83 protein-coding genes and 3 pseudogenes (1 of these 86 running past the window's edge) are annotated in these 115,343 nt (G+C 63.6%); 35 read left to right on the forward strand and 51 right to left on the reverse strand.

Annotated elements, in window-relative coordinates:
* Window positions 1-590: IS3 family transposase (locus tag G3I17_RS35160; protein ID WP_239063248.1), on the forward strand; the 590-nt coding region annotated here is incomplete at its 5' end.
* 224 nt (window positions 591-814) lie between these two features.
* On the opposite strand, the gene G3I17_RS35165 is transcribed toward G3I17_RS35160, so the two are convergent.
* Window positions 815-1,963 carry a hypothetical protein gene (locus G3I17_RS35165; protein ID WP_343238536.1) on the reverse strand — a complete coding sequence of 383 codons (1,149 nt, stop codon included), beginning with the start codon at window positions 1,961-1,963 and terminating at the stop codon, window positions 815-817.
* A 50-nt stretch (window positions 1,964-2,013) separates the two neighbouring features.
* Between G3I17_RS35165 and G3I17_RS35170 the strand changes: the two are divergent.
* Window positions 2,014-2,277 (forward strand): annotated as a pseudogene (locus G3I17_RS35170) (transposase); the annotation flags it as partial.
* 176 nt (window positions 2,278-2,453) lie between these two features.
* Window positions 2,454-3,668, forward strand: a complete 1,215-nt coding sequence (glf, locus tag G3I17_RS35175) for a UDP-galactopyranose mutase (RefSeq protein ID WP_164602912.1) — start codon at window positions 2,454-2,456, stop codon at window positions 3,666-3,668.
* 229 nt (window positions 3,669-3,897) lie between these two features.
* Here the strand turns inward: glf and G3I17_RS35180 are convergent, their stop codons facing one another.
* The 4 genes from G3I17_RS35180 to G3I17_RS35195 form a co-directional block, all read right to left on the reverse strand.
* Window positions 3,898-4,323, reverse strand: coding sequence for a GtrA family protein (locus tag G3I17_RS35180; RefSeq protein WP_164602914.1), 426 nt, complete (start codon window positions 4,321-4,323; stop codon window positions 3,898-3,900).
* A gap of 19 nt (window positions 4,324-4,342) precedes the next feature.
* Window positions 4,343-5,710, reverse strand: coding sequence for an FAD-binding oxidoreductase (locus G3I17_RS35185; protein ID WP_164602916.1), 1,368 nt, complete (start codon window positions 5,708-5,710; stop codon window positions 4,343-4,345).
* Window positions 5,703-6,713 carry a hypothetical protein gene (locus G3I17_RS35190; protein WP_164602918.1) on the reverse strand — a complete coding sequence of 337 codons (1,011 nt, stop codon included), beginning with the start codon at window positions 6,711-6,713 and terminating at the stop codon, window positions 5,703-5,705. The genes G3I17_RS35185 and G3I17_RS35190 overlap by 8 nt, the downstream gene beginning before the upstream one ends.
* 76 nt (window positions 6,714-6,789) lie before the next feature.
* The gene (locus tag G3I17_RS35195; protein ID WP_164602920.1) at window positions 6,790-7,665 is read right to left on the reverse strand and encodes a glycosyltransferase family 2 protein; all 876 of its coding nucleotides are present in this window, start codon (window positions 7,663-7,665) and stop codon (window positions 6,790-6,792) included.
* An 874-nt stretch (window positions 7,666-8,539) separates the two neighbouring features.
* Between G3I17_RS35195 and G3I17_RS35200 the strand changes: the two genes are divergently transcribed.
* From G3I17_RS35200 to G3I17_RS41860, 3 genes are all read left to right on the forward strand, one after another.
* Entirely contained in the window at window positions 8,540-9,205 is a 666-nt protein-coding gene (locus tag G3I17_RS35200) for a hypothetical protein (protein ID WP_164602922.1), read from the forward strand.
* Between the two features lie 76 nt (window positions 9,206-9,281).
* On the forward strand, window positions 9,282-13,169 hold the full coding sequence (locus G3I17_RS35205) for an amino acid adenylation domain-containing protein (RefSeq protein ID WP_275402631.1): 3,888 nt from the start codon (window positions 9,282-9,284) through the stop codon (window positions 13,167-13,169).
* 66 nt (window positions 13,170-13,235) lie between these two features.
* Window positions 13,236-13,370: a hypothetical protein gene (locus tag G3I17_RS41860; RefSeq protein WP_275402632.1), complete on the forward strand. Its 135-nt coding sequence runs from the start codon at window positions 13,236-13,238 to the stop codon at window positions 13,368-13,370.
* A gap of 315 nt (window positions 13,371-13,685) precedes the next feature.
* Here the strand turns inward: G3I17_RS41860 and G3I17_RS35210 are convergent, their stop codons facing one another.
* The 4 genes from G3I17_RS35210 to G3I17_RS35225 form a co-directional block, all read right to left on the reverse strand.
* Window positions 13,686-14,087, reverse strand: coding sequence for a hypothetical protein (locus G3I17_RS35210; RefSeq protein ID WP_164602926.1), 402 nt, complete (start codon window positions 14,085-14,087; stop codon window positions 13,686-13,688).
* A gap of 1,022 nt (window positions 14,088-15,109) precedes the next feature.
* Window positions 15,110-15,307: a hypothetical protein gene (locus G3I17_RS35215; protein WP_164602910.1), complete on the reverse strand. Its 198-nt coding sequence runs from the start codon at window positions 15,305-15,307 to the stop codon at window positions 15,110-15,112.
* Between the two features lie 34 nt (window positions 15,308-15,341).
* Window positions 15,342-16,415, reverse strand: a complete 1,074-nt coding sequence (locus G3I17_RS35220) for a PEP/pyruvate-binding domain-containing protein (protein ID WP_164602928.1) — start codon at window positions 16,413-16,415, stop codon at window positions 15,342-15,344.
* Between the two features lies 1 nt (window position 16,416).
* The gene (locus tag G3I17_RS35225; RefSeq protein WP_164602931.1) at window positions 16,417-17,682 is read right to left on the reverse strand and encodes a cytochrome P450; all 1,266 of its coding nucleotides are present in this window, start codon (window positions 17,680-17,682) and stop codon (window positions 16,417-16,419) included.
* 1,310 nt (window positions 17,683-18,992) lie between these two features.
* Here G3I17_RS35225 and G3I17_RS35240 point away from each other — a divergent pair.
* The 4 genes from G3I17_RS35240 (at window position 18,993) to G3I17_RS40140 (ending at window position 27,341) form a co-directional block, all read left to right on the forward strand.
* Complete coding sequence (locus tag G3I17_RS35240) at window positions 18,993-19,556, forward strand: hypothetical protein (protein ID WP_164602937.1); 564 nt, start codon at window positions 18,993-18,995, stop codon at window positions 19,554-19,556.
* Between the two features lie 4,014 nt (window positions 19,557-23,570).
* Window positions 23,571-23,774, forward strand: a complete 204-nt coding sequence (locus tag G3I17_RS35245; RefSeq protein ID WP_343238532.1) for an alpha/beta fold hydrolase — start codon at window positions 23,571-23,573, stop codon at window positions 23,772-23,774.
* Window positions 23,775-25,976: 2,202 nt separating this feature from the next.
* Window positions 25,977-26,738, forward strand: coding sequence for an SDR family oxidoreductase (locus tag G3I17_RS35250; RefSeq protein ID WP_164602939.1), 762 nt, complete (start codon window positions 25,977-25,979; stop codon window positions 26,736-26,738).
* Between the two features lie 333 nt (window positions 26,739-27,071).
* Window positions 27,072-27,341 (forward strand): hypothetical protein, encoded by a 270-nt coding sequence (locus G3I17_RS40140; protein ID WP_203591207.1) that lies wholly within the window; start codon window positions 27,072-27,074, stop codon window positions 27,339-27,341.
* A 495-nt stretch (window positions 27,342-27,836) separates the two neighbouring features.
* Here G3I17_RS40140 and G3I17_RS35260 read toward each other — a convergent pair whose 3' ends face one another.
* Together G3I17_RS35260 and G3I17_RS35265 are read right to left on the reverse strand one after the other, a co-directional pair.
* Window positions 27,837-28,301: a proprotein convertase P-domain-containing protein gene (locus G3I17_RS35260; RefSeq protein WP_164602941.1), complete on the reverse strand. Its 465-nt coding sequence runs from the start codon at window positions 28,299-28,301 to the stop codon at window positions 27,837-27,839.
* A gap of 1,114 nt (window positions 28,302-29,415) precedes the next feature.
* On the reverse strand, window positions 29,416-30,045 hold the full coding sequence (locus tag G3I17_RS35265; protein WP_164602943.1) for a hypothetical protein: 630 nt from the start codon (window positions 30,043-30,045) through the stop codon (window positions 29,416-29,418).
* A gap of 202 nt (window positions 30,046-30,247) precedes the next feature.
* Between G3I17_RS35265 and G3I17_RS41335 the strand changes: the two are divergent.
* A pseudogene (locus G3I17_RS41335) lies at window positions 30,248-30,364 on the forward strand (IS5/IS1182 family transposase); the annotation flags it as partial.
* A gap of 502 nt (window positions 30,365-30,866) precedes the next feature.
* On the opposite strand, the gene G3I17_RS35270 reads toward G3I17_RS41335, so the two are convergent.
* The gene (locus G3I17_RS35270) at window positions 30,867-37,661 is read right to left on the reverse strand and encodes an RHS repeat-associated core domain-containing protein (RefSeq protein WP_164602945.1); all 6,795 of its coding nucleotides are present in this window, start codon (window positions 37,659-37,661) and stop codon (window positions 30,867-30,869) included.
* Between the two features lie 658 nt (window positions 37,662-38,319).
* On the opposite strand from G3I17_RS35270, the pseudogene G3I17_RS35275 reads away from it, so the two are divergent.
* A pseudogene (locus G3I17_RS35275) lies at window positions 38,320-39,019 on the forward strand (helix-turn-helix domain-containing protein); the annotation flags it as partial.
* A 1,085-nt stretch (window positions 39,020-40,104) separates the two neighbouring features.
* Here the strand turns inward: G3I17_RS35275 and G3I17_RS35285 are convergent.
* Window positions 40,105-41,100: a hypothetical protein gene (locus G3I17_RS35285; protein ID WP_164602949.1), complete on the reverse strand. Its 996-nt coding sequence runs from the start codon at window positions 41,098-41,100 to the stop codon at window positions 40,105-40,107.
* A 1,340-nt stretch (window positions 41,101-42,440) separates the two neighbouring features.
* Here G3I17_RS35285 and G3I17_RS41865 point away from each other — a divergent pair.
* The 6 genes from G3I17_RS41865 to G3I17_RS35310 all read left to right on the forward strand — a co-directional run bounded on the left by G3I17_RS41865 (window position 42,441) and on the right by G3I17_RS35310 (window position 46,860).
* The gene (locus G3I17_RS41865) at window positions 42,441-42,563 is read left to right on the forward strand and encodes a hypothetical protein (protein WP_275402633.1); all 123 of its coding nucleotides are present in this window, start codon (window positions 42,441-42,443) and stop codon (window positions 42,561-42,563) included.
* A gap of 221 nt (window positions 42,564-42,784) precedes the next feature.
* Entirely contained in the window at window positions 42,785-44,047 is a 1,263-nt protein-coding gene (locus G3I17_RS42375; protein ID WP_164602952.1) for a cytochrome P450, read from the forward strand.
* Window positions 44,048-44,120: 73 nt separating this feature from the next.
* Entirely contained in the window at window positions 44,121-44,480 is a 360-nt protein-coding gene (locus tag G3I17_RS35295; RefSeq protein ID WP_203591209.1) for a hypothetical protein, read from the forward strand.
* 244 nt (window positions 44,481-44,724) lie between these two features.
* Window positions 44,725-45,642, forward strand: a complete 918-nt coding sequence (locus G3I17_RS35300) for an NADP-dependent oxidoreductase (RefSeq protein WP_164602956.1) — start codon at window positions 44,725-44,727, stop codon at window positions 45,640-45,642.
* Window positions 45,643-45,872: 230 nt separating this feature from the next.
* A complete protein-coding gene (locus G3I17_RS35305; RefSeq protein ID WP_164602958.1) occupies window positions 45,873-46,028 on the forward strand; it encodes a hypothetical protein in 156 nt (51 codons plus the stop codon).
* 52 nt (window positions 46,029-46,080) lie between these two features.
* Window positions 46,081-46,860 carry an alpha/beta hydrolase gene (locus G3I17_RS35310; protein ID WP_239063253.1) on the forward strand — a complete coding sequence of 260 codons (780 nt, stop codon included), beginning with the start codon at window positions 46,081-46,083 and terminating at the stop codon, window positions 46,858-46,860.
* A gap of 85 nt (window positions 46,861-46,945) precedes the next feature.
* On the opposite strand, the gene G3I17_RS35315 is transcribed toward G3I17_RS35310, so the two are convergent.
* From G3I17_RS35315 to G3I17_RS35360, 10 genes are all read right to left on the reverse strand, one after another.
* Complete coding sequence (locus tag G3I17_RS35315; RefSeq protein WP_164602962.1) at window positions 46,946-49,780, reverse strand: LuxR family transcriptional regulator; 2,835 nt, start codon at window positions 49,778-49,780, stop codon at window positions 46,946-46,948.
* 354 nt (window positions 49,781-50,134) lie between these two features.
* Window positions 50,135-51,592, reverse strand: a complete 1,458-nt coding sequence (locus tag G3I17_RS35320) for a S1 family peptidase (RefSeq protein WP_164602964.1) — start codon at window positions 51,590-51,592, stop codon at window positions 50,135-50,137.
* A 949-nt stretch (window positions 51,593-52,541) separates the two neighbouring features.
* Window positions 52,542-55,385 carry an AAA family ATPase gene (locus G3I17_RS35325; protein WP_164602967.1) on the reverse strand — a complete coding sequence of 948 codons (2,844 nt, stop codon included), beginning with the start codon at window positions 55,383-55,385 and terminating at the stop codon, window positions 52,542-52,544.
* A 175-nt stretch (window positions 55,386-55,560) separates the two neighbouring features.
* Complete coding sequence (locus G3I17_RS35330) at window positions 55,561-55,818, reverse strand: hypothetical protein (RefSeq protein WP_164602969.1); 258 nt, start codon at window positions 55,816-55,818, stop codon at window positions 55,561-55,563.
* Between the two features lie 360 nt (window positions 55,819-56,178).
* Entirely contained in the window at window positions 56,179-56,316 is a 138-nt protein-coding gene (locus tag G3I17_RS35335) for a hypothetical protein (protein WP_164602971.1), read from the reverse strand.
* A gap of 72 nt (window positions 56,317-56,388) precedes the next feature.
* Entirely contained in the window at window positions 56,389-57,819 is a 1,431-nt protein-coding gene (locus tag G3I17_RS35340) for a gamma-aminobutyraldehyde dehydrogenase (RefSeq protein WP_203591224.1), read from the reverse strand.
* Complete coding sequence (locus G3I17_RS35345; RefSeq protein ID WP_164602973.1) at window positions 57,816-58,694, reverse strand: LLM class flavin-dependent oxidoreductase; 879 nt, start codon at window positions 58,692-58,694, stop codon at window positions 57,816-57,818. The genes G3I17_RS35340 and G3I17_RS35345 overlap by 4 nt, the downstream gene beginning before the upstream one ends.
* Window positions 58,695-58,705: 11 nt before the next feature.
* Window positions 58,706-59,962: a cytochrome P450 gene (locus G3I17_RS35350; protein ID WP_164602975.1), complete on the reverse strand. Its 1,257-nt coding sequence runs from the start codon at window positions 59,960-59,962 to the stop codon at window positions 58,706-58,708.
* Window positions 59,963-60,357: 395 nt separating this feature from the next.
* Window positions 60,358-61,707 carry a lytic transglycosylase domain-containing protein gene (locus G3I17_RS35355; protein WP_203591210.1) on the reverse strand — a complete coding sequence of 450 codons (1,350 nt, stop codon included), beginning with the start codon at window positions 61,705-61,707 and terminating at the stop codon, window positions 60,358-60,360.
* 89 nt (window positions 61,708-61,796) lie between these two features.
* Window positions 61,797-62,024, reverse strand: a complete 228-nt coding sequence (locus tag G3I17_RS35360) for a hypothetical protein (RefSeq protein WP_203591211.1) — start codon at window positions 62,022-62,024, stop codon at window positions 61,797-61,799.
* A gap of 542 nt (window positions 62,025-62,566) precedes the next feature.
* Here G3I17_RS35360 and G3I17_RS35365 point away from each other — a divergent pair.
* Together G3I17_RS35365 and G3I17_RS35370 are read left to right on the forward strand one after the other, a co-directional pair.
* A complete protein-coding gene (locus tag G3I17_RS35365) occupies window positions 62,567-64,264 on the forward strand; it encodes a glycoside hydrolase family 13 protein (protein ID WP_164602982.1) in 1,698 nt (565 codons plus the stop codon).
* Window positions 64,265-64,352: 88 nt separating this feature from the next.
* Window positions 64,353-64,673 carry a hypothetical protein gene (locus G3I17_RS35370; protein WP_203591212.1) on the forward strand — a complete coding sequence of 107 codons (321 nt, stop codon included), beginning with the start codon at window positions 64,353-64,355 and terminating at the stop codon, window positions 64,671-64,673.
* Between the two features lie 897 nt (window positions 64,674-65,570).
* Here G3I17_RS35370 and G3I17_RS35375 read toward each other — a convergent pair.
* The 10 genes from G3I17_RS35375 to G3I17_RS35425 form a co-directional block, all read right to left on the reverse strand.
* Window positions 65,571-66,518: a tetratricopeptide repeat protein gene (locus G3I17_RS35375; RefSeq protein ID WP_343238537.1), complete on the reverse strand. Its 948-nt coding sequence runs from the start codon at window positions 66,516-66,518 to the stop codon at window positions 65,571-65,573.
* Between the two features lie 420 nt (window positions 66,519-66,938).
* Complete coding sequence (locus tag G3I17_RS35380; RefSeq protein ID WP_164602987.1) at window positions 66,939-67,289, reverse strand: hypothetical protein; 351 nt, start codon at window positions 67,287-67,289, stop codon at window positions 66,939-66,941.
* 749 nt (window positions 67,290-68,038) lie between these two features.
* Complete coding sequence (locus tag G3I17_RS41870) at window positions 68,039-68,884, reverse strand: tetratricopeptide repeat protein (protein ID WP_164602989.1); 846 nt, start codon at window positions 68,882-68,884, stop codon at window positions 68,039-68,041.
* 462 nt (window positions 68,885-69,346) lie between these two features.
* Window positions 69,347-70,039, reverse strand: coding sequence for an NUDIX hydrolase (locus tag G3I17_RS35390; protein WP_343238533.1), 693 nt, complete (start codon window positions 70,037-70,039; stop codon window positions 69,347-69,349).
* A gap of 207 nt (window positions 70,040-70,246) precedes the next feature.
* Window positions 70,247-70,969 (reverse strand): class I SAM-dependent methyltransferase, encoded by a 723-nt coding sequence (locus G3I17_RS35395; RefSeq protein ID WP_164602993.1) that lies wholly within the window; start codon window positions 70,967-70,969, stop codon window positions 70,247-70,249.
* 1,732 nt (window positions 70,970-72,701) lie between these two features.
* Window positions 72,702-73,589 (reverse strand): acyclic terpene utilization AtuA family protein, encoded by an 888-nt coding sequence (locus tag G3I17_RS40155; protein ID WP_275402634.1) that lies wholly within the window; start codon window positions 73,587-73,589, stop codon window positions 72,702-72,704.
* A gap of 1,127 nt (window positions 73,590-74,716) precedes the next feature.
* Window positions 74,717-75,769: a polyprenyl synthetase family protein gene (locus G3I17_RS35410; protein ID WP_164602997.1), complete on the reverse strand. Its 1,053-nt coding sequence runs from the start codon at window positions 75,767-75,769 to the stop codon at window positions 74,717-74,719.
* A gap of 15 nt (window positions 75,770-75,784) precedes the next feature.
* Window positions 75,785-76,747, reverse strand: coding sequence for a 4-hydroxy-3-methylbut-2-enyl diphosphate reductase (gene ispH / locus G3I17_RS35415; RefSeq protein WP_164602999.1), 963 nt, complete (start codon window positions 76,745-76,747; stop codon window positions 75,785-75,787).
* The gene (gene ispG, locus G3I17_RS35420; protein WP_164603001.1) at window positions 76,747-77,919 is read right to left on the reverse strand and encodes a flavodoxin-dependent (E)-4-hydroxy-3-methylbut-2-enyl-diphosphate synthase; all 1,173 of its coding nucleotides are present in this window, start codon (window positions 77,917-77,919) and stop codon (window positions 76,747-76,749) included. The genes ispH and ispG overlap by 1 nt, the downstream gene beginning before the upstream one ends.
* Complete coding sequence (locus G3I17_RS35425) at window positions 77,916-79,811, reverse strand: 1-deoxy-D-xylulose-5-phosphate synthase (RefSeq protein WP_164603003.1); 1,896 nt, start codon at window positions 79,809-79,811, stop codon at window positions 77,916-77,918. Before G3I17_RS35425 ends, ispG begins: the two co-directional genes overlap by 4 nt.
* 253 nt (window positions 79,812-80,064) lie before the next feature.
* Between G3I17_RS35425 and G3I17_RS42380 the strand changes: the two genes are divergently transcribed.
* Window positions 80,065-81,051, forward strand: coding sequence for a hypothetical protein (locus tag G3I17_RS42380; protein WP_164603005.1), 987 nt, complete (start codon window positions 80,065-80,067; stop codon window positions 81,049-81,051).
* An 85-nt stretch (window positions 81,052-81,136) separates the two neighbouring features.
* On the forward strand, window positions 81,137-81,961 hold the full coding sequence (istB, locus tag G3I17_RS35435) for an IS21-like element helper ATPase IstB (protein ID WP_164603007.1): 825 nt from the start codon (window positions 81,137-81,139) through the stop codon (window positions 81,959-81,961).
* 128 nt (window positions 81,962-82,089) lie between these two features.
* On the opposite strand, the gene G3I17_RS35440 is transcribed toward istB, so the two are convergent.
* The 8 genes from G3I17_RS35440 to G3I17_RS35465 form a co-directional block, all read right to left on the reverse strand.
* Window positions 82,090-82,992 carry a hypothetical protein gene (locus G3I17_RS35440; protein WP_164603009.1) on the reverse strand — a complete coding sequence of 301 codons (903 nt, stop codon included), beginning with the start codon at window positions 82,990-82,992 and terminating at the stop codon, window positions 82,090-82,092.
* Between the two features lie 12 nt (window positions 82,993-83,004).
* Window positions 83,005-84,084 (reverse strand): cytochrome P450, encoded by a 1,080-nt coding sequence (locus G3I17_RS35445; RefSeq protein WP_164603012.1) that lies wholly within the window; start codon window positions 84,082-84,084, stop codon window positions 83,005-83,007.
* Between the two features lie 254 nt (window positions 84,085-84,338).
* Window positions 84,339-85,415, reverse strand: coding sequence for a cytochrome P450 (locus G3I17_RS42385; RefSeq protein ID WP_164603013.1), 1,077 nt, complete (start codon window positions 85,413-85,415; stop codon window positions 84,339-84,341).
* Between the two features lie 136 nt (window positions 85,416-85,551).
* Window positions 85,552-87,192: a prenyltransferase/squalene oxidase repeat-containing protein gene (locus G3I17_RS35455; RefSeq protein WP_164603015.1), complete on the reverse strand. Its 1,641-nt coding sequence runs from the start codon at window positions 87,190-87,192 to the stop codon at window positions 85,552-85,554.
* A 177-nt stretch (window positions 87,193-87,369) separates the two neighbouring features.
* The gene (locus tag G3I17_RS40160; RefSeq protein WP_203591214.1) at window positions 87,370-87,621 is read right to left on the reverse strand and encodes a hypothetical protein; all 252 of its coding nucleotides are present in this window, start codon (window positions 87,619-87,621) and stop codon (window positions 87,370-87,372) included.
* Entirely contained in the window at window positions 87,618-87,959 is a 342-nt protein-coding gene (locus G3I17_RS40165) for a hypothetical protein (RefSeq protein WP_203591215.1), read from the reverse strand. Before G3I17_RS40165 ends, G3I17_RS40160 begins: the two co-directional genes overlap by 4 nt.
* The gene (locus G3I17_RS40170) at window positions 87,956-88,258 is read right to left on the reverse strand and encodes a hypothetical protein (RefSeq protein ID WP_203591216.1); all 303 of its coding nucleotides are present in this window, start codon (window positions 88,256-88,258) and stop codon (window positions 87,956-87,958) included. Before G3I17_RS40170 ends, G3I17_RS40165 begins: the two co-directional genes overlap by 4 nt.
* 593 nt (window positions 88,259-88,851) lie before the next feature.
* Window positions 88,852-89,994 (reverse strand): S-adenosylmethionine:tRNA ribosyltransferase-isomerase, encoded by a 1,143-nt coding sequence (locus G3I17_RS35465; protein WP_164603017.1) that lies wholly within the window; start codon window positions 89,992-89,994, stop codon window positions 88,852-88,854.
* A 358-nt stretch (window positions 89,995-90,352) separates the two neighbouring features.
* On the opposite strand from G3I17_RS35465, the gene G3I17_RS41875 reads away from it, so the two are divergent.
* From G3I17_RS41875 to G3I17_RS35480, 3 genes are all read left to right on the forward strand, one after another.
* On the forward strand, window positions 90,353-90,502 hold the full coding sequence (locus G3I17_RS41875; RefSeq protein WP_203591217.1) for a hypothetical protein: 150 nt from the start codon (window positions 90,353-90,355) through the stop codon (window positions 90,500-90,502).
* Window positions 90,503-90,933: 431 nt separating this feature from the next.
* Window positions 90,934-91,680 (forward strand): XRE family transcriptional regulator, encoded by a 747-nt coding sequence (locus G3I17_RS35475; RefSeq protein ID WP_164603019.1) that lies wholly within the window; start codon window positions 90,934-90,936, stop codon window positions 91,678-91,680.
* Window positions 91,680-92,156 carry an NUDIX domain-containing protein gene (locus tag G3I17_RS35480; protein ID WP_164603021.1) on the forward strand — a complete coding sequence of 159 codons (477 nt, stop codon included), beginning with the start codon at window positions 91,680-91,682 and terminating at the stop codon, window positions 92,154-92,156. Before G3I17_RS35475 ends, G3I17_RS35480 begins: the two co-directional genes overlap by 1 nt.
* Window positions 92,157-92,160: 4 nt before the next feature.
* Here G3I17_RS35480 and G3I17_RS35485 read toward each other — a convergent pair whose 3' ends face one another.
* From G3I17_RS35485 to G3I17_RS35495, 3 genes are all read right to left on the reverse strand, one after another.
* Window positions 92,161-92,622 (reverse strand): PPC domain-containing DNA-binding protein, encoded by a 462-nt coding sequence (locus tag G3I17_RS35485; RefSeq protein ID WP_164603023.1) that lies wholly within the window; start codon window positions 92,620-92,622, stop codon window positions 92,161-92,163.
* Window positions 92,609-93,175, reverse strand: coding sequence for a hypothetical protein (locus G3I17_RS35490; protein ID WP_164603026.1), 567 nt, complete (start codon window positions 93,173-93,175; stop codon window positions 92,609-92,611). Before G3I17_RS35490 ends, G3I17_RS35485 begins: the two co-directional genes overlap by 14 nt.
* 275 nt (window positions 93,176-93,450) lie before the next feature.
* Window positions 93,451-93,906: a tryptophan-rich sensory protein gene (locus G3I17_RS35495; RefSeq protein WP_164603028.1), complete on the reverse strand. Its 456-nt coding sequence runs from the start codon at window positions 93,904-93,906 to the stop codon at window positions 93,451-93,453.
* Window positions 93,907-94,178: 272 nt separating this feature from the next.
* On the opposite strand from G3I17_RS35495, the gene G3I17_RS35500 reads away from it, so the two are divergent.
* Window positions 94,179-94,640 (forward strand): hypothetical protein, encoded by a 462-nt coding sequence (locus G3I17_RS35500; RefSeq protein WP_164603030.1) that lies wholly within the window; start codon window positions 94,179-94,181, stop codon window positions 94,638-94,640.
* Between the two features lie 427 nt (window positions 94,641-95,067).
* Entirely contained in the window at window positions 95,068-95,700 is a 633-nt protein-coding gene (locus G3I17_RS35505; protein WP_164603032.1) for a hypothetical protein, read from the forward strand.
* A gap of 938 nt (window positions 95,701-96,638) precedes the next feature.
* Here the strand turns inward: G3I17_RS35505 and G3I17_RS35510 are convergent.
* Complete coding sequence (locus G3I17_RS35510) at window positions 96,639-97,088, reverse strand: hypothetical protein (protein WP_164603034.1); 450 nt, start codon at window positions 97,086-97,088, stop codon at window positions 96,639-96,641.
* Window positions 97,089-97,250: 162 nt separating this feature from the next.
* Between G3I17_RS35510 and G3I17_RS35515 the strand changes: the two genes are divergently transcribed.
* The 4 genes from G3I17_RS35515 to G3I17_RS35530 all read left to right on the forward strand — a co-directional run bounded on the left by G3I17_RS35515 (window position 97,251) and on the right by G3I17_RS35530 (window position 105,357).
* Window positions 97,251-98,420 (forward strand): sensor histidine kinase, encoded by a 1,170-nt coding sequence (locus tag G3I17_RS35515; protein WP_164603036.1) that lies wholly within the window; start codon window positions 97,251-97,253, stop codon window positions 98,418-98,420.
* On the forward strand, window positions 98,414-99,091 hold the full coding sequence (locus G3I17_RS35520; RefSeq protein WP_164603080.1) for a response regulator transcription factor: 678 nt from the start codon (window positions 98,414-98,416) through the stop codon (window positions 99,089-99,091). Before G3I17_RS35515 ends, G3I17_RS35520 begins: the two co-directional genes overlap by 7 nt.
* A 1,434-nt stretch (window positions 99,092-100,525) precedes the next feature.
* Complete coding sequence (locus tag G3I17_RS35525; RefSeq protein ID WP_164603038.1) at window positions 100,526-100,924, forward strand: hypothetical protein; 399 nt, start codon at window positions 100,526-100,528, stop codon at window positions 100,922-100,924.
* A gap of 824 nt (window positions 100,925-101,748) precedes the next feature.
* Window positions 101,749-105,357, forward strand: a complete 3,609-nt coding sequence (locus G3I17_RS35530) for a WD40 repeat domain-containing protein (protein ID WP_343238538.1) — start codon at window positions 101,749-101,751, stop codon at window positions 105,355-105,357.
* A gap of 139 nt (window positions 105,358-105,496) precedes the next feature.
* Here G3I17_RS35530 and G3I17_RS41880 read toward each other — a convergent pair whose 3' ends face one another.
* The 4 genes from G3I17_RS41880 to G3I17_RS35545 form a co-directional block, all read right to left on the reverse strand.
* A complete protein-coding gene (locus tag G3I17_RS41880) occupies window positions 105,497-105,628 on the reverse strand; it encodes a hypothetical protein (RefSeq protein WP_275402635.1) in 132 nt (43 codons plus the stop codon).
* 567 nt (window positions 105,629-106,195) lie between these two features.
* Window positions 106,196-106,618, reverse strand: coding sequence for a hypothetical protein (locus G3I17_RS35535; RefSeq protein ID WP_164603042.1), 423 nt, complete (start codon window positions 106,616-106,618; stop codon window positions 106,196-106,198).
* Window positions 106,619-107,442: 824 nt separating this feature from the next.
* Window positions 107,443-107,880: a hypothetical protein gene (locus tag G3I17_RS35540; protein ID WP_164603044.1), complete on the reverse strand. Its 438-nt coding sequence runs from the start codon at window positions 107,878-107,880 to the stop codon at window positions 107,443-107,445.
* A gap of 1,211 nt (window positions 107,881-109,091) precedes the next feature.
* Window positions 109,092-109,715: a TetR/AcrR family transcriptional regulator gene (locus G3I17_RS35545; protein WP_164603046.1), complete on the reverse strand. Its 624-nt coding sequence runs from the start codon at window positions 109,713-109,715 to the stop codon at window positions 109,092-109,094.
* Between the two features lie 164 nt (window positions 109,716-109,879).
* Here G3I17_RS35545 and G3I17_RS35550 point away from each other — a divergent pair, with 164 nt between their 5' ends.
* The 4 genes from G3I17_RS35550 to G3I17_RS35565 all read left to right on the forward strand — a co-directional run bounded on the left by G3I17_RS35550 (window position 109,880) and on the right by G3I17_RS35565 (window position 113,802).
* Window positions 109,880-110,812, forward strand: a complete 933-nt coding sequence (locus G3I17_RS35550; RefSeq protein ID WP_164603048.1) for a sugar phosphate isomerase/epimerase family protein — start codon at window positions 109,880-109,882, stop codon at window positions 110,810-110,812.
* Between the two features lies 1 nt (window position 110,813).
* Window positions 110,814-112,343, forward strand: coding sequence for a GMC oxidoreductase (locus G3I17_RS35555; RefSeq protein WP_164603050.1), 1,530 nt, complete (start codon window positions 110,814-110,816; stop codon window positions 112,341-112,343).
* Between the two features lie 188 nt (window positions 112,344-112,531).
* Entirely contained in the window at window positions 112,532-113,005 is a 474-nt protein-coding gene (locus tag G3I17_RS35560) for a GDSL-type esterase/lipase family protein (RefSeq protein WP_164603052.1), read from the forward strand.
* A gap of 14 nt (window positions 113,006-113,019) precedes the next feature.
* Window positions 113,020-113,802: an SDR family oxidoreductase gene (locus G3I17_RS35565; protein WP_164603054.1), complete on the forward strand. Its 783-nt coding sequence runs from the start codon at window positions 113,020-113,022 to the stop codon at window positions 113,800-113,802.
* Between the two features lie 23 nt (window positions 113,803-113,825).
* On the opposite strand, the gene G3I17_RS35570 is transcribed toward G3I17_RS35565, so the two are convergent.
* Window positions 113,826-114,584 carry an SDR family NAD(P)-dependent oxidoreductase gene (locus G3I17_RS35570; protein WP_343238535.1) on the reverse strand — a complete coding sequence of 253 codons (759 nt, stop codon included), beginning with the start codon at window positions 114,582-114,584 and terminating at the stop codon, window positions 113,826-113,828.
* Window positions 114,581-115,343: the final stretch of a glycoside hydrolase family 3 C-terminal domain-containing protein gene (locus tag G3I17_RS35575; protein WP_203591218.1), read on the reverse strand. The gene runs 1,448 nt beyond the window's last position; the window shows 763 of its 2,211 coding nt (coding positions 1,449-2,211); the start codon falls outside the window, past its right edge; the stop codon is at window positions 114,581-114,583. Before G3I17_RS35575 ends, G3I17_RS35570 begins: the two co-directional genes overlap by 4 nt.

Consider the following 115,343-nt stretch of genomic DNA (forward strand, 5'->3'; position numbering starts at 1 on the left):
CCATCGCAATGAACACGTGGAGAGCCGGATGCGGTGGAAGTCGCACGTCCGGTTCGGAGGGCGGGCCAGGGAAACCCACCAGCCGAAAGGCTGACAGGGCGCCCAGGTCCGACCCCTACACCGAACATGCCACGAGCGAGGGCAAGCTGTATTTGTGCGCGATCAAGGACGTCTACTCCAACCGGATCGTCGGCTACTCGATCGATTCGCGCATGAAGGCATCTTTGGCGGTGTCGGCGCTGCGGAACGCGATCGCACTACGTGCGCCTGCTGCCGGGCTCATCGTTCACAGCGATCGCGGCTGCCAGTTCAGGTCCAAGAAATTCGTCCGGGTCCTCAAAGCCCACGCACTGCGCGGCTCGATGGGCCGGGTCGGGGCCTGCGGCGACAACGCCGCGATGGAGTCGTTCTTCGCGCTGCTCCAAAAGAACGTCCTGGACCGGCAACGCTGGCCCAGCCGCCACGAACTCAGGCTGGCGATCGCGTCCTGGATCGAAACCAGGCACCACCGGCGCCGCCGACAACGCCGCCTGGGGAAACTCACACCTATCGAGTTTGAGATGATTGAACCGGTCGCACTCGCGGCCTGAACCACCACACCCCGCGAGTCAACCGAACCCGGGGCAGTCCCCACCGCTGTGACGCTGCGCCTCTATCAGCGCCATGAGTCCATGTCCGCGGTCATGGCGACGGTCGGTGGCGAAACCGGGCTGCCCCGCCCTGATCGACGAACTCGCAGAGCTCCACAAATTGGGCCTGCTTCAATCGGTCACGCATTTGTTCGACACCTCTCGCCTCCGCACGTCGATGAACCTCACGGAGGCGAACTGGACCACCTTCGCCTCCGTAGCGGGCGTACGACAGGTAGCCGACGCGACGTTGGACGTCCGGTCGGCTCGGCCCCGACGGCCCAGCCGGTGATCAGGTCGAACAGAGCGTCGCGCACCTCGTTGCGGGTCAGGTAGAGCATGTCGTCCGCCGTGGCCCAGAAGCCGGCGTCGGCGAAGACCTTCCCGAGTTCGCGGACCTTGCGCCAGAAGACGCCCATCGTCCAGTGCTCGATGTAGAAGTTGTGGTTCCCGACGTACGGATACGCCATCGCAGCGAGTCCGCGTTTGGCATCGAACTGCTCGCGCTGGTCGGGGTCGGCGAGCTCGCGGTACTCCGCGACAATCCGATCCTTCTCGGCCACCAGCGCGTCGACCGGCCGGTCGATGACGTGGCCGTCCTCGATGCGGCGGATGTAGTCCTTGATGTAGCCCAGTGGGATCTCCTGGTGCTCGATCCAGTACTTGTCGTGGCCGTAGAAACCGTTGCCCACGGTGAAGTTGAACCACGGGTCCTGCGCGCCGATGTAGGCGTCGACCCACCGCGGTCCACCCTCCAGCGCCAGCACCCGGTCGAGTGTTCCGGTCACGTCGTCGGTGTAGTCGAACGCGCTCTGCAGGCCCGACTCGACCGCGAGGGCAGCCAGCTTCTTCAGCTCGTCGTCGGGCCGGAACAATTCCATGTCCACGCCTTGCACCATCGTCGCGATGGCTTGGTCCGGGATGCCTGGGAACAGCTCCTTGCAGAACCCGAAGAAATCCAGGTAGGCGAGATAGCCGAGGTTGAGGAACTCGAAGTGGTACTGCCAGTTCTGATAGCACAACTGGAGCAGCCGGTCGTAGTTCTCCATCAGAACCTCGGAGCCGTCCTTGGCCTTGCCGCTCACGATGTCCTCGAACGGCACCACCTGCGGCAGCGCGGTGAACGAGAGCGACTCCAGTTCGTCGATCGTGCGACGCACCTTCGTCCGCCAGCCGTCGAGCAGACTGTCCCAGTTCTGGAAGTAGTGGCCCGCCCGCCTCTCGAACTCGGGAACGCGAGCGGCGATCTGCTCCTCCGGCACCGACACCGGGCTCATGTACAGATATCCCAGGTGGACCTTGAACTCGATGCCGTTGGCCGGCGGGATCAGCAGATGCCTGGTGTTGTACTGGCCGAGGCACTTGACCGCGAACTCGGCACCGACCGTTCCTCAGCTTCGACCCAGAGATCCGGCGGGTGATCTGTTCAACCAACGCCATCGAGTCCGTGAACGCCCGGATCCGTCGCGCGGTCAAGGCCCGTGGACACTTCCCCAACGAACAAGCCGCACTCAAGTGCGTCTACCTCGCAGTCATGAGCCTGGACCCGACCGGCACCGGCCGCAAACGCTGGACGATGCGCTGGAAACCAGCCTTGAACGCCTTCGAGATCGCCTTCGACGGCCGCCTCGCCGCCGGACGCAAGTAACCCTCTTCAACCCGAGTTACACCGTTCTTTTGACAGACCCGACCTAGGCGTGATGCCGAGCGCCTCACGTCAGGCTTGCGGAACCCATTCACACCCACTGAGGGTGAAACTTTGCGACATCGCCCAGCGTATGCCGTGGTGCGGGGTTCATTCACAGGGAGGTAATCTAGGCTTTCGTGAGCAACGGTGCGAACATCCGAGACATCTATGCTGGCTACGATCTGGTCGTTGTCGGGTCCGGCTTTTTCGGCCTCACGATCGCGGAGCGGACGGCGACCCAACTGGGGAAGCGTGTGCTTGTGATCGAACGACGAGCCCACATCGGCGGCAACGCCTACTCTGAGCCCGAACCGCAGACCGGCATCGAGGTGCACAAGTACGGCGCGCACCTGTTCCACACCTCGAACAAGAGAGTGTGGGACTACGCGAACCGGTTCACCGAGTTCACCGGCTATCAGCACCGCGTGTTCGCGCACTACCGGGGCCAAGTTTACGCCTTCCCAATGAACCTCGCGCTGATCAACAGCTTCTTCGGCAGGTCCTTCACCCCGGACGAGGCTAAGGCGCTCATTGCCGAGCAGTCGGCGGAGATCAAGACCGAGGACGCGCAGAACCTCGAGGAGAAGGCGATATCGCTGATCGGCCGCCCGCTCTACGAGGCATTCGTCCGCGGCTACACCGCAAAGCAGTGGCAGACCGACCCCAAGGATTTGGACGCTGCAATCATCACCCGCCTCCCAGTCCGATACAACTTCAACAACCGTTACTTCAACGACACCTACGAGGGTCTGCCTGTAGACGGATACACCGCGTGGCTGAAGAAGATGGCTGACCACGAGTACATCGACGTGCGACTGAACACCGACTACTTCGACGTCCGCGACCATATCCCGGCCGGAACCACCACGGTTTACACCGGCCCGCTGGACCGCTACTTCGACTACTCGGCGGGGGGACTGGGCTGGCGCACGCTGGACTTCGAGACTGAGGTTTTGCCAACCGGCGACTATCAGGGCACCTCCGTCATGAATTACAATGACGAAGCGGTCCCTTACACCCGCATCCACGAGTTCCGGCATTTCCACCCGGAGCGCACCAACTACCCGCCGGACAAGACGGTCATCGTCCGTGAGTACTCGCGCTTTGCCGAGTCCGGCGACGAGCCGTACTACCCGATCAACACCCCGGAAGACCGCGAGAAGCTCTCGCACTACCGGGCCCTGGCCAAGGCGGAGGCTGCCGAGAAGAACCTCATCTTCGGCGGCCGACTGGGCACCTACCAGTATCTCGACATGCACATGGCGATCGGTTCGGCACTATCAGTGTTCGACAACAAGGTCTCCCCGCATCTGACCGCCGGCGCCCCACTCGACGGTTCGCTGGACGGCTAGGGCACTCGGAGGGGGAGCATCGCGCCGGGCTGCGTCCACGGTGCCATTGCCAAACTGGGCGGTGGCGAAGGCGGCTCGCTGTTGCTCTTCGGCGGAGCACAGTGTGGCATCGGCCTGGTCTGGGCCGTGGTGGACAAGCAACGGCGGCGCGACTGGCTGGCCCCCCGTGCTGGGGGGGCCCGCCGCGCACTGCGCGCGGCGTGTTGGCGGACCAGAAGGTACCCATGCGCTAGTCGATCTGGACCTGCGTAGTCGTCTGGGCTACCCGTTCAAACACCCACAAACGCAATACGATGAACCGGCCGACTGTGCCAACCGCCGACGCCAGCACCAACACTACGATCTCCAACCACCTCGGTGTCGCGGCCACCGTGATGCCAAGCAACAGTAGCGCCCCTGACGTCACGACGTAGTACCCCACGAACACCATGAAACCCTGCAGGTGCACTCGACCGACCGAGTTGCCAGTGGCACCGAAGGTGAAGCGGCGGTTGGCTTCTGTATTGAGGATGGTGCACACCGTCAGTGCCAGCAGGTTCGATGACAGCGCCCCCCACCACCCGCGCATGACCGCATACAGGACGAGTTGGACCAGCACAGACACGGCACCGATGACGCCGAACGTGCCGATCTGGCGGATCAGGTTAGGTTTCACCAGATCGGTACCTCTCCGTTCAAAGCCGCCTTGGACTGGTCGATTTCGCCGTGTCACCAGTCACCCTGCGCCATAGCGACGAAGAGAAGTGCGGGTCGACGAGCTCACTGAATTCGCGCCACCGCGGATACATCACCTTGAAGACCTCTGGTGTTAATGCCGAGTCTTTCGCGAGATAGACCTTGCCTCCGAGTTCGAGCATGGCCTTGTCCAGTTCATGGAAAAGCCGGAGGGTCTGCTGGCCCTTGTTCACGAAATCGATCGCGCCGCCGAGGCCCTCGGTCGGGAAGGACATCATCCCAGGGAAGGTGTTGGTCCCGTACCGCTTGAGTATCGCTAAGAACGGGATGTTGCCGGAGCGGTGAATCATGTCCACCAGCAGCGGGAGCCCCACCGGGACATTACGTGACGGGATTACGAAGTGGTATTGATAGAAACCATTCCTCCCGAGCAAGCGGTTCCACCGGCTCACCGCATCCAACTGGTAGAAGAACTTCTCGTAGCCTATCTGACCCGGTCGCTGCCGCTTGCTGCGGAATAGGTACGCCTTGTTGAAAGCGCGTACCGACATCTCATTGACCAGCCACTGCGGACACTCGAAGGGGACGTTCAGTATCGGCAATCCGCTATTTGAGGGACCAGGTGTTGCCGCCGCGCGCCCGGGGGTTGGTGAAGCCTCGTTGCCGCAGTCAAGTATCCCTCTGAACGTCCGCTTGTTGGCCAGGTCGATCCAGGCGGTTGCATACTCATGGGATCCGATCGAGGACGCGACGAGTTCGATGAATCGCGAGAGGCTCGAGAAGGCGATGGTCTCCGCGTCGATTAACGAGGACTCGATCCGCCGCAACTGGATTTCGACGCTCGCGATGAGCCCGGTCAAGCCCATTCCGCCCACAGTGGCACGAAACAGCGCTTTGTTGTCGGTGGGACTGCACAATCGACGAGAGCCGTCCGTGCGCAAGAGTTCGATCTCGCGAACGTACTGGCCGAATGATCCCGCGGCGGGGTGATTTCGCCCGTGGACGTCGTGCGCCACCGCGCCGCCCACAGACACGTGGCGCGTACTAGGCGTCACTGCCAGTCGCCAGCCATAGGGTGCAGCCAGCCGCTGAATCATGCCGATCGTTACGCCTGACTCGCACTTGATCAGACCGGATTCTGTGTCGAAGGACAGAACCCTGTTCTGGTTGGTCATGTCCAGCAACGTGTTACCACCGTTGAGGCAGCTGTCGCCGTAGGAATGCCCATAGCCGCGCGGCAGCAATGTGCCGTGAGCATCACTCAACGTCACGAGGTCCCTGACCTCGCGTGGTGCTTCGACCACCCTTTGACTCAGCCGGTGAACCCGGTTCCACGCCAGCGGTGTCGTTGCATTCTCACTACCCATCGTGGCTGCCCCCTCTCCCTGCATCCTGATGATGCTGGTCAGCGGACCTGGCTCTCAGTAGCGCTGCGAGGCCCCCCAATGCCACCAAGGCCCCGCTGAAGGGAAGCAGCGGCAGTTGCCCCTTCGGCGGAGGGACCTCGGCGCAAGCGATAAGTTGTTCGACCGCCCGGGCCTTCGCGAACGGCCTGTCGCCGATCAATTGGTTCGCGTACTTGTTGACTGCACGGCGACACACTTCCGCCGCAGTCGTAGGCTCTGTTCGATCCGCTTCGGCGTACTGTTGGATCTGGAGATCACGGGCCGGAATGTTCCACTTGGCATCTCCACCGAAGAACACATTTGGAGAGCCCTGGTTCGTCAGCACGTACGCCGCCATGAAGACGGCCGACGCCGGCGCCGCGGTCACCATTAGAATTCGTAACCTAGCAGCGACCGTTGCCTTAGGAAACCAGAGTTGCTGAACTTCGAGATAGCGCCGCGCTAGGAAGTAGGAAGCGACTAGGATGGTGGCCTCAGTCGCGATCGCTAGAATTTTACTGACGATGACCAGCGAGTTTTCGGAACAGGGTGGCAATAGCAAGATCAATGCTGTGGCAGCGTCGCCGTAGGTAGAGTAGAGGCTAGACGCCACGTATTGCAGGCCGAACAAGAGGTTCGCGACGCTGTAGACAGCCAGCACCAGCGCGAGCCATCGCCATTTCACTCGCCTTCCCTGCCGTAGCGCCACTAGGCTGAAGATGATCTGCGACAGTGGACCTGCCACCAACGGGAAAACTCTAGGAAGGCTGCCGACATTGTCATCAAAAGAAAAGTTTCCGTATCCGTCGCCGAACGCCGGCATCTTAATACCGATCATTTTTGCACCGAAAAGGCCGCTCACCAGCAGATGCGACAACTCATGGATCAGGACACCTACCCACAGGGTGCCCCAGATAATCACGGCGAGCAAGGTTGCGAAGGCCAGCAGGCGATACGGTTGCCGTTGTGACATTCGAACGTTCATGCCCCCTCCGTGGTCTCGGAGGTCCTTCAGGCGGTCGAGATCACTCGTGGCCGGTATTTCGGCATTCCCACCCATCTCAGGCGATCTTCTTGAGTCGCTCTGCCGCGACATCGCCGCGGGGTAGGTGCCCGCTCGATGCGGCCGTCGCACCACTGAAATAGGCGCCGTGAGCCAGGAAGTTGTAGGTCATCGGATCGAACGTGGTCCGCCACGCGACTAGTTGCGCAAGATTCTTCGCACACACCCGCAGCAGGCGCCAGCCATGGATCGAGACTTTTCCCGTTGTCCGCTGCCGATGAGAAATCGGAACATATACGACCGGGACCTGCAGGGCATGCGCGACGATCGACATGTACACATTTGGAATGAAGACATTGCTCGGGATGTGCTTGAGTGCAAAGTTGAGGTAATTTCTGCCCATCAGTCGATACGGAACGTTCGAATCGGGAATGTTGACCTGGAATAGCACTCGTTGGAGTAGCCTCAGTGAGCGCGAAATGAACCTCCTGTGAAGCGGCGAGTTTCGTCGCACACGGCAACCCAACACGAAGGGGGCGCGGTCGCGGAGCTCCCATAGCGAAGCGAACTCGCTAGGTTCGAACTCATTATCGGAGTCAATCTGAAATATGTATTCCGCCTGGCTTTCCAAAGCGAGTTGGTATCCGTGAATAACAGAAGGGCCGTGCCCGCCGCATCTCTGCTTGACGACCTTGAGGCGCTGATCTTTCGTTGCCAGTTCGGCTAATATCTGACTGGTGCCATCCGTGGACCCGTCATCAATGATGATCATGTGCACCATATGTTCATCAGTCAACCCTGCTGTGTCGAGCGTCGCAATCCACTCCTCTAACACCTGTCGAATGCAGCCGACTTCGTTGTATACAGGGACTACGACAGCGAGTTCGCGCTTGACTTCCGACGATTGCTCCACCCATGCGTGGGTTGTATGCATCTAAGTTGCCTTTCACTCGATACCCAAGAGATTCTTGCGACCTGTTACCTTCCTAGCGGAACCCGGCCACCAGCGAGGTGCATCAGTAGGTATCCAAAGCGGCTCCGGGAGCGACGAGTATGCGATCTTCCCGGATAGCGTCACGCCCTTCAGATTCAGTCACATCGGGGGCGCCTCCTAGCCGAGACCCCAATAAAATGAACGGAACCCGATGGCGGCAATCTGTCCCACCCCGGTTTGATGCACACGAGTCTGATTGCGACGCGACTATGGCGATGTCGGGCCGGTGGGGGATGACGGCGGAGACGTTGCGGCGATCGGTCCGCCAGGCCGTGATCGACCCCGGCCAGTGGGGTGACTTCTGAGTCGGCGCGTGAGATCCGTGAGTTGAAGCGGAAGAACGCCGAGCTCGAGCGCACGGTCGAGATGCGTAGGGCGGGTGGCTGTCGCGCGAATGGTTTGGCTGCCTGATTGCGGTCGCAGCTTGGTGGGTGACCGGGCCGTGGCAGCGTGGTCAGTGAGGCGGTAGATCTTCGGCTTCGGGCGTCGAGGGCAGATCTCTGCGACAGCTTTACCTAACCAGCGCCTAGCCTTCCGGCTAGCCTGGCCGCTGTCATTGCGGGATGCTCTTAGCGTGGTCAGATCCCAATTCGAAGAGAAGACGTACGAGTGCGCATACAACGTTGAGTTGGCGACCGGCGCTGGCGGGAATCCACGTATGTTCTCGCCAGGACAGGTTCTCGAGGGTCTGGTGGGCTTTGACTCGGCAGCGGACCCCGATCCGAATCACTTGATCTGGCAGCTGCTGAAGGTCCCAAGGCCGCCTGGGCTCTCACTGCTCCCGACGCACTGGGGCGCGACGAAGCGTGGAACCGTGAATGCCGAGCAGTTGCCTCGGATGCCACTCAGCTTGATGCTGCAGTTCAAGCGACCGGAGTACCTCACGACGGCCAATGCATCGCAATGGAAGCTCTGGTCGAATCCGTACTATCGCTTCGTCCGAGCCGCTGAGCAGCATAGGGTTTTGCGCCGGCTGGACAGGAGCCTGGCCGGTGATGTCACCGTGAGATACGCAGCCCCCGCGTTCCATCTGCTCTCCGACCTGGAGGCGGCCCAGCTGGCTGGAGAAGTCATCGCGCGGTCGGGGCACGTGTCTCCGGAGGAGCTCGGCAGTCACAAGGTGTGGACATATCAGGTATCGGGGACAACCGGACAAGGCAATCCCGATGGTGCCGAATTGCCGTTCTCGACCCTGCAGCAGCTCTTCGTCAGACAACCTGCCGTGGCGGAAACTGTCGGGCAGGTCAGCGTGTACGAGGGTTTGGAACGCCACCTGGACACCGTCGCTGTGGTGTGTCGCGAGCGAAACCCAGCGCTCCGTGGGGTCATCGACAGATGGCAGCAATCTCTTGCGCGATCCAACCTTGGCCTTGACCGTCGAGCAGCGCTGATCAACTACGCGACCATCCAGACCTTCTGCTCGTGGCAGCGAATCAGCTGGTGGCTTCTTGATGGACTAGAGGTACGACCTGCTGGCTAGACCCGGCTCGCCACACACGTGGTCGCCCGCAACTAGCTGCTACGTCACTGCTCCGTGGGACGTTGGCAAGTGATGCTTGGCGCGGACAACGGATGACAAGGAAACCGCAGGTCAGAGGCAAGTTGGCCGTGGTGGCCAATCTGCCCTCAACTTCCATGACGCGTTGCTGCCGCTGGACGCCGGGGTCAACGCTGCGGCGTGGGCGGTGGCCGACCGTAGGACTGTGCACGGGGTGACCTGGCACGTGATGACGCAGGAGGCGGATGCGGGCGACGTCCTGGCTCAGCGATCCTTCCCGGTGGCCGCGGACGAGACGAGCCATTCGCTGAACCTGAAGTGCTTGCAGGCCAGACTGGAGTCGTTCACGGTCTTGGTGGATGAGCTGGGCGAGGGCAGGGAGCGGCGGACTCCGCAGGACCTGGCCCGGCGGACCTATCACGGCAGGCTGGACCGGCCCGGGCTGATGCTGTCGTGGCGGCGTACGGCGGTCGAGCTGGACGCTCTGGTCCGGGCGGCGGACTTCGGCCCGGGACAAAATCGGTTCGGTGTGTGCCGGGTACGGACCGCCGATGATTGGCTGTTGGTGCGGAGTGCACGGGTGTGCGAGCGGCCGTCGGGCGATGCGCCGGGCACCGTGGTGGCCGTGGAGGAGACGACTGCACGGGTGGCGACCGGCGCGGGCGATCTGCTGGTGGAGGTCGGTCCACATGAGCTCCGTCCGGGCATCGTGCTGCCGGAGCCGGACGAGCACGCGACCCAAGCGGAGCGTGTCGGCCTGCAGCAGGAACCGTTCTGGCGGCAGCGCTTGCGGGAGTTGCGGCCGTTGCGCGGGTTGAGCGCGCTCGGCACCGCTCATCCAGCCGAGATGCCGGCTGGGATGGCCGATCAGGCGGTGGTCGACGCGGTCGTGGCCTACCTGGGCGAGCTGACAGGCGAGGAGGTCTTCGACATCGGCTTGCGTTCGCCGGCGCACGCCTTGCTGTCGGAGGTGGTGCCGTTCCGGACGGGTCAGCAGGTCCGTACCGGCTATCTGCGGGATTTGCTGGTCCGCCAGCCGAGCTTGGCCGCACCGCACCTGCCAGTGCTGATCGAGGTCGGGACCGAAGCGGCGCCTGCTCCCGGGACGGAGCTGGTGATCCGGATCCGCGAGGGTGCCTGTACCTGGCTGACCGACAACCCAGACCTCGCAGAAGGCTTCGCCGCGTACTGCGCGGCCCTAGCCACCAATGGGACGCTCCGCGCGCCGCTGGTGTCTGCCGCGATGGCCCGGAGGCTGGTGGCTGACGGCGAGGCGAGCCGGGTGGAGTACCCGCGCGGCCTGCGCACACATGAGTTGTTCGCCGAGCAAGCCAAGGCCCGCCCGGGTGACGTAGCGGTGGTCTTTGCCGGACAGCAGCTGAGCTACCGCGAGCTGGATAAGCGCAGCGGCCGGCTGGCTGCGCTGCTGGCCGCGCACGGTGTAGGCCCCGGCGACCGGGTTGGTGTGTACCTGGAGCGGTCGGCCGACCTGCTGGTGACCCTGCTGGCAGTGTGGAGGGCGGGCGCGGCCTATGTACCGCTCGACCCGGTCTACCCCGCCGCCCGGATCGCCTACATGCTTACCGACGCCCAGGTCGCACTCCTGGTGACCCAAGCGAGCCTGGAGCACAATGCGCCCGGCCCCAAGGTGATCCTCGACCGGAGCGCACTACCCGACGTACCGCTCCAACCCCAGCCGGGGCAGGCCGATGACCTGGCCTACGTCATCTACACCTCCGGGTCGACTGGCCGGCCCAAGGGCGTCCAGGTCACCCATCGCGGGCTGACGAACTTCCTGTGCTCGATGTCCACCACACCGGGGTTCACCGCTGCCGACAAGATCCTCGCGATCACCACCATCTGCTTCGACATCGCCGGCCTCGAGTTGTTCCTTCCGCTGATCACCGGCGGGACGGTCGAGATCGCCCCGGCGGGAGTCGTCGACGACGGCCCGGCCCTGCGAGACCTGCTGGCCGTCAGCGACGCGACCGTACTGCAGGCCACCCCCGTCACCTGGCGGATGCTCATCGACGCCGGCTGGACCAATGCTCGCGGTCTGCGGGTGCTGTGCGGCGGGGAATCGTTACCCCGGGATTTGGCCGACGCGCTACTGGAGCGCGCGGACACAGTGTGGAACCTGTACGGACCTACCGAAACGACCATCTGGTCCACCGCCGCCCGCGTCCACCCCGGCGGAGAGGTCACCATCGGAACGCCGATCGCCAACACGACCTGCCACGTCCTCGAGCATCACATGCGCCTGCTGCCACCCGGTCTGCCCGGCGAGCTCTACATCGGCGGGGACGGCGTAGCCCAGGGCTACCGCAACCGGCCGGACCTGTCCGCCGAGCGTTTCGTCCCCGACCCCTTCGGCCCCGGCACCCTCTACCGCACCGGAGACCTGGTACGCCGGTCGCCGAACGGCGCCCTGGAGTGCCTCGGCCGCGCCGACCACCAGATCAAATTGCACGGCCACCGGATCGAACCCGGTGAGATCGAAGCCGTCCTGCGCGAGGTACCGGCCGTCCGGAACGCCGTCGTCATCGTCCGCGACGACCGCCTCATCGGCTACCTCACTCCCACCGGCCACGACCTCGCCGCGCTCCGCGAAACCCTGCGATCCAGGCTGCCCGGGTACATGGTCCCCGCTGCCCTCGTCGAGCTCGACGCACTGCCCGAAACCCCGAACGGCAAGCTCGACCGCAACGCACTACCTGACCCCGCCTCGGCCGGGCCCGTACCTGCGGGCCCGGCCGGCGTCGAACTCCTGGAGACCTTGGAAGACCTGCTGGGAGCGGTCTGCGTCCAGGCCGCGCTGGTTCTCGGCACGCTGGAGCCGGTCGAGGCCGATCAGCGCTTTCCCGACGCCGGCATCGATTCCCTCGCCGCGACTGCCCTGCTCGGTCGCCTGCACCCCCTCACTGGAATCCGGCTGACGGTCACCGCGACCTTCCAGCACCCCACACCCCGCCAACTCGCCCACCACCTGCATCAATTGCTGACCGGTACCACCGAACCCGAACAGCGGCCCGACCTCGCCGCACTGCTCGCCCCAGACATCGTTCCAGCTGCCAATGCCTCCCACCCAGCCGGCGACGAATGCCTGGTAACCGGCGCGACCGGCTTCGTGGGCGCCTTCCTCGTCCGCGAACTGGCCGACCGCGGCCACACCGTCCACTGCCTGGTCCGCGGCACCGACGCGGCGACTGCCCACCGCCGCCTCCGCACGGCAATGGACGCCTACGACCTGTGGGACGATGCCCTCGACCACTCGGTCCATGCACATCCCGGCGACCTATCCCAACCGCTGCTCGGCCTGACCGAGACGGACTTCGACCACCTCGCCGCCACCGTCGAGACCGTCTACCACTGCGGCGCTCACGTCAGCGCCGTACATCCCTACTCCGCGCTACAAAGCGCCAACGTCGTCGGCACGCAGGAGGCTCTCCGCCTGGCCGCCCGGCACCGCCCGTCGACCTTCCACCACATCTCCACCATCGAGGTGTTCGCCCAGCCACCCACCCACGGCGGCCCGATCACCCCGTCCGACCCACCCGGACCGCCAGAGGCACTGCGCGGCGGCTACGCCCAGACCAAATGGGCCGCCGAACACCTGGTCCGCCAAGCCGACCAACGCGGCCTATCGACCGCGATCCACCGGCTGCCCCGCATCCTCGGCCACACTCGCACCGGCGCCTGCCAGACCCGCGACCTCCTCTGGCAGATCCTCAAAGGCTGCATCCAGACCGGCACAGTCCCCACCGGCATCAACGCCAGCTACGACCTCGTCCCCGTCGACCACATCGCCCGAGCCATCGCCGACGCCACCCCTGGACCCGGAAGAGTCCTTCACCTGACCAACCCGCACCGCACCGGCCTCAACACGATCATCGGCCACCTGCGGACAGCCGGCTACACGCTCACCGACATGCCCCTGGACGCCTGAAGCGACCTCATTCGCAACCAGCCCGGCAACGCCGCCGCCCCCGTCCTTGACATCTTCCTCGCCGAGATGACCGGCCACGGATGGAGTGACCTGGCCTTCGCCACCACACTCCCCGACTGCCAGCCCCTCAGCGGCGAGACCTTCGCCATCTATGTCGACTACTTCGCTCGCACCGGATACCTGCCCAAGCCGCCGCACTGAGCTCGTACCCCCTGCCGGAGTTCGGGTGCGTCGTCGGCGTGCTGGGCGAGTAGCCAAGCCGCGTTGGCTGCGTCATCACCCACCTCTGATAGCAGTGGCCAGCCACTCGTAGCAATCAGGTCGGCCAGCCAGGTGGTGTTGCCGGCGTCGCCTTGCCGCACGGCCGCCCATTCGGCCAGGTGTGGTTTCTCGGAGTACCCCTGGACATGGTCTCGGGCTTCCTGATCCAGCGCCATCCGCCGGAGCAGTTCCGCCTGCAGAGCTTGATCAATCACCGCAGGCTCGGTCCGGCATGCGGGCAGGGAGTGTCGCTGGTCATCGGGTCCCTGCCACATCGTCGGCGTCGATGACGTGGCGCAGGTAGGCCTGAGGCGACTTCAGAAACCGGGACCAGTGGTCGACCAGGTCGAGTTCCTCCCAAGCGGCCCGGCGGAATCCGTGGGCGCCGACCTCAACGACATCGGCGCCAGGTGTCGCAGCCAGAGTGGGGGAGTGGGTCGTGCAGACGATCTGGGCGCCGCTACGGGCAAGCTCGTGGAGAACTGCTACCAGGTGCAGGCACGACGAGAAGGACAGTGCGGCCTCGGGCTCGTCCATAGCGTAGAACCCGGGTGCGTTCAGCATGGTCTGGATCATCATCACGAACCCTTCGCCGTGGCTCATGGCGCTGGTGTCCTCGGCCCAGTCCCCAGGAACGCCTCCGAGGTGCTCGGTCATGGAGTACGCCGTCTCCGCGCGCAGGAAGAAGCCCTTCTATTTAGGCCGGGGGCCGCCCAGCTGCCTACGTTCGCAAGGACCAGTTGGTTGACGGGCTGAACGAGTGGGTCGCGGGGCTGTTCAGTCCTCAGAATCTTGATGAGACTGTTGCAATTCTCATGGGGGCTCAGGGCAAGGATGACGCTGTCGACGCGGCTGAGCAGGGCTTCCGAGGCCGGATCGCTGCGGCCGAGGCAACGATGGGGCGGCTGCAGCGGGCGCTGGAAGCTGGGTGGGATCCGGAGGTGCTCACGGGGCAGTACAAACTGCGGTGGCGAAGAAGGAGGCTGCGCTGGCGGGACTGGAGGCATTGGAGCCGGCTGTGCGTCTGACGTCCGCGCGATGGTGAAGGAGCTTGGCGCGATGCAGGCGGTGTTTGATCAGGCGGATCGCGGGGATCTAGCCGACCTGTACGGCGCCTTGGGACTAGAAGTCTCCTATAACCACAAAACGCGGGTGGCTGATGTTTCCATCAGTACCCCGCGTGTGGTTAGCCTGCGTGTCCGAGGGGGGACTTGCGCGCTATTCACACGCTACGTGCCTCGGCGCAGGGACAGCTGACGTGTTGCCCGCTTGGATGAGCCGACCCGCCAGCCCACGGAGGTCGAGACGGTGCTATTCGAATCCGGGTTGCCAGGTGATGAAGTCGTTCGAGCCTCGCGAGTCGCGCTCGCGCTGCAACCAGTATCGGAACCGACCGGCGAGATAGTCGCGTCGCTCAGGGGTCATCATCTCGGATGCCTGCAACGCCTGAGGGATGTCGCGAATCGCCTCCAGGAGCTCACCAGCCTTCGGGGTAGTTCCATAGACTGGTGAGAAGGCAACGGCCCTAGGTCCGGTTGCCGTCATTTTGATCGTCAGAGAGTTCTGATGGTCATGACGGGGGCGGAGCGAGTCGAATGTCATGAAGGTCTCGTCCCTTCGCGCGCTGGGCGTCTCGCTTCCGCAGCAGAGCACCAGGATCAACGTGGTAGCCGTCCTGGTCAAACTCGCGTCTCGAAAGGCTTGAACACGGTCGGCCAGTGCTGGCTGTCGCAGAACCAGAACTTCTCGTCCTCGGCGCCACCAGGCGTCCCGAAGGCGAGGTTGTACGGGTACAGCTTCTCCCAGCCCTCGGCGCCTGGCGGCACGCTCAGCTCCGAGGGCTTCGGGAAGGACTTCATCACAGGCTGGGTGGTCACAATCGTGTTCCTGTCGGGAGTAGGTGGTCCACGGCTAGGGTTTCGCGCCGAGAAGGCGCGACGTGAGGCTGCCAAGGCTGAATGTCGTGGACGGCGTTACGGACGCCGCAGTAGGTCGTGCCGAGTGGACCGTCTCCGCGCGCGACTGCAGGATCAGGACGTTCTGGCCTTCCGGGAAGTCGGCGTCGATAGCCCACTCGACGTCCTGAGGGCAGCGGGAGTGCCGCTCGGCTCGCTTCGCCAAGGCAGCGACCGCCACGACCTCCGCGTCGGTCAGGCAGCGGCGGCGCCGCCGTACCTCGTCGACCTCACGCTCGATCAACGTGCTGCCTGTCAGGTCCGGTACGAGTTCCGCGTGCTTGTCACCAAGAGTCTCGGCGACGATCGTCAGCATGACCTTGTCGACCAGGATGTTGTCGGGCGTCACCTGGCCTGAGACGACCAACTCCCCCACCCCGTACGACGCGTCAATGGCGATCTTCGAGCGATCACCGGTGACCGGATCCATCGTGATGGCTACTCCTGCCACCCGCGCGTTGACCATCTTCTGCACGGCGACCGCCATCGACAGCCCCTCGTCGGCGATGCCATTTCTGAGCCGATAGGTGATCGCCCGGCTGGTGTACAGCGATGACCAGCAGGACTGGATGCGGTCCAGGATCGCCTCCGCGCCAATCAGCCACAGATAGGTGTCCTGTTGCCCAGCGAAACTCGCATCGGGCAAGTCCTCGGCGGTAGCCGACGATCGCACCGCAACCGGGACCTCTTGATCAAACCGGGCCTGCAATGCGTCGTAGGCCGCATGTGTCTGAACCTTCAGGCCGGCAGGGAGTGGCCGGGAACAGATCTCATCGCGGATCCGCCTGGACACCGCGTCCACGGCGGCCACATCACGCGCATCCAGTATGCCGATCAGCGAGCCGACCATAGCGGCCAGATCCGACTGCGCCATGAAAGCGTCGTACGCGACGGTCGTTACCGTGAACCCCGGCGGGACCGGTAACTGGGCCGCGGTCATCGACACCAGCGACGCACACTTCCCTCCGACCAGTTCGGGCTCCGGCGGGAACCCACAGTCGAAGAACTGGATGTACCGGTCGCCGGCCATCTCAAGCCTCCCACCGGACGCGGACCGCCGTCGGCGAACGAAAAGACAAGTTGTCGGCGAACCGTGTCGGATACGCGTCATCGAGCCGCATCCGCGGCGCTCGACGTGCGACCTCCTCGATCACGATCCGCAGCTGCAGCTTTGCGAGCGCACTGCCCAGACAAAAATGCGGCCCGAACCCGAAGGACAGGTTCTCCCGCGCATTCACACGGGTCAGGTCGAAACTCTCCGGGTCTTCGAACTTCGCGGAATCACGGTTCGCCGAGCCCAGCACCAGTAAGATGTCCGCTCCTTCGGGAACCGTGACGCCGCCGATCGTCGCGGCTGCGGTCGCCCGCCGGCGCCACGCAACGATCGACGGGCTGAAGCGCAGTACTTCCTCCATCGCATTACCGGCAAAAGTCACGGGATCGGCAACCAGCCGCTCCCACTGCTCAGGCCGATCCAGCAGGACCTGCAGCGCGTTGGCGATGAAGGTCGTGGTTGTCTCATGGCCCGCGAACAGCATGCTGTAGCACACCGACGCGATCTCATGATCGGAGATGGGATCACCTGCGACCTGCGCACGCACCAGGTCCCCTACCAGCGAGTCGCGTTCGTTGCCATGAGCATCGTCAACGAGTCGCAGGCACTCCTGCCAGTACTCCACCAGATTGTGCGCGTGGGGGATCTGCTGCTCGTCGTCGAGATCACCCCATGTCATCGCAGTCCGCGACGCCGACCAGCGCTTGTACGTCTCGACTCTTGAAATGTCGGCGCCGAACAGCGACAGGATGGTCACGGTCGGTACGTCGTTGGCCAGATCGCGCACGAGATCTCCGTGCCTGAACTCCCGGGCAAGCATGTTCTCGAGCAACCCGACGACATGCCGCCGGATCACTGGCTCCAGCACCTTGTAGCGGCGCGGCGTAAATTCTCGTGCGACGATCCTGCGGATCCGCGGGTGATCCGGCGGCACCCGGGCCGACAGCCCCGAGTACGCCGTGAAGCCACCGTCAGCCATGATCTTGCTTGCCGGCCGGCCGTGCTCACGAACCGGAGCCTGAGCGTTCTCGCTGCTGAACGTCTGCCGGTCCTCGAAGACAGCCTTGACGTCGGCAAACCTCGTCACCACCCAGTACCCGATCCGCTCGTCGAACATCACCGGCGCCTCGGCACGCAACGCGGCATACGCCGGAAAGGGATCGTCCTGCCGGAACGGCTCGAAGCCATGACGGGCTGGGCAGCCATCCGCACCCGTGACGTTCACTTCGCTGGACGATGACATCGGCCGGTCCCCTCGCCGTGCGTTCGGGTTAGAGATATGCGAACTCTCGCTGTACCAAGGCCCCGCTGAACGCACGTGAAGAGGCGGGTTCCGCGTGACTCGCACACAAAATCAACTCGCAGCCGCTCCCGAACTGCAGCAGCACCGAGCCAGGGGCATCGCAACGGTCGCATCGATCCTCACTGGTCAGAAAATGTCCGGCCCAGTCGTGAAGAAAGAAATCCGGCGTCACAATCGGTACGCTCATGATGATCTCCAGCTGTGAATTGCAGCCACTAAAGGAAGGCTAGATCGGTCCGCGCCGCCCGAGATCAGGTAACACCCCCAGAGCACCCCCCAATGCTTCAGCCGATCGAGGCGCTGTGGATCGGGGTCGCCGGCACCCGCACTTCTTCGGGGGGGTGTCTAAGGGGTCCGTTGCCTCAAGACCGCTGAGAGCCATCGTTACCCGATCCGCCGAAGACGATATCTGCGCCGGTTCCACCCACTATGGTGTCGTTCCCACTCTCGCGAGCGATGACGTCAACCGTCACCTTGTCAGAGAATTGGCCATCACTGACGGTCAGCGTCACGGTTGCCCGCCCACCTGCCCCGTCGCCACGGTGACGCTCAGGGTCGAGTCGCACCTGATCCCGTGCGCTGGATGTTGGCGTTAGGCAAGAACTGCTGATTGGACGACGCAGCAGCCACTGCAGCTCTGCCGCGGGATCATCGACATCTGTCAGCAGCATGCCCATCGTCACTTGAGCAGTACTGCTCAAGGCCCTCCTGCTCCCGCCGAGACCGCCAGCGCCCTGTTCTGCGACGAATCAAACCTCAGATTGAGATCGTACTGGATTGTATTCTCATTGCTGCCATCAGCACGCCACAGCTCGACTCCGTGCGATCCATCACTCGCACTCCAGCAAAAAGACTCCATTCACGGACAATTGAGATGGTCCACGAGCTACTGCCTGGATGTACATCCTAAACGATCGAATTCCCCCGCGGCCTCACCATTGCTCTGCCACAACTCTAGGCCGCTGGATAGTCATCATCTGCCGCGCCACAGTTCGCCGCTCACGTCACCGGGCACGGAGGAGTCGTCCGTACCCTCCGACGCTCGGCCAGGCGAGCACAGTCCTCAGCTGGACCAGGAAGTGTTGGGGGGTTCATGAGGCGGAGCACCCCAATGTGGATGTCGGCTGACAGACGCAGCGTGTGGGGTCAGTTCACTCGTCCGGCTCGCCCCGCCCCGGGCACCGGCGTCAATCGATCGGAGCACTGCCTTGCCAGGAAGAAAGAATCACATCCGTCGCGCATTGGCCGGCATGATGGCTGTCGGTGCGGCGTTGTCGCTCGGACAGTTGCCTGCCTCCGCAGTAACCGGTGCACTGGAGTTCTACCGGTTCGACTGTGTTGAGGAAACGAACGAGGTGGGCAGCGACAGCCCGTACTTCCTCGTCTTCACTGCTAGCGGCACGAATGCGGACACCGACCAGCTCGCCATGGTTCGCCATTCCAGTTGGGACGATGAGGTCGACACCGGCAATATCTACCGACCGCGCGCTGCTATCCCAACCACGCGGCCGATCAGCAACAACTCGTTCGTACTCGTTGCCGTTGTCGAAGAGGATGCTGGGACAGACCTCGAGTCGGCCGATGTGACCAGTATCCGCAACCTCATGCACAACGCCTATCAGAACAGCTTCTGGATGCCGCCTGCCACGCGAGTGAGCAGCATGCGTGCGGCGTTCGCGGAGTCCGTTGGTCGATACATGGTGAATGACGACTACCTGGGCAGCGCGCTCGTGCCTATGGGCGGCACCACGATTCCTGCGGTTGAGGTAGCCGGCGACGGCGGTCGCTATCGGATGTACTTCCGAACCGCCTGAGCCCGTACTGGACGACCTCTCACCGGACTCGAAGGGTCCGGTGAGAGGTCCTTCTGCGCAACCACATGAGGTGCAACAGATAATGATCAGAGTAGGTTTGACCAGTCGGGCAGCCATGATCCTGGCGGCCCAAGCGGGCGGCATGGCACAGGCAACTGCTGTCGATCGGCAGCAGACCACGCAGATCCAAGCCGGCGATCCTTCACTCCAGCGCGCTCGGGACCTGATTGAGGCGGCCCAGTGGCACCCTCGTGCCGACAAGGCCACGTTTCTCGTGACTTTGGATCCCACGGGCACCCGGTACCGCGTCAGTATCGACCGCAAAGAGACACAAGCCGGTAAGGCACTCAAACATCTGCTGGGTGACAGCGTCGAGCTACCCAGGGTTCGATCTGACGACCGTCAGAGACGGCGGCTCCTACGCGGCGAGGGTCTACTCCGGTCCTCTTATCGCGGGCACAGAGGATGTCATGCAGGGTCCAGTGGTAGCAGCGGCTGACCCCGCTCCCGGCGACCGCGTCTGCGTGAGCGGGATCAACTTCGGCGCGCAGTGCAACGCAACTGTTCAGCCGGCCTGACGGCTATGCACCAGCCCGATGGGTGGACCTGGAACTTGATGTCAGCGACGAACTTCTCGGTAGCTCTCGCAATTCAGGGAGATTCTGGCGCACCGATCTACTCAATCGCCGCTGCCAACGGGGTCGTTGCCCACGGAATCCTGGTCGCGTGTCTGACACCGGACACACAATCGTGTTTCACAGCGTGTCCACCATCCGTGATCGTCTCGGCGTCGAGATCGCGACGCAACCCGTATATATGCCGGCGACTGGACGCTGGAGTACAAGATGCCACCACTAGGTACCTACAGCGAGGTGGGTTCAGACACCTGGGCACTGGGACGGAGCGCGACAGAGGCAGCGCAACGGAGCATCATGCTTCAATCCTTCGAGCAGGCGCGGGCGGGGCCAGGGTCTTCGATGGCCAATTTCAGCGTCCGGTTCACAGAATCGAACGAGGTCCGCGATTCGCTGGTTACGTTCACGAACAGAAATAGAAGTTTCATCTCCCAGCCCTATCCACTACCGCAGGGTGCTTCGAAGAGAAAGTCATCCCGGAGGGAATGCCGATGTGGGGCGACTGGGACAGGTCGATAACAGGAGTGCTTTCATCCGAGTCCGATGCGGCTGCCTACCATTACGCAACCGCGCCGAGCCACGGCATGTATTACTGTAGATACACAGCGGAGCCGCAGGTCTACAACTCGTTCACGTTGAGGTACACGAAGGTGACCGCGGTCACGTGCACCTCGAGACTCACCTAAGACCCGCAAAGCCGGCGGCCGCCGCGCACGCGCGGCGGCCGCCGAGGATCGCGATACTCGGAGGAGACCAGCATCGCGAGGAGCTGGACCGGAACGCAGAGCCGATAGCACTTGCCGAGACACCGCCCCGCGCCCCGACGGTCGACGTCGCGCGCCTTCGTGTTCCAGCGCCATAGACAAGATGCCTGATCGCTGACGAAGACCTACTCGGGCCCCACCCCCTATCCCACCCCCAGGCTTTTGTCGGAACAGTCCGCCTGAGCAGTCGTGACAGAGTGCCGGGCCGCGGAATCCCAGATCCAACAATCGGGGGTCTGGGTCAGGGGCACCCTAGCGATAGATGTCCGGCGCGACGGCAAGCTGGTTTGGTAGCCGGCAGAGATGCCACCCATCCGCAGGCCACATGAGCCGCACCAGCAGCGATCGCCCGTTTGCTGGAACGTGAACCATCGGCCCACCGTGCAGGTTGTCTTCAGCGACCAGCCTGACAACGACGATGAGGCGCTCTTCCGCTGGCTGTGCGGCGCCCGTCCTCTGAGGTTGGCTGTGCAGCGAACCCGCTGACCGGATTGGAGCGGGTCTATACCGCCGCGGTCGGCGAGACTTTCTACAACCAAGTACTGTCAGACGAGAGCGTGACGCTCGGCCTCAGCGCGACAGCTGAATACCTGCGGCCACAAGGCGCCGCTGCCTCATCAAGCAGACCACACGTGCATGACAATCCGCGGCGCGTGCGCGTACGGCGTCGAAATGATCACCAATCACTTTACTGGCGCTTTCTAGGACAGCGAACTGCTCCGCGTCGAACTATTTGCCAGATCAGTCTCGCGCAGGTGACGCGCATCAGACTTCGCAACTAACCCCGTATGCGGCGCCGGCGGTCGGTAGAGGTAAAGCTTTGGGTGACGGCAGGGGGAGATCTCACGCCCACTTACACCTCCAGACAAGTAGAGTGACACCGAATTTACGATGTTCACTCAAACGGAAAGTATGCTACCGTGCGGAAAAAGCTGTTTCGCTTCACAATTGCGACACCAATCGTCGCCGGTGTCGCCCTAGTCGGGCCGGCAATTTCGGCGGAAGCAGGGGGCGGACCGTCCGGGGGCAGCATCTCCGGAGTATGCGGCCCATATCAACCGGCGGCACGCGGCGTCCGATCTGCTATGTGTATCGAAAAGCAGACCGCGGAGCCTTCGGGCGCGGTGACAGTGCGCACGACATTGAGTTTTCATGTCGACAGTGCAATCCCGAGCTTCCCGTTTCGATTCGCCGGGCGGATCCAGGTAGACCCAGGAAGTGTGAGCGCAATGCCAAGCTGCACACTGACAAAGGTCAGCGCCACCAGTTATGAATGCTCTTCGGAATGGCTTCCCGACACCGATATGTCGGAAGATCAGGGAGTATCTCAATGGAGCCTTCGGAACTGGTCGGACAGCCTCGTCATCTACCGCATCTACGACACGAGCCCTCTCTTGTAGCAACGGCGACGAGGCCGACCGCGATCGGTTCAGCGTCATCGAGCCCGGCGGCTCTCTGTTGAGAGCCGCCGGGCGAGCCGCGACGACAACTTCCGCAGACGTCAGGACAGCCTCACCAAATCTCCTCAGGCAGCAGAAGCTTTCAACAAGCCACACGCCGGTACTGCAGATAGGTGTCAGAGGTCAGGGGTGAACGCGGGACCCGCTCATTGGTGAGGACGAATCCATACCATCCGCTGCGTGGCGCGGTGTAGCGAAGGGTTCTGGTTCCTGTGTCAGTCGGCCTGTAGGGCATGGATGCCACGGCCGCACTCCTACACTCACACCTGTCGGGGAGCCATGCATGTCGGGCATCAAGTACATGCCGCCTACGTTGTAGCGAAAGTTCGACGCCGCCGCTCTCCGGCCAGGGCTCCGACTTCAGGGCGACCGCTGACCAGTGCCTGCTAGTCGTCTGCACGATGTAACAGGACGATTCCACGTCCCCGGTACCAGACATACGGCCGGGCGCGAGTGGCACGCAGGGCGGATCGGCCGCTGCCGGGCTCATGTGAAGCAGGGATCCTGCGATGCCGAGTGCCACCACCACGCACGTGTGCCTGAAGAGTCGTGTCCGCATACCAGCTCCATTCTGACTATGTTCTGGCGCGACGGGTCCTTAGGTTCTCGCCGTACGGTATGGCTCACTGCCGATCTTCGCCTTGGGGCCAGGCCCCCAGGGCAAGGCCCGACAATCGGCAGCACATCAGCCATGAATCGCTGACACGGCAGTATCGATGGATGGGGGGGTACGTAGGGGGTGCCCTGACGCGGACGACAACGGCTTGGCTCGACCATTCAGACAGACTTATGAACTGTCTGTTCTGTCGACCGAAAGAGGAAGCACGATGCTCAAAGCCTTCCTGGCCAGTGCGGTCATGGTCGGGCGGTTGGCCACACTCCTTACCAACGCCTGTCAGGTCTTATGGCAGGTGCAGCCGATGAAGTCGATCTACCGCAGCCTTGCGGGCCGAGACATCGTGCGGCAATGGTGCGCTGGTCAGCTCGAAACGTGGCCGGTTCCGCACGAGCGGGTCGTATCGCACCTCTGCGGAGCCGAGACACATCTAGTAGTCGCCGGCTCCGGCACGACTACCGTCGTCTTCGTACCGGGCAGGAACTTCAACGCCGCGGCTTCCCTGGCCCCTTGGCCTGGCCCTTTCCCGACGGCACCGAGTGATCATGCCGGACGTACCCGGCCAGCCTGGGCTCAGCTCGGACGAGCGCAATCCGTGCGAGCACGGATTGGACTGGTACGGCGCCTGGTTGGATGCCGTCACGGAGTTCGCGGCGGACAGGCGCGGCCCGTTGGTGCTCATGGGCCACTCGTTCGGCGGAGCGATCGCGCTCTCGACCAGCCGGCCGAGATCACCGGCCTGAACTGGTGGACTGGATGACTCTGGTCGCACGGCACTCCCGTTCGAGCGGTGCGCCCGGTGAGGCGACGATCGCGGCCGATGCCACTCCTACCCTGCTTGCCTCAGGCAAGCACGACGTTTTCTGCCATCAGAGCGACTCGCCCAGGCTGCCAGACGCAAAGCTGGGTATCGAGATGGAGACTGTCACCCCGGTGGCTACCTACTCGTGGAAGAGTGTCCAGAACAGCTCGCCGCGATGGTCGACCGACTCGCTCTCGGATGACGCGACTTCGACCTCAATCAGTCGTGCGAGATGGAGCGGTAAGGGATCACCCATCACCTCGAGCTAGCCGGCGAACATTCCGGATGGATTGTTCGACGGCCGCAGGTGTCGTCCTGTCATCGTCAGACTCCTCGGCCGACTGGTCGACACCTTGGGCTACCAGGCGGGCCAGTACCCGGCCGACAAGTGAGCCGATCACTACGACCCTCCCAGACGTCGAGACAGGCCACGAATCGAGCCATCAGTTGAGGACACGATCTCGACGCTTCGGCCTGCCCGAGTTGACGATTGCGAATCTGATCGCACTGCCGTGGCACCAGAGGAGCCGTGATGGGTGGGCCTAGCGGCCTCCCTGGGCTCCTCTCCATCAGCCCACCACATAGCAGCAGGAAGTCCAGCCATCATCAGCACAACGAGGACGGCAAGAGGCACCGCGATGGCACGCGCCACGTTCATGGTCGCTCCCAGGCAGCTTCAGAGCGGAGGGCCTCGCCGCAGACTCTGGTGTGCCGATACTGCTCGAACAGTGCGCGCCGGACTGTCGTGGCGACCGCGTCGTACCCACAACAGCGACAGAACACCAGGCGCCCGAAGTCGTAAACCTCGATCAGCACAGGCCGTTCATCAACCGCGCCGAGGAAGCCGTTCTCGATAGCTAGCAACCTGTTCAAGGATTCCAGGTCACTGGGCGCTGCACTCAGATGCTGATCACTGCTCGGACGCACCGAGTCATCGAGCGGGCCGCTCATGCTGTGCCTACAGCGAGATCGAGCGGTTGCGGTTCGACGAGTGCGGACGGAGCGTAGTACCGCGGCAAGAGCATCGCGTGGGCGATGTCTGCATCGCCAACTCGAGCGTGCGCCGGCGAAGCTGATGTAGTTCCAAGTGGGGCCATCACAGATCACGACCAATGGGTGGGAGCCTGCCTGACGTTCTCAGAGTCCCCCCTGGACCGCGAAGCGACATCCGGGCGGACCCCAAAGCAGGCCCCCAAGGAGCCCCAGCGTGCTGTGGGCCGTCTTCCACCCTTGCGCGAAAGCCCGCGGCCGAGGCTCAGTGCGGCATACCTGGGGTAGCCAGAGACCGAGGTTGGGGCCCGCGCTTGGGGTACCGCCCTAATGCGATCTTCTGCTGAGCGGCGGCATCGTGGTGTCAAGGACGCTAACGAACCCATCCAGGAGGCGCCATGAACGCCATCGATCTCACCGCGAAATGCACCCCTAGCGGGTCTGACGTCTGTGATCGGTGTGGTGCTCGGGCACAGGCGCTGGCACAGCTCGCTACTGGAGTGTTGGCGCTCTGTCGGCACCACAGGAACCAACACGCGCGGGCCATTCTCGCTGTTGGTGGTCGACTGATCGACCATCCCGACAATCGGTCATCAGCAGCCTGACGGCGTCAACTCAGCTCCGGCCGGTGCCGCATGCCCCCCGACTACCGGCACCGGCCGGTCTCAGCAGTAGTACCTAGTGAGGTGAGCGGTGAAGGGTCTCGTAAGCACCATGGCTGACGATCTGGCATGTATACAGCGCCTCGTTACCGCCCACCCAGAACTCGCCGACACGACGTACTGCTTGCTTCCTCGAATTGGTGGCCACATCGCTGTAGACGTGCACGGGGGTTACCGTGAGGCGATGCTGTGGCGCGCAGCCATCAACGGGCGAATCTACCCGTCTCGTATCGATGCTCACGGCGTACGTCGGCAGCTGATCCTTGGCAGCGGTGTGAGCGCTGAAGTCAGCAGGCCTACCTTCGACAACTCGACCGTTGGAGTCTCGCGAGCTGCCTAGACCTACTGCCTGTGCTTCCCACCCGTTCAGGTGATTAGGGTCCGACCCCAATGCAGCCTGCCGACTCTGTCCGCGACGATGAGTTTGAGCCGTCGTGAGTGAGGCAAATGGCCGGCCCTCAGCGCTCGCTGAACTTGGAGGATTAGACGACATGGAACGCACTTTTGACGGCAAAGTAGCCCTGGTGACCGGCGCTAGCGGTGGCATCGGCGCGGAGACAGCCAGACACCTAGCTCGGCAGGGAGCCCGGGTAGCAGTCGTTGCACGTCGCGATGAGCAGTCCCAAGCCGTGGTTGAACAAATCCGGGACACTGGCGGTCAAGCCGTCTTCGTCTGCGCCGATGTCTCGAACAGAGACAGTGTCGAGGGAATGGTGCACGAAGTCGTCGCGTGGGGTGGCGGCCTCGACATTGCTGTCAACAACGCGGCGATCCTGGGCGACCCCGGAGCCTCCACCGCTGATCTTGATCCGCGGGTATGGGACGAGGTGATACAGACCAACTTGTATGGGTTGTTCTATTGTCTCCAAGCCGAGATCAGGGTGATGCGTGACAACGGTGGCGCGATCGTGAATGTGCTGTCGACCGGCGCCCTGCGCGCGGCCGGCGCTGTTGCCCCGTACGTCGCTAGCAAGCACGCCGGACTCGGGCTCACCTACACAGCCGCTCACGAAGAGATCAAGAACGGCATCCGAATCAACGCACTATGCCCCGGCGGAACGCAGACCGACATGGCCGACATGATCAAAGCAGGGAACCCGAGCCTGTATGACAGCCTGGTGGCCAAATATCCAATCGGCAGATTTGCCACACCTGCCGAGCAGGCTGCGGTGATCGCATTCTTGTGCGGGCCAGATTCATCTTTCATCGTTGGCGCGCCGATCCTGACGGACGGCGGGTTTCTGTTGGTGTGAAAGGCTCAAGGAGCGGACATCAGTCCGAGATTGCCTCGGTCGGGCACAGATCGGCAGCCTCACCAGCCAGTTCGACCAGATCCGCGTCGACAATGACCTCATGGTGGAAAATGCGATCGGAGTCTTTGGACCCCCGCTGGGTGTTGCAACGAAACCTCATGGTCAACGGTCGTGACTATCTGGTGCCGATGGCAACTGAAGAGCCTTCGGTGATCGCCGCAGTCAGTAGCGCTGCCCGTATCGCCCGAGTCGCGACACCCGACGCGGCAGGTACGTCGTCGTGCACCTCGCGGTAGATGTCCGCGATGTCATGGGGCGAACGTCTTGAACAGCATGGCCGAAGCCATCGCTAACCGTATCGGTGAGCATTCCGAAGGCCGGTTGCTCTTGCGCATCCTCAGCAATAAGGCAGACCTCCGCCTGTGCCGAGCACGCGCAGTGTTCGATGCCGAATCGCTGGGCGGCGAAGGGTTGTCGACGACATCCTGCATGCAGCCGCACCGGCTGATTCCGATCCCTATCGAGCAGTGGCGCACAACAAAGGAATCCTCAACGGCGTCACGGCAGTTGTCCTCGCCACTGGAAACGACACCCGAGCCGTAGAGGCCGGCGCTCATGCTCACGCCGTCAACGAGCATGGTCTGTGTACCTCGCTGTCTCGCTTCGACAAAGATCAACGCGGGAACCTGTCGGCAGTCTCGAGCTTCCGATGGCGATCGGCTTGGTCGGCGGGCCACGCGAGTGCACCCCGTCGCGAAAGCGGCTGTCTCGCTGCTGGGTGTCAGTACTGCCCAGGAGTTGAGGCGAAATCACATCATCGCCATCGGGCTCGTCCAAGATCTGGCAGCGATCCGAGCACTCGCAACCATGGGGATCCAGCGCGGTCACATGTCCCAGCACGCTCGAGACGTTGCCGTCACCGCCGGCGCGACGGTCAGCGAGGTCGACGCGGTAGCGGCTCGGATGGTAGCTGACCGGGACCGTTCGCAGCGATCACGCCGTGCGGGTTCTCGCCGAGATCCGCGGACGATAGAGAGCCTCACGGTAGGCCGTGATGGGGAAGCGTCATCCACGGCGCCACCATGGGAGCACCTAGGCTCAAAACTCCAAGCTCCACTTCTCGATACGGCCGGTGTCGGCCGCACATACATCCTTGACTCGGAGTCGCCATGTGCCGGTGGGATCTCCACCCACCACCCGGACTCGGTACGTGCCGACAACATCATCCGCCGAATCCCAGCCGCTCGGGCTCTTGACCCGGTACGAAGTGCCGTCAGGAGCGACCAGGTCGATGAGCAGGTCGCCCCGAAAACTGTGCCTCACTTCAATGTTGACAGTGACCATCGCTGCAGAGCCACACAGCCCAGTGACCGGGATAGGAGAAGAGACCTCCCCAGACGGACCATCCGGAATGGCGACACGAGTCGAATTTTCATACCAGCCGTACCAATCACAGTTCATGTGAGCCGAGGACGAGGGCGCGGCCGCGGCCGCGCTGGCGCCGACTCCCGCAGCAACAAGAAGTGCACTGACCAGGTTCGCGAGTACGCGGTGCTTCGACATGTTTTCCCCTTGGATTCGTGGCATCTCCTAGACTTTGTCTCCCTTGCCAATCTCCCCCAAAAGCACTCGCCGTTCATCCGGGGATGCACCCGGAGTAGCACCCCAATCAAGAGCTGCGCGAACAATAGGTAGGCGGACAACGACGAGCCACGAGTCGACGTTGCGCGGGAGCAGGTCAGGCTGCGCTATCGGCTTCTTCCTTTGCCGACACCACTCGAAGCCATCGGCAACCCGACCTGAACAACGCGACTCCGGTCGAGCGTCACGATGCAGGGCCGGCCCTCGGCCCAGAGCTCCGCAGCCGATGTCTGAGATCTGGCCAGCTCGGAGTCAGTCGACTGCCTTTGGCGCTTTCGTTCGTGTGGTAGGCATCTTGTTCGTAGGAGGTCACGATGCCGGGTGGCTTGGACGAGGACTTCCGGCGCCGGTTGGAGGGGTTGATCGGCGAGCCGGTCAACGTCGACGATCCGCTGCCCACTACCGCACAGGTGGCGGTCCTGCTGGGAGTCAGCCAAGAACGGGTCCGCCGTGTGGCCCGGGCCGGGCATCTACCGGTCCGCGGCACCAGGATCAGGCGAGTGATGCTGTCCGACCTTGTCGGGGCCGGCTGCGATCAGTGGATGACCCTGGCAGAGGCCGGTACTGTGCTCGACCTCAAACCGACCGGCGAACGACGATTGATCAAAGCCGGTCTGCTGCGAGTCCACGACTCGGAGTTCCCGCTACGCCGCGACGAGGTAGCTGCCCTGGCCGATCTGCGCCGTGGCTGGGGTAACCGTGGGGAGTGCCGCTCGGCACCTCGGCATCGAGGCCGACCAGGTCATCGGCATGCTTCGCCTCAACATTCTCACTCACACCCGCGATGTGTCCCAGCCGGTCCTGCGTCACCAACTCCTCGCGCTGAGCGCCGACCACTCCTACACGCTGGTGACGAGTCAAGCCGCAGAGCACCCACGCCAGTCCGCCGAACGTGTTGAAATTGGCGACCAGTCTCCCCCGAACTCCACAGCGCGCGAACTACTCGGCGCCAGTTCGACAAAATAGACTGCCCCGCCCAATTGTCTCTGGGCGGGACCGCCTATTTCACACATTACAGCAAAAACACAGGCAACTTCTAATCAACGCCGAGAGTGATGACGTAGTCTCCACCGTCATTGAAACGCATGGGAGATAGGAGCCCTACGCCTGAGACCGTGGCATAGCTGCCGCCGAGTACGTCGTCACCACCGACGCCACTTTCGGTCGCGGCAATAACCTGGGAGCGCAGGACTTCCCGCATGTGAGCAATCATCTGGTCCCGCGTCATATGGTTGGCCGAAGATACTGGAGCCGCCATTCGGGCAAAGTCAGCGGAATACCAGAACGCCATGGAGCTCCTGATGTTTGCAAGATCTGAGCCGGACAGATCATTGGCGGCATCCTCCTCCACCAGGGCCGTGAAGGTGATCGCACCCGCCGGGACGTAACCGATGGTCACATTGGGATTCCAGGTGTTGGGTCCGCTGTAAGGGATGAAGACCTTCGTGGTAGAGGTGACAGCACCCGAATTCGGATCTCCAATGAATGTCACGGCATAAAGCGAATCCAAACCGAAATTATCATCCAAGGCGTAACGAGTGACCTGTTTGATCCGCAGAATCCCAATTTCCGTCGCACTTGCTGGAGCGGAGAGAAGCGGAATAGCAATCACCGCACCTGCGAGTGCTCCGATGATTCCTCGGCGCAAAAGCCTGATCTTAGACAATGCAACTCCTATATCCGGTAGCGCACCGACTCGGGACCACTTCCCAGGCTCACTAATGCACTGCCACCACGATAATTGATAACCAACGGCGAAACATGCGGGCAGTCCCCCCACCAAGAACCCTTACGTCAGAGCCTCCTGATCGTCGGAACGCCTCGATAACCCCGGTCTTCAGCAAGCGATTGATTCGTGGCGCGGGGCTGCACCCGCCGAACGGGCAAACGCCCTGCTCAAACGCATCACCGTCGACCCCTGGCGAATCGGCACGGTCACAGCCGCAGCACTCGTCCTACTCCACCTACAACGAGGCACCCGGTGAGAAAACCTCAATGTAGAAGTTATGGTCTCTACTTACGGGTACGCCGTGGCGGCAAGTCGACGCTTCGCATCGAGCTGCCCCGCTGGCCGGCATCAACAAGGTCCCTGTACTCCGCGACGGCTCACCGTTTCGCCGCGGACCCCTGACCGGCCTCAGCCAGCTCGAGTCCATCACCTCCGACTAGGTCCGCTGGTACAACAGCAGCCGGGCTCGTGCTGCTCCGCCGCTGACGTGGACGGCCTGCCCGGTGACGTGGTTCGCCGCCGGCGAGGCCAGGAATGCCACGACTGCGGCTTCCTCACCTCCAGGCCGATCCACCGTTCCCCGGCCCTGCTGGAACCAATCAGCGCTGTGCTGAAGTCGAACCAGTCGGTGTGGCTCTCAGTTCTGTCGACTAACCCCAGCGCCACCCAGATTGACCGTAGTCCTGCAATCCAGCAAGCCGGCTCCGCGATTTTCCGGGCACATCAGGACATCAACCAAAGGCGGGGCGGCTCACTTGTCACCACCCAGATCTGGGCGCCAGACGTTCCCCGGGCTGCAGAAATATCGCCTGCATCCGATCTCCGTATACTGTCGGAACATAAGGACCCGTCATAGTGTCGAGATAGACGACGCGTCCATTACGGACAACGGCGTTGTACCAGTGTCCAACAATATTTTTACTCTCGCCGTATACGATTGCCCGCGCGCCTTCGCCCATCTGCATAAGTTGGTCACTCACGCCATCACGACCAGTCATGGATACGATCCGGTCGGGCAATATTTTCAGCACATTCGGCATGTCTACCGGCCGAACATAATCCGTCAGCCTTGCAACTGCCGCCGGGTCCTGTCCCGAAATACGCATGTCGACCGCCACTGCGCAGGCGCCACAAGCCGCATCCGGGAACCCAGCGACTCCCTCTACGGTTTTCTGCGCCCACAACCACTCCTCATACTCAGGGTCATCCGAGCCAGACTCAGAATTTTGGTTCGCATACTGAGGACCTGGAAATAGTTCGCGTTGGACCATGTTGACTAGCTTATTCTTGAGTGTTCCGAAGATGGACGTTGCCGTGGTGTGTGCGTTCTTCAGTTTGTCGTATGTGGTGAGGGATTCCTCGTTCGCGGTCTGCGGGCTTTCCGGTGCGTTGGCGGCGCTGCACTCTGATCCGCAGAAGATTTTGACTGCGAGTCCGGCGGCGGCCATGGCAATTGGGTTATTAGTTTCCTGGGGGTTTGTTGTTGGTTCGTTGTAGTTGGTGTTGTCGGAGATTGCGGGGGTGGGGGTCGGGGTGGGGGTGTTGAGGTTCCAGGTGCCGAAGGAGATTGGGCTGCTGGGTCCTTCGCTGTTGGTGGTTCCTTGTGTGTAGCCGGTGCTGCCGTAGCCGGTGGTTCCGCCTCCGGTCCAGCCGACGTCGTAGCCGGTGGGGTCGGTGAGATTGGTGGGGTTGTTGTTGACGTAGCTGTAGGGGTTCCAGTTTTGGGGGTTGAGTGGGTTGGTGATGTGGGGGTCGGGGGTGGTGAAGCGTTTGGTTTCTGGGTCGTAGAGGCGGCCTTTCATGTTGATGAGGCCGTATTCGTCGTCGGTTTCGTGGCCGGTGTAGGCGTGGGTGATGCCGGTGGGTAGGGCGGGTGTTGCGGTGTTGTCGGTGTTGATGCGTTTGCCGAAGGGGTCGTAGTAGATGTGTTGGGGGTTTGTGCCGGTGCTGGTGGTGACGGTGGTGGTGGATTGCTGGGGGTCGTTGAGGGTGTATTCGAGGGTGTTGCCGGTGGTGCCGGTGTAGGTGGTTTGGGCGAGGTGTCCGGTGGGGCCGTTGATGTGGAAGACGTGGCTGGTGCCGGTGGGGGTGACGCGTTTTTCGTAGAGGTCGCCGATGTAGGTGGTGGCGGTGATGCCGGCGGGGGTGGCGGAGGTTTTCTTGAGGCGTTGTCCGTCGGCGGTGTAGGTCAGGTTCCAGGTGGTGCCGGCCTTGGTGATGGTGTCGGGGGTGAGGCTGAGGTTTTTGTAGGTGAGGGCGCGGCCGGCGCCGGAGGTTTGGCGGCCTTGGGTGTCGTAGCCGTAACTGGAGGTGAGGCCGCCGGCGACGTGTCCGGAGATCGCGTTGGGGTGTTCGGTGTGGTTGTAGCTGTTGGTTTCGGTGACGAGACCGTCGCGTTTGACTTGGCCGAGGTTGCCCGACGGGTCGTAGCCGTATTCGGTGGTCCGGGCTGGGCCGGTGGGCGGGGTCAGGGTCCAGCCGGTCAGCCGGGACAGGTTGTCGTAGGTGTAGGTCTCGTTGCGGTGACCCGCGATGTCGTCACGCTGCTTGAGCAGGCCGTTGGGCCAGTAGTGGTAGCCGGTCTCGGTGAGTTTGGCCGGGTTGGTGCCGTTGGAGTCGGTGATTTTGCTGAGCCGCCCGGTCAGTGGCTCGTAGTCGCGCACGGTGGTGATCAGGCCGCCTCTGGAACTGCCGGAGGTGAGGTTCCCGTCGGGGTTGAGGCCGAGGGTCTTCCACAGTCTCTGGCTGGTTCGGCCGGGGCTGGCGTCGGTGATCTCGGACAGATGCCCGTAGCCGGTGTAGGTGTACTTCACCGTGAACCGGTCGCTGCGGCCGGCGACTCTCGGGTAGGCGATAGTGTCGGGCCGGCCAGCCGGTGTGTAGGTGAGGTCGGTGCTGAACAGGGCTCCGGCGTCGTTGTAGTCGGTGCCGGCGGGGCGGCCGGCGGCGTCGTAGCGGTAGGTGGTGTTGATCCCGTCGCGGCTGGTGGTGTAGCCGAGCCGGCCGATGCCGTTGGCGCTGGTGTCGAACCGGAACGCGGTCTGCCCGGACAGCGTTGAGTCGGCGTAGTCGGCGACATCTGTGGTGCGGCCCTGGTCGTCGAAGGCGAAGACCTGCCGGTTGCGGGACTGCACGTGGATGCTTTCCCGGATGTCGCCGAAGCTGTTGAACCGGTACTGCATGGTGCCGGTGTTCGCGTCCGTGACCTCTTTCAGCCGCCCGAGCACGTCATAGGTCGTGGACGTGGTGTTCTTCGGGTCCACGGTGCGCAGCACGCCGCTGGGGCCCTGGACGAACGTGGTGACCACATCCGCCCCCGTCCCCGGTGCGGGCACGGTGCCGGAGGTCACGGTCCGCCCGTTCAGGTCGGTCACGGTGTAGGACTCGTTGCGTTTCTCATCGAACCCACGAGTCTCGAACACGCCCGGGTAGGTCTGCTCGGTCGTGGTGCCGTCTGGGTGTGTGGTGACCCGGGGCCGGTCCAGGCTGTCGAAGCTGGTGGTGATCCACTGCGGAGCCCCGCCGGTGCCGACAAAGTACGGGCGCCTCACGGCCGTGGCCCGGCCGAGCACGTCATACTGCGACTCGCTGGCCACCAGCGCGCCGTCCAACGACCGCGACGCCTCCTTGATCGGGCGTCCGAGGTTGTCTGAATAGGTCTTGGCCTCCTCGAGGCCACGGGTCGTGGTCATCACGGTCCCGTTCACGCCGCCATAGGCGTCGGTGCGCTGCGCGTAGGCGGTGGTGATCGCCGACTCGCCCGGCGCGGTCTGCTCCACCACCCGGCCCAGGTCGTCGTACTTGGTGGTGGACGCGAAATTCTCACCCGGATGCGTGCTCATGTACTTGGCCGCGTTGATGTCCAGCGTCACCAGCGCCACCCCGTAACCGGGATGCCACACGGTCCAGACGCTGGGCCGGTAGGCCGTCACATTGTGCGGGGACCACACCTGGGTGGGGAAGATCTTCTCATCCGGGCCGCCCGTGAGCGGCGTGTACTCGTAGTTGACCTGACGGGCAGGAGTGTTCGCGGTCTCGGCTTCCTGCCGGACCGAGGTCACCTCACCGCTCGTGCCGTAGATGGTGGACACGGTCTTCTTCAGGTCCGGATCTGTGGACGCCTTTGCCGTCCACTCCTTCGTCGGCCGGCCCAAAGCATCGAACTCGTAGTCCACCGTGCTGGTCCGGGTCAGCTCTCCGGTCGGTGCCGTATGGTCTTCCGACACCGTCGTCGTGGTTTTTCTCGGGATCGACAACTGCCACGCCGCAAGCCGAGCAGGAGCGTGGTCGAATTCGGTGACCGACCGCGACATCCCCCCGTCCTGCGACGCATCTTTACCTTCCACCACGCTCTCCGAGCGCGTCACGTTGCCGTAGTCGTCGCTCTGGCTGGCCGACTGCGTGTGCCGGAAGTGCTGGGATCCTGGGCCTGCGGCCGGCAACAGGTTGAAGATGTGGGTTCTGGGGCGAGGGTTCGCGTCGGCGTCCAGATTCGAGTCGTAGCTGGCTGCCTGCTCCCACTCGTGGACCTCGCTGCTCCACGCCGGCAGTACGGAGTTCTCCGGCCGGGTGTAGTGGGTACGGCCACCATTCAGCTTCACCGACTCAAAGTTGTTGGTTGTGATTTTGACCCGGACCGCTGGCAGTTTCGTTTGGTTGTCCTCCGGCGGATTGGGCAACACCGGCACTGCCGTGCGGACGCTCTTGGCCAACCCCGCCAGCGGATACCAGTGCCGCGCAGGCTGGTCGGGGTCAGTCTCGGGGGTGGAGTTGATGAACGTGGTCACCGTCTCCGCCGGGCGCTGCGGCTCCCACACGCGCATCTGACTGAACCCTAGGAACCCGCGCCCTTGCACATCCCTCACCGGGTTCTCGAACGAGTACTCCGTGATGTGCTTGCGGGCGGCGATGTCCGCCGTGTTAGCGGGGTCCGCCACCCCCCAGGACGCAAGCGCGCGAACCACCATCATGCCCGCGGCCCGCACTCGCACCGCGGGGAACGTGACCGGCGGCCCGTGGTAGGCGGCGTTTTTCTCGTCGGACCAGTCAGTCGAGTAGGTCACCTTCTCCCGCAGCCACTTGGCCGTGTTGGCTTCGTTCGCCGGGGTGTCGGAGACCTCCATCAGCAAGTCTGACCCCTGCCCTGCGGCCGGGCCGCCGGTCTTGCGGTTCTCAAACAGACGCAGTTCCGTCGACGCGGCCGGATCACCACCGGTGTCACCCTGGAAGGAAACGAAGTCGGGCCGGCCGTCACCGTCGAAATCACCGATCTGAGAGTAAGCCCAACTATCGTAGGCCGGCGTCGGACCGGTCACGTCCTGGCATCCGCCCTTGGCAAACAGAATCGTCGCACCCACGAAGGCGGCCGGACCGCAACTCCACGACACCGGCACACTGCTGTTCGCCTCGCCGTGAAACACCACGACATCCGAACGGCCGTCACCGTCCATGTCCGCGACCCGCAGACCGTTGTCCGGTTTGAGGTCTGCCGAGCTGATCCAATGAGGAAGGTCGGTGAACTTCACCTCCGGCCCGAAACCGTTGCCCGTGTTGTACCGGATATACAACGTGTTGACAGGACCATCATCGCCGAACCCTCGAGTCCAGGCGGCCACTAGTGCGTCTTGCAGACCGTCGCCGTTGAAGTCGCCGTACTGCACCTCGTCATCGGTGGGGTTGTTCTCACCATCGGTCATACGCATCGGATAACGGCCGCCGGTGAAGTTCTCGGTGTGGGCGCTGCCGTCGTCCTTCAAACCCCAGACCTGCCCCGTGGTCCCGCCGGCAACCGCCTTCCCCGAGATCAGATCCGCGCGGCCGTCTCCGTTGACATCGACCAGCGAATTGTCACCTGCGAGGGGCGTGTGCAGTCCGGTGTCGCTGAAGCTGCTGCCCTGGTTCAGGTGCATGTCGAGGGGTCCGTCGCGGTGCAGGATCTCGGGCCGGCCATCACCGTCGAAGTCAGCAAAGTCGTCCCGGCCCCCAAACTCGTTGGCCGGGAGATCGAAGCCGCGGCTACCGCCCTCGACGAACCTGTCCAGGTCATTGTCCCAGTGCCCCAGAAGACCGTTGCCCCTTTCGACCGGATTACCGTGAACGTCAACCTCCGAACTGCCCACGTACAACTCCGCCACACCGTCACCATCCGCATCGACCGGCCGGCTGAACGCCAAAGCAGCCCTACCCAGAGCACCCCCGACAGCGCTCACCTCCGCCAACGGGGTAATCAGCGTGGGCGTGCACCCCGGATCATCACAGGCCTTGCCGCTCATCGCGGCCCGCAAACCAAGGCCCTCACCGAAGTTGTAGAGCAGATCATCCGCGCCGTCACCGTTGTAGTCAGCCGCCTGAATCGGAGACAACCGGCCCGTCACACGCGTCCAGCCCCACCAGTCGTACTGATCCAGACGAAACGCCGGCTCCACCACCTGCGACGGGAACGACAGCGCGTTCTCGCTGTACTTGAACGTCCGCGCCAACCCACACCCACCCAACGCACCACACCGGGTCACCCTCACCAGCCGGGACCGGCCGCTGCTGCCCGTGTCGTCATAGCCCAGGCTGTACCGCCACAACTCCTGCGACACAGCCGGATTCGGCCCCGCCATCACCACCGACGTCAACAGCCGCTTCTGCTCGAGCTTCACACCCGACATCCACGAGAACGACTCATCAGCGCGCTTCTCACTGTAATTGAACTTGACCGACCGAAGCCGCTCCGCTCCAGAAAGCTTCGAATACGACACCTTGTCCAGCAGCAACTCCACACCCGGCGCTGTCCCCGGCGACGTCAAAATGTAGGAGTAATCGATCACATTCCCCGACCGATCCGACTCCTGCGTGACCGGATACGCGAACCGCACCGCGGCACCCGAAGTAAACCCCGACACATTCGCCGACCAACGAGGCGCAGCCTTTGGCTGATACTCCCGAACCCGGCCATCCTTCAACCACACCTTGAACCAGGTCGGCCCCGAGCCGTCCGAAGGGCCCGACAAAACTTTTGTGAACGACTCCGTCTCCGTGCGGTACTCCGTCCCCGACGCCCCATACACACCATCGACCGCCACCAACTTCTGCCCATCCAGACAGAACCGGTCCCCATCCCCCTCCGAGGAATCAGCGTTACGGAACGACACCCCCGTCTGCCGCCCCTCCGACGCCACCGTCTCACCACACCTACCGATCGCCGACAACCCCGACACCGACCAGCCCACACCCGCCACACCGTTACCCGCCCGGCTCGAATAATGCAGACCCAACGACGGCTGCAAACCCCCCGGCCCCGCCGGCACGTCCAACGCAACGTCATACGCCGCCTCGCCCGACGTCGATACCTTCACCTGCCCCGGCAGATACCCAGCCTCCGCGCCCTTGCCCACCGCACCAGCCGGCACAACCAAACCCACCCCCACAGGCAACGACGGCGCCACCTCAGCCGACACCCCCGCCATCGCCAACGGCACCACCATCTGCCCAACACCGCCGGCCACCACCGACAACACCACACCCAACACAAACCAACGCCGACGCAACGCAGCAGACACCAACACAGCCAATCTCCTCACAGCCAGCCGAGTGGGCAATAGCCCCCTGACCCACACCCCAACGGGCACGAGACAAACACCACACTCCGCCACCAACCCCAACCACACATCAGTACAAACCCCCACACCCACCCCCCAATGAACCACTGAAGCGTTCCCGCCTTGATTTATCTGTCGCTATGCAACATTGCCACGCTAGGGGGTGAATCCTTCTTCGTATTCGGCGGATGCCAGATATCCTAAAGACGAGTGGATTCTTCGAAGTATTGCAATAGCCGTCAATGTACTCGAACGTGATGCGTTTGAGTACATCGATATTATCGGACGGCTGCAAGTGATTACATCCCCTTCTTCAGGGTCGCCCAGAAAGATTCGGCCACTGCGTTGTCGTAAACAGATCCCAGCCCGGCCGACAGATTTACGGACGCCGCGGTCGGAGCAGGAAGGTCACGAACTCCTCGCCCGTGCCTTGACTCCCACAGTTGGAATGGAGGATGGTATTTCTAGTCGGTGTGCGCCGATACAGCGCCATTTACAAACGGCCGTGACAAGCTCGGTGCGGATACGGTCGGCAACTGCCCAGCCCACAACCTTCCTCGAATATCCGTCAATCACCGACGCGATAGGCCCACCCCGTCCCCAGGTGCGGACATAGATCGGATTTCGATGGTTTCGTGAAGGTGGCGATATACCACCTATGCCTTGGGCCGCGCCGTCAGGCCGGTACCTGTCTTTCGCCGCGCGCGAGGAAAACGCCCAGTTGCTGAAGGCTCAGCAGCTTGGCGTTTGCGAGATCCCGGAACGGATCGGCCGCAGTCCCTCGACGATCTCTCGCGAACTGCGCCGCAACGCAGCCACCCATAGCGGCGGCCTGGAAGACCGGGCATCGGTCGCCCAGTGGCATGCCGAACGTCGCGCCCGCAGGCCCAAGGTCATCAAGCCTGCCGTCAACGACCAACTCAGGGACTACGTTCAGGAACGGCTTGGCGGGACCGTTACCGACGCTGAGGGCCAGCCTATTCCAGGCCCGAACGTCCCCTGGAAAGGACGTCGGCACGGCCGAGCAAAGACCGGCAATGGGGAACCGCATGGAGCCCTGAACAGCTCAGCCACCGGCTGCAGATCGACTTCCCCGACGATGAGTCGATGCGGATCTCGCACGAGGCCATCTATCAGGGGCTCTACATCCAAGGCCTGGGTGCACTGGACAGGCAGTTGACCGCGTGCCTGAGGACCGGCCGCGCGCTGGAGTGCCACGAGCCTGCACCCAGGGACGCGGGAAGTTCGTCACCCCCGAGGTCTCGATCAGCGCTCGTCCCGCCGAAGTCACAGGCCGGGTCGTGCCCGGACACTGGGAAGGCGACCCGCGGTGCTCCCACGATCGAGGTTGCTCTCAGCCCACAACTATCCCGACACCAGAAGGGCCGCCCGACGCAGAAGCCAGCATCGTCATGCAGCTGACAGCCCACCCTCGAAGACCTCGGCATTGTCGCGGTCTCGGCATAGGTCGACGAGTTCGGCCCGCTGAACTCGTCGACGTAGACCACCCGAGCCTCTGCCGCGGATGGTCATACAGATCCAGAATGCGGGCCATCTTCGCCGTGAAGTCGGGGTCCCGGCTGCCTTTCCAGGTCTTGGTCGCCTGCCAACTGACACCCGCGGCCCGCAGGATCTGGCGAACCGACTCGGTGCTGATCTTGATCTGCTTGTGCTCGGCCAGGTACTCGACCAGCTTCGACAGGCTCCAGGTCGTAAACAGCCGGCCGAGCTTGGGTGGCAGGGTCTTAGCGACCCTGCACACGGTTTCACGAACCGGGGAGGCTGAACCGAGGCGGTCGGCCCCCGCTCCATTCTGGGTTCAGCGCCGCGAACCCGGACTCATTGAACGCGTGGAACACCTCCCGCGCGCACTGCGGCTTCATCGCGAACACGCCCGCCGCCTCCACCCCACTGCGGCCCTGAACCGACGCCAACCAGATGCACAACGCCTATCAGGCCAACTTCTGGCCGCCCGCCGACCAGCGAGTGGCAAACATGCGCGCGGCATTCGGGTCCTGCCCTGCGTCTACACACTCGGCAGGCGGGGCGGTGATGTGGTCCCTCGCATCGCAACGCTCGCAGTCGCCGGCAATAACGAGGGCGAACTATCCAACCCTCGATCGTAAACTGCCGCGCACGCAACTGAAGCTGCCTGCTCCCTTGATGCCGGGCAACGGGTTCGACGAGCGCGACCGCCGTGACGGCCTGAGCCGACCTCGTCTCAAAGGTTGCCGGCAGCGCCGCACGCATTCGAGATTGCTAACGCTCGGCTCCCGCGCCGCGGCTCCCCAGGGCCCCGGCAGAGGACCTCCGCGGCCAGAGCAGATCGCGTCAGGCATATCCCACTCCGCCCCTAGCATCTTTTCATGATCAAGCCATCATGCATACAACAACCTCATAGTTCAGGAAATTAGGAGGTATATACCTCCCTCATCAACTCGTATAGAGGTCGGTCGTTGTCTTGTAGCCATGGTCGGCTGTACTCATGCTGAGTATCTTCGTCGAGAGGCCGCATGAACCAAGCAGGCGTTGCCTCTGCGAAGTACTCGTCAACATTGAAGCTCGTGTACGAGTCGTCACCGACGAAGTCTCCGCCACGTTCGACCTGCGCCTGCCTCATCGATTCCGCAGTAGTCCTGATATTACCTGGGGTGGAATGAATGAGAACGATGTGCCCAAGTTCATGGATGAGGGTATTTCCGTCAAAACGTCCATCTCTGGTCGGCATCGAATCATCAAGGATATCTTCCTCACCGACTGCCACATTCGGCAATTCATGAACGTTGGCAATCCCGCGGACGTCATCGTATAGCCGTCCGTCGATGGTGTGTACCCCGCGCAAGTAGGTGTACCCAGGCAGATCAGTGAGCTTCAGACCGTGAGGGATGAGGTCGACTCGGAAAAGCTTGCCCGCCGCGTATTGGCGATATCCCTCTTTCACATTGCTCAGAACCCTTGCCGCGTCTCTACCGGCCGCCGTTCTTACCGCCGACGTGTGCAACCGATATTCAACCACTCGACCCTCGGAGTTTCGCCGATACTCGGCTACCCGGCCCACCATAACCGTTTCAGTGTCGACGAAAGCCCAGAATGAAGAGCCATCTTGCCGGTAAGTGCGGACATTTAGACGATAAGAAGTCGTGGCGGCCGGCGAGACCAAAATACTGCCGTCGCTAACGTTAGAAATTGTTTGAGCGGCATACGTCGTGTTGATGTAGATCTCTGTTCTAGCGCCGCAAGTAGTCGCTACGTGCCACGATAAAGTTACCGGATCCCCAAACGTCGCGTGATACTCGCCGCCTCGCACACGCGGAGTCAAATCACCGGATACGCTCAGATTGCATGGGACGGTGCTGGCGAAGGCTCGAGGTGCGATCATTGCGCTCAAGGCAAGCATGCCGACCACTGCGGCGACCGCTGCTCCAGCCCGAGCGAGAGCGCTACGTAGCCCGCACCTCTCAACTTTACGACTGTGCACCCTTTCAACGAGTCGCGGGTCATGGTGCTGTACTGCCGGTCGCACGAGCTCAGCCGGTTCTGCCTTTCCCGGTAAACCGCTGGTCTCAATAGCTAGTCGATATCTGAACATGTCGCAGCTCCATCGCTGTCTCGGGCACAGAGGGATCTCGTGCACTCCCAAGCCTTCCGGAGGGGCGACATGCGCGCCTCAGGGGTGCACCCGAAGCACACACCCAGGCGATTCGCGTTCGCATCGCAATAGTCGGGGACGATCTATACAACTATCTCTCTGGACGGTTGCCGCCGCGCGGGCACAGACTGACTCAACGCTAAGGGTGCATCTCAGGGTAGATCCCTGTGACTGTGTAGGCGCTCGGTTGGTTGGCTGGATAGGCCCGACGAAAGCTGGGCGGACCCGGAGGGACAGGCTGATGCGTACTCGATTCATCTCAGATGACGACGGCATCAGACCTTTCTGTTGGACCGGACCTATTGCTCGTCTTGTTCAGTCGGGGACGAGTTGCTCGACCAGCTGCGGCGCGAGCCTGCAGTTGCCCAGCAGGTATCGGCAACGGCCGGTCGACCGGCGCCGTCCAGGCGGCATAACGGGCCACCTGACCCGGCTCAAGCCCGGACCAATCAGCACGTCGGACCTGTTGCTGGCAACGTGGATCACGAAAGCGGACCTGTCCTCGTTCGAGACGGTGCTCGATGTCATGGTCTTGGAAAGGATCACCAAACAGGTCCGTTTCGCCTAGCCGATCGCTGCGGGCTGGCGATCGTGACCGACAGGTAGACGTCGGCGCCTGTTCTACTCCGGCACGGGTCAGAGGCGCGCCCGGCATGGTGAGAAGGAATGAGCGGCTCAGCTGAAGCGAGGACAGAGATGGGGCCTCAGTGCGCGATCACTGTGCCTGATGCGTGCAGCAACGCGCGTGCATTGTCCAGCAACGAGCTATCGCTGGACATGTGCAGTGGACCTAACCGTTGACTGGCTACTCCATATTTGGAGGCGTTCGACGTGAAGAGGTGGTTGGATCTAGGCTTCTTGTTCAGGGTTATCGCGATCCTCGAACTTGGCTATGCGCTAACCGGCTTGCTACCGCCGGAACTACTCAGCTCGGTCATTGGCTGGCAGCTCAGTGCGGACGGACACTGGGTCACCAAGCTCCTAGCCCTGGCTTTGGCCGCTCAGGCGTGGGTTGCGTGGACGTTGCGACGCCAACCACATGTCGGCGTGGCAAAGGGATTGGTTTCTACCAGATCGGCAGCGCCACTGCCGGTTGGGTGATTTGGCTAGTTCTAGCCGACGACAACATCTTCGTCGAGCCGATGGCGAAGGCGCTGGTTATCTTCGCGATCCCGACCCACTACCTGCTCGGAGTCCTACTCGTCGCCGCCATCGCCTAAGTCCCAGCTTCGCGGCACAGCCTGCGCTGATCAGATCGCGGCTGCGTGGGCCTAGTACAGCAGCCGTACTAGTGCGCCGCGAAGGGCTGGCCAACTGCGCCTAACCCTCGGGTACCCGGTAGGGGATATCCACAACGCGAGAAGGAGGATCTTGTCTTAACGTGCAGGACAGCACGTCGCGACCCACCATTGCACGTCGCGGCACAAACCTTAGGAGCGTAGTGGCCGACAAATCGATCATCGACCAGCACGGTCGAACGTATGCCCCGCTGGACAACGCCTTCGTCCAGAACCTGGATGGCTACTTCGAGGCTTTGCGGCGTGAGGCACCGGTGTGCTATTCGCCTGACAACGACCTTTGGCTGGTGTCCCGATACGAAGACATCATGACCGTACTCAAGGACCCGCTCACCTATTCCTCGGCACACTCGATCGCGCCGTTCGATGCAGTGCCCGCCCAGGTCGAGTCGATCTTGTCCGAGGGCTTGCCGCGGACCCGGATGCTGATGGGTGAAGAGCCGGAACGTCACCGACTCCTGCGCCCCGCCGTCCGAAGCGCGTTCAGCACGCGCAGGGTTGCTTCGATGGAGCGGTCCATCGCCGAACTGGCCGGCGAACTGGTCGACAGTTTCGTGGACGCGGGCGGGGCCGACATAATCAGTCAGTTCGCCTACCCACTCCCCATGACAGTCATAACTGACCTCTTGGGAGTGCCCAGGGCCGACCGTGCAAAAGTGAAGGCGGGACACGACCACACCATTGCGGCACTTTTCAGCGGGCCGATCCCGTTGGACCAACGCCTCCACGCCGCGCATGGGTCGGTGGAGTATCAGCGATACCTGCTGTCCTTGATCAATGACCGGCGAACCGCGCCGCGCGATGACTTCGTTACGGACCTCGTCAACGCTACGGACGGGAACGGCGACCGGCTCGACGATGCCGAACTCGTCTGGCTGATGTTCCTGATGATCAGCGGCGGGCACGAGACGACATCAAGCATGATCGGCACTACATTGTGGCTGCTGCTGAATGATCAAGCCCAATACCAGAAGGTCCTCGCCCAGCCGGATCAGATCGCCCCCGCGCTCGAGGAGATGCTTCGGCACACCAATCCGCTGTTGACTCTCCGCCGGACGACGACTCGGCAGGTCGAACTCGCAGGTGTCAGCATTCCCGCGCAGGCACACCTCGGCCTGTTACACGGTTCAGGCAACCTTGACGAACGGATCTACTCCGAGCCGAGCCGATTCGACATCAGCCGTACGACCGTCGGTCGACCCCATCTGAGTTTCGGACACGGCATTCATTTCTGCGTCGGCGCCCACCTCGCCCGACTCGAAGGCAAGGTGGCACTCGAAGTACTACTGAATCGCCTGCCACGCCTTCGGCTTGGTTCAAACTCGAAACCCACCTTCCAACCGCACCCGTTGTTCCACTCATTGACCCGGCTCGAGGTGGCGTGGGACGCCGAGCGCGCGAGGTGAGCGCCGCCCTGTCATCCGACCCCGCGCGCCGCGGGGCCGCTGCGTGATCGGCGTGTTCGGACAGCACTCCCGGATGTACCTGCTGATCCTTATGCTTCTGACCTCTGCGGTCTTCGCCCTACCGATCTTCTTCGCACCGCTACGGTGGGCGCGGGTGCTCCAATGGCGCATACCGGAGGATGTAGGACTGGTCATATATTTCGGCCGCTGTACAGGTGCGCTGGTCCTCATCTTCGAAGCACTGATGTTCCGCGCATGGCTGACCGGGTCGGGTCTGACCTTCACCTTTGAAGTGCTCGTCGCGCTCGCAACCATGATGGTCATCGTCCACACCTGGGGTGCGATACGGCGAATCCAGCCATGGACTGAGACGGCCGAAATCGCCCTGTACGCAGGACTTGGAGTGCTGACTCTGCTGTTCTACCCGAACTGATCCTGAGATCCGGCCTGGTGCCAATGCCGCCAGGACCCGCCTCCCTCCCGACTGCATGAACCGAACCCACCTGTGCCGATCTTGTGCAGGTTACCCAATGAGAGTCTTTGGAGGACCCTGTGGGTGTGAAGCTTCCGCCGTCGGCGATCACGCAGAGTGGAGCGTGCTGGCCGGTTCGAGGGACTGACGGCGCGCGGTTTGGGCACAGACAGAGCCGCTGCTGGAAATCTGATGGTGATCGCACATGCGCAAAGTGATTCAACGGAGTTTGGGTGGTCCTGAGGCCCTTGAGGTCGTCGAGGTCGATGTCCCCGAGCCTGGGATGGCCGAGGTTCTCGTCGAAGTCAAGGCGGCGGGCGTCAATCCCGTCGACTGGAAGGTCCGCAGGGGCGGTCTGGGGTACCTTCCTTTCTCGGTCGGTTGGGACGTGTCTGGGGTCGTGAGAGGGATCGGCCCGGGAGTGACCAGGTTCCAGGTCGGGGACGAGGTTTTCGGCATGCCCCGGTTCCCGCTCGAGGCGGCGGCCTATGCGGAATTCGTGACCGGGCCGTCACGCCAGTTCGCTCTCAAGCCCTCCGGGATGAGCCATGTGCAGGCGGCGGGTCTCTCCCTGGCAGGTCTTACTGCGTGGCAGGCCTTGGTGAGCACGGCCGGGCTGGAGGCCGGGCAGCGCGTTCTGATTCCGGCGGGGGGCGGCGGTGTCGGCCATCTGGCGGTCCAGATCGCGAAGAGCCGCGGGGCGTATGTCATCGCGACGGCGAGCACGGCGAAGCATGACTTCGTCCGTGGCCTGGGAGCTGACGAGGTGATCGACTACAGGAGCGTGGACGTCGGCTCCCATGTGGCTGGTGTCGATGTCCTCCTGGCCACCGTCGCCGGCCAGCTCCGGGAACTGGAGGGAACGCTGACGCCTGGCGGCTGGGTCATTGCCCTGAACGGCGCGGACGCCGAAGCGGTGCAGCAGCTGTCGAACCGGGGTTTGCACGCCGTCTTCATGCTGGTTGAGCCCGACCGCGCCGACTTGGAGGCCCTCGCCGCCTTGGTCCGATCAGGCGCACTCACCGTGCACATCGACCAGATCTTCCCGCTGGAGCAGGTCGCCGAAGCACATCGGTTCGGCGAGCAGGGACGGTCCACCGGAAAGATCATCCTGTCCCCGTGAGCCAACCGCACCCACAAGGTCAGTGGGCTCAGTCGGTCCCCAACACACCGGTATCGGCGACATCGAGGACGTCGACCTCACGGTCCTAGCAGGACCGTCGAACCGAGGACATCGATAAGGTTGGGGAGTGCTTTGGGGTGCGCCCTGACGCGGTCGAGCACGGCCGGCGCGATCATTTCAGAAGGCTTTAGGCAACTATCTGATGTGTCGACTGCTTTGGAGGAAGCACGATGCATAGGGTCTGCCTGACCATCGCGATCGCGCTCGGACCGCTGGCCAGCCTGGCTTCACAGGCCATCGCCAACCCCATGATCACCGATCGCGCACCTTCACCCCAAGCGCAAGGAATGGCTCCGATCAATGAAGTCGATCTACCGCAGTACTGAGGGGCGAGAGATCGTGCGGGGATGGTGCGTTGATCGGCTTAGCGCGTGGTCAATGCCGCACGAGTGTGTTGTCTCGTATGCCCACGGCGCGCAGACGCATCTGGTAGTCGCAGGCTCGGGTACTACCACCGTCGTCTTCGTCCCAGGCACAAACTTCAACGCGGCCGTCTCCCTTCCTCTGGGCGCAGCTCTGTCGCGGCGATACCGGGTGATCATTCCCGACGTGCCCGGTCAGCCCGGGCTCAGTTCGGACGAGCGTGATCGGTCAAGTCGCGGCTTGGCCTGGTACGGCGCCTGGTTGGACGACGTGGTAGAACTTGCGGCGGACGGCGGCGGTCCGGTGGTCGTCATGGGCCACTCCTTTGGTGGCGCGATCGCTCTTTCGGCGCGATCGCCCGCCATCAGCGGTCGAGTGCTCGTTTCGAGCGGCGGTCTCTGCCCGCTGCAGGTGACGCCGGCGATCCTGATCGCGTCCTTGGCCTGGATCTGCCGGCCAGGTTCAAGGAGCAGCGCTCGTCTCATTAGGGCGATGTCCGCTCCCGGCCGGGAGCCACGGGGTGACCTCGTGGAATGGATGACTCTAGTCGCGAGACACAGTCGCTCCAGCGGCGCCCCAGGTCAAGCAACGATCGTTGCCAACACCATTCCGACGGTGCTCACGACTGGTACGCGCGATGTCTTCGTGCCACCAGGCAGGCTCGCCCCGGCGGCGCATCGCAAGTTGGGCCTCGAAGTGGACGCAGTCACCGACGGCGGCCATCTGTTGGTCGAAGAGTGCCCGGAGCACCTAACCGCGTTGGTCGACCACTTAATCGTTCGTCATGGACTCTAGGCTTGCCTAGCGTCGCTGCCCATCGTGATCCTCCGAGGCGACCACCGAACTCTTAGGTCCAAGTAACTCCCTCCGTCTGCCGGTGTTAGGCAGGAGCCTCTTGGATCTCCAGGTGCTCGTTAAGCTGCCGTCGCTGGGTGATGCCGAGCTTGCGATAGACAGCCGACAGATGGACCTCAACGGTCTTGATCGTCACGAACAGTTCCTGGGCAATCTGACGGTTCGTGAGGTCTCGGACCGCTAGATCGGCCACCCGGCGTTCGCTCGTCGTCAGGGAACCAGCTCCGCTGGTCATCATCCGCCGCGGCCGGGCTCCCGAAGCCCGTAGCTCGGTTCGCGCGAACTCGACTACCGGCGCTGCGCCACAGCGGTATGCCAGCTCCAACCCTGTAGCCAAAGGTGTCCTCGCCTCCACCCTCGCGTTTCCTCGCCGTAGGGCAGCCCCAAGATCCACCAAGGCTTTAGCGTGCTCGAGCCTCGCCGTAGACCCGGTCAGGACATCAACCGCTTCATGCAATAGGTCAAGCCCGGCCTCCCCACGCGCGATCCGGCCCGCCACCCGTATCGCCCGGCCAAGGGCGAACGGCGCGCCCCAGCGCCGGGCAAGCTCGATCTCCGCGAACGCCAGACGCGTCGCCTCGGCCGTTCGGCCAAGTGCGTACAGGGACAGCGCCGCCTGTGAGCGCCAGGCGACGACTGCGGGGTTGTCCCCGTTCGCATGCTCGGCGAATCGCGCACCCGAGGCGAGCGCCGACTGCAAGGCCGCCTCGTGCTGTCCTTGCGCGGCAGCCACGCGCGCACTCGACAGCAACGGATAGAAGTACAGGCCAACAGTTGGCAGCGGATCATGAATGTTCAACTGCGACAGAAGGGCCCGCGCATCATCGATCTTGCCGGCTTCAACCAGGGTGTCGGCGAGCATGGCGTTGATGACGGGGAGAGCCAGGGAGAACCCGGTCAGTGCAGCGAGGCGTTGTGATTCGCGGATGTCAGTCTCCGCCTCAGCTAGCTCACCCTGTTGTAGCCAACCAAGACCGCGGTAGGCGTGGGCAGTGGTGAGCGTTGACAACACACCGCCGCGCCTGGCCTGTGCGATTGCTGCGGTGAATCCGGACATCCCCTCCGCTGCCCCCGCCATGATCAGCGCCAAGAACGGCGATGCGGCGAGCATGACACCCTGGCCCGCCGCACTACGGATGGCTGGATCGACAGAGAGTCTCCTGGTCCGGTCAATGGATTGCGGATCGCCGACGTAAGCGTCGTGGCCACCGACTATCCCGTCGAGGAGCTTGCCTCCCAGGCTGTCAAGCGGTGGAAGCACTCGGGCGTCGTCGACCTTGGTCACGGTCGCAGCAACGCCCGTCGCCACCAAGGACGCGTTTATGAGGACTGCGCGCAGCGTGCGGCAGAGATCCTGTTCAGAGGCCGGAAGATCCGCGATCGCGTCGGTCAGCAAACCAATAGCTTCGTCGAGGTGGTCGGTGTAGAGGTAAACCAACCCGAGAACATGCGCAACCTGCGCCCGCGCGACTGGGTCGGTCTGTTCGCGCACCACCGCCGCGAGGTGCTCGGCAGCCAGCGGAAGGTCCACCCTCGCCGCGGCCAGTCCCGCCTCTGTCAGCAGGTCGACCCGGAGATCGGCCGCAGGCGGCTCGGCCAATGCTCGCCGTAGATACGTGACGGACGCCTCTGGTGCACCTCTTGCCAGTGCGGCCGCAGCCGCTTGCCGCAACGCCGTCACCGTTGCAGCATTTGCGTCAGGCGGCAGCCGCAACAGGTGCGCGGCGATCTTTTCCGGTGCGGCGCCGGCCTCTGTCAGACTGCGCACGGCCGCAGCGTGGTAGGCCGCCCGCCTACTAGGCTTCATCTGCTCGTACACAGCGGTTTGAAGCAGTGGGTGAACGTACTCGTACAGCGTGCCGTATGGGAGCTGCTCGTCATGCCTGATAAGGCGTGCCGACTCAAGTTCGTCGATACCGCTGATCGCTTGGTTGGTGCTGATATCCGCCAGGCGCGCAGCCGTCGCAAGGTCCGCAGCTGGGCCCAGTATCGCGAACGCCTCCGCTAGGCGAACCGGCTCCGGGCGCATTCGACTCAGCTGCAGTGAGGTGCGCCTGCTCAAACTCAGTGCTCCGCCCCGCAGGATTTCTTGCCTGTTCTCCACGATGGGCAGCAGTCCATCCGCTCGCGCCGACCTGGCGAGTTCTGCGAGCAAGAACGGATTACCGCCAGTCGCCTCGTGGCAGGCGACCACGATCGCCTCGTCGGGCTCACGGCCAAAGGTCTCGGCGAGCAGCGCGGCCGCTGCCACCCGGCTCAGCGGACCAGGCCGCAAGATGGTGGTGGCGGCATCGACCGTGATCAGATCAAGCAGGTTCGTCGCAGCGCCCGGTTCGTCCGGGCGCATCCCAAGCAGCAGAAGCACTCGCAGATCTTCCAACCGCGGCAACAAGTAGGCGATGAAGCGCAGCGACGGCTCGTCAGCCCAGTGGAGGTCATCCAGCAAGAACAGCAGCGGTGTTGTTCGCGACAAGTCCGATGTCAGCCAGAACATGCCGTGTAGCGCGGAGAACTCGCCGGGGATACTCCCGTCGGGCCTGGACCGGAATGCGTCAAGGGCTCCCCTGGCCACATCGGACAGTCGATCGTCGGGGCCTTCACCGGCGACTAGCAACGGCTCGAACAGCTGACGCACCATTCCGAACGGATACTCACGCTCTAGCGGTGAGCCCCGGCTGGCGAGCACCCGCACGCCTCTCTCCGCTGCCGACCGCCGGGTCCGCTCTATCAACTGGGTCTTGCCGATGCCTGCATCGCCAGAGACCACCACCACGGCGCTTCCCCCCGCGCGCACCTCATCAACCGCCGCTTCAAGAACGCTCAGCTCAGCGTCCCGCTCGTATACGGTGGGGTCGTCCATGCTGCGAGTCTCGTCCCACGCGACGACATCCGGCAAGGGGACGCACCGGAAGCACTCCTAGGTTCTCTGGTAAGCGCGAAGTCCCCCAGCAAACGCTGATGGCCATGCGCCTTCCAATCTACGCTCGGCTGAGACGCTCATCCCGATCGATCGACAAGCGATCGAGCTCGCGCGCCTGCAGGGCTGGGACAGTTCGGGGCGGATCCGCTCCGAACTGATTCCCGATAGCCCAAGCCATCTCCGCTGGTAGCAACGGTCACGACAGGACACCGCAGCGGACGTGCGCCCTCCGCCGGCGCCCTCAGCAGGTCGGCACATCGGCTGGATTTCGGCGATCATGTCGCCCACAGAGACCTAGCTGATCCTCGACATACAGGTCATGTCCGTCTTCTTGGTGTACTTCAATGTCACTGGGTCATATCTGACCAAAGCCCGCATATTCACGCAGTAATACATACCTTGCCCTTGCACCACCGCGTAGTTATAGAAGGCAATGTCTCGCTCGTCGGCTGTTGTGTCGTCGATGCCGAGTTCCCATCCGAAAGGGCCCTCTTCCTGAATCACACTTTCCGTGATCCACACCACCGGCAAGGGATAGGGTTGGCTAATAGCTTTTCGATTGCTGTTCGGGAAACTACGAAGGAACCCTTCCACTTCAGCGGACTCAGTGAATCTGACCTCGAAGTCTGGCCATCGAAGCCCCTGCTCGATACGTGCTTGCCGGAAGGCCATCATCATGGCGCCGGCCTGAGCAGCCAGCGTTGTGGATAAACCCCGGGATCCGGAGCCTTGTTCAGCATAGAGTTTCGTGCCAGGTCTCCTGTATCCGATCGTCCAGTCGCCTAGGTCAGGAGCTTCCGTTTCCACCTGGACGCTCAAATGGTCCTCGATCGTCGAAACCTTGTGCGCGTAAATTGTTCGGCCGATCCCCTCTCTTGCAATCACCATCCCATTGATGGCTACGGTATTTCCCCATCGTTCTGAATAGAGCGGAGCGCCGGAATCTCCAGGAACTATAAGCACGCCAGGACTCGTTGCGACGATGAGGTCGCGAATCCATTCGTCGCTATCGTGAATTTCTGCATTCAGGCTTGTAACTTCTGCGCCACATCGCGCTCCGGTGATTGCTCCACTGACACAGACCCGATCTGTACGTATGGGGTCCTCAGCAGCAACGACCGTACTCTGATTAACAGCAACCCCGTCGACGATGCGCGGATCCGTGTAAATCCTCGGAGTGTGCACACCACCTCCCTCGATGGCAATCATGTCAAATTCAGCGTCTGCCCACTCCCCCGTTGCAACACCGAAGCGCTCGGGGCCAGAGGTCAGTTCATCGCCGTTGTTGGCGCAGTGGCCTGCAGTTACCGAACCCCAGTTTCCACCGGGGAAGACTACCGTGAAACCAGAAGTGCAATTGGCGCCTGATGGACCCCTAACTTTGGCTCCCCCGAAGTGCGCCTCCGCATCGGCCAGTCGGCCACCCTGAGTCCGGGCCACCAACTCATAGGATACGTCCACACGGTCACCCAAGGCTCTAATCAGCGCTTGCCCGATCTCCATGTCTTCAGGCGCGAAACTGACCCGATACTTGTTTCCACTGGGATCCAAATAGACAGAAAAGGTCGCGTTACGCGCATTCGGATGCCATTCAAGACCGTGAATTACACTATCAGCCTCCTGCAGCAGTGCGCTTTCGGCCATCAACTCAACCCCGGTTCGAGTCGAATAGGCCTGCCCAGCCTGCGCTACACTTCCCGAGGCCACAAAAATAGCGGCAGCCACGGCAACAGCCTTAACCTTGTTAACCACTCTTACCTCCTAGCAGCATTTTATTTGAGCGTCGACCATTCCATGGTCTGTCACCGCCAGCGCTTCGACAGTGGGGGACACCCCCCAAGTACGACACCTCAGGTTTGCGCTCCGCCGAGGCCGTGGCCGGACGCCTCCTGCGAGCATCAGGCTGGCTCGTTCTTAGAAAGCCACAAGCGACGGATGCGGTCGCTTCGCCAAGCTCGGCGTTGCGGATCCGGGCGACATCAGCCCGGAGCTTCCTCGTGCTGTTGAGTCGGGTGCGTGGTGTTGGAGTCGCGGGCTGGGCGTGATTCTGTGGCTGACCTCGTGGCCCGACTGGGATCCGCCACAACGGTGGCATCGCGCAACACGAACTCCGGCTGTAGTTCTACCTGTGGCGCGTTCAAGCCCCAGGCGTTTTGGTCGGTCCTCGGACCGACCGTGGCCAGGGGTTAGGCCCGATGCCGCTGCGAAGCGTGTGTTATCGATAATCCGCGCGCCTGCGGCGACCAATCCTGGGCGATACTTGTTGGCGTGGTGAACGCAGAACCGAAGCGCGCCACTAGGTAGCACCGCGGAGATGTGGCACGGGCCGAACATCGGTCACATCTGTTCTCCTCGATGTTCGCTTCCTCACGCGGTCTGACATCGATTCCGTTCTCTTCGCTCGTCGTCATGAATGCCTCCTCGAACTGCTACATCGAATGAGCTGCTTCGACGATGCGCGCGCTCGGGCTCCGACGGGGTGACGACCCCAAGAAAGAGTCGTTGACCCGAAGAGGAAGGGCCGGCACGGTACCGGCGCTGTCAATGCCTGCATCATCGTGAAGACCAGGTGACATTGGTTCTGCAGCAGGGCGAGCGAGTCCTCGGCCCGGCAGATTCCTTTGTACAGAACCGCACAACGCGCGAGTGATGTCCGACGTCGAACGAACCGTGCCTGGGATCGACAACAAAGCCAGGAGCGCTAAGCGGGCTTACTCTGAGCAGCCAGGTGTCGGTGGAGTTGTCCTCGCTGCGCGATACCCAGTTTGCGGTAAGCGGCGGATAGATGGACCTCGACTGTTTTGATCGTGACGAACAACTCCTGGGCGATCTGCCTGTTCGTCAGGTCGCTAGCGGCCAAGTCGGCTACCCGGCGCTCGCTCGTCGTCAGCGAGTCCGGCCCCGACGTCGTCATCCGTCGTGGACGGGCTCCAGCCGCCCGCAATTCCGCTCGTGCCAGCTCAACGAGGGGCGCGGCACCGCACCGGAAGGCAAGGTCCAAGCCAGCCGCGAGCGGAGCGCGAGCCTCGACCCTGGCGTTCGACCTACGCACTGCGGCCCCCAGGTCGACCAGCGCCTTGGCATGCTCCAAATGGGCTGTCGAGGCTTCCAGCACCTCGACCGCCCGGCGGAGCAGGTCGACGCCAGGCTTTCCCCAGGTGATACGCCCGGCTACGCGCAGCGCCCGCCCGATAGCGAAGGGCGCACCCCAGCGGCGAGCCAACTCAATCTCTTCGGTCACGTACTCAGCCGCCTCATCGAGCCTGCCCAGCGCGTATAGGCAGGACGCCGCCTGCGATCGCCAGGGGATGACAGCGGGATTCTGGCCATTGGCATGTCCGGCGAGGCGCGCGCCCGCGGCCAACGCAGCCTCCAGCGCCTCCTTGTGGCGGCCCTGGGCAGCCAGCACCAGCGCCTTCGACTGCAACGGATAGAAGTACAGGCCCGTAATGGGCAGCAGGGTCGGCAAGTCCACATCGGACACGACGGCGGCCGCTTCGTCTACCTTGCCCTGTTCCGCCAGGGCCTCGGCGAGCAACCCGCGCAGGATCGGCAGCGCAAGAACGAACCCGGTCAACACCGCAAGCCGTTCCGCTTCCCGCAGATCCGACTCAGCCTCGGCCAGGTCACCGCGCTGTATCCAGCCCAAGCCTCGATAGGTTAGAGACGTCACCAATGTGGACGTGGCACCACTGCGTCTGGCTTCGGTGATGATCGCGGTGAAACCAGCCACGCCCGCGTCGTCTCCCGCCACCACCAATGCCCAGAACGGCAGTGCTGCCAGGATGATTCCCTGGCCCGCAGCGACTCGAAGGGCTGGATCGGCAGCGACCGTTCGGTTTCGTTCGGTCCATTGTGGGTCGCCGGTATACGCGCCGAATGCCTCGATCATCGCATCGAGCAATCGCCCACCCAACGTGTCAAGTGGATGCAGGCCACGGAGGTCGTCAATGTCGGACACCCCTGCGGAAACGTCTACGGCCACTAGGGCGGCGTTGAGGAGAGCGGCGTGCAACGTCCGATTCAGGTCGTCCTCTTCCGGCGGGAGGCTCGCGATGGCCCTGGTGAGCACGGCCACCGCGTCGTCGACCCGATAGACGTACATCAGGACCATGCCGAGGATGTGTGCGATCTGGGCACGGGCGACCGGATCCGTTTGCAACTCCATAGCAGCGGAGAGATAGTCGGCCGCCAGCGGAAGATCGATCCGCGCCGCCGCCATACCGGCATCAGTCAGGATATCGACCAGGACACCCTCGGGCGGCGGCTCGGCGAGCGCGCGACGCAGGTAGGTCACCGCCGCTTCCGGAGCACCCCTGGTGAGGGCCGCGTCGGCCGCGTGTCTGAGAGCGGCCACCGTCGTCGCGTCGGCTTCCGGAGGCAGCCTGAGCAAGTGCGCGGCCACCTGCTCAGGTGGCGCGCCGCGCTCGACGAGCCCACGGGCCGCAGCCGTGTGGTAACGAGCCCGCTGCCCGGGTTTGATCTGGCCGTAGACGGCGGCCTCAAGCAGCGGATGGACGTATCCGTACGCGTCGCCGTACGGGACCTGGTCGTCGTGCCTAATTAGGTGCGCCGACTCGAGCTGGTCAATGCTGCTGGCTGCCTGCTCCGTGGTGAGCCCAGACAGCCGCGTGGCAGTGACCAGGTTCGCTCCGGGGCCGAGCACTGCCAAGGCCTCGGCGAGGCGGATAGGTTCGGGCGCCATTCGCCCCAGTTGCAGTGATGTCCGGCGGCTGAGGCTTTGTGCCCCGACCCGGAGAATCGCCTCGGCGTTGTCGTCCGTGGGCACGACGCCGTCGGCGCGGGCCGCACGACCGAGCTCCGCCAGCAAAAACGGATTCCCGCCCGTCGCCTCGTGGCAGACCGCTGAGATCGTCCCTTCGGGATATCGGCCGAAGACTTCAGCCAGAAGATCCGCCGAGGCATCTGGACTCAGCGGCGCTGGCCGCAACACGACACTCGCGGAGTCGACGGTGATCAGATCGAGCAGGCTGGTCGCCGCTCCTGGCTCGTCCGGACGCATCCCGAGCAGCAGCAACAACTGCAGGTCTTCCAGTCGTGGCAGAAGGTAGGCCACGAAGCGTAGGGAGGGCTCATCCGCCCAATGCAAGTCGTCCATCGCGAGCACGAGAGGACCGTTTCGGCATAAATCAGACGTCAGCCAGAACAACCCGTGCAAAGCGGCAAACTCACCCACGGCGTCGTCCGCCTGCCCACTCGGCAGCAGCACACCCTTCGCGGCCGCCGCCGCATCGGACATCCAGTCGTCGCTGTGTACCCCCTCGGCCTCGGCCAACAGTGGCTCGAAGAGCTGACGAACTAGTCCGTACGAGTACTCACGTTCCAACGGCGAGCCGCGCCCGAACAACACTCGCAGGCCATGGCCCCGGGCGGCCTCGCGGGTACGATCCAGCAGCTGCGTCTTACCGATCCCGGCCGCGCCCGAGATCACGACAACCGCGCTGCTCCCCGAGCCGACCTTGGCCACCGCCTCGTCCAAGACGCTGAATTCGGCATCACGCTCGAAAATCACCGCGCTACTCATTTCATGAGTCTCGTCCCCCACACTGGCCGTGGCAAGGACCTTGGCCCATCCCAGAGAAGGCCTTCGCCGCTCGGTGCAGGCTCGAGGCGATCAGCCCAATCAAAGGGGGCGTCCTGAACTCGGCACGTCGATCGTCGAGTTCAGACCCGGATCACCTTTGCGCGGACGCCTACCCTCATCTCAGCGAAAGCATCAACATGCCGAGGTGGCCGAGCTGACCGGTCGGCTTACCGGTCTCGCCGACGCGGGCCGGCCCGAAGGGATCCGGGTGATCGTGCCCGCGAGCACCGGCAACCGGGCGCGCAACTGTCGCTGTTCGACACCAGCCCGGGATCGGCCACCATCCGAGGTTCCCGATCAGCGGATCGATCGGAGGCGCCTGGTCGTCGAGGTTCGCAGTCTCGTCGGACGCGGTGGTGTCGCTGGTCAGCATGTCCGCCCAGAAGCACCAGCCCCCGGGTCGTCTTGCTCGAGGATCTGCACGTTGATCGCTCGCCTGCGGGTCTGTATGTCGCTGAGTCCGAGGAGCTTGGCTGCCGCCGAAGTACGGATCTGTCCTTCCCGACCAGGTGGTGGCGCTGGGGCAGGCCGTGGGTGGCTCCTATCAAGGAGACCTGGTCGCCCAGGCCCCGGCATGACTTATGCCCCCAGTCTAAATCTGGGCTCGGCGGGGTGACTATGTAGCCATAGGCAACTTGTCGCCCGGACTCGCGGACCGGTCCAGATCGACCTCGCCCGAGGCCTCGAGCGGCTGCTGGTAGAGCATCGCCCGCTACGGCCGCGTCGGCCTACTCTACGGGCCCTTGGTGGCGAGGACGTCGGCGCTGTACCGGCCGCGCATCACCAAGGAAGCCGACAGCGATGTCGAGTCCTCCACCCCGCCGCGTCGCGGCCGAGCGCGGCCAGTCGCCACCACACTGCGGATAGGCACCTGGCGGTCATTGGAGGAGAAACAGGTGCACGAAGGTCTTCGGTCGGGCGCTTTTGCATCATTTGCCTCCGATCACGCCAGGTTGTGCATCACGTGTTTGATCTGGGTGTATTCCTCGATGCCATAGGTGGACAGGTCCTTGCCGTAGCCGGAATGCTTGAAGCCGCCATGTGGCATTTCAGACGCGAAGGTGAGGTGCGTATTGACCCAGACGCAACCGAACTCCAGGCGCCTGGCCACCCGCATGGCGCGAGCGTGGTCGCGGGTCCAGATGCTCGATGCGAGCCCAAAGTTCACGTCATTGGCGCTGCGGATCGCGTCCTCCTCGTCGCGGAAGCTCTGCACACTGATGACCGGGCCGAAGACCTCGTCCTGCGATATCTCGTCATCCTGCCGCACTCCGGCCACCACGGTCGGCGCGAAGAAATAGCCGCGGTCGCCGATGCGGTGGCCGCCAACGGTGACCTCGGTGTGGCTCGGCAAGCGGTCCAGGAAGCCGCTCACCCTGCTGAGCTGGCCAGCATTGTTCAGTGGACCGTAGAGGACGCCGTCCTCATGGGATGGTCCTGTCCTGGTCAACTTCGCGTGTGCGGTGAGCGCGCTGATGAATTCGTCGGCGATCTCGGCCGCGACGAGAACCCGGGACGCTGCGGTGCAGTCCTGACCCGCGTTGTAATAGCCGGCCATGGCAATGGCCTCGGCCGCTTCGGTGATGTCCACATCTTCGAATACCAGGACCGGGTTCTTGCCACCGAGCTCAAGGTGCAACCGTTTGAGGTCTCTGGCGGCGCCAGCGGCGACGTCCATGCCGGCCTGGACGGACCCAGTCAGGGAGACCATTCTCGGAATGTGGTGGCGCACCATTGCTCGCCCAGAGTCGCGGTCGCCACACACTACGTTGAGAACGCCGGGTGGGAGGTGCTCAGACGCGATGTCGGCGAAGAGCAACGCGCTCATCGGGGTCGTCTCGGCCGGCTTCAGCACAACCGTGTTGCCGGCCGCGATTGCGCTGACCGATTTCAGCGTTGCCATCATGAGCGGATAGTTCCAGGGCACGAGCTGTGCACAGACTCCGACCGGTTCTCGGCGCACGTATGAGGTGTGTCCGGACACGTATTCGGCTGCTGCCTTCCCATCGAGCACCCTCGCCGCGCCGGCAAGGAACCGGATCTGGTCCACCACCTCGGGGAGTTCCTGGCAAGCCGTGAGTCCCCTCGGCTTTCCGGTGTTGGCGCATTCGGCCGCGACGAGTTCGGCTGCGTGCGCCTCCACTGCGGCGGCGAGGTTCAGGAGCAGTCGTTGGCGCTTGGCCGGCGTGGTATCTCGCCAACGTTCACCCGCCTTAGCTGCGGCGTTCATCGCTGCGTCGATGTCGGAGGCGCCAGAGCACGGCGCCAAGGCCAGCGACTCGCCGGTACAGGGATCGACCAGTTCCTGGTACGTACCGTCGCGGGGATCTATCGCGGCGCCGTCAACGTGGTTCTGGAGAGTTTGAATGGTCACGAGCCGGCTCCTGGGGGGCGTACGCCGATGGGCCCCTTGCGAAGGCGTCGGCGAACGTCGTCCGGCGAGTATTCCCACGGGACCCAGTCGTGAATCATCCAGGTCACGCCGGCCCGCTCGAACTGCTCGATCTCCGCGGCCGCTACGAGAGGGTCGTCCGGAATGTCGTGGCTGATGACGAAGTCGTATGGGCCGCTTTCTTGGCGATGCTCGCCGATGAACGACCAGATTTCCTCGATCAGCTCGGGAGTGAACGGCGTGAGGACGAAGGTGTCCCCGCGCCTGGTCACCTGGGTGGGAAAGGCACCTTGCCATCGCGCGGCCCGCCTCATCGGCCGTTTCGTCGGCCAGTAGCCGGCCACCCAGATCGGGATGCGCGGCTGAACCGGCCGCGGCAAGAAGGTCGTCTCCTCGAGCTGATAATGGGCCCCGTCGTAGCTGAAGGGCCGCCCGCTGCACAACCCCGCGAGCACATCCAGCCCCTCATCCAGCTTGTCCGCCCTGACGCGCGGGTCGCCGTCCTCGCCGAAGAGCTCGAAGTCGGCGTCGGCGGCATAGCCGAGGCCTACCCCAAGGATCGTCCGCCCCTGCGACAGGTGGTCCAGCGCGACGATCTCCCGTGCGACCTTCCACGGCCGTCGGCGCGCCATACTGGCTACCATGGGGCCGAGTTTCACCCGCCCGGTCACCGCCGCCATCGCGGCCAGCGCGATCCACGGGTCCGTGACACTGGGAACGTCATGCCTGTCAAAGAGCATCACATCCCAAACGAACACGCCGTCCCAACCAGCTACCTCCGCCTCATAGGCGAGATCGGTTAGCACATTCGGGTCGGCGAATGCCCCCGTGATCGGAAAGTTTGCTCCGTAATACACAGCCCCTCATCTCATTGGAAGACGATCGGCAGCGACCGAAAGCCGTGGAATCCGAGGTTCGTGTTCCAGTCCAAGTCCGCGTCATCGCGGACGTGGAATTCGGGGAAGGTCGAGAACAGCTGCTCCAGCAGAACCCTGAGCTGTACCTGCACCATCGGTGCGCCGATGCACCAGTGCGGCCCGTGACCGAAGGCCAAATGCCTGTTGTTCGTTCTGGTGATGTCTAGTGTGTCCGGATCGCTGAATCGGGCGGGATCCCTGTTGGCGGCACCGACGTAGGGTAGGACGACTTGGCCCTTGCGGATCTCCGCACCTTGATAGGTGAAAGACTCGCGGGCCACACGGCTAATGAACTGGACCGGGTTGTCATACCGCAGGAACTCCTCGGCGGCCGACGCGGCAAGTTCTGGTTGCCGCCGTAGCAAGTCGTATTGCGCCCGGTGCCGATGCAGCGCCAGGATGCCGTTCCCGATGACGTAGCGGGCCCCCTCCAGACCGGCGAACGTCAGCAGGATGCACTGCGCGTTGATCTGGCGCTCGGTCAGCCGGAAGCCGTCCGTCTCCATGGATATTGCCCGCGAGAGCAGCGTCTGGCGTCCATCCGCCGCCGCCATCCGGGTAACCCCTTGGAGGAATTCGACGTACTCGAACGTACTGGTTTGGGCGTGACGTAGCTCGTCGATCGTGAGGTGGCTCGACGCGTAGATGTGCGCGATCGCGTCTGACCATTCGATCAGCCGCTTGAACTCTGATCGCGGGATTCCGAGGGCCTCGCAGATGATGAGTGCCGGCAGTGGATAGGCCACCTCGGTCATGAGATCGACCTCGCGGCGCCCTCGCAGCGGCTCCAGCAGCTCGGCAACGAGACGCTCAGTGAGCGCGGTCAGATTGGGCTCAGTGAGGCATTCGAAAACCCGAGCCATGTGCCGCCGGAATGCGGTGTGCGCCGGCCGGTTGAAGAAGGCCAGCCACTCCTCGAAGAGCGTAATCATGGGTGCGAACTCCGCCCGATCCTCCGGCGGGAGGAACCTGGTCGGAACGTCCGCCCGGGCACTGGACAGTCGCTGATCTGCCAGCAGGCTCCTGGCATCCTCATACCTGAAGAACATCCACGTGCCACCGAACACCGGTGAGAAGTAGGTCGGATGATGATCCAACATGTACCGGTAGAACGGGTACGGATCCTTGATAAGCTCCAGATTGTTGAAGTTGAAATCTGCCAGTCGAATACCGGCAGCGGTCCCCGTGGGTCGGTTCACCACCGCCATCACCTCAAATCTTCGTTGACGATCCCCTGCGACTGATTCGCCTGACCGAGACCCTCGGCGAACCTGCTGCGCGTCGATGCATCAGTTGCGAGTTGATTCGACTCTGTCATCGTTCGCATCGAACACTGCGCCTGTGCGGCTGCTTGTGCGTTGGCGCCGCCCCCAAGGGCGCACCCCAAGGTTTGATGCGTCGCGAATGAGACCGCCGCGGATCTCGCGAAAGATCAGTGGTGCCGCGTTCGCGCAGACCAGCTACCACCTGACCGAGCGGGACGCGCGATGAGCGGCGAATAGGCTGGATCCGCGTCGTTGGAGCTGCCGATCGGGGCGTTCCCGGTCGGGCAGCAGGCTGAGCCGGCCGTGGCCGACGCGTCTTCGGGGAGGCGCTGCCGAACTCAGCTCACGGATGACGGCGTCGCAGGCGGCGAGGTCGGTTCGCCTGTTGGCGTGAGCGGCGGCGTCTCGGTGGCCACAGGTGTCGGCGTGTCGGTGGGAGTCGGGGTGAGCGACGCTGGCGGTTCGGGCGTCGATGTGGCGTCCTGGGCCGTGGTGGGCGCCACCGTCGGTGTCGGTGTCGGTGTCGGAGTCGGCTCCGGCGCTGGGGTCACGGTCTGCGTGCCACCCGCCGGCGGCGAGGTCGGTGCGAGCGTCCCGGGCGTGCTGGGCGCCGGCACGCTCGGTTTCGTCGACGGTGGGCGCGGCCACGTCGATGTCGGCGGGACCACCGTCAGGGTTGGTCTCGGGGACGATGTGCGGACCGGCGTCGAGGGCTGCACCGGGTCCGGCGTGTTGTCGTCGGTGACCGGGTTGTCGTCGGTGTCGGTGTCCGGGTCGATGTTGCTGCCGTCGCCGACCGCCGGCGGAACTGGTCCCGGCCGATCCGGGATCGTCACTGCGGACTTGCCGTAGGTCTGCATCCAGCGGAGCACGGTGGACACGTAGGCCATCGAGTGGTTGTACCTGAGCACCGCCCGAACCAGGCCCAGCGGGCTGTGTAGATCCGCTCCGCCGGAGCACAGGTAGTCTCCTGCCGCGCGGGTCGCGTCGTAGACGTTGTGCGGGTCCTTGACCCCGTCACCGTTACCGTCGGCGCCGAACGCGGCCCAGGTGCCGGGGATGAACTGCATTGGGCCTACCGCCCGGTCCCAGCGGGTGTTGCCGTCGTACCGGCCTCGGTCGGTGTCGCTGATCGCGGCCATCCCCGGGCCGCCGTCGAGAACCGGGCCCAGGATCCTGCCACGGGTCAGGCCACTCGCATCGACGCGGCCGCCGCTGGCGTGCGCGGACTCGACCTTGCCGATCCCTGCCAGAAGCGGCCAGGTGATACCGCAGCCGGGCCGGACCGTGGCCAGCCCGGTCGCCGCGTTCTGATAGGCCGCCAGCACCCTGGCAGGGATACCCGACACGCCACCCACAACACCAAGGCGAAGCCGGGGCACGCCGTTCGTCGTGCCGGCCACAGGGACCAGACGAGGAGAACGCGTGCCCGTGCCGGGCTCGGGCCTGTCATCGGTTCTACCGGTGACAGGCACATCTACACGGGGCCAGACCTTCGTAGGGAGGCTGCCGTCGACACCGAGATGGTCCGGTACATCGTCGACGATCGCGTCGCGGCGGTCCATTCCGAGCGCAGACGCGTCGACCACGAACCGGCTGTACAAGCCACCGTCAAAAGCCAGCATCATGGCGACCACGGCGACCGGCGCTGCCAGCGTCGCCCAGGTGCCGGTCAGCACGCCCCGCATGTGTCTAGGCTGCTGCCTCACTCCGTCATCCTCAGTGTCAAGAGCTGCCCTGCTACGCGGCTCGGCCAATAGTTTGACGCCCCGGTGGATCACTCACGCGCCAGACGCTCGCCCGGCCGCGGATTATCGCGAAGAGCGGTGATCTGGTTACAGGCCGCGTCGATGGCTGCGCGGTGAGACTCGAAGTAGCCATACCAGATCGGATCGTCTGGCCGCTGGTCGTTGAGATCATCGATGTCGACATACCAGCTGCGGTCCGGCGAGGCCGCCTGGTAACGAAACACCCGTGCATGCACAAGGATCTCCGCGCCAATCATCGAAGGGATCGTGGATCTCATCCCGGTGCTCCCGTTCCGCCAGCCAGAAGCCATGCAGCGCCTGGGTGGCCTAAGCGTTACCCGATATTCCATTCGACGATGCGCCTCCACCCTGACGGCGAACATCGAGGAACACCCCGAGACCCACCCCCCAATTCCGACGAGGCCCGTCCGACGGGGGAATGTTGCGCGCGGTTCAACTCTGATCTTCCAGTCCGCCGGGCTGACGCCGGCCGCGCGCCGCGATCGAAGGAGGCGCCGCAGCCGCGCCATCGCGCGACAATGACGTCCACCAGCGTGGTGCACGGCAGGCCCGGTGACGGGCGTGGCCTAGACGCATAGAGGCGGTCATCGCGTGATCCTTTGGAAGACCTTCCACAGTGCTTCTGAAAGAGACAACGCGACGACCGCGAACACCAGTATCGGCAGGCGCCGAAATATTGGGGGTTTGTTCAGGTGGGTTCCCGCAGGTTGCAAGAAGCCTTCACGGCGACGCTGGTAAGGGACAGGCAATCCCGTGATCGACCCTCTCCGAGGCTTCCATGTCTACTGAGACCACTACGACCCGCATCCCGTGGCGTACAGCACGCAACCAGCAGGACTGGTGGCGCAGCGCCGTCATCTATCAGGTCTACGTGCGCAGCTTCCAGGACTCCGACGGCGATGGCATCGGTGATCTGACCGGTGTCCGCGCCAGACTGCCGTACCTGCGCAGCCTCGGCGTCGACGGTATCTGGCTCAACCCGTTCTACCCGTCGCCGCAGCACGACCACGGGTATGACGTATCCGACTACTTCTCGGTGCACCCCGACTACGGAACCCTCGAGTCCTTCGACCGGCTGGTCCACGACGCGCATCGACTCGACCTCAAGGTGCTCATCGACATCGTCCCGAACCACTGCTCGATCGAGCATCCATGGTTCGCCGCGGCGCTGGCCGCCGGCCCAGGAAGCCTTGAACGTGAGCGGTTCCACTTCGCCGACGGCCGGGGCGAGAACGGCGAACTGCCGCCAAACAACTGGCGCTCAATCTTCGGCGGATCCGCCTGGCAGCGCGTCACAGAACCGGACGGATCACCCGGTCAGTGGTACCTGCACAGCTTCGCGCCGGAGCAGGCCGACTTCAACTGGCTTCACCCGGACGTGACTGCGCATTTCGAGCAGGTACTGCGTTTCTGGCTGGACCGGGGCGTCGACGGGATCCGGATCGACGTGGCGCACGGGCTGCACAAGGCCGACGGATTGCCGGACCACGAGAACGCGATGGACGACGAGCTCACCGGCGATCCGCTCAATCCCCTGGCCTGGAACCAGCCCGCGGTGCACAAGGTGTGGCGCAGGTGGCGGACCATCGCCGAGGGATACACCATGCTGACCGGTCGCGAGCGCGTGCTGATCGGCGAGGTCGGCGTCCTCGACACCGAGCAACTGGCGCTCTACCAGCGTCCGGACGAGCTGCACCAGAGCTTCTACTTCGAGTTCCTGCGCGCGCACTGGGACCGGCAGACCCTCTACGACGTGGTGAATCGCGGCCTGGGCACGATCGCTGCCTCCGGCTCGTCGGTCGCCTGGGTGCTGAACAACCACGACATGCCGCGATCGGTCACCCGGTACGGCGGTGGCGCTCCCGGCGTCGATACGGGCGACGTCGATCTCGGCACCCTCCGGGCTAGGGCGGCCGCCCTGCTGATGCTCGCGCTGCCAGGAGCGGCGTACGTCTACCAAGGCGAGGAGCTCGGTCTGCCCGAGGTCACGGACCTACCCGTCGACGTCTTGGCCGATCCGATGTTTCACCGCAGCCAAGGCGTTCGGCGTGGCCGAGATGGTTGCCGGGTGCCCCTGCCGTGGGCCGCTTCCCAGGACGGCTTCGGCTTCTCCAGCGGTGATCCGTGGCTGCCGCAGCCGGACTGGTTCGCCGATCATGCCGTGGACCGGCAGCTGAGCTCGGGCGAGTCGATGCTCCACCTCTACCGCGAGACGCTCGCCTTGCGGCAGCAGCGCCTTCCCGCGCTGGCCGGCGACGAGTTCCGCTGGTTGCGGACCGATCCGGGCGTGCTGGCCTTCACCAGAGGCGACGGATTCGCCTGCGTCGTCAATTGCTCATCGCGGGTCGTCCCCGCACCGGTGAACGGCGAACTGCTGCTCGCCAGTCATGAGGAGGCCGGCGAGAGGCTCCCTCCGAACAGCGCCGCATGGTACCTGCTTCCGGAATCAACCGAAGCAGTGGGTGAGGCCGCGTGATCCCCGAAATGTGGGCGCTGATCGTCATCACCGCCATCGTATTCGTCCTCATGGCCCGAGACCTCGCACGAGATCTGAGAGATCGCTGATGAACGCTCGTCCGCTGATCCTCGGCTACATCCGAGCACATATCCTCTTGACGAAGGAAGAGATCGACGCAGCGAAAGTGCGCCTAACGGTATTCGCGAGCGCCGAAGGCTACGTCCTCGGCACCGTCTACGTCGAACACGTCACCTCGGCACCAGCAGCGTTCCATGCCCTGCTGGACGAGGTGCGGCGCGACAACGACATCTGGGCCGTGGTGGTGCCGAGCCCGCAGCATCTGGCCGCCGGGGGACGCCGGGCGATGACGAGCAGCCTCGAACACCAGGGGAGCGTGCACGTCCTAGTTGCGGAGCAACCCCACTAGACCGGCGGACCTGGCGCCATGAGAGCTCACACACCGCCTCGGCGCCAGGTCCGCCTACAACCCACCCTCCCTGCACTCTTCGCCATGAATCACGCGGCCTCCGGTCAACCGGATCGGGGCGTTGTGCCAACGCGTTCCCAGCGTCATCCGGACTACGCGAGCATCACCAACTTCCGGGGTCTGGCCAACATCAGCGGTGCCGATCGTGCTCGCCGAGATCGGCGACGACCGCTTCCGCTCGCCGACGATCAAGCGCTTCGGGCCTCCACCGGCTCCGGTGACCCGGGCCTGGGCAAATCCCACACGTGCCCCTTCGCCCAGTGTGCCCCTCGCGGATTAAGCGAACATCAAAGGAGCTTGCCGAGTACCTCAAATAGTCGAGCGGTGAGAGCCCCGCCCACCGAAGGTTGGCCCCGGTCGATGGGTCTGGACACATCCACCCCTAGGCAGCATCCAGCGACCGAAACGCTGCTTGACCACTCAAGATTCTTGCCGACCGACGCGTCGAGGTCCGGCTTGACCGTGGATCGCTGCTGGGTGGACTCGATCAAGTCGCGGAGCGCGCGCAACCAGACGCGATCTCCTGACCCTTGCCAGGTGGCTGGGCCCATGACGGCAGGGCTGTCCAGCAAGCGCCCTGCTGAACACCAGCCTCAGCCGGCTCCGCGCCTCCGCCGAGCAGTTCTGGCAACGCTCTCCCATCCGTAGAGTTCACAACCTTGGTGTGAACAAGAGCGGGCCCACGCGCACCCAACCAGCGACGCGGAAGCCCTCCGTGGCGCATCTGTTCGCAGCGAGCCGATCGGCTCATCGAGCAGCATGGCGAGGGGCAGGCTTCGGGCTCGCTGGGCTGCGGGCACCGCGGCTGCAGCGAATCGAAGCAGACGAGGCCGCCTGCTATCGAAGGGTGCGGAGTGCTTTCTGGATCGCCGCAAGGGTTGGATGGGTGTCGGCGACGGTCCCGGTAAGGATGCCTTCTGCTCTTTCGTAGAGCTGTCGCGCAGTGGCGGGATCGTCTTGGAGTCGGCGGAGTAGGGCGAGGTTGGCGAGGGTGGGTGCCAGGTCGGGGTGGTTGGCGCCGAGGAGGGCTTCTTTGATGGTCATGGAGCGGCGGAAGAGCTGTTCGGACTCGGGGAGATTTCCTCGCTTGCGTGCGATAGCGGCGAGGTTGTGGACAGTGACGGCTACCTCGTAGTGAACCGGGCCGTAGGTGTTCTCGAATGTGCCAAGTGCCGCTCGAAGGATCTTGTCGGCTTCATCGAGGTGGCCGAGCTCCAGCAGGATCGGAGCGAGTGCAGCACGGTCGGCCGCTACGGCCAGGTGATCGGAACCCAGGACCTGCTCACGGATCTGTACGGCGCGACGCGCGGGCGCTTCGGCGGTGATGTAGTCACCGCGGGCGTGTGCCAGACCACCGATGTTGTGAAGGATCGTAGCGATCTCGAGGTCATCTCGGACCGGAGAGTTCTCCAGCAGAGTCAATGCGCGGTTGTATAGGTTGGCGGCCTCGTCGAAGTTGCCGCTGTATTTGAAGGTTACGGCGAGCTCGTTGCAGACGAGAGCAACGGCCTCGGCGGATACGCCGGCGACGTCATCGACGACCCTCAATGCCTGGCGCAGGGCCGATTCAGCATGGGAGTAGTCACCTGTCGTGCGGCGCAGCGCGCCCAAGTTGATCAGCGCCCGCACCTGCAGTTCTGCGCTGTCCGGCTCGGAGCGAGCCTGCGAGGCCGTCGCCGCGGCAGCCTGGAACATCATCCTGGCGAGCCCGCCGTCGTCGCTGTCCTGGGCGAGGACACCGCGAACCAGCTCCGTCTCTGCTCTGGCCAAACCGCCCGCGGCCACGGCCAACGGCCAAGCCTGCGAGATCAATCTGTCCGCGGTCGCCTGATCGCCATGCTCTCGGGCCTGCATGCAACCGCTGAGCAGCGACGCCAGCTGGGGCTCATCTCGATGGTGCTTCATGACAACGTCTCCCGTTGTGACAAATCGAGATGATCACCTCGATCGGGTCGGGCCGCACACTGCTCGCAGCTGCATCCGACCGTGCCGACAGCGAACCCGGCTCAGTACTTAGAACGTGTCTCACGAAGGTTGACAGGCTCCGCGCAGCTTCTCCTTGCCCATGGACTTCATAATGAACATCCGTTCGGAAAGTCCTGGTCCCGGATATCCGTCAACACGGGTTTCAAGCCGTGGCCAACAGAACAACAGCCGGCCGGGTAGCACGGGCGCAGCGTGCGTACCCGGCCATCCCAGAGGTTGTCAGTCCAGCAACACTGTCTCGTTGTGGTTGTAGCTGCCTACCATGTAGATGGACGCATCGAATGCGGGGTTACTGCCGGACGCGACGATCGTTGCAGTAGCGCCGTGGTTGCTGTTTCTGGCTGTGACATCGAAGGCACAATTGTTGTGCGCTGACTTGTACGTGAATGACGCCGAGGTTTCCTGTCCCTGCACCGGTGTCGCCGTGGACGAGGATCCGGAGTAGCCGGTGCCCGAGAAGTATTCAAAACAGCCAGGGGCGGCGGAAGCGGGCGCTGAGGTCAAGCCCATAGCGAGGGCAGTGACGCTCGCCCCGGTGGCCACAATGGTAGTGAGCTTACGACGGTTCATGCGTGGTCCTTCCTCAATTGGCCCTGGGCACTCGTACCCGAGCCACGGTTGGTAAGAAATGACTGGTTCGAGGCGGCAGTCACGGACCAGCAAATTCCTTTAGCCTTATCTCACTCCTGTGGACGAGCGGCCTCATCGGGGACGACCCCAGTATTTACCCCTAGAGAGCCCTGGCGAAGAGGGAGTCCTACCCGCGATGTGCCCGATCTGGTGCTGTTCAGGCGGCATCCACCGATTCATCTGCGTTCAATTGGCCGTGCCCGGGCACCTAGCGAACGCCATCGAATCTTCTGTTGCAGGCCTGTTCCCAGACATCGGTCTGCTAAGGCGCGACCCGCTTCCGGAGTGGCTGAAGTCGTCAGGCTATGACCGATAAATGCACGGCAGCCATGCTGCCCGTAGTCCATACGAGTGTCACCGTGTGTCCCGGTGCCGGCGTCGCAGGTGCGTCTTCACCGTTGCGCCAAGGGATTCAGTCACCTGCGAGAACCTTCCGAGCTTGGCGCTCCCTGCAGTTCCGAAATGCAGCGGCTGGGCAGGGTAGGGTGGCACGCGGGAAATTTGGGCGACATTGACGGTCAGAATCTAGTATGCCTGCGCTTGGAGGGCCCCAGTGCTGCCGTGGTCGTTCTTGAGTTTCTGATAGCTCAAAGGTCGGCCAGAGTCGTCACGAGGTCTGGATGGTTTGAACCGAGCGGTATTGCTTGATCGTCAGGGTTTCGTGGGGCAGGTGCTCCGCAGTGACTAAATCATCGTGCTGCCCCAGCGATTGCGGCGAGGTTATTGAGCATCAATGCAACTTCGTAGTGGTCTTCGCCGTATGTCCGTTTGTACACCTTCAGCGCGTGCCGGAGCAGCTTCTCGGCTTCGTCCAACTGACCGAGGCCGGCAAGTATCGAGGCCAACATGGCCTGGTCGGAGACCGTGGCTATGTGGTCAGGGCCATGCGTGCGTTGCCTGATCTCGACTGCTCGGCGTGCTGGGATCTCGGCCGCTGCGTAATTGCCACGGGCATGGGCTAGGCCGGCGAGGTTGTGATAGATGGTGGCAACTGCGGGATGGTCGACACCATCCGCACGGTTGAGCAAGCTCAGCGCCCGTTCGTACGACGAGAGTGCGAGATCGAACCGTCCCGTGCATTTGAAGACCATGCCGAGTTCGTTGCAGATCAACGAGACGAAGTCCGGGCCGATAGCTGGGGCCTCCTCCGCAGCTGTCAGAGCTATTCGGAGTAGGTGTTCAGCGTCGCTGTAGCGGCCCTGCTCACGTCTCACGCTCCCCAGGAAGGTACGGGCCTGCACGAGCACTTCGAATGTGTTGGGAGTCCACGGCTTGCTGGAGAGGTTCGCCTCAAGCCACTCGAACGATTCGACAGCGGTCGCGATGTCGCCGGTGTGGTGAGCTAATAGGCCGCGCATGAGGGCGACCTGTGCGACTGCGGCATCGTCGGCCGTCTCGCTCAGCACCTGCGCAAAGCCGATCATTCTTTCGGCCCGCCCATGGTCTCCACTATCGATGGCGAGTCGGCACTCGGCGAGCAGCCGTTGGACAAGGAGTTCGTCACCCGTGGACTGCTGAGTCCTCCTCCTACTCACGATGCCTCCGGCTCAAGTATTTGCGATAGGGAATGATGCGACTGCGCCGACGCCACATAGCCTTTGGCCAGGCCCGCGTGCTCGGAGCTGTGCGGGCAACTCCGGTAGGGAGGCTGGTGGGACGGTCCTCAGACTGCGGTCCTCGGGGCAACGACCACAACCGCCCCACCATCGTCCATAGTCGACAACTTTTGATCGGTCGGCATCCGGGGGTTCACCTAGCTGCCACCCCTAGGCGATCTATCCGCGTCATCAGAATGCTGCTTAGACAGGTAAGTTCGCGGTACTGAGCGGGAGGCCGGTCTTGGGTTCAATAGATTGGCGAGTGGTGCACTCGTTCGTCTCGTGGTCCCGCTGATCTTGGTAACCCGACTGCCGGCGATCGCCTTCGTGACCGAGCCGGCAATCCCGGTGTCCTCGGCACTCTCGTCCGCCCAGCCTGATTGTCTGCCTTGACGGAGGTCAGCGAGAGTCGTTGGCAGGCTGGTGCGTTCCGGCGTCGACGGTGGCGAGGTCGTAGCCGGGATCGCCGGGAAGTATCGATCGCAGCCCGGCGTCAGAGAGAGAAAGCCGCGGGATGATCGGCTGAACGAGACGTTCGATGGACATCACCTCAGAGACGCAACCGAACGAAGTCAGTTCGGTCAACGTCGCCCAAGTCGATGGCAACAGTCCACAGAGGCCGCGTTCCCACCTGCGGAGCAGTTCGCCAGGGGTCTGCCAGCTTGTCGGGTCGGCTTCTGATGTCTGTCCGTCGGCGGCCTGGTTGGCAGGCGCAGTGGCGACGAAGAACCGCGTGTCGTACCGTCGCGACAGCTCGAGGGGCGTCATCCAGCGTGCCCACGGCCTGAGGAGATCGGCACGGAGCACGAGATCGTTCGTCACGAGGAACTCGCTGAGCGAGATCAGCTTGTGGGTCAACGCCTGCCGTGCCGCCGCGTGGGTCTCCGTCAGCGTTGTGACCGTCGGTGTCGCGCCGGCGAGGAGTACTCCGGACTCCTCGAAGAGTTCGCGCACCGCGGCCTGGATCAGGCTGATCGCGAACTGCCGTGAACACAGGAGGTACGTCGCCCAACGGGTGGGACTCGGGCCGAACCATCGCGCCCCCGGCTCCGAGTCCGAAGGCTCGACTCCGCCGCCCGGGAATACAGTCATGCCACCTGCGAATACCTTCCTTGGGACCTGGCGTTGGGTGAATACCTCCAGACCCGCGGGTCCGTCGCGGAGGAGGGCGACCGTGACTGCGTCGCGCGCTAGCGTCGGTTCGCCGTGGTGCAGGTCGCGAATGAACCTGTCGGGAAGATAGAGGTCGGGCGGGAGCTGAACCATGAGGTGTCCTTGGGGGCTTGACCGTTGACGGGTTTAGCGCTGCGCCACCATCACCCGGGAGAAGGCTGTCGTCGCCGTGAGTTGGAAGTTCTGAAAGCCGGCAGCGTCGAGCAGTCGGTGCCACGTGCTGGTCGGCACCTGATTGCCCATCGCCGAGTTTGGCCGTTGGGCAGCTCCCGGTGTGCACAACATCGACGACGACCCGTAGGCGATCCGACTCACGGGGTCGCCAACCGCCAAGGTCACATGTTCCTTCGCCATCGGTTCGACGATGAACACGATTCCGTCCTCAGCCAACTGGTGATGCGCACGGGCTAGGGCGGCGCTGGGGTTCGGCAAGTCGTGCAATGCGTTGAAGAAGAACACGACGTCGTAGGGACCACCGGCAAAGGCCGCCGCGTCCTCTCTCCGAAACTCCGTTTGGCTTGACAGACCGAGGTTGCCGGCTCGCGAAGCAGCCTCGTCGAGCGACTTCTGATGGCTATCGATTCCGACGGCCTGAGTAGCTGGGAAGGCTTGGGCGACGAGTAGGAGTGGCTCCCCGAGTCCACAGCCGATGTCGGCGACGCGGGCTCCGTTCGCTAGTCGTTTCGCTAGCCCGTCCACTGCCGGGATCCAGCACGCAACAAGCTCAGTGCGGTAGAGCCGGAGCAGGCAGCGGCTCAGCGTGGACGAGAGCCGTTCGGATCGGTCCGACCACGGCATGCATCTATCGGTGCGGAAGGCGGTCTCGACTCGGTCGAGGTCGAGGTCCATGGCGGCTAGTAGAGCGGCACTACCGCCCATGAACTCCGGTGCTTCCTCGTCGACGAGGGTCGACGCGTGAGCCAGCGGCAACGAGTAGCGGGCAGACTGGACGTCTAGCCGCAGGTACCCGTTCGCGACCTGTCCGTTGAGCCATTCTTCAACCAGCCGGGCATCGCACCCGGTGTTTGATGCCAACTCCGTCGGTCGATGGCCCATTCCGAAACAGCGCTCGATACAGTCCCAGTCGGTCGCCGACGTGAATCGACATAATCGACCAGGCACCGGCCAACTCGAGCGTCAGTCGGCCCGCGAACTCTTCCTGATCGTTGAGATCCGCTTCATTTCCGGCCATGTCGAGTCAAACCGCCCGGGAGGCGGAGGCTTCAGCGTTGGTTCGTACCTGGTACCACGCGTGCTTCCCTCCTGGGCATGTGGTGAAGTCGTAACGAAGTCCATTGGGGCCGAGCGCTATTAGGCTCACAGACGACGTACCCCAGGGCCGGCCGGATCGGGCCTGCCGGACCACCAGCGCCCGGGAATCAGTCGGCTCGAGCAGATCGCCGTTGGCCAGATCAAACCATCCGTCCCAGGCTTGCGCAGTCCCCGTGACCGCCCCAGCGGGTGCAGGCCTGGGCTGCGTCTGAAACCGGGGCCCGAAATGCGCGACACGCGGAGCGACCCACTCTCCTTCGGCGCTCCCCAATCCGTAGTTTGTCGCGAAATGCAGCCCTGGCCCTAGAGGTTGTGTGGATGCGCGAAGGCCATCCCAACTCATCATCTGGGCACCTGCCATATCAGCGACGATCAGGTGGAATGGGTCGAACGCACGCAGCTCATCCGAATCCGGCTCGGGCGCTTCGTCTGACAACGCGAGGAGCGGCAGTTCGCCGCGCGAGCGTCGATCGGGCTCGCCGCATGGGCGGCCAGGCGCGTTCAGCAGCATCGCTGCGCGCGGACAACCCTCCTTCTGGGTGATGGCCACCCAGGTTCCACCTGCCTCGCAGTCCTGCCCGCCGATGGCGTATGGACGAGGGGCCCAGTGCGGCCCTGGCCCGATCCAGGATCGGTCGAGGAACTCGTCTCGGGTGAACAGGATCAACACGGGGTCGCGAGCCGTTGGATCGATTGAGATGACACAGGTGCACATCGCGAATCACCTGACTCCTGGGCCGGACAGCAACAGATGCTCACGAGCCAATCAGTTGGACGTGAACCTGTCCTGGGGGAGGACCCCGAGCCGGACCCCGAACATTGCGCAGTCGGTCGGTCTTCGGGCCCTAGCGGGTCCTCAAGAGGTTGGCCGGGACCAGAATCTCTCGGGATCGCAGGTATTCGCCGAGCGCCTTACCTGCTGGGTCGATGCGGAGATTGCCCGCCGCGCAAGGCCCGAGGAGGTCGTGGACAACGAAGTGCACAGCGTGCAGGAAAGGGAACTCGTGGCGGACGACGATAAGATCTCGAGTCTCCGGTATGAGTTCTCGTAGCGCCGCGCAGGTCAGGAACTGCCTGATCCACGGCCATGCTCCAGCATCGCGGGCCCAAACCCCGATATCACAATGGCCGCCCTTGTCCCCACTGCGTGTGTGCGCGATTCGGCCGAGGGGCACCCGGGATGATCCGACCCGTCCGGCTGCCGGCCGCGGTTCGGTGTGAACGGGCTGGAAGACCTCTTCCGTAGTCGCCGCTGGAGCGACTTTCAGCGTCCGGCCATCGTCGAACACGACTTGGTGCCGGATCTCTGTTACCGGCAGAAGCGCAGGCCAGTAGGCGACTCTTGGCCGAGGCATGGTCTGGGTGGGTGCGGCGTAGTCCAAGAAGTAGCCGGGGATGCTTTGGAGGTAAAGGCTCGCGAGTCTTCCAGAGAGGTCGAGGTCAATGAGAGCTGCCTCGGTGTCGGCCGCAGCAATGACTCGTACCGCGACCGTGACTTCCCACTGCGATTCCGGCTCGACTGCAGCACGCCGAGTTGCGTGATGTCGAGCTCGGTGACGGCCGAGGGGAGGTCAAACTCGAGCTGTGCGCGCAGTAGATCGACCTTCTCAGCGACATCGGGTGCTGTTACGAACGTTGAGCCGACGACGGTGTAACCGGACTGCGCGAAGATCGCGACCTTCGCTGTGGCCGTTGGCGGAGACCTTGTCGCTCCGCTGACGCGTACTCGGTCCTCGGCGATTTGTTCGAGGCTGACGGCGTCCAGACGTAGTGTCACGTCGGGGTTCAGATATCGGGGCCCCTGGATCTCGTAGAGGATCTGCGCGGTGACGGTGTCCACCGTGACCGCGCCGCCGTGGGCGGCGTTCTTGCAGATGACGCTGGTGCCATCAGCGGCGATCTCGGCCGTCGGGAAGCCCGGATGACGCAGGTCAGTCATCTCCTGGAATCCCGCGAAGTTTCCGCCGACCGTCTGGGGGCCGCACTCGATGATGTGTCCGGCCAGTACGGCGCCGGCGAGGGCGTCCCAGTCGTCCGGCCGCCAACCATGCCACCAGGCCGCCGGGCCCAGTACGAGAGATGCGTCCGTGACCCGCCCGCAGATCACGATGTCCACGCCGTCGGCCAGCGCTGCGGCGATGCCCCACCCTCCGAGGTAGGCATTCGCGGCGACAGGAGCCAACGGCCAATCGGCCAACGCCGTACCCCGTGTCGCAATGTCGAAACGTATGGCCTTGTTGTCGCAGGTCGGTCAACCTGTCCATCAGGTTGTCACCGTCGACGTGCGCGACCCGTAGCGGCAGGCCCTGCGTGGAAATCTCAGAGCGGACTATCTCGGCCAACCCAGCCGGGTCGAATCCACCCGCGTTGGTCACAAGTTTCATGCCTCGACTGGCAAGGCCCTCCAGCATTGGTGTCAACTGATCGACAAAATATCCAACGTACCCGCTCGCGACGCCACCTCTGAACGGCACGGACAGCGTCGCGAGCGATGCTTCCGCCAGATAGTCGCCTACGGCCACGACTGAGGATCCCGACATCACCTCGGCGAGCGCCTCAAAGCGGTCGCCGAGATAGCCGGAGAAATTAGCGATCCGAACGGGTATCATGATCGCGCGGCAACGCGGCGGCGGAGGCCTGTGCGAATCTCAATGCAAAGGAAAGACGAATCGCGCCGTTGGCGAGCGAGGTGCGCTATGGAGGCAGCATGATCCGCCGCGGAGCGTTCCAGATCCAAACCGTGGAGTAGGACTTGCCAGTCGCGGTGCTCACCGGAGCGCCCGACTTCCGCCGTCCTGATCTCGTCGAGGTGAGCGTTCATCTGGTCGATCCATGTTGGATGGAGCAGGTTGTTCGCGCCGCCCGGGTCCAGGACGTCGACGGCCCTTCCTGGAGTTTGGCGTCACCTGCGTGCCGCAGCGTGGGCATCAAGCTCAGCTCGTCCTCGGATCGTGGCCGACAGGTCTATTGCGATCAAACGATCGCGTTATACGAGGGCTTCTCACATTCGCGAAACCCCTGCGGCGTACCCCAAACTTTGCGGCTTTGTGGAAGAATTACGCCGCGTTGGCGGCGGGTGAGCCGATCACCCCGCGGGATGCCAGCCGCGGTGGGGCGGGGTCGATGCGCGGCTTTTGTAGATCCAAGGGTCGCGGTCTCGGATAGACCCTTATGTCAATGAGTGCTGGGTCGAGCGCTCCGGGCAACGTCGCCGGGCGGTGGCGATCCGTTAGGTGAGTCACCGGCCCGCGACGGATCAGCGCTGCCCACTCAGGAGGCATCGTGAGGCAGACGTTGAACCGAATGATCTCAGCGGCGCGGCGCTTACCACGTCCTTGTGCCGGCGAAGTCGATGAGAGCCAGCAACTCTTCTCTGCCGGTAGCGCTCAGGTGCGCCTCATCCAGGCTGCGAGTGGCCGCCTGCAGGTGTTGGTCGGTTTCGGCTCGGGTCCAGGCGAGGGCGCCGAGCGCCCCCAACCGCGCAGTCACCGACCGGATCTGTTCGTCGTCTGGCACGTGCGATTGGGTGTAGAACTCGGTGAGATCGTCGCTGGGTTCGGCGATGGAGAGCGCGAACGCAACCGGCAGGGATTTCTTGCGGGTGCGAATGTCGGCGCCAACGGGCTTGCCCGTCCGTGCCGGGTTACCCCAGATGCCGAGCACGTCGTCGACGAGTTGGAAGGCCAGACCGAGATGCCGCCCGAAGGCCTCCAGAGCCGTGGTTGTCGCCGTGTCCGCGCCGCCGAGGACGGCACCGAGTCGTGCGGCGCAGGCAAGCAGCGATGCGGTCTTGCCGTCGGCCATGCGGTAGCAGTCCTCGGTTGTAACGCTGCTGCGTGCCTCGAAGTCGAGGTCAAGGACTTGGCCGACGACGAGCCGCTGGTAGGTCTCGGCCAGGGCATTGGCTGCGGTTACACGGCTGGCGCTGCCGTGTCGCAGGAGCACGCTGAGTGCGAGGACGATGAGTGCATCCCCGGCCAGGAGGGCTGCCGATTCGCCGAATACCGTCCATGCTGTTGGCCGGTGCCGTCGAAGGCGGTCGTGGTCCATCACGTCGTCTTGGAGGAGCGAGCTGTTGTGCGCCAGCTCGACTGCGACCGCGCCCGGCAGGGCGGAGTCCCAGGATCCTCCGACGGCTTGGGCACATCGGATCACGATGGCCGGCCGCAGCATCTTTCCGCAGTCGCCGTTGGATGGCTGGCCATCGGCGGTGGTCCACCCGAAGTGGTAACTCACAACTCGGCGCACAGGCTCGTCCAGTTCGAGCACCGCGACGCGAAGCCCGGCGTCTACGCGCCGTTTGAACTCGTCGATCGCACCAGCGGCGGCCGCTTGCTCTATGACTGGCGCAGCTACCGTGGTCGGTTTGAGGTCCACGGCGACTCCTCTCACTTACTCGTCTCGGGAATGCGGGCGTCGGGCCAGCGAGGGCGGGGCAAAGTAGACAGATTCGGTGCTTGTGATCCGCTCCTCGATGTCGAGTGGGCCGAGAGTTCGCAGCGCCTCCAGCACACCAGCGAGCAGATGCGGTGGTGCGGAGGCGCCGCCGGTGAGCCCAATGGTGGTCACCGCGTCGAACCATTCGGATCTCAGCTGTGTGGCGTCTTCGATCAGCCAGGCAGCCACGCCCTCCCGGCGGGCGACGTCGACCAGGCGCTGAGAGTTGGAGGAGTTTGTCGAGCCGACGACGAGCACAAGATCAGCCTCAGCGGCGACAGCCCGCACCGCGTTCTGGCGATTCGTGGTGGCATAACAAATGTCGTCGTCCGGAGGGGCCTGCAGCTCAGGGAACCTGCGCTGTAGGACCTCCACAACCGCTGCGGCTTCGTTCGTGGCGAGGGTGGTTTGGGTGAGGTACGCGACGCGCCGCGGGTCGTCGACCGAGACGGTGGCAGCGTCGTCGGCGGTCTCGATGATAATGATGTTGTCGGGTGCCTCGCCGTAGGTGCCATCGGTTTCCTCGTGTTCGGCATGGCCCACCAGAAGGATGGTCTTTCCTTGCGCGGCAAACCGGCGCGCTTCAGAGTGGACCTTGGACACGAGCGGACAGGTGGCATCGACCGTGTCCAGTCGGCGCTGCTGGGCCTGCTCGTGGATAGCGGGTGCAACGCCGTGCGCGGAGAACACGACGCGGGCACCTTCCGGGACTTCGGTCAGTTCGTCGACGAAGATCGCACCTTTGTCGCGCAGGTCAGCCACCACATGGGAGTTGTGGACGATCTCTTTGCGCACATAAATCGGCGGGCCGTGGAGGGCGAGTAAGTTCTGCACGGTGTCGATCGCGCGTTCCACGCCGGCGCAGAAGGCCCGCGGCGAGGCCAGCAGCACCCGGCGGGTCGGGCCTTGACCAGCCATCACAACACCCTGCCGTCGGCAACAACCAGCGGCGGCCCAGCCTCCGCGTTGTCAACAGGTCGCTGGTCGGCGAGCCGGAGCGCTTCCTCGATCAGCGTCTCCACGATCTTGGACTCGGGCACTGTTTTGATGACCTCGCCATTGACGAAGATTTGGCCCTTGCCGTTGCCGGAGGCGACCCCCAGGTCGGCCTCGCGGGCCTCACCCGGCCCGTTCACCACGCAGCCCATGACCGCGACCCGCAGCGGCACGTCCATGCCTTCGAGCCCGGCTTGGACCTGCTCTGCGAGGGTGTAGACGTCGACCTGAGCCCGCCCGCAGGACGGGCAGGACACGATCTCCAGACGGCGCTGGCGAAGGCCGAGCGACTCGAGGATCCCGATGCCGACCTTGACTTCCTCGACCGGAGGCGCCGACAGCGAGACCCGGATTGTGTCGCCGATACCCTCGGCCAATAGTGCGCCGAAGGCCACCGCTGACTTGATCGTGCCCTGGAACGCGGGTCCAGCCTCGGTCACGCCTAGGTGCAGCGGGTAGTCGCAGCTCTGCGCGAGCAGGCGGTAGGCGTTGATCATCGTCACCGGGTCGTTGTGCTTGACGGAAATCTTGAAGTCATGGAAGTCGTGCTCCTCGAATAGCGAGGCCTCCCACAGAGCCGACTCGACCAGCGCCTCCGCGGTAGGCCTGCCGTACTTGGCCAGCAGCCGCTTGTCCAGCGACCCGGCGTTGACACCGATCCGAAGCGCCACACCGGCGTCCTTGGCAGCTCGCGCAATCTCGCCGACCCGGTCGTCGAACTTCCTAATATTGCCCGGGTTGACCCGCACAGCCGCGCAACCTGCATCGATCGCGGCGAACACGTACTTGGGCTGGAAATGGATGTCAGCGATCACCGGGATCTGCGACTTCTTGGCGATCGCGGGCAGTGCGTCCGCGTCGTCCTGGCTTGGTACCGCGACCCGGACGATCTGACAGCCCGCCGCAGTCAGCTCAGCGATCTGCTGCAGAGTGGCTTCAATGTCGGCGGTCTGCGTCGTAGTCATCGACTGCACACTGACCGGCGTATCCCCACCCACCGGCACCCCACCGACGTTAACCTGCCGGCTCTTGCGCCGCCCCGCCCGCGCCCGCGCTGCAACGGCCGGTGTCGGTATCCCCAGGAACGTTGTCATGCCGCCTGGCCCTCTCCGTCGGTGATAGGCGGCGTCGTGTGGGCCTGCCGTTCGAGCCCGGCGAGGGTGTCAGCGATCCCCTGTGCCATGTGCTGTGCGGTGAGGCCTACCTCGGTGAGAACCTCTGACCGTGTGCCCTGGGAAAGGAACCGCTGCGGTATGCCGAGGTTCAGCATGGGTGTCCAAACCGCGGCATCACGTAGCGCCTGGGACAGCGCGGCACCCACGCCACCGGTGCGACCGCTGTCCTCGACGGTCACCACCAGCCGGGCGCCGGACGCGAAGGTGGCCAGGGCGGGGTTGATTGGCTTGACCCAGCGGGGGTCGACGACCGTACAGCTCGTCCCCGCCTCGGCGAGCTGGTCCGCGGCGGCAAGGCATGCTTGCGCCGCTGCACCCACCGACACGATCAGCACATCGGTCATGCGCTGCGTCGAGCGCAACACATCTATGCCCGCAACCCGATCTGTCGCCGCAATGTCGGCACCGACGGCCCCCTTTGGAAACCGCACCGCCGTGGGACCGTCTTCCACAGCGATCGCCTCGCGTAATTCCTCGCGCAACGTCGCCCCGTCGCGCGGGGCCGCGAGCCGCAGCCCGGGCACCAGTTGCAGCAACGACATATCCCACATGCCGTTGTGGCTCGGCCCGTCATCTCCAGTGATCCCAGCCCGGTCCAACACAAACGTCACGCCGCAGCGGTGCAAGGCCACGTCTAGCAAGACCTGGTCGAACGCCCGATTCAGGAACGTCGAATATAGGCACACGACCGGATGCAAACCTCCGATTGCCAGCCCGGCCGCAGACGCCACGGCGTGCTGTTCGGCGATCCCCACATCAAAAATGCGCTTCGGGAACCGGCGCCCGAACTCCACCAGGCCCACAGGCCCGGGCATCGCGGCCGTGATCGCCACCACACGACGATTGGTTGCAGCGATGTCGACCAGCTCAGCACCGAACACCGACGTCCAGGTCCTCTGGCCTGATACCCGCGGCGCGCCGGAGCTCGGGTCGAACGGCGGCGGCCCGTGCATGCAATCGGCGTCATCCGCCTCGGCCGGACCGTATCCACGACCCTTCTGGGTGACGCAATGCACCACAACCGATCGGCCTCGGCCGCGCGCACAACGTAGCGCCGACTCCACGCTGGCCAGGTCATGCCCATCCACCGGCCCGATGTAGTCCAAACCCAAGGCCGTGAAGACGGTGCCATCGATACTCACGGCGCCGTCGCTTGCCTGGTACTCACCGGCACGCCGCCCCCGAACCTCGTGAAGGTGAGAGGCCACCCCGCCGACGGTCGGCGCATACGAGCGGCCGTTGTCATTGACCACCACAATCACGCCGAGCTCCGGCGCGGCACCCAGGTTGTTCAGCGCCTCCCAGGCCACGCCACCCGTTAGCGCTCCATCACCGATGACACACGCCACTCGACGGTCGGCCTCACCGCGCAACTGCCGGGCTTTCGCAAGGCCATCGGCATACGCCAAACTCACCGATGCATGCGAATTCTCGATCACATCATGCGGCGACTCGGAACGACTCGGATAACCCGACAAGCCGCCCTGCGCGCGAAGCCGCCCGAATTTCTCGCGACGCCCTGTAAGTAGCTTGTGCACATATGCTTGATGCCCGGTATCCCACAAGATGGTGTCGAAAGGAGAATCGAAAACACGATGCAACGCCAATGTCAACTCCACAACTCCGAGGTTGGGGCCTAGATGCCCACCTGAAGCCGACACCGAGGCCACCAAGAACTCCCGGATCTCCGCCGCGAGACCAAGCAAATTGTGCATGCCCAACCTACGAACATCGGCAGGCTCGCGGATCGTGGACAAGCAACCCGCTGCCCAGTCAACAATCTCTTCGCAGGCATCGAACCGCTTGCCCATTTTGCCTACTCTCGCAATAGCTGGATAGATCGCTGCCGTCATCGGTCAACGCCTGCCACAGACAGCGAAGGAATCAGCTGGGCGAACTGTCCATCGTTTTAACACCGTGAGCTACGACACGCAGTGGAGCGTCGGGGGTGGCCCTTATGTCCCACCCCAAGATTTGAAGATAGCCCGCGAGGGGAGTTGAAAAGGTGGCTCGTCGGTTGCCCCACAGGCCCGGATCCAATGGCCATGAGTTTCGCGCACTTCGGTGGGGTGCCGCAACGATCGTCTACGACCGGACCAAGCCGGTGGTCAAGCAGCATGTCGCGCCCGGGTCGCGGTTCCGCTGCAGCCGGAGGCCGCCGCGTTCGCCGAGCACTACGGGTTCACCATCGACGTGCTGGCCGCCTACCGGCCCACCAGCAAGGGCCGGGTCGAACGCCAGGCCGTCATCGTTCGCGACCACGTGCTCGCCGGACGGTCGTTCGACTCGGTCGGCGAGCTGGACAGCGCCTTCGAAGGGTGGTTGCCGATCCGCCGCGGCCAGGTGCACCGCACCCACGGGCAGGTGATCGCGGTCCGGGCCGAGACCGACCGGGCCGCGCTGCAACTGTTACCGACCCTGCCCTACCTGGTCGCCGACAAGCACCTGCGCCGGGTCGGCAAAGACTGTCTGCTGTCGTTCGAGGCCAGCTTCTACTCCGTCCCGGCCCGCCAAATCCGGCCCGGGCAGCGAGTCCAGTTGCAAACCGACGGCGCCGTCGTCACCATCCACGCCGTCGTCGCCGACGGCGGCCGGGCCAGCGTCCGTGGTTCCTGGGTCGTCGACCAGACCCACTGGGACGGGCTGCCCGACGGACACACCCGCGCCGTCACCCTTGACCCGCCAGGTGGACTTGCCGGCCCAACCTCTGTGCCACAACGGCCGGGCATCCCGGGTGCGCCGAGCCCGCTGGCGGCGTTGCTGGGCGCGAACCACGCCGCGGCCCCACCGGTCGCACGCCGGCCGCTGACCGACTACCAGGCCGCCGCCCTCGCCCACCCCATCCACCAGAACTGGCCGGAGCCGAACCCATGGCCAGCACACCCAGCAGCAACTCTGCCGACGTCACAGTCACCGGCTATGCAGCGACAAGCCTCGTGGAACTGCTCGACCACTGCGAACAGTTCCTCCGCACCGCCAGCCCGGTCGTGCGCACCGAACTGGACACCTTCCTCACCCAGCAGCCTTCACGGTCCGACGCCGGCTGGCTGATCGACCTGCTCGGCTTCAACGCCCTTTACCTGCAGGGAAAACTCGCCCTTGCCGACACCCATACCGACCAGGCAGGAGACCGCTCGTGAGCAGCCTGACCACCGACCGGATCCGCGACCACGCCACCAAGCTCGGACTGACCCACCTCACCGAAGTCGTCACCCAGCTCGTCGAACGACCAGAGAACGCGCAGATGGGCTACCTCGACTTCGTCGACCTCCTCCTCGAAGAAGAACTCGGCCTGCGCGAGGGCCGCCGGTTCCGCAACGCACTCAAGCTATCCGGGCTGCCACACCACAAGAGCCTGGACGACTTCGACTTCGCGTTCCAGCCCGACCTCGACGCCCGCAAGGTCCGCGACCTGGCCACCCTCGAGTTCGTGAAAGCGAAGTCCAACGTCGTCCTGCTCGGACCGCCCGGGGTCGGCAAGACCATGCTCGCCGTCGCGCTCGCCATCGGAGCCTGCCAGGCACGGTTCTCCATCTACTTCACCACCCTGGACGACCTGGTCCGCCGGCTCCGCGCCGCCGAGGCCACCGGCCGGTTCAAGCGGCAACTCCAGGTCTACCTCCGCCCTGCCGTCCTCGTCGTGGACGAAGTTGGCTACCTCCCGCTCGACCAGGCCAAGGCCAACATGGTGTTCCAGCTCGTCTCCCGCCGCTACGAACGCGGCACGATGATCATCACGTCCCACAAGTCCTTCGCCGAATGGGGCGGCGTCCTCGGCGACGACGTCCTAGCCACCGCCATCCTCGACCGGCTCCTCCACCACTGCGACGTCCTCAACATCAACAGCCCCAGCTACCGGCTCAAAGACCGCCTCAACCTCGTCACCGGAGGCGAATCCATGCCACGATCACCACGCCGAGACCGACACATCAGGTCGTACACCAACCGACATACGAGGTAGTACGCCGACAACGAGGGGATAGCGCCGCGCCGGTAGGCAAGCTCCAAGGCAGCTGGGACTCGGGAGTCGGGCGCGTGCCTCACCTGGCGTTCGAGGGAACTGCGACCAAGGTCGAGAAGCGCCCTTCATCACGACAGGTGGAACTGTCCGTTTGACGCGTAATATCCGGTGACCCAGTAGATCAGCCGACGAATTCCAATGGCGGTTTGCACACCAGAGGCTATCAACGGCTTCAGAACGGAACTGCAAGAGTCGACATGAAAATTGATTTGCTTGGTGACCCAGACCGGGTCTGCACCCAACATCATGATGTTCAGCGGCGCAAAGTCATCACGCTCGTGGCTACGGCCATACAGATCGTTGGCCAAACGTCCAGCCAGGCTGTAGTGCCTGAGCGCGATCCTAATTCGACACAGCCACGGCAGAATATCACGGTCCTCCGTCAATATTAGCCTGCCCAAGTGAATGAAGTCCCCACCAAATGACCACCTGGCGTAACGGAGATATTCGTCGATGCTGGGAGGGGCTTTGCCGCAGCGTATGTCAATTCCCGCAATCCGTTCATAGAGCGTCGCATCCAGATTTCGATCAAACGCCTCCCGCCATAGCGATCCGACTGCGTGGAACAGCGGACGTTGAGACAGATCCCGGCGGATCTCACAGAGCAACGTCGCGAATTCGTCACCGTGGCCCAATCTCGCGCCATCAGCGATAGCGCGATAGCGCGCTTGGACCCCTTCGAACTCCGACATGGACATGGCACTCCGATCGAGTATGTGGTCGCCAGCGAGGAACCACATCGTTGACTTTGCACCCCGGACTAAATCATCTGTCGCCATGCCCGGCCACGAAAATGAATGCGCGACCCCGACTGGAACCACATAGGGCAATATACTTGGATATGGCGTAGCCCACTCCTCAAGCGCCCTAGTCAACTGGGTGACTCGAATTCCTATCGGAAGGAACGAGGACACCTCCGCCGCCATATCGATTTCGTCATTCAACCGGACCTCCACGTGGATATTCGTCATTGCCCAAACCTCCTACCGCCTGCTCATCTCCATACGCACGTTGCGACCGAGGCCCATCGCTGGCCCGCGTTGTTGCGGGACCCCTTGCTTCGGGTTAGGGCAAACAAATACCACCTGCCTCACCATCGCAGCAACGACCATACGAAGCTCCATCATCGCCAGATCGGATCCGAGGCATCGCCGAACGCCTCCACCGAACGGAAAAAACTCGGAGGAAGACCGACGTGTCTTCAGAAATCGATCCGCGTCGAAACGCAATGGGCCGGGATAAATATCCGGCTGATGGTGCGCCAAATAGATGCACGGCGTTATCTTGGTTCCCGCCGGCAGCCCGCGCCCGAAATATTCCCCATCCTCGCCCAGAATGCGGCTTCCCGCAATCGTGGCCGGCGGCGAGATGCGGAGAGACTCCCGACACACCGCATCGAGAAGCGGAACGTCTCTGCCGTCGGATCCATCGGAAGTCGTCGACTCAAGTTCTTCTCGAAGATCCGAATTCAATGCGGGGTTTTGGTCCAGCCAAAATAGTGTCCATGCGATCGCCGATGCTGTCGTCTCGTGTCCGGCAAAGAGAAGGGACATGATCTGGTCGACAAGTTCCTCATCGGGCAACATACCTAATGCGTGGTCACCCAAAATTAACAACTTGGCAAGACTTAAGTCGCCACTAGATACACAACGGTGCGCTTCAGCGAGCAACTCGCGGCGCAGTTGAGCTCGTCGATGAATGAACGGCCCCCAGGGCTGTACCAACGAACTCGGACCTCGGAGATAGCGATATGCCAAGGCCTTTCTGCGGGTGCCAAGCGCGCCATCGACCCAAGCGCCATAGCGATCAAGGATGCTATCGGTGGCACGTTCCCCGCCGACAACTATCCTTCCGACAATGTGCAGTGCAAGGCTTCTCGCCCAGTCAGCAAGAAGAAGTACAGTCGGTGTCCGAGATAGCTTCTCTATCGCATCGTCTGCAACAGAAGAAATGAGCGCGCGATAACCCATCAAAGAGCGGCCACGCATGGCCGGACCCAGTACTGCACGATATTCTACGTGGCGCTGGCCGTTAGCGAAGAGCAACGACGAGTTGCCAACCAACGGGCCCAGCGTCTGGCTACCTTCCGCGCACATTCGGGTGCCAGATCGAAATATCTGACCAACCGAATCCGGATCCCAGACCAGCAAATCGGGGGCCGACCTGTTTCCGAGGTTCAGTAATCCGACTTGGTCAGGCGGCAGCGAGTCCAGGAATCGCTGACCTCGGAGTGCGAAAAGGAGCCTGTTTCTATTCACAATGCCAACCTAGGTAGCTCAATCATGTGGTTTCGCATGGCGGCGGTCGGCCATGCCGATCACCAGCAGACGGGCAGCTCACGTAGTCCGCGAAGCAGCATCGCGGGACGCCAGGCGAGCGTACTCACAGGCACAGACAGTCGCAAATTCGGCAATCGGGTAAATAGTGCCTCGACCGCTATCCTGCCTTGCATTTTAGCTAGTGGAGCGCCAACGCACCTATGGATTCCGTGACCGAAAGCCAAGTGGGACTCTTTACCAATAAGCACATCCAATGTTCGGTTCGGCAATGGGCCCGCCGGATTCCGGTTCGCCGACGCTAGTGACACGAGAACGACCTGGCCCGCCGGAATGGTCACTGATCCGATGCGTACAGGTTCCACCGTAAAGCGGCGCATTGTAGTCTCGACGGGACTTCGCAATCGAAGTGCTTCCTCGATGACGTTCTCTGCTAGGTTCATATCTTTGAGAAGCGGGCCGATCTGCTCACGGTGGGTCAGGAGAAGATAGACACTGTTACCGATCAGGTGGGCCGCAGTCTCGAAACCAGACACTATAAGCAGAAAAAGTGTGGAGACAAGCTCCTCATCGTCGATTTCGCTCGAGCTTCTTGAGGCGATGATCAAGGCGGATATCAGATCGTCCCTACTACTGAGCTTTTGTTTTTCTTTGATGGTGTTGGTCAAATATTCGTTAAGCGAGCGACTGGCTGAGAGTCGGGTAACTGCGTTCGTTTCGCCGTTGGTGAGATTCTCCGTCCACCTACGTAGGTTTTCGGCGTCCCCAGCAGGGAGGCCAAGAAGCTTGCAAAGCATGCGCAGAGGCAATGGCAGGGCGAAATCAGTGATCAGGTCCGCGGTGCGATCGGGCGACTGCTCCATGCGGTCAATCAAATCCTCTGCAAGCTGGCTCACCTTCAGGTCGAGCGAAGCAATCTTCCGCGGGGTGAATTCGCGTGCTATAGCCCGGCGAAGTCGCGTGTGATCGGGTGGATCAGCATTATGCATGTGCTTGCCCATGTATATTCTGGTCTCTATCGGCACTCGCGAGGACTCTCGGCCGCCGGGGAGCATGTCGAGGTTCTTCGATAGCCTCAGGTCTGCGAGAGCTTGCTTTGCATCGGCATAGCGGGTCACCAGCCACACCCTTCCGGCAGGCGTGCTTATCGGGCGAACGGGTCCAATGTAAAGCTCCGGATTGTAGTACGGCCCAGGATCTGTGAGGAATTCGGCCTGGTCGACCTCAGAGGACCTCTTCATGACGGAATACAGTTCATGTGGAATGCGCTCCAGTTTCCGGCTCATTTTCAGCGCGGGCAATGAGTGGAATATTTGACATTGCGGCCAATATGTCCGGCTGGCTGATTGCCATATATAGTGAGCTGATCCGCGCCGCCTTTACCACCGCAAGCGGTGTATACAATTCCTTGTCGTGCCAGAGCGGCGGATGATCGTCAAGGCCGGTATGTGTAATGAGGAAGCCGGCGCCATGGGCAATAGCGGATTTTATGGCAAGAGACCGGTTTGGGATCTCCAAAGTGATCAGCGTCCGCACGGCGTAGGCTGTCTCCTCCACGGTGCCCTGCCAGCGCCCCCAAGACCCGTCTATGCGCTGAGTGTCCAGTATCCATCTCACTGTTCTAGTGAGGGTCGATGTTGCACTTAGCCCTAACCGCACCAGCGAAAGCGTGCAGCACATGGTGGCATAGTAAGGTGAGGCGTGCCATTTGTCTTGCCATGCGCCATCGCGCCCCTGGACATCTATCAACCAATGCATTACTTTGCTTATTGCGCCGCGCCGTCGACGTTCGGACACCGTTGCAAACAATCGGCGATCAGGCAGTATATCGAGGATGTGCGCATTGGTACTTGTAGATGGTGTCCGCTCACCCTCGAAGCACTGGAAGTATTCATCGCCCTCATAGTGAAAAAGGCAATCCGCGCTATGCGGCGCCCCTAGCTTTGAGAGGGCGTAGAGTGCTCCAGCAGTGTCGTCGGAGTCGGGTGGAAGTCCAAGTCCTGCTGGCGCGCCCTTGGTCGTGATCGACTGACTCAACTGCCGCAACATACGGGGCGAGACCGACACATCAACAGAGGCGGATGCGAACGATGACAGAACCCAAGCGACCTCGAAGACTGAGATTGGGCTGACGCCTGGGACTGGCCCTCCCAGGCGAGCCTGCGCCTCAACCAGGTAACTGACGGAGGATGAATCACTTTGTCGAGGGCTGCGCCCGAGCCAGGCCGCGGTGGCAGCCGGGGAACAGCCGACGCTGCCGTTTACTGGGAGGACGAACGATGCGTGGTGCGCACTGTCGCCCAAGAACTCGAGCGAGTGCCAGAACTTGGGTCCGATCGCGATGCCCCGGCGAGCACGGTCACGAAGTGCGTTGAGTAACTGGTCGTCCATGTGGGAGCGCGCGACGACGGCATGCGCCGGCATGACGTGCTTTCCTTGAGATCGCAACTCCTCCAGTCGATCATTGACTTCGCTGGCTAACCACGGAACAAGCAACTCCCATGCAATCATATCGGGCTCATCCGGTGCTGACGGAGAATTGTGGGAAGCTGCTAGTGATCTCAATCCCAGATCTATAGCCTCTCGACAAACAGGATCCGCGTCGTCGTCACGCCTGAATTCGACCAGCAGTGCCTCGATCGCACTTAAAGTGGGGGCAAGGGTGTAGCCAGCAGGACCGCCCCACGTACCGTCATCTTGTTGGCGGTCGATCAAGAATCGCACACGGCTGGCGTGCCCATCGAGCCACGGGGCAGACGAGACTAGGCGGGCTGACTCATAGACGGAGGGCGAAACGAGGCTGCCTGCTTCGGCGGCCAGCTCGTCGACGAGCTGCTGTGCCTCGTTGGCCAGTGTCGTGCGATGGTGGACAGCTTGGTAACTGCATTGCTCCATGGCAGCCCTTCTATCCATTCGGGTCGATCGCAACGAGATCCGGCGAGTCATCGGAGCCTGCCTAGCGTTATCCCGCGGCGCCGCTTCGACGTTGACATCTCAGGTGCCGTGTCACATGAGGGACTCCCCCTAACCTGCCCCCTAGAGGTCTAGGTCCGGCGGAGCCGGAGTTTTGGGTCAAGTTTCAGGCTGCGAGTCCAGCTTTTTGGGCGAGGTTGTCGAGGGCGGTCTGGTAGGCGCGGGTGGCTGTGGCGAGTGGGCCTGTGTTGGGGTGGCGAGTTGTGCGAGGCCGGTGCGGAGTAGCCGGTCGTGAGATTTGGTGAGGAAGAGGACGTGGTGGAGGCCGGTGTCGGTGACGTGGTAGCGGTGGGTGTGGGGGATGCGGGTGATCAGGCCGTGCTCACGGAGGCGGCGCAGGTCGTAGGTCATCTGGCCGGCGGATACCTGTTCGGGTTGTTTACCGAGTAGTGGTGCGGTGAGTTCGCGCAGGTCGCGGTTGCTGAAACCGTGGGGCAGTAACGGAAGACCAGTAGGGCGCCGAGCAGGGCATGAGCGCGTGGATCGGCGAAGCGCAGCCCGGCGACGCGTTTGCCGTTGCTGGTGGCGACCGGGTCGTTGACGGTGTGGAAGACCTCCGCGCCGCGGGCGGGATCATGGCTGAGTCGTTGGACGCCGAGCAGGCGCCGGTTGGCGGAGAAGCCGATCTCCCGCAGGGCGGGCAGATTACTCAGCCGTTTCCCGATCTCGAAATCGCGGGTGTCGTTCATGGTGGTCTCGGTTCGTAGCGCCCGGCCTTCCTTGTGGTACTGCTTGATCGTGGCGTGCTTGTAGTCGACGTGCAGGCTCGGGGTGACTCCTCGGTGATGACGCGGGTGCGGAACCGTCCCGGGGTGGTGCGCGGTCCGGTTCGTTTGAGTCTGCGGTCGAAGACCAGGCTGACCTGGTCGGGGCGGCCGATGTCGAGGTTGTCGCGGATGACTTGTCCGAAGAAGATCCGTCCCGACACCGGCCGGTCCAGCATCTGGGTCAAGGAGAACTCGGCCTGCAGGATCTCGGCGATGTCCAACAAGCTGAGCAGATGTACACCGCAGTCGCTCGAGCGACATCCCCACAAAGCTCCAACCGAATCCTGCGGCGACTATATTTTCAGGCACTGGTCGGGCTCGAGGGAGTCGCTCTGGCACGGTTCGACTACCATCGCGCTGAGTCGATTCTCAGTACGGCGCTATCGATCGGTCACTCAGCAGGAGCCACTCGGCACGAGCGTGCCCGCGCTCACAACGACCTTGCGATGACGTTCAAATACTCAGGTAATTCCAGCGAGGCGGCCATCCACAACCAACTGGCGCTCGACCTTCTCACCTAGCTGCTGGGCGCGCCACCACGCCGAGTTGGCCGCCATACAGCAAAACCTTGGTGTCCATCTTGGTGAACCTTGCGGTGCTCCGCCGTCGCGCTCACGGAGCTCGCGCGGGTCGAGTAGAGCATAGTACGACCTGGGTGCGCACCTGCAGTACGGTCTCGGCGATGGCCAACTCGTAGTCGCGGAAACACAGATGCGGATGTCCATACGTCGATCGGCTGGACTGAGCATCTGTTCGTGACGACGAACTCAACGGTCCAGCTTGCGACTCTCGACGACCAGTCTTGCGTCCGGCATCAGCTCGCTGAAGTCGGCGTGTGATCTCCGATGACGAGCATCGAGTCGCCGTGGATGCCAAAGCCATAGCGGTATTCAATGGACTGTCTGTAGGCCTCACGGATGAGGTCGGCGGGTGCGAATGTGGCGGCCATGACGATGTGGGTCGCCATCGAGTTGTGGAGATTGGTCAAAAGACCCGAGCAGTACTTGAGTTTGGTTCCTGGCGAGAGAAAGAGGTTGGTACGGGAGTCGCACGCGGCCGCGGGTACCGGAAGTGACTCCAGTACGCGCACCGAACTGGTACCGATACCGATGAGCCGCCTGCCTGTCCCCACGACGTCCCGGATCTGCCCGGCCGCTCGGTCGGTGACTGCGTACTCCTCGAAGTTCATCTTGTTGTCCGACAGCGGCATGTCGCCGTAGTCCGAGTCCCAGAAGTTCCAGCCGAACGACATCCACAGCGACACGCTGATCGTGTCGATCCCTCGCCCAGCCATCTCGACGAGCATCTCTGGAGTCAGTCTGCGGGCCGGCTCCGACACCAACACTGCACCGAGCCGCCGCGTCGTGATCGGGTTCAGTTCGTCCTCAGCGAGGTGCTCATGGTTGGTGTACCACGGATACATGAAAGCGCCATGTACGTCCAGCGATTGCCTGAGCTGGTCCTTCGTTGCCGCACAACGGATGAGCGCACGATAGCCGTGATAGCGATCCCGTTCGATCCAGTACTGGGCATCGAACTCAGCGATCCGATCGGGACCGAATGCGCTCACCGGTCCCAGGACCTCGCCGTCAATACCACCAGCCAGAGTGAACCGTCCCTCAGCCGGAGGGAATCCATCATCGGAGAGAACCATCGCCTCCCAAAGGTGTGAATCTTCCTGCAGGACGAAACAGACGTCCAGCGGTTGACCGGACTCGGCGAACCCGCACAGCCGGGATCGTGAGATCCCTGCGTCGTTGAGGACTATCGCGTCGTCGTCGGCCAGGAAGTCTCCCAGGTTGCGAAATCGGTCGTGCACGATGGTCTCGGAAGCAGCGTCCACCACGACCAGTTTCGCTTCGTCAGCTCCGCGGTGCTCTGAGTTGCGGAACAGCTCTTTGGGGATGTCGAACGCGAAGTCCGAGAAGCGCAGGTTCCCATCTGAAATATTGGACATGGGTCGGATCCTTTGAGTCGTCCAAGGCGCCAGGATGGCTGTCCCTCCTCCGTTGTACTGACGGGTCTTACCCGCAACGACAGGAACTCCCCTAGGACTTCCCCCTAGGAATGGACCGTTCCCACTTCGGTGGACCCGTGAGTAGCTGCCGCAGGGAACCCGTCCGCAACCACGGCGAGATAGGCAGCATCGCGGACCCTATGTTCCGCCTCTGGACGACCGACAGCAGCGGTCAGCAGGGCCGGTGACCCTTACCCCGAGTTGCGCGCACAATCGAATTTCAGCTTTCTCGACGGCGCCTCGTCTCCCCGAGCATCTAATCGAGGTCTCGGTACGGCTGGGTCTGCACGCGATCGCGTTGACCGATCACGACGGTTTCTACGGCGCGGCCCGCTTCGCCGAGACCGCTGCGACCTACGACGTGACCACCGTCAACCGCACCGAGTTCTCGCTGAGCCTTTCCGGCTCGCAGAACGGGGTCGCGGACCCTGAGGGCAGTCGCCCGTAGGACGTACGCGACAGGTCCGGCGCCGAGACGTCCGTATGGATTCGGCCGACCAACTGCCCATTCTCTGTGCGCGGCTCGATCCCTTGACGCGGCCCCAGGCTCCGACGCCCGAAGATTAGATAGAGCGGGACCGGAGTTCTGCCCAGGACACTCACGACCCGTCCATCGGCACCTTGACCATCTAGGGAGAGAAAACTCGAGTCGACTAGATCACACGCCGACCGCCCCCCGAGCACTCGGCACTCGGCGAAAGCAGGCCGAGGCCTAGTCAGGCTACCGAGCCGGCAGCAGGTTATCCACAGGATCGGACCGATAGTCCTGCCTCGTCAGCCGTCGAATCAGTAGCTTAGTGGCGAGTAACGGGTGGATCGGGAGGCCGACGGCGTCTCACTTCGCCGCAAAATGTCCGCAAATGTCTTAGGTTAGGTTTTGTGGCGAACGAACGGTTGCGGGCGGCGATGGTGGAGCAGGGGCTCACCAATCTCGCGCTCGCCGAAGAGCTCGATGTGAACGTGAAGACAGTCGTGCGTTGGGTCGTGGGTGACATCGTTCCCTTTCCCCGGAGCCGGCATCGGCTGGCGACCAGGCTAGGCCGCGACGAATCCTATCTCTGGCCGGACGCCCTGCCGCGGGACCGGGTCACCGCCGTATCGGAGAGCGAGATCATCCGGGTCTATCCGCACCGCTCCGACATGCCGAGAGATGACTGGCTTCGACTGTTCGAGTCGGCCACCAAAGAGATCGGGGTCTTGGTGTACGCCGGGCTCTTCTTTGCCGAGGACACCGGTCTCGAGCGGATCCTTCTCAAGAAGGCGAAGGCGGGGATCCGGGTCCGGATGATCCTCGGCGACCCGGACGACGCGCACATCGCCGAGCGCGGCGAAGAAGAGGGCATCGGCGACGGAGTCGCTTCCAAGATCCGCAACGCCCTACGCCTCTTTCGCAGGCTCAGAACGACCGACGGCATCGAATTCCGGCTACATCGCACAGTCCTCTACAACTCGATCTACGTCGTCGACGACCAACTACTGGTCAACACGCACATCTACGGACTGCCCGCAGCACGAGCCCCGATCTGGCATCTCAGGAAGGTGCCCGGAGGCGAGCTCGCGCACCTCTACCGGGAGAGCTTCGAGCACGTCTGGGATCTCGCCGTCCCACTGCCCGAGGAGGACTGATGGCCAGGAGAATCGACTACTACGACGACCCCGAGGCGCCGGCCGCGAACAGCATGGCGCCGTCGACCAACGTCATCATCGAGAACGACGCCGGCGAAATTCTGATGATCCGCCGCTCCGACAACGGTAACTGGGCCGTTCCCGGAGGCGCGATAGACCTCGGCGAATCACTCGCCCAAGCCGCGATGCGCGAGACGAAAGAAGAGTCCGGCATCGACTGTGAGGTGATCGATGTGGTCGGCATCTACACAGACCCCAAACACATCATCCTCTACACGAGCAACGGCGAGGCTCGCCAAGAGTTCTCGATCGTCGTACGGGCCCGGGCGACTGGCGGAGAGCTCACCCCGAGCTCCGAGTCCACCGAGGTCCGCTGGATATCCCGATCCGAACTCGCCGGCCTGACGATGGACCGCTCGATGCGACGCCGCATCGAGTACTACCTCCAGAACCCGGCCACGCCGTACATCGACTGACCCGTCAATCGCCGAAGGACAGCAGCGGTACGTCGTACAAGTCAGAACGCGGGATCCGAGTAGACCTCGGCGACTTCACCTCGACGACATACATCTCGGTCAGAAACTGGATCCTCGCGCCGAGGAGATGACTGGTATGCGCGGTGGCCGACTGCGCCTTCAGGCCAACTGACACGTGGATGTGGGGCCGCACAGTGCCTGTGGCCTTGTCATACGCCAGAGTGCCACCGCCGAACGCCTCGACGTTCTCGAGGTGAACTGAACTCCAGACCGGCGCATCTGGGTTGTCCAGCTTCTCGCAGGTGCCAACGAGCTGGACCTCGCGCAGGCCGGCGATGAACATCGGGATGAAACCCTGCCGGACGTCATGCTCGGCGCAGAACTCGGCCAGAGCGGTGTAGAAGTCGTCGCCATGGTCGAAGTGGACAGCGAAGGTCCGGCCCATGGTGAGCTCAGCTGCATGCAAGATAGGTTCCTTCGATCGCATCGATGTGGGCCACGTAACGGACCGCGGTATCAAGACCTCGAGTGGACAGATGACGACTCCGCGGCCGAGCGATCCCGTCGAGGCCCGCTACAGCCAACTCTTCACACCTGCCCCGGAACCACCGCCAGGACACGCCGAGGTAGTCAGCCATCGCTTCCAGCCTCCCCGCCGAGCACTCGAAGGCGATCATCGACTCTGCCGCAAGACGCCTGTCGATGTCCCGGTACGCCGAGTTGCGCCGTGGCCGGGCATCAACCCGCCAGATCCCCTCACCACCCAGCCAGTTGGCCTCGATCGCCTCATCCGCGAGAACAAAACCTCCAACCTCACCCATCGTGGAATCGGTGGTCAGCTCCACCGTGATCCCGAACGACTCCATCAGAGCCATCGCAAGCAAGAGAAGGACGTGCCATCGTGGTACCAGCCGGTGTCGCGAGAGTTGCTCGTCGAAATCACCGCCTACCGCGAGCGATACGCCGCAAAAGGTCGACGCCCGATTGGCGAACAGCCATCGGCCGACGCCTTCGCCCAAACGGCCCACTACCAACGTCTCAAGGCACTCCTGGACAGAAGTGCATGGCCGACGGACCTCGCCCGCACGGAGTCGATCGACGACTCGAAGATGCAAGTGGCCGATCGCATACCCGATAGTCGATCGACCGACGTCCAGAACCGTACGCCGTAGCGGTCACCGCCTTGCCTTTGCCGCCAGATCTGTGCCCAGTAGCGCCCCACAACCGGGGCACAAACCCGAACGCCTTCCGGTCACTGACTAGGAAGGGCTCAACGCTGCGATCGAGCCGGCGCTCACTGCCGGTTGAGCCGCCACAGCGCGCGGGTCCACGCGACGTCATACAACACCCACGCCAGATAAAGCGCGACCAGGATCGCCGACAGCGGGTCGTCGACGGCAGTAGTCAGTAGCCCGACTACCAGAACTCCAAAGACGAGCATTCCAAAGAACCCGGCGCGCGGACTGCGTCGTCCGAAGAACAACGCGTTCCATGCCTCATTGCCGATCACCACCACCACGGCCAAAACGGTCGCGCCACGGTCGCCCCGATCCAGCGACCGATACAGGACCACGGCTATCAAAACGTAGTAGATCGGGCCGACAAACAGGAACGCCCGGTACGGGATCAGCCACCACGGCCACTGAAGTTCGCGGAACCAGCGTAGAGCAGCCTTCGGCACGAACAGGTTTCCAAGCACTGCCGCCAACACCACAACGCCAGCCGTTAGCCCCGTCGCGACCCAGTTCACCCAGGTACTCTAACTGAGTGGGCCGGGCGGCCGAGCAGATCTCTTCCGACTGTCCAGCCGCCACGTCGACGCGGAGCGGGCCGACCTCCTGCCGCAACGGTTGCTCCAGATGATCCCGTGCGCTTTCGATGACGTCGCTGAGTCCATCAAGGGGCCTCGAGGTGAACCACCGCCGTTAATCGCCAGTTGTATTCGCATGAGGCGCTCGGCGCAGGTCGGCCGGGATCCCCGCCGACGTCGAGTTCACAACCAAACCAGCGCTGGACGCCGGCGTGACCGCGCGCTGGGTCGCCGGTGACGAGGTTTATGGCGCCGACCCGAAACTGCGTAAGACAGTGGAAGACCTCGGGTATGTGCTCGCGGTCGCCTATAGCCACCCGGTCCGCACCGGCGTGGGCAAGGTCCGCGCCGATCAACTCGCAGCCAGTCTGCCACGCAAGGCATGGCAGCGACTATCAGCCGGTCACGCCTCCAAGGGGCCGAGGTTCTACGACTCGGCCTGGATCAGCATCGAACCCGAACACAGTGACGCTCAAGGGCAGCGGCGACTGCTGATTCGCCGCAACAACACCACCGGCGAGCTCGCCTACTACCGCTGCAGGTCACCGACACCAGTGCCGCTACGCGAACTGGTCGGTGTCGCCGGCCGCCGCTGGACGATCGAGGAATCCTTCCAAACCAGCAAGACCCTCACCGAGCTCGACCAGTACCAGGTCGGCCGCTGGGACAGCTGACACCGCTGGACCATCCTCGCGATGCTCGCCTACGCCTTCCTCGCCGTCCTCACCGCGACCGAACGAGCCCAAACCTCAACCCCACCAGGCCTCATCGCGTTGACCCGCAACGAAATCCACCGCCTGTTCAACACCCTCATCACCGAACCGATACAAAACCTACGACACCGACTGCACTGGTCAACCCGGAGACGCCGACACCAACACCGCGCCCGAACCAGCCACTACCACCGCCAACAAGCCACCCCAACCACAGATCACGAACTACGACTGCCGTACTAGGAAGCTTCACGACTCCTATCGCCCAAGCTTCCTAGAAGTAGGGGAGATCTTAGGGGCGAGCCCACATGTTCGCGTGGTGACCCGGCATTGATGCTGGACCATCTGGTCCGCAGCAAGAGCGGACCTCATCCCAGAGGTGCCGACCATGTCAACAGCAGTCAACTCGTACCTGAACGTCCTCGTCGAAGAGAACGAGGCCTCGATGAGGCGTTTCAACGAAAGCGCACTGATGAGACTTCTGCGGGAGTCGGCGATTGAGAATGAGGCGGCGCAGACCCGATTCCTCGACTACTTCCAGTCCTGGTCCGATGAGTTTCAGCGAGTTATCGTGGTTCGAGCCAATTGTGAGGAGGGCGATGGGCCGCACGCGGAGCTGGCGCGTGAGCACCTCACTGAAGAGGTCGGCCACAACGAGATTCTTGCCGCCGATCGCGGCGCTGGTCGGCCCGCGAGGTGGGATCCGGTCGTCGCATGTGCATCAGCGTGGTTCGTGGATACGATGCGGGAGATCGACTCGCCGAACCGAACAGCTCTCGCGCACTTGGTGCTCGAAGGTTCGGGACTTGTATTCGCCACAGCTGCATGCAAAGTTTTGCCGGGGAAGTTCTTCGAGTTGCATGAAGGCGCGGACTTCGAGCACCTCAACATGGGGATTGAGCTCCTCGGCCGGGACCCGTCCTGGCTTCTGGAGGATTTGCTTGTCACTCTTCGCCAGGGCTGGGACGTAATCACCTTGCTGTGCAGTAGGTTGGCGTTCCTTGCGACTCGGGATGAATGAGATCTGTCGCCAACGGCCTCGCGTGATGCATTGCATCGTTCTACGCTGTGAGCGCGGGTATGCGAAGCATAGTGAAGCCTCCGCGCTGATCCGCCCAGTCCCGGCCGTCCACACCCAGTAAGACCGGCCGGTGTTCGCGCAGTTCCGCAAGATGGTCGCGGTCGCGCCGGAACGGATGTCCTCGCCGGCACGCAAACCAGTTCGGGCAGTATCCAGCGACTCAACGAGCCGGGCAAGCGCCTCCCTGTGCATCACTGCTCGGCGGGGGAAGCTTCGCGCCGAGCGGGTCTGGAAGTGAAGGAGGCACACACCTCTCCTTAGAAGTGGCGAAGGCTGAGCGTCGTACTGCGCGACCGCAGCCCGGCTGACCAGGTCCCTATCACCGAAAGTGATCGGAAATGGGTCATGATGGCCGTCCAAGGAGGTGTCTCTTAGTGTTCGGACCGCATAACAGGCTGGTTGAGGCCGCGCTTGCGTACGCCGCTGCGGGGATTGCAATTAGACCGGACGCTGCACTCGTACGGACGGCGACGCGCCTCTTTACGCACCTCAATCAGCGCGAGAGGATGGTTAGCCAAGAGAACCTACGAGCCGCGAACCCCGCCCCAAACCCTTACCAGCAAGCGGTTTCGCGCATCACCGACAATCAACGAGCAACCTCGGCCGCAAATCCTTGGGTCGCGGGTTCGAGTCCCACCCGCCCGACCATATGGTGAACCACAATGCGGCGGGCGCTGCCCTCACCTGCCGTGCATCCGCGCTCAAAGCGCGTGGATCCGGAATCGCCGGATACCGGCGGATACTTGCCGGGGAATGAGTCAGCGCCCCCGACCCGAGGGCCGAGGGTGCTGATCTCTGAAAGCTTGTCGCTGTCGCTGGACGTGCCTGTTTCGGAGTGACTCATCGTCGTCAGTTGCCAGGCTGTGAGCGTCTGGACTCTAGTTGTGGTTGCCGAGGATGAACCCGTCGATGAGGTAGATGGCGAGGTAGGCCATAGAGGCCAAGGCCCCGAGCACTACCGCCGCGATCGAGGCACGCGCTCCCGATGCCGCGCGGCGGCCGGCGAAACCCACCATGGCGCCGGCGACTCCGAGGACAAGCGGCAAGCCCGACCAGAACGCGGGCAGTGTGACCAGCGCGGCCGGCAGCGACAGGGCCAGAGCCGTGCCGCCCGCGCTCGTTCGCATCAGCGCTCTGGGCAAGACGAGGCCGTACACCCCGATGACCGCGACAAGGATGATCGGCGAGACGATGAGGATCTCGGTCAGATCATGTGCCCCGTAGACGGTTAACGCGAGGGAGACGACCGTAACCGCGATCGCCGCGACGGGGATGGCGCGGGAGCCATCATGTGAGCCGGGGGTGGTGACTTGGTGCGTGGTGGTCATGATCTGTGTCCTTTGTGAGGTGACCCGATGCCTTGAGTGTTCGCGGTCCGTGGTCTCAGGTCGTCCGCCTCGGGAGCGGTAGCGAGGTCACTCGTGCGGGCGATGCCGGTGTCATGCGCTGGAGTGATCACAGTTCGCTCGTTCGCGCCTACCGTGGTTCCCATGAACGCCGTCGAGCGGCTCCGGCACCAACCAGACACGGTGCTGTCGGTGACTCTCGCGGCAATCATTGCCGTGGAGGTTTCGGCGTTCGAACCCGCAGAGCAGACAAAGGCGCTCCCTTTCGCTATCGTCGCCGGCCTAGCTCTGGCTCTGCGCCGCCGCCTGCCTCTGCTCGCCTTCCTCCTCGCGTGGCTCGGCCTCGCCGGTCTGTCCGTGTTCGCGATCGGGTTCGACAACGACTCGCTGTCGTTCGTCGCGATCTTCCTGATCGCGCACTACTCACTCGGCCGGTGGACTACCGGCGTCGAGGCGGGCGCGGGAGTGGTGTGCGTCCTCGCCTCGACGGTGGCCTTTACCCTCGGCGATGCGGCGACCAATGACGGCGTGTCGAATATCGATGTGGGAGACATCGCCTTCGCGCTCGGGATCGTCGCCGGCCCCTGGGCGGCAGGGCTCGCAATCCGACTACGCCAAGAGCGTGAAGTCGCCCTGAAATCCGTCAATCAGCGGCTCGAGACCGAGCGGAACGAGTTGGCCCGCCGCGCCGTGATCGCCGAGCGAGCCCGAATCGCCCGGGATCTGCATGACGTTGTCTCCCACGCCATCTCGGTGACCGTCATCCAAGCCCGAGGCGCTCGCCGGACACTCGGCCACGACGAGGAAGGGGTACGGCGCGCGCTCGATGCCATCGAACACACCAACGCCCAAGCCCTCGGCGACATGCGCCGATTGCTCGCCGTTCTCCGCGACGCCGAGGGCGACAGCCCGGCCAGCCCGCCTCCGTCGTTGACCAGGCTGGACGACTTGCTCGACGACGTACGGCGATCCGGACTCGACATCACCCTCGAAGACAACGGCCACGGTCCCGATATACCGCCAGGCGTCGACCTGTCCGCATACCGGATCGTGCAGGAAGCGTTGACTAACGTGCTCAAACACGCCGACGCAGCGACGGTGCGGATACGCCTGGAGTACAACGCCGACTCACTGACCCTGACTGTCTCGGACGATGGAACCCTTCCCCCAACCGACGGGCAACCACCAGGACACGGACTCATCGGCATCCGCGAGCGAGTCTCCGTTATCGGTGGTGAGGTCGAGGCCGGCCCCGCGCCAGGAGGCGGCTACATCATCACGGCGCGCCTGCCGTACTTCGTGGAGTCATCGTGATCCGCGTCGTCATCGCCGACGACCAGCCGTTGGTCCGCACTGGACTACGCATGATCCTGGCCGTCGAGCCCGACATTGAGGTGGTCGGCGAGGCGGCCGACGGCATCGAGGCCGCGACACGATGCTCCGAAACCAAGCCAGATGTCGTACTCATGGACGTCCGAATGCCGCACATGGACGGCATCGCATCGACCCGGCTGATCACTGCTCAGACAGACCCGCCGCGGGTGCTGATGCTCACCACCTACGACCTCGACGAAGTGGTGTACGACGCCTTGCGGGCTGGCGCGAGCGGCTTCCTGCTCAAGGACGCGCCGGAGGAGCGGCTTACCACCGCGATCCGCGTGGTCGCCGATGGCGGCGCGCTCTTCGCGCCGAGCGTGACCAAGCGACTCATCGAAGAATTCGCCCGCCAGCAGCCAGCGCAGCCGGCAGCGACCCTCAGCGACCTGACCGTCCGGGAGACCGAAGTACTGCGCCTGATCGCACGCGGTCTCAGCAACACGGAGATCAGTGCGGCCCTGTACGTCACCGAAAACACCGTGAAGACCCACGTAGCCCGGATCCTCATGAAACTCGAACTGCGGGACCGAGTGCAGGCCGTGGTCGTGGCCTACGAGTCCGGGCTAATACGACCCTCCGGCAGCCAGGCAGGAAACAAGTCGCGATAGCCAGCGGCCCACGACACAACAGGCAGCCACCGCACTCGGAACGAGTCTTTCACCGTCGTGGGCGCTCCCTGCGCGCCAGCGTCATCTGCCACCGCACGATCCTTCTGCCGTTCAGGCACTCCCGTACGCCAACGAAGGGACGCTGCACTAATCACACGATCCCAACTGCCGCGGGCCAGACGTCCTCGACGCTCGGGCAAGTTGAGGCCGTCTGCGCGCAGGCCTACCCAGGTCTGCGCGTCGGAGTCCATCGAGCAACTGTGGAGCACTTTGTGGAACGAGCTGGCAAGTAACAGAGTTTCTGAAGTCGACAAGAGCCGGACTCATCGTGGTTCTTGAGGCTCAAATCGGCCCCTGCCGATGCGGTCCGGCGGCCTTTGATCCGGTGGTCGCAGGTTCGAGTCCTGCCGGGGGCGCCTTTGGTGACCAGGGCATATGCCTCACCCGACATGTGCCCTGCTTCGGTTGTGGAAAGGTTTGTGAAACAGACGAACCTAGACTGTCCCCGCAGGGGTGGGGAGAGTTGCGTTCCAGCCGGTGCGGCTGTCCGCCGGCACAGTGCAAGGCGTGCGAGACGGCTTGGTGAATGCGATCGGTTGGCGCGGACCGAGCCGGGCGATCGGCTCGGACCGACCAGGGAGTGCAATGGTGGGACCGAGAGGTGCAGGCAGTCGTCTTTGACCTTGACGGTGTTCTGGTGGACTCCGAGCAGCAGTGGGACGAGGTCCGTCGCGGGGTCGCCGTCGAAGCTGGCCGGCCTTGGCCCGACGGCGCGACCCGTGCATTGCAGGGTATGAGCACGCCAGAGCAGTCGGCCTACCGGTCCGCAGCGCCGGCGCCCGACCACGGCCACCCTCCGGGTCGAGCGGCCGTCCGCATGGCGTCGGACGCACCGCGCCGGTCGGAAGGCATACCGGGGTCAGGACGCTATGCCGGAATCGTCCGAGGCGGCAGCTATCTTCACGCTTCGTGAAGGTAGCCGATCTGTCCATGGAGCAGTTCGTATCGTGGCGTTTGAACAGAATGTTCGATGACGCACCGCAGATCTGGCCGAGCTGGACAACCCCGAGTCGACGCGGTTCCGCGTCCAGCCGCAGTTGTCTGGCTGCTGGCGCTCCCGACGCGACGGGACCGTGTCTTACGTCGGCTTGCTTTGGCCGCCGAGAACGCGCGGGACATCCGCCAGGATGGACGATGTAGGTCGCGAGATGCGCGGCCGAGCACACCAGCCGGACCTAGCGTCACTATGCGAAGCGGAAGAAGGATGGAGCGAACCAGCCTCAGGAGGCCAGCTCGTCGGGCTACCTGCGGACCATCGTCCAGACCAGGCCCGATGCAGGATGGAGGCTGACCAGGGTCGAGTTCCTCCAAGTCGGTCATTCATAGCGCACCGCCGTCGTAGCATGAAAGGAACCAGACTCGGCAGGGGGACGCATGGATCCCGTCACTCTCATCGTCACCGCACTCGCTGCGGGAGCAACGGCCGGACTCGGCGACACGGTCTCGCAGGCGATCAAGGACGCGTACGGCGCGCTCAAATCGTTGATCCGCGTGCGACTTCGCGAGCGGGCTGACGGCGACCTGGTTCTTGACCGCTATGAGAAGGCGCCAAAGACCTGGGAAGAACCACTCAAGTCCGAACTCGAGGAGGCCGGCGTCGGTGCGGATGCTGAGCTGATAGCAACCGCAGGGCGACTCATCGAACTCATCAAGGCCGAGAACCCCGGCGCCCTGATGAAGTACAACGTCGACGCGAGCTCGGCCCAGGGGGTCCAGATCGGCGACCACGGCACGCAGCACAATGTGTTTCCAGACAGACCGGGACCGCCGTAGGCCTCGCCGAGGCAAGCACACCTGGCAACTGGAGGAACGACATGGCCGATGACACCGATGACGTCACTCCAGTCGACCCGAGCGATGATGGAGTGAGTACGAGGTCGACGCGCCGGACGCATCCGGGGTGCAGGTCGGGGACCGCAATACCCGGGTGAACTACTTCGGGCCGTCGGTCACGCCCAGTGCGTCCGACGGCTGTCCTGCACCTACCGGCCGGGCGGCCGTGCGGTCGCGAATGGCAACACCTCCTCGACCACGCCGGCGGCTCCCCATCACTGCTCGCGACAACCTGACCGCCCAACCCACCGGGCCCAACCAACGAACCGTGGAACACCCTGACTGCAAGGTAGGGCGCCAACCCTGGTCCGTACCCGGACACCCGCCAAGTATCCCGAGGCCCCGACCCTCGGCTCTTCCGTCCGAGGCTTAGTGTGCACGTTCTGGGTTCTGACGCGTATCAGTCTGGTCTGTTGGCCCTCATGGGGTAGAGACGAGCGAAGAGGGCAGACGACCGCGACTTCGGCGAGTTGTTCAAGGTACCAGGGGTTACGTCGCGACCGGACTTACCCCAGACTGACCGTGGGATCTCTAGACGAGAAGGCTGGCGATCAATGAGTCCAGGTTCCGATCCGCGGCGTCCTGATTTCGATCAGGGTGCTGCATCGGACGTCACGAAGTCCGACGACCCCACGGAAGCTTCCTCAGGTCCACAGCCAGTCGACGCTCGCGGCGCAATGGGTCTACAGGTCGGCGACAGCAACATCCAGTACGTCTACACGTACAACCGGTCCTCCGATACGGACGATGCTTTCCCACCCGCCATGACCGTTTCTGGGACGGTAGAGTCACCGTACCGTGGTCTGAACGCGTTCGACGAACGCGATGCAGTGTTTTTTTTCGGTCGCGAAGCCGCAACAGCAGCGGTACTGGAGCGGATGTCGGCACAGCTACACGCGTCTGGACCGTTGGTGGTTTCAGGTGTTTCTGGTGCTGGCAAGTCGTCCCTGCTGCAGGCCGGAGTCCTCCCTCTGCTCCGCGGGAAGGGCCTGAGGGCCGTACAAGAAGCAGCAGTGTGGCCATGCCTCATGTTTACACCTGGCTCTGCGCCTCTGGACGAACTCGCTGTCGCTGTCGCATCGCTGGCCGGCAGCGACGCTGCGGAGCTCCGGCGAGGTCTAGGCTCAGATCCTGGCAGCTTCAGGCTTACCGCCCGTCAGGCCGCTGCTTCGCGACGAGGCGACGGCAGTCAGCCTCGACTCGTGCTGGTGATCGATCAGTTCGAGCAGCTATTCACGCAATGCCAGGATGAGGTTGAACGCGAAGCGTTCCTCACGGCGATCGACAGCGCGACAGCTGCGGTCAATGGGCACGCTGCGGCGGCGTTGGTCATCCTCAGCGTCCGGGCCGATTTCGAAGCACGTTGCGCTGAGTATCCGACATTGAAGGAATCCATCCAGAACAGGTACCTCGTCACGTCGATGACGGATCGGCAACTCGAGCTGGCCGTTACGGAACCCCCCAAGAAGCTGGACGCTCACGTCGATAACGAGCTCGTCGAAGCCTTGCTGCGTGAGATGAAAGGCCGCAAAACAGCCATCAGAGCTGCGTCGTCGCCCACGTCAGGAGGCGTGTTCGGCGCTGGTGTGCTGCCACTGCTCTCACATTCCCTCGACCAAGCGTGGCGGACCCGTGTCGATCCGAAGAACCTCACATTGGCTGACTACGAGCGAGCCGGCGGCATCGAGGGAGCCGTCAGAACCAGCGCGGGTAGCGCCTACGCCAAACTCACCCCGAGCCAGCAACCGATGGCGCGACAGGTCTTCATCCGGCTAACCACGACGACTGCCGACGGCGTGGACGCCGCCGACCGAGTCAACCGCGACGACCTGATTCGGGACGTTGTGGGTGCACCCGCCAAGGATGTCGAGGCGGTGTTGGAAGGGTTCGCGGCTGAGCGCCTCGTGACTCTGGGAAGCCGCACTGTAGAGATAGCTCACGAAGTGCTGCTGACGGCCTGGCCGCTCTTGCGTGATTGGCTGGTCGAAACTCACGCTGATCGAGTGGTGCGTAGCCGCATTCACCACGCCGCAACTGAATGGCTCGGCCACAACCATGATCCGTCGTATCTCTATCGTGGAACTCCTCTCGACCTTGCTACCGAAACGGTCGATCGACTCGGCGCTGATCCAGCCCGATATCCGCCACTTAGCGAAATTGACCGGGACTTCCTCAACGCAGGCCTCCGAGCCCGCCGCCGAGAGTCCCAGCGACGGCACGCATTCACCGGAGCACTGATGGGTCTGGTTCTCGCAACCGGCTTAGTCGCTGTCCTGGCGATTCGTGCCAGCCAAACGGCGAGCCAGCAACGTGACATTGCGGTATCCCAGCAGTTGATAAGAGAAGGTGAGGATCTGGGCGGTGCTGACCCTGCTAACGCGCGGCTGAAAAGCCTTGCGGCCTGGCGCATCCATCCTTCCGACGGTGCGCGGTACGCCATGATTGCAGCTGCATCGCTACCGGGCATCGCCGTCATGACCGGTCACACCGGTAGCGTTTTTTCGGCGGCGTTCAGCCCGGACGGCAAAACCCTCGCCAGCGGTGCTTACGACAAGTGGCTGCGGGTGTGGGATGTGGCCGGCCGCCAGCCGGTTAGTTCCCTGCTGACCGGTCCACAGACCGGTGCCGTGTTGTCGGTGGCGTTCAGCCCGGACGGCGAAACCCTCGCCAGCGGCGGCTGGGACCGCACCGTACGACTGTGGGATGTGGCCAGCCACCGGCCAATCGGTTCCCCGCTGACCGGCCACGTGGGTGCAATCGAGTCGGTGGCATTCAGCCCCGACGGCAACACCCTCGCCAGCGGCGGCCGGGACAGCACCGTACGACTGTGGGATGTGGCCAGCCACCGCCCGATCGGCTCCCCGCTGACCGGCCACGTGGGTGCAATCGAGTCGGTGGCATTCAGCCCGGACGGCAAGACCCTCGCCAGCGGCGGCTGGGACGACACGATACGAATGTGGGATGTGGCCAGCCACCGCCCGATCGGCTCCCCGCTCACCGGTCACGGCGATTACGTTGAGTCGGTCACGTTCAGCCCGGACGGCAAAACCCTCGCCAGCGGCGGCTGGGACGACACGATACGAATGTGGGATGTGGCCAGCCACCGCCCGATCGGTTCCCGGCTCACCGGTCACACCGGTGGCGTTTGGTCGGTGGCGTTCAGCCCGGACGGCAAGACCCTCGCCAGCGGTGGCCGGGAAAGCACGATATTACTGTGGGATGTGGCCAGCCACCGGCGAATCGGCTCACCGCTCACCGGCCACGTGGGTCCTATCTTCGCGGTGGCGTTCAGCCCGGACGGCGAAACCCTCGCCAGCGGCGGCTGGGACAGCACCGTACGACTGTGGGATGTGGCCAGCCACCGCCCGACCGGATCCCCGCTCACCGGTCACACCGGTGACGTTGAGGCGGTGGCGTTCAGCCCGGACGGCGAAACTCTCGCCAGCGGCGGCTGGGACAGCACCGTACGACTGTGGGATGTGGCCGGCCACCGGCCGATCGGATCCCCGATCAAAAGTCACCGGGGTCCTGTCGAGTCGGTGGCGTTCAGCCCCGACGGCGAAACCCTCGCCAGCGGCGGCCGGGACAGCACCGTACGACTGTGGGATGTGGCCAGCCACCGCCCGACCGGATCCCCGATCACCGGTCACACCGGTGGCGTTTCGTCGGTGGCGTTCAGCCCCGACGGCAAAACCCTCGCCAGCGGCGGCCGGGACAGCACCGTACGACTGTGGGACGTGGCCAGCCACAGGCGAATCGGCTCCCCGCTCACCGGCCACGGGGGTCCTGTCAACTCGGTGGCGTTCAGCCCGGACGGCAAAACCCTCGCCAGCGGCAGCTCGGACAACACGACACGACTGTGGGATGTGGCCAGCCACCGCCCGACCGGATCCCCGCTCACCCCTAACCACGCCGGTAGCGTCGAGTCGGTCACGTTCAGCCCGGACGGCAAAACCCTCGCCAGCGGCAGCGTCGACCAGTCGGTGCGGCTGTGGGATATGGCCAGCCAGCGGCTGGTCGGTTCCCCCCTCGTCGGCCACACCGGTCAGGTCGAGTCGGTGGCGTTCAGCCCCGACGGCAAGACCCTCGCCAGCGGCGGCCGGGACAGCACCGTACGGCTGTGGGATGTGCCCAGCCAGCGGCCAATCGGATCCCCTCTCACCGGCCACGTAGGTCCTGTCAACTCGGTGGCGTTCGGCCCGGACGGCAGTACCTTCGCCAGCGCCAGATACGACACGGTGCAGGTATGGAACCTTCCTCATTTGGCCGACCCGGCATCATTTCTCTGCAAATCCGTCGGGCAATCCTTCACTTCCGACCAGTGGCATAGCCTTGTGCCCGAGGGCCCCAGGTACCGCCCGCTTTGCCCGTAAGCGTGGAATGAACGCTCAACCCTGTCATTAGGCCCCAGCCGTTGTGTCCGCCACGGCCTGCATGGTCGTCGGTCCAGGTCTGCCCGACCTGGTCTCGCCTGCAGCCAGGCACATCGGGCCGCGCGGCGATGACGCGGATCTAGCGAAGTTCGGCAGAGATCAGCTTGGCCGTGCCGGTCTCCGGCGGTTCCGCGGCGGCATTGCCGACGGTGTGCTCCGTGGCGGCGAGCTCGACCCGGCCGGGTTGGCGCCAGCCATTGGACAGGTGCACCCGGTGGCCGCGAAGCCGAGCACGATCTCGGCGCCAAGAAGGGTGCGCATCACGTGACCTTAAGCTACCGCTGAGATCTCGCCCGCCGCACGTGGCGGCTCCGCCTCATCTCAGTCGCTACGAGCGCTGCGGGCTGAGCCAACGCTCACCAGTTCAGCGTGGGAACGCTCTGGGAACCAAGAGAGGTCGATTCAAGGCAACTGGAGTCGGGACTGACCGAACTGGTGTTGACTGGTCCCGCCAGGAGAGGAGCAGGTCGGTGGGGACGCGTCGGTTTCCTAAACCGAGCATCCCTCAACTGAACTGGCAGCTGAGCGATATACCATGCCGACCGTCGGGTGGGCAATTTGGGACAGTCTCCCCTCGGCCGGTCCCGCCGAGCCTGAATCCTCGCCCCCCGTTGAGTGCCCGCGACTACCCGGCCGATTGCACACAAGTTGCCCGCTGAGCCAATCCCCAGCTTTAGCTCGCGAGCTGACAGAGTCCGCGACTTTCAGAGGGATGACTCCATCACAAGCAACTAGAGGCGGAGACCCTGCTCGGCGCATCAGGACTGCCGCGCCACAACTAACTGAAGTCCGTCGGGCCGCCGAACTGGTTCGGAGAAAGTATGCCTATGGCCGTGGCCGTATAGCTGAACCGGTATAGCCAGCCGTCGCTGTCGCTCACGGCTAGCTTCACAGTGAGCCGTATCCGCTCGTCGAGCTCCCCCACGGCCTCCCCCTGCCAGCCACATCTGTCTACCGCAGCCCCCGCGTTTACCGCGTTACCTTTGTTGAACCAAGCCGCGAGGGCTGCCATAGACGCAACGTCATCGATCTGTCGCCAGACCGGCCCGATGTTGACATAGAAATCGTCTCTTTCGAACGATCCACCAATGCCCTTAAAGTTCGCATGCGCCGTCCCTGACATCACCACTAGGTCGCGCCCATCGCCTGTCTTGGTAACCAACCTCTGGCCGTTAGTAACCGTCCTGACTGTGATTCCCATGCCACCCTCCCGGTCTTTACAACCCACCCGTCCCCACTCCTCTGAATTGATCGAGAGGTCCAGCCTGAGCGCGTCCTTACAGATCCAACTCGGTCGATCACTGCTTGTATGGGTTGGTCGAATTCGCCGCCTACGAGGTACCCGGATCACGGGTGAAATAGATCAAACATATGAACACAAAGCTGACCGATTGCGGCGAAACCTGCCCTATTGGTCAGGCTACTCCCGAGCTGTCTTATAGTCGAGGCCAGCGCTACCATGGTCAGTTTCGAAACGAATGGACTGTACGACTGCGCCTGAAGAGCGCCATGTCGATGGTTGACTCGGTTTCCTGAATTACATCCGTGGGCCTACAGCGGTGGCCAGAACCATCAGCATGGGACGATCGTGGTGCGGTCAGCTGACCCCACCACGATCGGAGCGGCGGTCTTCAGAAGCTTCGCCCGCCACTGTTGCGCGTACACCACGAGCGGGTTTAACGAGGCAGGCCCCGACCAGGACAGCGACAGCCCGATGCGCGGTGCTCAGCGCGACTCCGTAGCGCTCCGCCAGCGGCGGCGCTGGTCGGATACGCCCGCGCCTCGACCCGCGAACAGAAGCACCACCGCAAGGTCGGCGGCCGGCTATCCGGCTTCCATTGCTTCGGGCGCCTGGCGCTGCGTCGATGTTCAGGTCCCCGACGCAAGACCTGCTGCAGAACCGTGCCCCACCAGATGTTCTTCTCTGCCAGCCAAACCACCATATATCCGAACCCAACAGCAGTAACCAACGCAAGGCCACGTCGCTGGGACCGCTGAACTGGTCGACGATCGAGCGGCGGGTCCTCAATGAGCGTGAAGTTCGGACAGTATGGCCTCGATCATCTCATCGCGGGCGCTGTTGTTGCTTGGCAGGAAATTGGGACTTCCTATGCTCTTTAGAACTCCGATTTCCAGCCGACGACCGTCCGCGAACTCCAGGACCAGGGATGGCGGGTGCGAAAGTGCCGCATTTCTTCCGCGGATGACACCAACAATTTCGGAGGTGTTGATCGCGCCGGCCAGGCTGTCGCCGTAGGCAGTCGAGTAGTCGAGCGCTTTGTCAACGACTTTCCCCAGAATCGCCAGGTCGCCCGGCAGAAACTCAACACCGTCCTTGATCATCTTCGCTACGCCACTGGTGTCGAGCGGACGGAAGAGCAGCCGCTGATTCGTCAGGGCGAACTGCCCGCCCCACATAGCCTTGCCGTTGACCATATAGGAGGCAACCTGTTGGCGAATCATTTGCTCTCCGCCCAGTAGCGGGGCCGCGGTGTACGGATCCTTCGGGCGACTGAATATCCCACTCATAACATCAAGCTCCTTCCGTCGGCGCGCCACCACAGCCTGCGGGCACTGAAGGTCGCGCTACCCCGAGCCTGCGCCAAGAATCGCGTCTCCACCAGCCTTGAGGCAGCCTGACCACCAATCCGGGCGCTGACACACCATCGTTGTAGTCCGCAGTTGGGCATCTGGTTCGGCGGCGGACTGTTGCTGGCGGTGGTCTGTGGATTGACAGATCCAGTCGGCGGCCACTCCTTTTCGCGGGCGGGCGAGGTCGTCACCCGTTACACAGTAGTTGTAGTGACCTTCGTCGTTCGTACGGCTTTAGCTGGCAAGCGGGATTCTCGGCTCTCCCTGACATTGATTGCAGCGCACGAGGCGTCACGGAGGACCTCAGCCAGTTGTCGCGAAACTGATTGAGGTCAAACATAGACACCTTCCTCCGACGCAGGCTCGATCGTTCCTGTAAGCCAGCGTGACTCCTGTGATGCTCAACGCCGAGGCATGGGTCCCGAGACACTGTGTGATGCAACTAGCGCTGTGTGCCAAATCATCCGCCGGCGCGGCCGTCGGCGACAGGCCACGGCGCGCAGCGGATGCCTGTTTCTGGAGCGCTCTAGTTGACCGGAAGTCGGACGTCTTGCCTCCGCCAAGCAGCGCGAAGGCCTGAATGAGCGACCTGGGCTACTACGCACAGTAGCTAGGAACCGCGCGAGCATCGGCAGTCCACAGGTCTACTGGCAGCGTTCGCCCTACTTTGGCAGAGTTGGGTTATGGCTGAATCCACACACCTCCTTACGCACCTCATTCAACGATCAGCGATGAAAGACCACGAGAAACGTCGGAGGGTCCGATCAGATAAATCCGCAGGTCACGAGCTATTTCGGCAATTGATGGCAGATGCTGAACAGTGGGCGCAGGAAATCAGCGGGTTCGGGGTTCAAGTCCCTGGCGGCGCACCAACACGAAGGCCCCGGCAGACATCGCAATCTGCTCCGGGGCCTTTGTGTTTCCCCGGGCACGACAGATACCCCTTCGGCGTCACGAAGATCGCCTGGTAAGCGTCCTTGCCTACCGGTACGACGGACGCGGCGTACCAGGTCGAACGTCGGCGGCACCACGAGGAATCGGCTTGCGGTAACAACGAGAACGGCGGTCTGGTTCGATGGGAATCAGCGGGTTCGGGCTGAGGTAGCGACCTTGGCCGGAAGCGCGGGGAGGATGATCCGGACCCCGCTGAGCTCCGCCAGCACTTCCTCGGTGGCCGCTCTGTTCGAGCCGGACTGATCGCCCGCCGACCAGCGATTCGAGGCGTACTCGAGCGTTGCGAACACGACCATCGCCGTCAGTGCGACCTCCAGGGCCAACTTGTCGCCGCCGGTCCGCTCGGCGATGGCTGCGGCCAGCCCGTCGCGGCTCTCGGCCATGAAGTCCCAAAGCTTCGCGCGCGGACCGGGCGTGTTGTCGATCACGCGGCGGATGGCGGCGAACCGATCGGCCTCGGCAGCATTGGTGTTGGTCAGCTCGAGCAGTATCGCGCCGAGTGACTCGGCCAGCGGCTCATCGATCGGGCGGCTTCGCAACACGTCTCCCAGCTCGAGGTGCATGCGCAACGGTTCGAGCGCGAGCACGTCCTTGCTGGGGAAGTAGCGATAGAGGGTCGTGGAGCCGACCTCGGCCTGCTCCGCGATCTGCTCCATCGTGGTCTCCTCGAACCCTTGTCCGAGGAACAGATCGGTCGCCACCTCGGCGATCCGCCGGCGCGTCCGCTCCGCCTTGAGCTCTCGCAGTCCCATGCGCCCCATTCTAACCTCATGCCCACTCGGGCTTGATTACCAATCGGGTATCAGTACATTATGGGTTAGAGACCCACATTTACCGGGAGTACGTCCGCGCTGGGCCGTCATACGCCGGTGCCCGCGACTGTCAGACCCTTGATCAAGCAGTAAGGAGTACGACCATGTCCGTACTGTCCGTTTCGACCTACAGCCTCCGGGAGCAACTCGGTCCGCTGTCGTTCGACTTCACCGATGCCGATGGCAACGACCTGCACTTCGGACTGCCCTACCAGAAGCTGCTGGACCTGTCCGGGTTCCCGCAGCGTGCCCGGGACGAACTCGGCGTCCAGACGATCGAGACGGTCGCGTTCCAGTTCGGGGACCCGGACAACCCCGAGCTCGACAAGTTCGCCGCGGCCCTGGTGGCCAGCGGCGTACGGCTCCTGAACTGCGCGATCGACGCGGGGGACCTGCTGGAGACCGACGCGGACAAGCGGGCCGCGGATGTTGCCCTGCTCAAGCGATGGATCGACCGGTTCGTCGCGATGGACTCGGCCTTCATCCGGGTGAACGCGGGATCGCCACTCAGTCCGCACAACGACGGGGGTACTCCGCCGGACCACCTGGTCGAGGCGCTCGTCGAGCTCGGCACGTACGCCGCGGCGAAGGGCGCCCGGCTGCTGGTGGAGAACCATGGTGGTCCGAGCAGCGACCCCGTGTGGATGAGCGCAGTACTGGATGCAGTGGGCCGCGAGCACCTCGGCCTGCTCCTGGATCTGGGCAACTTCGACGTCCTCACCAAGCCGATGATGGGAGCCCTTCTCGGTGGCGGCGCCCTGCCGACGTTCGACTCGATCGCCCTGACTCCTTTGTACGAGGGCATCGAAGCACTCGCTCCACGTGCCGAACTCGTGCACGTGAAGGTCAATGACGTCGACGACTCCGGAACGATCGGCGCGGTCGACCTGGAGCGCGCACTCAAGATCCTCGCGGCGCAGGGGTACGACGGCCCGCTCACCGTCGAGTACGAGGGCAACGGCGGCGATCCATGGCAGAAGACCCGCCACATCGTCGACGTCACCCGATCCCTCGCCCCGACCGCGGAAGCGCACTGAGATGACCGAGCAGGTGGACGTCCTGATCGTCGGCTCGGGCCCCGCGGGTTCGACGTACGCGCGCACGATCGGCGACGCCGTACCGACGGCACGGATCCTGATGGTCGAGGTGGGGCCGAGAATCCCGGGCACGCGCGGCGAGCACACACTCAACATGAGCGAAGAAGCGCGGGTCGCCGCACAGTTGCTCACGCAGGGACCCGAGGCCGGCGTCGAGCGGGCCAAGGCGCTGGCGGACATCGGCGACGGGATCGACCCGAGTCTCGAGTTCCGGCAGACGATCCTGCCGGGCCTGTTCTTCCTCGACCCGCGGCCGAAGCTCGAGGACGGAGAGGTCGGGTTGTCGGCGGCGAGCATGGCCAGTGGCGTCGGCGGAATGGGCATCCACTGGGGCACGTCGTCGCCGCGGCCGCACCAGTCCGAACGGATCCCGTTCATCCCGGCCGACGAACTCGACGCTGCGCTCGACCACGCCGAACAGCTCCTCCGGGTCACCAAGTGGGACGGACCCGGCACCGGACTGTCCGCGAAGATCCGGCTGCAGATGGCGGAGGAGTTCGACGGTCCAGGTCTGACCCCGGCCGGCTTCATGCCGAGCTCCCTGCACTGGGAGAACGGCAGACCGCAGTTCTCGGGCACGGGCGTCATTCTCGGCGATCTCGAGAGCAAGGTCAGCGGGTTCGAGTTGCGGGCCGAAACGCTCGCGCGCCGGGTCATCGTGGAGGACGGGGTCGCAGTCGGCGCAGTACTGGAGGACCGCAGGACGGGAGAGTCGTACGAGGTGCGCGCCGAGCATGTCGTGGTGTGTGCCGACGGTTTGCGTACACCGCAGGTCCTGTTCGCGTCGGGGGTGCGCCCGACCGCGCTCGGGCATTATCTGAACGAGCATTTCCAGGTCGGCGCCTTCGGGTATCTGGACGACGAGTTCGATCCCGCCCGGTTCGAGGACGAGCCGGAGCACCTCGGGTACGTGCTCGTGCCGTTCTCCGATGCCCGTCCGATGCAGGGTGGGATCACGGCGATCGGCAACTCGCCGTACTCGATAAGCCTCGGCGACCCGGCCCTCGCGTCGAAGCTGATGGCGTGTCCCTGGTACGGCGCCAAGGACATCCAGTACCGCGATCGGGTGGAGTTCAGCGAGACCGAGACCGACTTCTACGGCATGCCGAAGATGACCATCCACTACTCCCGGACAGACACCGACCTGGTGACTATCCAGCAGCTGAAGGAGAACGCCGCCCGCAGCGCCGCCCGGATCGGCACTCTCGCCGAGGAACCCGCGCTCGCGGCCGGCGGCTCGTCGATCCACTACCAGGGCACGGTCCGGATGGGCGCGACCAACGACGGACTCTCGGTCTGCGACCAGTACCTCAAGGTCTGGGACGTCGAGAACCTGTACGTCGGCGGCAATGGCGTCATCCCCACCTCAACTGCCTCCAACCCCACCCTCACCACCGTCGCCCTGGCCTGGCGAGCCGCCACCGAGCTGGCAACTCACCTGCCCAGCGAATGCTCGCGGAGGCTTTGGTGATCGCGTGAACCTCACTCGACAGCGCAGCGCACTGAGGCGCCAAGTCACGGGTCTGCTCAGTCGCCGATTGGTTTCGCCGCTGCTTGCCTACCCGCAAAAGGCGCGTCGCGATCAGTTCGAGGCCGCCGGAATGCCACCGCGGCGGATCGTCCTGCTCGGCGACAGCATCACCCAGTTCGGCAACTGGGATGTTGTTCCCGGCCCAACCGATCCTCAACCGAGGTATCGGCGGAGAGAAAACGGCGGACCTGCCTTGCCGTCTGGACACCGCCATCAACGACCCGCGCGGAGTGCTGCTCTTGATCGGCACCAATGACCTGACAGCTGCGGTAGCGCGCGACGAGATTCTGGCGAATCTGCGGGAGATCCTGAGCGGAATCGAGAGTCGTGCTCCTGGTGTTCCGGTGGTCGTCCAGAGCGTCATGCCGCGTAGCCGGTCCTATGCGCGAGAGGTGCGCGAACTCAACCTCGGCTACCAGGCGGTGGTATCGGAAGCGGTCACGCCGGCACGGTATCTCGACCTCTGGCCGACGCTCAGCGCGGACGATGGGTCACTGCGTCGAGATCTCACCCGCGACAACCTTCACCTCAACGGCAACGGCTACCGCGAGTGGGCCGCACTCCTGCAGCCGATCGTTGACAACTGGAGTCTGTCGCCCTGACGAAGGAGATACACATGACTCGAATCAACGTTGTGACCGGTGCCGCGTCCGGTATCGGTCTTGCGACGAAGCAACTGCTGGAGCGTCGAGGGGAGTCGGTCATCGGCGTCGACATTCGCGACGCCGATGTGCTTGTCGACCTGACCTCACCCCAGGATCGCGAGCGGATGGTCGAGGAGGTCGGGGCAAGGTCCGGAGGCTCGATTGACACCATCGTGGCTGTCGCGGGGCTTGCAGCACCGATTCCGGCCACGGCGGCCGTCAACTACTTCGGCATGGTTGCCACTTTGGAGGGTCTGCGCCCCCTCCTGGCTGGTTCCGATTCGCCGCGTGCGGTCGGAGTCGCATCTTTTGCCGGCATTGCACCCGGCGACGAGGCTCTCATCGCCGCGTTCCGTGCCGCGGACGAACCGACGGCTCTGGCACGAGCAACAGCGCTGGCTGCAGAACCTCTGACCACAGGAACGTTGATCTACCCCTCCAGCAAAGCCGCCTTCGCGCAGTGGGTTCGCCGTTCCTCGACAACCGACATCTGGGCTGGGTCCGGCATCCCCCTGAATGCGATCGCTCCGGGCGTGGTTTCGACGCCGATGATGGACGGCGCTCTCTCGTCACAAGAAGGTCGCGACGCGATCGCGTCAGCGGTGCCGATGCCGCTCAACGGATTTGCCGACGCGCAGGTACCCGCACGCCTACTGGCCTGGCTTGTCAGCGTCGAGAACAGTCACCTGTGCGGCCAGGTGATCTTTGTGGACGGCGGTAGCGACGCGTCCGTCCGGGGCGACTCTGTCTGGTAGCCGATGCCGCAGCGCTCGAACACTCAGCGACCGTTGACCGAACCTCCATTGAGGTGGATGGTCTGCCCGGTCACCCAGGAACCCGGTTCGGAGCACAGCCAAAGAACCGCGCCGCCGACATCCGACGGCTTGCCGAGGCGGCCGACCGGTATGCCGTCGAGGAGCGTCTGCAACGCCGGGCTGCCGGTTCCGCCGACGGACTCAGCGTTGTTGTCCATGAGTCCGAGTGCCAGCGAGTTCACGGTCACCCCCGAGCGCCCCACCTCCTGTGAGAGATGCCGAAGGAAGCCTTCGATCCCCGCCTTGCTGCCGCCGTAGAGTGAGACGCCGATGGGCAGCCCCACCGACGCGGCGCCGGAGGAGATCTGGATGACGCGCCCCCAGCCCCGTTCGGCCATCCCCGGCAGAGCGGCGTGAATGACGTTCATCGACCCGATCATGTTGATGCCGATCTGGGTATGCCAGTCATCCGTCGTGCTGTCGAGGAACGGGCCTGTCCTGTTGCCCTCCGCGATGCCCGCATTGTTCACCACGACGTCGATCGGTCCCAGGTCTGCCTGGACCCGGGCGACGGCTGAGGCCACAGCGTCCGGATCGGTCACGTCGAACGGTGCTGAGACCGCGCTACCGCCGAGACCGCTGACCAGCTCCACGGTCTGCTTGGTGCGCTGGTCATCGAGGTCGTTCACGGCCACCCGGTATCCGGCCGCGGCGAGCGCGACGGCGATACCCTGCCCCACGTTTCGGCCCGCACCCGTCACGAGAGCGACTCGACTGGTCACGTTGTACTCCTGTCGGTTGTGGAGGACTTCGATGTCGTCTTCACCGGGGGTAGTCCGAGGATGCGCTCGGCGGTGATCGCTGACGGGTCGCCGGACCAGGACGCTGCCTCGACCCGCAGGATGGTGAGGTCGGTGGTGAAGCCGTCGCGCGTCCAGCGCTGCAGAGGCCGGGTACTGCAGTCCACGGTCACGGTCCGCGTCTCGTCGGGTGCTACGTCGGGCACGACCTGGAAGCCGACCAGTACCCGCACGGTCCGCTCCTGGCCGAGCAGGTGGGCGTAGATCTGGACGACATGCCGACCGGTGCGCCGACCCGAGTTGGTCACCGACACGGTCACGGTGAAGCGTTCGTTCTCGACTGGTCCGATCCATAGCTCGGCAAGTGTGAAGGTGGTGTAGCCCAGGCCGAAGCCGAACGGGTACGCCGCGGTGGTGCCGTCCCGGTCGAGCTTGCGCTGCCCCCACCACCGCCCGTAGGCCACGGTGCGGGCGTTCCAGTCCACGACCGGAAGATCTTCGCGATGGCGCGGAAATGCCACCGGCAGTCGCCCGCCGGGTTCGGCGTCACCGAGCAGCAGATCGGCGATCGCCCGCCCACCTTCCATGCCGGGGTACCAGGCCAGCAGGATCCCGGCGACCTCGCGCTCCCACTGATCCACCACGACAGCGCCGCCGGCGATCAGCACGACGACGGTTCGCGGGTTGACCGCGGCCACGGCCCGAATCAATGCGACATCCTCAGCATGCAGGTGCAGGTCG

Source organism: Streptomyces sp. SID13031 (assembly GCF_010548305.1).
In the GTDB taxonomy this organism is placed as follows: domain Bacteria; phylum Actinomycetota; class Actinomycetes; order Propionibacteriales; family Kribbellaceae; genus Kribbella.

Coding starts and splice junctions, on each gene's coding strand:
- G3I17_RS35310 (WP_239063253.1), top strand. CDS start 46,081: ATGCCGCACGAGTGTGTTGTCTCGTATGCCCACGGCGCGCAGACGCAT.
- G3I17_RS35545 (WP_164603046.1), bottom strand. CDS start 109,715: ATGGGACTGCGAGAGCTCAAGGCGGAGCGGACGCGCCGGCGGATCGCC.
- G3I17_RS35480 (WP_164603021.1), top strand. CDS start 91,680: ATGGCCAGGAGAATCGACTACTACGACGACCCCGAGGCGCCGGCCGCG.
- G3I17_RS35260 (WP_164602941.1), bottom strand. CDS start 28,301: ATGTCGAAGCACCGCGTACTCGCGAACCTGGTCAGTGCACTTCTTGTT.
- G3I17_RS35555 (WP_164603050.1), top strand. CDS start 110,814: ATGACCGAGCAGGTGGACGTCCTGATCGTCGGCTCGGGCCCCGCGGGT.
- G3I17_RS35315 (WP_164602962.1), bottom strand. CDS start 49,780: ATGGACGACCCCACCGTATACGAGCGGGACGCTGAGCTGAGCGTTCTT.
- G3I17_RS35355 (WP_203591210.1), bottom strand. CDS start 61,707: ATGCGGGGCGTGCTGACCGGCACCTGGGCGACGCTGGCAGCGCCGGTC.
- G3I17_RS35240 (WP_164602937.1), top strand. CDS start 18,993: ATGATGGCTGTCGGTGCGGCGTTGTCGCTCGGACAGTTGCCTGCCTCC.
- G3I17_RS35530 (WP_343238538.1), top strand. CDS start 101,749: ATGACCGTTTCTGGGACGGTAGAGTCACCGTACCGTGGTCTGAACGCG.
- G3I17_RS35455 (WP_164603015.1), bottom strand. CDS start 87,192: ATGGAGCAATGCAGTTACCAAGCTGTCCACCATCGCACGACACTGGCC.
- G3I17_RS35330 (WP_164602969.1), bottom strand. CDS start 55,818: ATGCTGACCAGCGACACCACCGCGTCCGACGAGACTGCGAACCTCGAC.
- G3I17_RS35390 (WP_343238533.1), bottom strand. CDS start 70,039: ATGACTGTATTCCCGGGCGGCGGAGTCGAGCCTTCGGACTCGGAGCCG.
- G3I17_RS35535 (WP_164603042.1), bottom strand. CDS start 106,618: ATGGGAATCACAGTCAGGACGGTTACTAACGGCCAGAGGTTGGTTACC.
- G3I17_RS40160 (WP_203591214.1), bottom strand. CDS start 87,621: ATGACCTACGACCTGCGCCGCCTCCGTGAGCACGGCCTGATCACCCGC.
- ispG (WP_164603001.1), bottom strand. CDS start 77,919: ATGACAACGTTCCTGGGGATACCGACACCGGCCGTTGCAGCGCGGGCG.
- G3I17_RS35380 (WP_164602987.1), bottom strand. CDS start 67,289: ATGAACCGTCGTAAGCTCACTACCATTGTGGCCACCGGGGCGAGCGTC.
- G3I17_RS35365 (WP_164602982.1), top strand. CDS start 62,567: ATGTCTACTGAGACCACTACGACCCGCATCCCGTGGCGTACAGCACGC.
- G3I17_RS35350 (WP_164602975.1), bottom strand. CDS start 59,962: ATGGCGGTGGTGAACCGACCCACGGGGACCGCTGCCGGTATTCGACTG.
- G3I17_RS35225 (WP_164602931.1), bottom strand. CDS start 17,682: ATGTCATCGTCCAGCGAAGTGAACGTCACGGGTGCGGATGGCTGCCCA.
- G3I17_RS35300 (WP_164602956.1), top strand. CDS start 44,725: ATGCGCAAAGTGATTCAACGGAGTTTGGGTGGTCCTGAGGCCCTTGAG.
- G3I17_RS35305 (WP_164602958.1), top strand. CDS start 45,873: ATGCATAGGGTCTGCCTGACCATCGCGATCGCGCTCGGACCGCTGGCC.
- G3I17_RS35190 (WP_164602918.1), bottom strand. CDS start 6,713: ATGAACGTTCGAATGTCACAACGGCAACCGTATCGCCTGCTGGCCTTC.
- G3I17_RS41860 (WP_275402632.1), top strand. CDS start 13,236: ATGACCGGCCACGGATGGAGTGACCTGGCCTTCGCCACCACACTCCCC.
- G3I17_RS35540 (WP_164603044.1), bottom strand. CDS start 107,880: ATGATTCGCCAACAGGTTGCCTCCTATATGGTCAACGGCAAGGCTATG.
- G3I17_RS35510 (WP_164603034.1), bottom strand. CDS start 97,088: ATGACCACCACGCACCAAGTCACCACCCCCGGCTCACATGATGGCTCC.
- G3I17_RS35210 (WP_164602926.1), bottom strand. CDS start 14,087: ATGACCGAGCACCTCGGAGGCGTTCCTGGGGACTGGGCCGAGGACACC.
- G3I17_RS35395 (WP_164602993.1), bottom strand. CDS start 70,969: ATGGACCTCGACCTCGACCGAGTCGAGACCGCCTTCCGCACCGATAGA.
- G3I17_RS35505 (WP_164603032.1), top strand. CDS start 95,068: ATGTCAACAGCAGTCAACTCGTACCTGAACGTCCTCGTCGAAGAGAAC.
- ispH (WP_164602999.1), bottom strand. CDS start 76,747: ATGGCTGGTCAAGGCCCGACCCGCCGGGTGCTGCTGGCCTCGCCGCGG.
- G3I17_RS35325 (WP_164602967.1), bottom strand. CDS start 55,385: ATGAGTAGCGCGGTGATTTTCGAGCGTGATGCCGAATTCAGCGTCTTG.
- G3I17_RS35250 (WP_164602939.1), top strand. CDS start 25,977: ATGGAACGCACTTTTGACGGCAAAGTAGCCCTGGTGACCGGCGCTAGC.
- G3I17_RS40140 (WP_203591207.1), top strand. CDS start 27,072: ATGGCCGAAGCCATCGCTAACCGTATCGGTGAGCATTCCGAAGGCCGG.
- G3I17_RS35370 (WP_203591212.1), top strand. CDS start 64,353: ATGAACGCTCGTCCGCTGATCCTCGGCTACATCCGAGCACATATCCTC.
- G3I17_RS35185 (WP_164602916.1), bottom strand. CDS start 5,710: ATGGGTAGTGAGAATGCAACGACACCGCTGGCGTGGAACCGGGTTCAC.
- G3I17_RS35515 (WP_164603036.1), top strand. CDS start 97,251: ATGAACGCCGTCGAGCGGCTCCGGCACCAACCAGACACGGTGCTGTCG.
- G3I17_RS35525 (WP_164603038.1), top strand. CDS start 100,526: ATGGATCCCGTCACTCTCATCGTCACCGCACTCGCTGCGGGAGCAACG.
- G3I17_RS35560 (WP_164603052.1), top strand. CDS start 112,532: ATGTTGTTCCCGGCCCAACCGATCCTCAACCGAGGTATCGGCGGAGAG.
- G3I17_RS35425 (WP_164603003.1), bottom strand. CDS start 79,811: ATGGGCAAGCGGTTCGATGCCTGCGAAGAGATTGTTGACTGGGCAGCG.
- G3I17_RS40165 (WP_203591215.1), bottom strand. CDS start 87,959: ATGAACGACACCCGCGATTTCGAGATCGGGAAACGGCTGAGTAATCTG.
- G3I17_RS35440 (WP_164603009.1), bottom strand. CDS start 82,992: ATGACGAATATCCACGTGGAGGTCCGGTTGAATGACGAAATCGATATG.
- G3I17_RS35220 (WP_164602928.1), bottom strand. CDS start 16,415: ATGGCCGGCGACCGGTACATCCAGTTCTTCGACTGTGGGTTCCCGCCG.
- G3I17_RS35465 (WP_164603017.1), bottom strand. CDS start 89,994: ATGTCCAATATTTCAGATGGGAACCTGCGCTTCTCGGACTTCGCGTTC.
- G3I17_RS35550 (WP_164603048.1), top strand. CDS start 109,880: ATGTCCGTACTGTCCGTTTCGACCTACAGCCTCCGGGAGCAACTCGGT.
- G3I17_RS35195 (WP_164602920.1), bottom strand. CDS start 7,665: ATGCATACAACCCACGCATGGGTGGAGCAATCGTCGGAAGTCAAGCGC.
- G3I17_RS35565 (WP_164603054.1), top strand. CDS start 113,020: ATGACTCGAATCAACGTTGTGACCGGTGCCGCGTCCGGTATCGGTCTT.
- G3I17_RS35295 (WP_203591209.1), top strand. CDS start 44,121: ATGTACCTGCTGATCCTTATGCTTCTGACCTCTGCGGTCTTCGCCCTA.
- G3I17_RS35360 (WP_203591211.1), bottom strand. CDS start 62,024: ATGATTGGCGCGGAGATCCTTGTGCATGCACGGGTGTTTCGTTACCAG.